Source organism: Sinisalibacter lacisalsi, assembly GCF_014640115.1.
Lineage (GTDB): Bacteria > Pseudomonadota > Alphaproteobacteria > Rhodobacterales > Rhodobacteraceae > Sinisalibacter > Sinisalibacter lacisalsi.
This window is the reverse complement of the sequence record NZ_BMGI01000005.1, coordinates 1-111953: the sequence shown is the minus strand read 5'-3', so window position 1 is coordinate 111953 and position 111953 is coordinate 1. Positions and strand designations below refer to the sequence as shown.

Sequence of the window (111953 nt, the reverse complement as noted above, 5' to 3'; positions counted from 1 at the left end):
CATTTCAGCGTGTAGCGGATCATCTCGTCATCCGGTCGGGTCGCGCGACTATGTAGGCACGCACCGCGTCCGCGCAAGCGTTTCAGTGCGCGTAGGCGCGCGGGTCGAAATGCTTGATCATCTGGCGCAGCTCGGGCTCCTGCAGCAGCGACGCGGCCCGTTTGCGGCTGACCCAGCGCCGCTTGCGGTCGCCCTTTTCGGGCCATTCCTTGTGCACCTTCTTCACCTTGAGCGCGAACATCGCCACCACGATCGGCAGGTTGTCGCCCTCGAACAGCTTCTGATAGGCGTAGAACCCGGCCGACACGTGCGACGGCGTGCCGGTCACGCCGGCCTCTTCCCAGGCCTCGGTGGCGGCGGCCTCGGCCGGGGTGGCGCCGTGCATCGGCCAGCCCTTGGGCAGAATCCAGCGCCCGGTGCCGCGCGAGGTGATCAGCAGGATCTCGACCTTGCCATCGTTCAACCGCCACGGAATCGCGCCGAACTGGCTGCGCACCTCGCGCTTGACGGCGCCCGCGAGCCGCATCGGATGCTGTCTGAGGTTGAGGGCTGTCACGCTGCCTTCCCCGAATATTTCGCCTGTGCGCGGGGCAAGTCTGCGCTGCCCGCCTCTTCTGCCTGAAGATCAGTGTAGCGGGTCTGGCACTGTTCTCAAAGCAAAACCGGACCGATTGACGCAGTCCGGGCGGCGGTTGGTCAGCCGCGCTGGCCTGCGAATTGCGCCTGCCAGGCCTCGCGTTGCTCGTCGGTGATCTTGGCGAAGAGCACCTCGGGCACCTCGAAACCGTGGCCGGGTTCGAGTACCTCGAGCGCGGCGCCGAGATCGTCGGGCCAGTCGGCGTTTTCGGTCTTCAGCGCGGCCAGCATCCCGGCGGCGGCATCGGGGATGAACGGCGCCGAGAGCACGGCGTAGACGCGGATCAGGTTGAGCATCAGCCGGATGATCGCGGCGGCGCGGTCCGGGTCTTCCTTGAACACCGCCCAGGGCGCCGCGCCTTGCAGGTATTCGTTGCCCACCGCCCAGATCGCGCGCAGCTCGGCGGCGGATTTGCGCACCTCCATCGCGTCCATCAGGCGGGCGTATTCGGCGATGCGGCGCGAAAGATCGGCGATCAGCGCCGTTTCGACCGGGCCGTATTCCCCGGCCGAGGGCACCTCTTCGCCGAATTTCGAGCGGCAGAACTTGGTGACCCGGCTAACGAAATTGCCCAGCACGTCGGCCAGGTCCTTGTTTACGCTGGTCTGGAAGTTTTCCCAAGTGAACTCGCTGTCGGCGTTCTCCGGCGCGTGGCTGAGCAGCCACCAGCGCCAGTAGTCGGAGGGCAGGATGTCGAGCGCCTGGTCCATGAACACGCCGCGGCCCTGGCTGGTGGAGAACTGGCCGCCATCGTAGTTGAGGTAGTTGAAGCTCTTGATGTAATCCACGAGCTTCCACGGCTCGCCCGAGCCCATCAGGGTCGCGGGGAACGACAGGGTGTGGAAGGGCACGTTGTCCTTGCCCATGAACTCGATGTAGCGCACGTCATCGGCGCCCTTGTCGGTGCGCCACCAGCGTTCCCAGGCCGCGTCGCCGAGCCCGTTGGCCTCGGCCCATTCGGCGGTCGCCGAGATGTATTCGATCGGCGCGTCGAACCAGACGTAGAAGACCTTGCCTTCCATGCCGGGCCAGTCCTCGGTGCCGCGCTTGACCGGGATGCCCCAGTCGAGATCGCGGGTGATGCCGCGGTCCTGCAGCCCGTCGCCGTCGTTGAGCCACTTCCTGGCGATCGAGGTGGTGAGCACCGGCCAATCGGTCTTTTCGTCGATCCAGGCGTCGAGCCGGTCGCGCATCAGCGACTGGCGCAGGAACAAATGCTTGGTCTCGCGCACCTCGAGGTCGGTCGAGCCGGAGATCGCCGAGCGCGGGTTGATCAGGTCGGTCGGGTCGAGCTGCTTGGTGCATTCCTCGCACTGGTCACCGCGGGCGCGCTCGTAGCCGCAGTTGGGGCAGGTGCCCTCGATGTAGCGGTCGGGCAGGAAGCGGCCATCGGCGTTGGAATAGACCTGCTTTTCGCTCACTTCCTCGATCAGCCCGGCTTCGGCCAGCTTGCCGGCGAGATGCTGCGTCAGGCGGTGGTTCTGCGGGCTGGAGGAGCGGCCGAAATGATCGAAGGAGAGCCGGAACCCCGCCGCCAGCCCGGCCTGGACCTCGTGCATCTCGGCGCAGTATTCCGCCACGTTCTGCCCGGCCTTGGCGGCGGCCAGTTCGGCCGGGGTGCCGTGCTCGTCGGTGGCGCAGATGAACATCACCTCGTGGCCGCGCGCCCGGGCGTAGCGGGCGAAAAGATCGGCGGGCAGCTGGCTGCCTACGAGGTTTCCGAGGTGCTTGATGCCGTTGATGTAAGGCAGCGCGGAGGTGATGAGGATGCGGGCCATGTGACGTCCTTGGCTTGGTTTCGCCCGCGTTTAACCCAACGCCGGGTCAAACGCCAGCACCGCACCATTCCTCTTCATCCCGGCCCGAATACCTCGGCGAGTTCTCGGCGTTTCCGCGCTGCGAAAACGCCTGCCGGGTTCCCGCCCACGCCAAGCGCGGGCGTCGAGATCCGGGGGGCCCTGCCCCCCGGCCTGTGCTTACTGCGCCGTGTAGGCGCCGTCGACGAGGTTGTACGAACCGGTGATGAAGCTGGCCCGGTCCGACAGCAGGAAGGCCACCAGCGCGGCCACCTCTTCCGGCTCGCCGAGACGCCCGATCGGGTGCGAACCTTCGAGCATCTTCAGCGTGTCCTTGTCGAGGTTTTCCTCGATCAGCGGCGTCTTGATGAAGCCGGGGCCGACCGAGTTGATGCGGATGCCCTTGGCCGAGTATTCGATCGCCGCGGCCTTGGTCAGGCCCAGCACGGCGTGTTTCGAGGCGACGTAGGCCGAAGCGTTGGGAAAGCCCACCGAGCCGAGGATCGAGGCCATGTTGACGATCGAGCCGGCGCCGGCCTTTTCCATCACCGGGATGGCGTAGCGCATGCCGTAGAAGACGCCGTGCAGGTTCACGTCCATCAGCTTGTGCCAGCCGTCGATGGAAAGCTCGCCCGCGGGCGCCTGCTCGCCGCCGATCCCGGCGTTGTTGACCAGCGCGTCGAGCCGCCCGGTCTTTTCGACGGCGAAGTCGATCATCGCCTTCACCTCGTCGGCCTTGCCCACGTCGACGGTGAACGGCAGCGCCTTGCCGCCGGCCTTCTCGACCTCGGCGACCTTGGCCGCGACCGCGTCATCCTTGAGGTCGGCCACCACCACGGTGGCGCCGGCGGCGGCGAGTTCATCCACCACCGCAGCCCCGATTCCCGATGCGCCGCCAGTTACGATTGCCGTTTTGTCGTCGAATCTCAGGTCCATCAGGGGCCTCCGTTGGTTATTTGTCCTATAGGTCAGATATGGGCCCGGCGGGCACGGAATCACAGGGGGGGAGCTCTGACGATTCCGTGTGTCCGTCATGCGCCGGGTGCAGAACGCGCCAGTGCAAACCCGTCGCCGTCGGGCATCACCCGCCAGGTTGCGGGCGGCGCGGCGCGGGCGCGTTCGCGGGTGAGCGCCCAGGCCGTGCGGTCCGCGCCGTGCTCGGGCGCCATGCGCCAGCGGCTTTCCGCCCCGGCGCTGCCGCCTTCGGGGGTGAGCACGAGGCCGAGGGGCGGCGCTCCCTTGCCCGCGCCCGCTTCCGCCGCGAGTTGCAGCCGCCGCATCGGCGTGAGCGCGGCGGGGCGGGGCAGCTCGCCCACCACCAGCGGCGCCGCGCCCGCGCGCAGCACCTCTTCGAGCGTCCACAAAAGGTCAACCTCCGCGGCGGCGTGAACGAAGGTGATCCGCCCCGGGTCGAGCCCGAGCGCGGCGACCCCGGGCCCGTGCAGCCGCGCCGCCTGCCATGCGGGCATGACCCAGAACACCGGCCCCGTCATCGCCCGCGCCAGCAGCACCGCGAAGAAGTGGCGCGCGGGGCCGTGCGCCTCGTGCACCCGCGCCCGCGCGAGCCGGATTGGCGCGATCAGCGTCTGGCCGGGATCGGGGCGGTGCGGGCTGCGGGTGAGGCGGGCGTGCTGCATGGGGAGAGGATACATGTTCTCCTTTCGTTCTGAAAGGGGATGTTGAAGAGGGATTGCGCCGCGCCGGCCCGCCGGGGGGGTTGCGGCCCGGCGTGGCTCGGGTATCTCTGTGGCGAGAACCGCGAACGGGGAGAGACCATGCGCAAGAACAAACTGGCCGGCGGCGCGCTCGAGGTGAGCGAGCTTTGCCTCGGCTCGATGACCTGGGGCACGCAGAACACCGAAAGCGAGGGCCACGCCCAGATCGACATGGCGCTCGATCACGGCGTGAACTTCATCGACACCGCCGAGATGTATCCGGTCAACCCGGTTTCGGCCGAAACGGTGGGGCGCACCGAGGAGATCATCGGCACCTGGCTGGCGAAGACCGGGCGGCGCGACGAGATCGTGCTCGCCTCCAAGGTGTCGGGCGACAGCCCACGGGTGCGCGGCGGCGAGGGCTATTCCGGCGCGATCATCCCGCGCACGATCGACGCCTCGCTCAAGCGCCTGCAAACGGACGTGATCGACATCTACCAGCTGCACTGGCCGATGCGCGGCTCCTATCATTTCCGCCAGAACTGGACGTTCGACCCCTCCGGCCAGTCACGCGAGGCCACGCTCGACCACATGCGCGAGGTGCTCACCGCGCTGCAGGCGGCGGTGGACGCGGGCAAGCTGCGCCATGTCGGCCTGTCGAACGAAAGCGCCTGGGGCACGATGATGTGGCTGCAGGTGGCGCGCGAGATAGGCGCGCCCGAGATGGTGACGATCCAGAACGAATACTCGCTGCTCTGCCGCCACTACGATACCGACCTCGCCGAGCTTTCGGCCAACGAGGACGTGAAGCTCCTGGCCTATTCGCCGCTTGGCGCAGGTATCCTCAGCGGCAAGTATCACGGCGGCAAGACGGTGCCGCATGGCTCGCGGCTTGACCTCAACAAGGATCTCGGTGGCCGCGTGACACCCCGGGTCTGGCCCGCCACGCAGGCCTACCTCGACATCGCCGAGCGCCACGGGCTCGACCCGGTGCAGATGGCGCTGAGCTGGGCCGCCGACAAGCCGTTCATGGGCTCGGTGATCTTCGGGGCCACCTCGCTCGACCAGCTCGGGCGCGCGCTGGGCGCGGCGCATGTCAGCCTGTCGGACGAGGTGCGCGGCGAGATCGAGGCGGCGCACAAGGCGCATCCGCTGCCGTTCTGATCCGCGCCGGGGGCGGCGGCCGTATAAGGGGAAATCACGGGAGATATCCGATGCGCCTTGCCGCCCTCGCCGCCTTCGTCGCGGCCCTTTTCACCTCGTCGCCGGGTCAGGCCAACAGCTACCGCGACACATCGAAGCCGATGGGCGTGGTCACCAACCTCGACCTCGACCGCTACGCCGGAAAATGGTTCGAGATCGCCCGCTTTCCCAACCGCTGGGAGCGTGGCTGCGAAGGCGTCACGGCGGAATACGGCCGCAATGCCGATGGCACGATCTCGGTGCGCAACACCTGCCGCAAGGGCAGCCCGACCGGCCCGGCGGAAGTGGCCGAGGCGACGGCGAAGGTGGTGGGGCCGGGCAAGCTCACGGTCAATTTTGTGCCCTGGCTGCCCTTCGCCAAGGGCGATTACTGGGTGCTCTACGTCGATGCCGCCTATTCGGTGGCGGTGGTGGGCGAGCCCTCGGGCAAGACCGGCTGGATCCTCGCCCGCACCCCCGCGCTGTCGCAGGCGAAATACGACAAGGCCATTTCCGTGATGCAGGGCATGGGCTACGATACCTCGCAGTTGAGGCGCGTCGTGCACTAGGCGAGAGCATCGGAGGGCCGCGCATGAAATTCCTTTTCGTCGCGGCGCTCCTCGCGCTCACCGGCTGCATGGCCGAGGCCGAGGCCGATGGCCCGCGGGTGACCGGCGGGATGGCGCCGCAGAGCGATGCCGCCTGCCTCGCGGCGGGCGGGCGCTGGGGCCCGGGCGGGCTGTTCCCCGAGCCCTTGTGCTTCCTGCCCAACCCCGACGCGGGCAAGAGCTGTGCGCGCGCCTCCGATTGCATCGGCACCTGCCTTGCCGAAAGCCGGACCTGCGCGCCGGAACAGCCGATCTTCGGCTGCTACAGCTTTCTCGACGATGACGGCGCGGAGGTGACGCTGTGCGCCGATTGATCCTTGCCGCCGCACTGGCGCTCGCGGGCTGCGGCGACGCGGGCGCGCCGCGTGACACGAGCGCGCGGATGACCTCGATCGTCGGGTTCGATCCCGCTCGGTTTGCCGGGGAGTGGCGCGAGGTGGCGGCGATCGGCCGCCCGCCGGGCGCGCTCTGGCGCGTCGAGGCCGGGCCGGGCGGCGCGCTCGCGGTCAGCACCAGCCGCGACGGTGCGGGCCGGGGCGAGATGGTGGGGCCGGGGCGCTTCCGGCTCAGCCAGTTCGCGGCCCCGCTCTGGGTGCTCTGGGCCGACGCCGACATGCGCACGCTGGTGCTCGGCACCCCCGACGGCCGCTTCGCGATGGTGCTCGACCGCGCCGCGCGCCCGGCCCCCGACCGTCTGCAAGCCGCACGGGACGTGCTGGAATGGAATGGCTACGATCTCGGAGCGCTTCGGGGCTGAGCGGGAAAAGTGCAAAGAAAAGTTCAGATTTCGATCAATCTGATTGGAAAATGTTCGAATTATGCAAGCCGCCTCAACCCTCGAACGGCCCTTTCCCGCCCAGCCGGCGAAAATGCAGCTCCTCGGCATCGTTCTTGAAATAGGGCACGGTTTCGGGCGGATCGAGGCTCGGCAGCCGCCGCGCGATCTCGGCCAGAACCACTTGCGTGATGAACGGCAGATCGTAAGACCGCAGGTCGGCGAGCGACACCCAGTGCAGATGCGCCAGTTCCTCGCAGGCGCGCGAGAAATCATCCGGGTCGGAGGCAAGGCGGCGCGCGTCGCCAAGAAAGAAGCGCGCGTCGAAGCGGCGCGGGCGGCCCGGCGGCGTGACCGCGCGGAAGATGAACGAAAGCCCCTCCGCCGAGGGCAGGTGCCCGCTGGCGGCGAAGCCGCGCCAATCTTCCGGCACCGGGCCGGGCCAGGCACCGGGCACGCCGAGGATCTGGCCGGTTTCCTCCCAGAGCTCGCGGATCGCGGCGGCGAGCAGCGTGGTCGGGCCCGGGCCGGTGGTATCCTGCGCCAGTCGGCTGTGGTCGGGCTCGCCCTCCGCGTCAATCACCGGCACGAGGGCGTCGTCGGGGTCGACCGCGCCGCCGGGAAAGACGAACTTGTTGGGCATGAACGCCGCCTGCGCGCCGCGCTGGCCCATTAGCACGCGCGGGTCGTCGCCGCCCGGATCGCGGACCAGCACGACCGTGGCGGCATCGCGCACGATCCTGGATTTTTCGCTGTCGTTCACGCGGCCGCGCCTTTCCCGTTCACGCCCCCTTGCGCGCGGGATCGGGCGCGTCGGGGGCGAAGCCGTGCATCCGCTTGGCCCACTGGAAGCCGACCATGAGCCCCTTGAACCTTGGCAGAAGCCAGAGCGAGAGCGCAACCGTTCCGATCGCGAAAATCGCCGTGAGCACCATCGGGTCGGGGCGGAACTCCATGAAGGCCCAGCCGAGAACCGGCGCCATCAGGTGACCGACGAGGATGATCGTCAGCCAGGCCGGCCCGTCGTCGGCGCGGTGATGGTGCAACTCCTCGCCGCAGACCGTGCAGGTGTCGCGCACCTGCAGATAGCCCTTCATCATCGGCCCGGTGCCGCAGGCGGGGCAGCGCCGCTGGAAGCCGCGCCAGGCGGCCTGTCCGAGATCGCGATCATGGCCATGGTCGTGATCTGGCGCCGCTGCGCCGGCGGCGAGGTGCATGGAATCGTCAGTGGTTGAGGCGTCCATCGAGGCCAGCCTTTCGTTCGGTGTTCTGTTCGCGTGCCCATGATCATAGGTATTGACGCCGCCAACTGACATGGCGCGCGGCGATAGTGCGTCCAGATGTCGCAGTTCGGCCACGGCGACGGAAACCGCCCGACCCCGCGTATGAACTTACGATCCCGGCACAACGCCGGGGCAAACAGGCAACGGGCCAATCGAGGCCATACGGGAGACATGCAGATGAAACAGGCACTCAGGATTGCGGGCATCGGGCTTCTGGCCGGCGCGGCGATGAGCATGGCGGCAGCGCCGATGCTGGCGCGCGGCGGCGCCGACAGCTTCGGGTCGCGCGGGATTTTCGCCACCGACTTCGCCACGCTCGACGCCAACGGCGACGGTCGGATCACCGAGGAAGATTTCGCCGCCCGCGCCGCGGCCCGGCTGGCCGAGGCCGATACCGATGGCAACGGCAAGCTCGAGGCGGCGGAGATCGCGGCGCAGGTTCTGGCGCGGTTCGAGGACCGGGCCGACCGGATGCGGGGCGATCCGGCCACGCGTGCCGAGGCGATGGCCGCGCGCCTCGTCGAAGCCCGCGATACGGACGATGACGGCGCGCTTTCGCCCGAGGAACTTGCACCGACGAAGGGCTATGGCCGGGTGGTGGACCGGTTCGACACAGACGACGACAACGCGATCAGCGCGGCGGAATACGACGAGGCGAAAGCCGCGATCACCGCGCGCGCCGACAAGCGCGGCATGGGTCCGCGCGGTGGCCACAAGTCGCGCTGGTAAGCCGACAAGACCGGCCCGGGCGCGGACAGGCCCCGCCCGGGAGCTTGGGCTGTTGCCGCTTTCGGGCGGAAGGTCTAGGCCGGAGATGTGATGAAAATGGCATTCGACGCCCAGAGCGAGGTTTCCGACGAGGCCCTGCTGGTTGCCTATGGCAACGGCGACCGCGCGGCTGCGATGGCGCTGACCGCACGGCTCGCCCCGCGGGTGATGGGCTTCGCCGCGCGGATGCTCGGGGGCGACCGGCACGAGGCCGAGGACGTGACCCAGGAGGCGATGCTGAGGCTCTGGCGGATCGCGCCCGACTGGCGGCAGGGCGAGGCCAAGGTGACCACCTGGCTCTACCGGGTGACGGCCAATCTCTGCACCGACCGGCTGCGCCGCCGGCGCGGGGTGGGGCTCGACGCGATCCCGGAGCCGGAAGACGGGCGCCCCGGCGCGGCGGAGGCGATGATGCAGGAGATGCGCGCGCGCGCGCTCGACGAGGCGCTGGCCGCCTTGCCCGAGCGCCAGCGTGTCGCGGTGGTGATGCGCCACCTGGAAGGACGGTCGAACCCCGAGATTGCGGCGGTTCTGGAGATCAGCGTCGAGGCGGTCGAGAGCCTGACCGCCCGGGGCAAACGGGCGCTTTCGGCCAGCCTTGGCCAACGGCGCGAGGAGTTGGGATATGTCGAAGACTGAACAAGACCTGCTGAGCAATATCGCGCTCGACGAGATTTTCGCCGCCGGGCGGGCCGAGACGCCCGCCCCCTCCGAGGCGCTGCTCGCGCGCATACTCGCGGACGCGCAAGGCGTGCAGGAGGCTGGCCTTGCCGCGGCCCGTCCGCGCGCCGCGCCGCGTCCCTCGCCATGGGCGCGGTTCGCCGAGGCGCTGGGCGGCTGGACCTCGCTTGCCGGTCTGGTCACGGCCACGCTGGCCGGGGTCTGGCTCGGCTTCGTCTCGCCCGACCAGCTCAACACCCTGTCGGGCGGGCTGTTGTTGCCCGAAACCGGCGGCACGGCGATCTATGCGCTGGAAGACATACTGCCCGGCGACGACGGGCTCGCGGCGTTCTACGAGGAGGGCGGACAATGAGCGAAGAATTCCCGACCCCGGCGGCAGCAGTCCGGCCCCGGCACTGGCCCAGGGTTCTGCTGGCGGTTTCGCTGTTCTTCAACCTGCTGGTCATCGGCGCGATTGCCGGCGCGCATCTGCGCGACGGGCGCGACGCGGGCCGCACCCCGCCCGCCGACCGGGCGGCTATGCACGGCACCGGGCTGGTTCCTTTCTTCGAGGCGATGCCGCGCGAGGCGCGGGGCCAGATCGGCACGGCGCTGCGCGCGCGCGGCGAGGCGGCTCGCCCCGACCGGGCGGCGCTGGAGGCGGAGTTCGCCACGATTCTCGCCGCGCTGCGGGCCGAACCCTTCGAACGCGCGGCGCTCGAGGCAGTGATGACGGCGCAGCAGGCGCGGGTTTCGGCGCGTGTCGAGGCCGGGCGCGGGGCGCTGCTCGACGTGCTCTCGGGCATGAGCCAGGCCGAGCGCGCGGCGTTCGCCGACCGGATGGAACAGCGCATCGCGCGGGCTGATCGAATGCGCTGAGGCGGGCGCGGTCAGGCCGCCCGGCCGCCGGCGAAACTGACGAGGTTGCGCCCGTCGCTCTTCGAGGCGTAGAGCGCGGCGTCGGCTCGCTCGATCAGGTCGTGCGGCGAGGGCAGGTCGCCGCTCTCTGCCCCGCCGGCGAAGACCGCCACGCCGATCGAGATGGTAACGGGCACCTCCAGGCCATGCGAGGCCACCGCGATCGGCGCCTCGCCGATCACCCGGCGCAGGCGTTCGGCCGCGATCGAGGCCCCTTCGAGCCCGGTTTCGGGCAGGGCGATGACGAATTCCTCACCGCCGTAGCGCGCCAGCAGGTCGATCTCGCGCAGGTGCGCGCCCAGCCGCTTGCCGGCCTCGACCAGCACCGCGTCGCCGACGGCATGGCCGAAGCTGTCGTTGACCGACTTGAAGCGGTCCAGATCGAGCAGCATCACCGCGAAGGGCTGATCGCTCGCTGCCGCCGCCCCGATCATCCGGTCGAGATAGGCGCCGGCGTAGCGGCGGTTGTAGAGCCCGGTGAGCGGATCGCGCAGCGCCAGGCCGAGGCGCTCGCCGAAACTGTCGCGCAGCGCGTCGGTTTCGAGCTTGCGGGCGAGCAGGCGTTCGAGCCGGGCGGCGATCTCCTCGGCGTCGAAAGAGCCCGGCACGACGGCATTGGCGCCGATGTCCAGCGCCATCGGCACGGTGCCGGGGGCATTGGCCTCGTCGAGGATCACGATCACCGCGTGGCGGGTGGCACTGCGCGAGCGCAGTTCGCTCACCAGCCTGAGCCCGTCGCCCGGGGCCGAGAGATCGGCGGCGATGACGAAGGCGTCGGGCGCCTCGCGCGAGGCGAGCGCATCGAGGGCCTGGCTGCGGCTGAAGGTGCTGAGCGGCCCCGAACACAGCGGGCCGAGGGCGCGGCGCCAGCCAAGCGCGGTTTCGACGGTGGGGGCGATCAGGCCGATCCGGGCCGGGCGCCGGAACGCCATCGCCGGTTCGGCGAACCCGAGCGCCGCCGCAGTATCCTGCCGCCGGGCCAGTTCGTCATGGGTGGCGCGGGTGCGCATCAGCGCGCGGACCAGCGCAAGAAGCCCGGTCTCGTCGAGCGGCTTGGCGAGATAGTCATCGGCGCCGGCGCGCAGCGCCGCAAGCCGCGCCGCGCGGCTGGGCGCGCCGTCGATCACCAGCACCGGGATGTCGCGGGTCTCGGGCTCTGCCTTGAGCCGGGCGCAGAGGTCGGCGCCGCCGCCGCCGGGCAGGTTGGCATCGACGATCACGAGATCGGGCCGCATGTCGCGCGCCGTCGCCAGCGCCTCGGCCCCGTCGAGCGCCTGCGCGGTCTCGTAGCGGGCGGTGGCCAGCTTCACCTTCAGGACGATCCTGTTGGTGGCTGTCGAATCTGCGATGAGTATGCGGCCTGCCATGATCTGCGGTCCGGACGTGTCCAATTGCGGCTTGTTTGGTAAGAGTTGCCTGAGAATCGTTAACAAAGAGTTTCCAAGCCCGGGAATCCCTGCCCATGACACCCGATTTCGCCGAGACCGTCGCCCTGCGCGCGCTCGCCTGGCTTGCCGCCAACGACGAGCTTCTGCCCGTCTTTCTCGGGGCGTCCGGCGCCAGCGAGGACGATCTGCGCGAGGGTGCGCGCGACCCCGCCTTCCTCGCCGCCCTGCTCGACTTCCTCACCATGGACGACGCCTGGGTGACCGCCTTCTGCGACAGCGCCGGCCTCGACTACCAGGCGCCGATGGCGGCGCGCGCCGCGCTTCCGGGGGGTGCCAATGTGCACTGGACCTGAGCGGCGCGCCGATGGCGTGCTGTTCGACAAGGATGGCACCCTGTTCGATTTCGACGCCACCTGGGTGGCCTGGGTCGAGGCCCTGATCGCGCATTGGGGCGGGCAGGACGCGGCCCGCCGCGCCGCGCTCGCCGCGGCGGTCGGCTTCGATCTCGCCGGGCGCGCCTTCCATCCCGGCTCGGTGGCGATCGCAGGCACGCCGGAGGAAACCGCGCGCGCGCTTGCGCCCGTGGTCGGGCTGCCCGCCGCTGCGCTGGTCGATCGGCTGAACGAGGAAGCCGCCCTCGCGCCGATGGCCGAGGCGGTGCCGCTCGCGCCATTGCTGGGCGGGCTGAGGTCGCAGGGGCTGCGGCTGGGCGTGGCCACCAACGATGCCGAGGCGCCCGCCCGCGCGCATCTTTCGGCGGCCGGGGTTCTCGAACTGTTCGATTTCATCGCCGGGTCCGACAGCGGCCATGGCGGCAAGCCCGGCCCGGGGATGTGCCAGGCCTTCGCCCGGGCGACGGGGCTCGCCCCCGGCCGCGTGGTGATGGTGGGCGACAGCACCCATGATCTGATCGCCGGGCGGGCGGCGGGCATGCAGGTGGTGGCGGTGCTCAGCGGGCCCGCGGGCGTGGCCGAGCTCGGCCCGCTCGCCGACGCCGTCCTGCCCGATATCGGCCATCTGCCGGGTTGGCTTGCGGCCTGACCCGCCGGCGGGAATGGAAACAAATTGAACGAAACCGCCGGCCGGGCTTCGCGCTTCGTTAATCCTCGCCCCGCTAGGGTGCCCCGGAAAGGACGGAGAGACATGCACGGCCTGGTTATCTGCGCGTTCGAAAGTTTCGTGCGCCACAGTTACGGCGCGGCGCCCTGGGCGGCGCTCGTCGAGGGGCTCGATGCCGGGATCGAGCGCTTCGAGCCGATGTTTCATTACGACGACGCGCTCGCGGCGCGGCTCGTGCGCGAAACGGCGCGGGTTCTGGGCAAGCCCGACGAGGCGCTGCTGGAGGATTTCGGCACCTTTCTCGTCGCCCATCCTGCCTCGGAACGGGTGCGACGCCTGCTGCGCTTCGGCGGGGTGGACTACGAGGATTTCCTCGCCTCGCTCGAGGATCTCAGCGGGCGCGTGTGCCTCGCCGTGCCCGACCTGGTCCTGCCCGAAATCTCGCTCACCGAGCTTGGCGGCGGCGACTACCGGCTGCACTCGGCCGATGCGCCGCCGGAATTCGCGCCGGTTCTGTCGGGGCTGCTGCGCGCGATGGCGGATGATTATGGTGCGCTGGTGCTGGTCGAGGAGACCGGCGCCGAAGACGGCGGCGTTCACCTCGCGATCCGTCTGCTCGAGGCGGCTTTCGCCCGCGGGCGCGGCTTCGCCCTGGCCCAACGCGCAGGCTAGGGGTGAACGTCCGGACAAGGGGGAGGGGATGATGCGCGGCGAACTGCCAATCGGCCTGGGGCCGGCGGCGCTCGATCGGTTGATGCCGATGCACCTGGTCGCGGATGGCGACGGGGTCATCACCCATGCCGGCCCGGTGCTGGGCAAGATCTTTCCCGCGGGGGGCGTGGTCGGCGCGCGGTTTTTCGATTTGTTCGAAGTTCGTCGCCCGCGGCAGGCCGCCAGCCTCGATGACATCGCCCGCCGCGCCGGGCGCAAGGTTCAGTTGCGCCTGCGCGATCCCGACCGAACCCCGCTGATCGGCGCGGCGGTGCCGCTGGAGGCGGGGCAGGGCGTGCTCGTCAACCTCTCCTTCGGCATCGCCGTGGTCGATGCGGTGGCGCGGTTCAACCTCGCCGGTTCCGACTTCGCCGCCACCGATCTCACGCTGGAAATGCTCTATCTCGTCGAGGCCAAATCCGCCGCCATGGCCGAGAGCCGCAAGCTCAACGAGCGGCTGCACGGCGCCAAGGCGACGGCCGAGGCCGAGGCGCGATCGGACACGCTGACCGGGTTGAGCAACCGCCGCGCGCTCGACCAGACGCTGGAAAGGCTGATCGCACGCGCGGTTCCGTTCACCCTGATGCACCTCGATCTCGACTTCTTCAAACAGGTGAACGACACGCTGGGGCACGCCGCCGGAGATCTCGTGCTCACCGAGGTGGCCCGGATCCTGTGCGAGGAAACCCGCAGCGAAGACGTGGTCGCGCGCGTGGGCGGGGATGAATTCGTGCTCGTCTTCACCCGGCTCATCGAGCGGTCGCGGATGGTCGCGATCGCGGAACGGGTGATCCTTCGGCTCGAGGAACCGGTGCGTTTCGGCGACCGGGAGGCGCGGATCTCGGCCTCGATCGGGTTGGTCAGTTCCCTGAACTACGACCGGCCGGAGGCGACGCGGATGATGCGCGACGCGGACATGGCCTTGTATGTTTCCAAGGATCGCGGCCGTGGCCGTGTCACCTTTTTCGACGAGGCGCACCAGGCGAAGGCCGGCCCGGCGATGGATGCCGCGCTGAACCGGGGGTGACGGGAAGGCAGGCGGCGCGGCGGCGTCAGGGCTCCGGCGCCGCGCCCGCGCCCGGCGCGCAGGCGGCCAGCTGCGCCATCGCCGCGGCGCTGCCGAGCAGGGGCAGCCGCAACCGGCCGGGCGCGCCGCCGCCCGCCGCTTCGAGAAACAGGCCCAGGCCAAGCCGCTCCGCGGCCCCGGAAAATGGGCCGAGATCGACCTGCCAGCCGGTCTCGGTTTCGGTCGGCCGGCCGTCATCCCAGGCGGTGCCGTCGAGCCAGAGACGCGGCGGCTCCCCGGCACCCGCTGCCTCGGGCTGCAGCCGGAGCATGAGGTGCCCGGCGGGGCCAACCTCGAATGTGAACCCGCCCGCCGCGACCTCGGCGCGCAACCGGCACTCCGTCGCGTCGAAACGCCAAAGCGGGCCGGCATCGCGCCCGAGCAGCCCGAACGCGCGGCATTGCACCAGCGGCACCGGCGGCGCCTCGCCAAGCCGGGCCTCGAGCCGCGGGGCGGGGCCTTCGCCGTCGACCCTGACGAGCCCGAGCGGCGCAATCACCCCCTTCGCCAGCGCGTTGGTACAGGCGAAACCGGCCTGCCACGGCGCCTCCGCGTCGGTCTCGGGCAAGGCCGCGAGGCCGCATTCCGTATCGGTCGCGTTGAACAGGTGCAGCCGGCGGCTGGTGAGCAGGATGGTGCCGACCGGCGGACCGTCGAGCGGGTTGACCGCGGGCAGGATGTCATCCAGCCGTTGCGCCGCCGCGCGCCGGGCGTCGTAGGCGAGGCACTCCACCAGCCCGGGCGCGTAGATGCCGCGCAGTTCGGCGGGCACGCTCCCTTGCGCCGTCACCGGGGCGGGCGCGGGGGGCATCGGCGGCGGGGCCAAATCGGCGGTTGCGGGGGCATCGACGGCGGTGTCCCCGTCCGGGGCGTCCTGCGCATCGGGCGCGACGGCCTCGGCCGGGGCGGGATCGTCCGGCGGGGTCGCGTCATCCTCGCCCGGGTCCTCCGTCGCCACCGCGACCGGTTCCGCGACTATGCTCGCCTCGGGTGGCGGGGCGAGGGCCTGCAGCCGGGCATTGACCTCGTCGGCCGGGAGCGGCGCGTCGTTCCAGACAAGGACCGGCCAGTAATCGTAGAAATTCACCCCTTTCCAGGCGTGGCTGTCGTGCTTTTCGCTCCAGTCCGCGAGGTAGCGCAGCGCCATGCCGCGATCGAAGGCGCAGCTCTCGACGCGGGCCGCATCGACGCCCGCGCCCGCGTAGGCCTCCGCCACCAGGGCCTTGAGCGGAGCCAGATCGCCGGAGGCGCCGATCGCGGCGAGGGCGGTGCGGCCGGCCTCGCCCCGGAACGTGGTGCGCAGCGTCTCGAAGGCCTCGCTGCCGCCGCAGATCAGCGCGAGATTGGCCCAGATCGCGCTGTCTTCGCCGGTGTAGGTGAACAGGCGGGTCAGCCGCAGCGCCCCGGTTTCGAGGGCGCGGGCAAGGGCGGCCGGGTCTGGCTCCGCGTTGCGCGCGGCGAGATCGGTGCCGACCTCGACGATCACGAGATGGGCGTCGGCGCCGGGCGGGCCCTGCTCGATCCGGAACTCGGGCGCCATCAGCGCCGCGGGATCATAGCGGATCGTCTCGGCCTGCCGCGCCGCGCGGGCGTTCACGATCGCGTCGCGCGCCGCCGCGAGCGCGGCGTCGTCCGGGGCGAGGGCGAGGGCGCGGTCGTAGTCGGCGAGGGCGTTGCCGACAAGGCCCGCCCGCGTGTAGGCGCGGGCCCGCCCGACGAGCGCGGGGAGGTGATCCGGGGCGCGGGCGAGGGCCGCGTCATAAGCCCGGATGGCGCGGCTGAAGGCGTTGTTTTCAAGCCAGATATCGCCGGTGGCCACCTCGGCCTCGGGGGCCTCCGGCGCGCGGCGCCGGGCACGGTCGAGATCGGCGAGCGCCAGCGCCGGGCGGTCGAGCGTGCGATGCAGCGCGGCGCGGGCGAGGTAGGCGTCGGGCGCGTCGGGGCGCTCGGCAATGGCGGCGGCGAGCGCGGAATAGGCGGCCGCGAAATCAAGCCGCGCCTGAGCCGCCCGCGCCTGCGACAGGGCGTCGTCACCCTCTGCCTGCGCGCCGCTTGCAAGCGCCAGCACAAGTGCGACGGCGGCGACCCCTCGTTTCATTGCGTCCTGTCTCATGGCCCGTTGAACGGTTCACCGCCGCGCGCGCAGAGTCAACCGGCTGGGCGGCGGCGCGCGGCGCTTCGTGCGGGGCGTGCGCGAGGTCACCGCGCGGGCCCGGTGATCGCGGCGATGGCCGCGACGCGCTCGGCATTGTCGCGCGCCGTGCGCCCGTCTTCATGCACCAGCGCGTTCTCGAACCCGACCCGGAGCTTGCCGCCCACGGCGTGCGCCGCGCGCAGACAGGCGGTTTCGCCCTGTCCGAAGGCGCAGATCGCCCAATCGGGCGCCAGGTCCGCCACCGTCATCCAGTCGAGAAAAGGGGTCAGGAGATCGGGCGTGGAAGACTGGCCCGGCAGGTAGCGGCCGAGCACGAAGATCAGTTGCAGATCGCGCGCCTTCAAGAGGCCCCGCGGCAGGATCCGGGCCAGCCGCTCGGCGTCTTCGGGCGCATAGAGGATGTGCTGAACCGCGATCCCTTGCTCGGCGCAGGCGGCGTAGAACCGTGCCGCGCGCGCCTCGTCGTCGCGGGCGATCTCGCGCAGCGCGGCCGAGACCATCTGCGCGCCGGAATGCAGCGCGACGTGGCGCTGGTGGCCCGGCTCGTAGCGCCCGGCGGCCTCGGTGGTGATCTGCACCGCCATCCCCGGCACCGCGGTGGCGAGGTGGGCGAGCGCCTCTTGGTAGGCGCCGGTGTCGAGCAGGTGGCCGCCTTCGTCGTCGCGCAGGTGCAGGTGCAGCCCGTCAGCGCCGGCGTCGCGGCAGGCCCGCGCGGTTTCGGTGATCTCGTCGAGGCTGAGCGGCAGGCGGGGGTGGTCGGCCTTGGTCCGGGTCGCGCCGTTGGGGGCGACCATCAGCCGGGGGAGCGCCATCACAGCGCCTCGCTGAGCGCGGTGGAAAGCTTGTCGACGAGTTCCCCGATCTGCGCCGGTTCGAGGATGAAGGGCGGCGCGAGCAGAACGTGATCGCCGGAGCGGCCGTCGATCGTGCCGCCCATCGGGTAGCAGATCAGCCCGGCCTCGAAAGCGGCCCGCTTGATCGCCTGATTGACGGCGCGTTCCGGCGGAAACGGGTCCTTGCTGTCACGGTCGCGCACGATTTCGAGCCCGCGAAACATGCCGCGCCCGCGGATGTCGCCCACGTGCGGGTGATCGCCGAAGGCGTCGTGCAGCGCGGCGTCGAGGGTTTCGCCCAGTTCGGCGGCGCGCGCCGTAAGCCCGCCCTCGGTGAGTTTCTGCACCACCACGTCGGCGGCGGCGCAGGCGACGGGGTGTCCGATGTAGGTGTGCCCGTGCTGGAAAAAGCCCGACCCGTTTTCGAAGGCGGCATGGATCTTGCCGGAACAGAGCGCGGCACCGATCGGCTGGTAGCCGGCGCCCAGCCCCTTCGCGATGGTGACGATATCGGGCACGATGCCGTCCTGCTCGCAGGCGAACAGGCTGCCGGTGCGCCCCATGCCGCACATCACCTCGTCGAGGATCAGCAGGCAGCCGTAACGGTCGCAGATCTCGCGGATGCGCTTGAAATAGCCCGGCACCGCCGGCACCGCGCCCAGCGTGGCACCCACGACCGGCTCGGCGACGAAGCCGATCACCGTTTCCGGCCCGAGCCGGAGCAATTCGGCCTCGAGTTCATTGGCCACGCGCTGGCCGTAGTCCTCCAGGCCTTCGCCGGGCAATTGCCCCCGGTAGGCGTAGCAGGGGGAGATATGCGAGGTTTCGGCCATCAACGGCGCGAAGGGGGCACGGCGCCATGCGTTGCCGCCGGTGGCCAGCGCGCCCAGCGTGTTGCCGTGGTAGCTCTGCCGGCGGGCGATGAACCGGGTGCGCCCCGGTTCGCCGGTTTCGACGAAATACTGCCGCGCCATCTTCAGCGCCGCCTCGACCGCCTCCGATCCGCCCGAGACGAGATACGCCTTCTCGATGCCCTCGGGGGCATGGGCGATCAGCCGGTCGGCGAGCCGTTCGGCGGGCTCGGAGGTGAAAAACCCGGTATGCGCGAAGGCGATCTGCCCCGCCTGCGCCGTCATCGCGGCGATGACCTCGCGGTCGGAGTGGCCAAGGCAGGAGACGGCGGCGCCGCCCGAGCCGTCGAGGTAGCGCTTGCCGCTGCTGTCGACGATGTAGGGCCCCTCGCCGGAGACGGCGACGGGCGGGATTTTGCGGGTGTGGCGGTGAAAGACGTGGCTCATGATCGGCTCCGAAACTTCCGAGCATTTGAAACACATGAACCAAATATTGACAATATGTGAAACAAATGAAACGCTTCCTTTCGGAGGGGAGTCTGATCGCAATGGAACCGAGCTTTGAGCACAGGCTTGCCGATGGCTACGGCAAACTCAGTGCACGGCTGAAAGAGGCCGGGGATTACCTCGTGGGCCATCCGATCGACGCCGCCACGCGCAGCCTGCGGTCGGTGGCCGACGAGAGCGGGCTTGCCCCCGCCACCTTCACCCGTCTCGCCAAGGCGCTGGATTACGAGAACTTCGAGGCGTTGCGCGAATCGATGCGCGCGCAGATCGGGCGGCGGGTGACCTCCTTCGCCTCGCGGGCGGACGCGTTGCAGCGGGCGCCAAGCGAAGAGCCGGGCACGCTGTTGCAGCGCAATCGCGACGCGGCGGTGGCCAATATCGAAAACCTCGCCAGCGAGATCGACGGCGCCCAGCTCGACGCCACCGTGGCCCGCCTGTGCCATGCGCGCCGGGTGGTGGTGATGGGCGGGCTCGGATCGACCGGGATCGCCGAATACAGCACCTACATGGCCAATTTTCTCGCCGAGAACTGGCAGCAGGCCGGCCGCATGGGGGCATCGCTCGGCAGCGCCCTGTGCGGGCTCGACGAGCGCGATGCGCTTTTCGTGATCACCAAGCCGCCCTATGCGCGGGCATCCATCCAGGCAGCCGAGATGGCGCGCGCGCAGGGCGTGTTCGTGGTGGTGGTGACCGACAGCCACACCTGCCCGGCGCTGCGCGCGGCGCATTCGGGCTTCATCGTGCCCTCCGACAGTCCGAATTTCTTTTCGTCTTACGTGGCGACCCTGTTCCTGATCGAAACGATCATGGCCATGGTCGCGCGTCACGCCGGGCCGGAAGCGACCCGGCGGATCGCCGAGGTCGAGCGGCGCAACCGTGACCTTGAAGAGGTCATCGACGGCCGACCGGCCTGAACCTTCAACAAGAACCTGATTCACAAGGGAGAAAGCAATGAATCAACAACTCAGGATCGGCCTCGCTGGCCTTGCCGCCGCCGCCTTCATGGCGCCTGCGGCGGTCGCCGAGGAGTTCATCACCATCGGCACCGGTGGCGTGACCGGCGTGTATTACCCCACCGGCGGCGCGATCTGCCGCCTCGTCAACAAGGACCGGCGCGACCATGGCGTGCGCTGCTCGGTCGAAAGCACCGGTGGTTCGGTCTACAACCTCAACACCATCCGCGAGGGCGAGCTGGAATTCGGCGTGGTGCAGTCGGACTGGCACTACCACGCCTATAACGGCACCTCGAGCTTCGCCGACCAGGGCGCCAACGAAGACCTGCGCGCGGTGTTCTCGATCCATCCCGAGCCCTTCACCATCGTCGCGCGCGCCGATTCCGGGATCAAGACCTTCGCCGACCTCGAAGGCAAGCGCGTGAACATCGGCAACCCGGGTTCCGGCCAGCGGGGCACGATGGAAGTGCTGATGGAACGCTGGGGCTGGACCACCGACGACTTCGCGCTGGCGACCGAGCTGAAGGCGGCCGAGCAGTCGGCGGCGCTGTGCGACAACCAGATCGACGCGATGGTCTACACCGTGGGCCACCCCTCGGGCTCGATCCAGGAAGCCACCACGGCCTGCGACTCGGTGCTGGTCGAGGTTGCCGGGCCGGTTGTGGAACAGCTGGTTGCCGACAATTCCTTCTACCGCGTCGCCACGGTTCCCGGCGGCATGTATCGCGGCAACCCCGATGACGTGCAGACCTTCGGCGTCGGCGCGACGCTGGTGTCTTCGGCCGACGTCTCGGAAGACGCGGTCTATGCGCTGGTCAAGGGCGTGTTCGACAACTTCGACGAGTTCAAGGGCCTCCACCCCGCCTTCGCCAACCTCAAGGAAAGCGAAATGATCGCCGATGGTCTCTCGGCACCGCTGCATGCCGGCGCCGAGCGTTACTACCGCGAGCGCGGCTGGCTCGACTGAGCCTTGTCTCCGGCCGGGGGGCGGACGATGCGCCGCCCCCCGGATTTTTCATGAAATGATTTTTCACAGAACAAGGCCGCAAGCGCCGGGACGGGGATCATGTCGGACAGCGAAAAGCGCAATCTGAGCGAACAGGAATTGCAGGATCTCGTCGCCGCCAGCGACAGCGGCGCGCGCAGCGTTCCCGGCGGGCTCGGCATTTTCATCGCTGCGGTGGCCCTCACATGGTCGGTTTTCCAGGTGCTGCTGGCATCGCCCGTCTCGCCCTACATCCTGCCCGCCGACCTGATCAACAACGCGCGCCAGATACACCTCGCCTTTGCCATCTTCCTGTCGGCGATGGCCTATCCGCTGTTCCGCAGCGCCCCGCGCAACCGGATCCCGTGGTATGACTGGGTGCTCGCCGTCGGCGGCGCGGCGCTCGCGCTCTACGGCTATGCCTTCTACGACAAGATCGTCTCGAACGGCGGCCTCGCGGACGCGACCGACGCATGGTTCGCGGTGGCGGGGCTTGTGTTCCTGTTCATCGCCGCCTACCGCACTCTCGGCCCGGTGATGGTCGTGCTCGCGGTGATCTTCCTGCTCTACGTCTTCTTCGGCTCCTCGGACCTCGTGCCCGACCAGATCCAGTGGGCCGGCGCCAGCCTGCGCAAGGCGATGAGCCACATGTGGATCACCTCCGAGGGCGTCTTCGGTATCGCGCTCGGCGTGTCGACCAAGTTCGTCTTCCTCTTCGTGCTGTTCGGCGCGCTGCTCGACCGGGCAGGGGCGGGCAACTACTTCATCAAGATGGCCTTCGGCGCGCTCGGCCACCTGCGCGGCGGCCCGGCCAAGGCCGCCGTCGTCGGCTCGGCTGCGACCGGCCTGATCTCCGGCTCGTCGATCGCCAACGTCGTGACCACCGGCACCTTCACCATCCCGCTGATGAAGCGGGTCGGGTTCAGCTCGGAGAAGGCCGGCTCGGTCGAGGTGGCCTCGTCGGTCAACGGCCAGATCATGCCCCCGGTGATGGGGGCGGCGGCCTTCCTGATGGTGGAATACGTCGGCATTTCCTACGTCGAGGTGATCACCCACGCCTTTCTGCCGGCCGTGATCTCCTACATCGCGCTGATCTACATCGTGCATCTCGAAGCGGTGAAGAACAACATGCCCACGATAGGCGACCGGGTGGTTTCGCTCGGCCGGACGGCGGGCGGCATGTTCGCCTTCTTCGCCGGCTTCGCGCTGCTGAGCTACAGCATCCAGTACCCGGTGCGTGCGGTGGTGGCGCTGGTGCCCGAGGGCGCGGGATGGGTGCTCACGCTGCTGATCGGGCTGGTCTACCTCGGCCTCGTCTGGCTCGCCGCCCAGGAGGACGATCTCGAACTGGACGATCCGAAATCCGAGGTCGTCGAACTGCCGGAGGTCTCCAAGATCTTCAAGACCGGGCTCTATTACCTGCTCCCGATCATCGTGCTGGTCTATTTCCTGATGATCGAGCGCAAGTCGCCCGGGCTCTCGGCGTTCTGGGCCACGTTCCTGCTGTTCTTCATCCTGCTCACGCAAAAGCCGCTCAAGGCGCTGTTCCGGGGCGAGGGCGATGCGCTCGGACGGGTGCGCGAAGGCCTGGCCGACCTCGTCGGCGGCATGATCGCGGGCGCGCGCAACATGATCGGCATCGGTCTGGCGACCGCGACCGCCGGCATCATCGTCGGCACCGTCTCGCTGACCGGGATCGGGCAGGTGATGGCCGATTTCGTCGAATTCCTCTCCGGCGGAAACCTGATCCTGATGCTGGTCTTCGTGGCGATCCTGTCGCTGATCCTCGGCATGGGCCTGCCGACCACGGCGAACTACATCGTGGTTTCCTCGCTGATGGTGGCCGTGGTCGTCGAACTGGGCGCGCAGTCGGGCCTCGTGGTGCCGCTGATCGCCGTGCACCTCTTCGTGTTCTACTTCGGGATCATGGCGGACGTGACGCCACCGGTGGGGCTCGCCAGCTTCGCCGCCGCCGCGGTGTCGGGGGGCGACGCGATCCGGACCGGCTTCACCGCCTTCTTCTACAGCCTGCGCACCGTGGTCTTGCCCTTCGTCTTCATCTTCAACACCGATCTCCTGCTGATCGACGTGACATGGATGCAGGGCATCCTCGTGTTCATCGTCGCGACCATCGGCATCCTCGTGTTCACCGCGGCGACGATGGGCTGGTTCGTGACGCGCTCGCGGATCTGGGAAACCGTGGCCCTGCTCGGCATCGCCTTCGCCCTGTTCCGGCCGGGGTTCTTCATGGACCAGATCCAGCCGCCGTGGGAGGAGATCGCCCCGGCGCAGATCGAGGCGGCCCTCGCCGAGGCCGATCCGGGTGACGAGTTGCGCATGGTGATCGCCGGCCCCGATTTCGATACCTTCGCGATGAAGGATTACACCCTGGTGATCACCGTGCCGGAGGGCGCGGACGGCGCCGCCAGGCTCGATGCGCTGGGCCTGATCGTGATGCCCGAGGGCGAGCGGGCGATACTCGACGAGCCGATGTTCGGCACGCCGATCGCGGAGCGGCTTTCGAGCTTCGATTTCTACGCCGACGACCGGGTCGAGATCACCGCCGTGCGCGCGCCGGCCGACCAGTTGCCCAAGGAACTCATCTTCATTCCGACCCTGATCCTGCTCGGGCTGATCGCGCTGATCCAGTCACGCCGGGCCAGGGCGATGCCACAAGGAGAACCGGCATGATCCAGACGATCCTTTGCGCCGTCGACGCCAACCGGCCCGAAACCGAGATCAAGGTGCTGCAACAGGCCCACCGGCTGGCGGAGATGGAAGCCGCGCAACTCGACATCATCACCGTCATTCCCGATTTCGGCATGAGCTGGGTGGGCGGCTATTTCGATGCCGACCACACCAGGAAAGCGGTCGAAGCCGCGCGGCAGATGCTCAACGACCTGGTCGAAAAGGCGATCGGCGCTGAAGCCAACAAGAAGGTGCGCCACATCATCGGCGTCGGCTCGGCCTACCACGAGATCCTCGAGACGGCGGAGAAGGACGGCGCCGATCTCATCGTGCTCGGCGCGCACCGGCCTGACCTGAAGGATTACCTGCTGGGGCCGAACGCGGCGCGGGTGGTGCGCCACTCCAGCGCCTCGGTCTACGTCGTCCGCTGAGCCGCCGGGGGCGGCTGGCCCGCCAGCCGACATTTTGTTGAACGCGGGCCATCCGTCTTCGGGTTGCACTCCCGATGGGCGGACGCCATCTTTGGCCGTGAAGTTCAGAATCAACAAGAGCGGTGCGGGGCATGGGTGACGGCGGCGTATTCCTTTTTGTGATCGCGTTGCTGCCATTCATCGGCGCCCTGGTGCCGGGGGTGATGATCCGCGCCGGGCGCAACGCCTGCGCGACCTTCACCGCCGTTCCGACGGCACTGGCACTGATCCTTCTGATGCTGCTGGCCCCGGCGGTCCTGCGCGGCGAGGTGATCGAGGCGGAGCTGGTCTGGCTGCCGCAACTCGGCCTTTCGGCCTCCTTCTTCCTCGACGGGCTTGGGCTTCTGTTCGCGGCGATGATCCTCGGCGTCGGGCTGCTGATCACGCTCTACGCCCGGTTCTACCTCTCGGGCGACGATCCGATGGGGCAGTTCTACACCTACCTGCTGCTGTTCCAGGGTGCGATGCTGGGCATCGTCCTGTCGAACAACATCCTGCTTTTGCTGATCTTCTGGGAATTGACCAGCCTCTCCTCCTTCCTGCTGATCGGCTACTGGAAGCACCTTCCCGAGGGGCGCCGCGGCGCGCGGATGGCGCTGGCCGTCACCGGCGGCGGCGGCCTGGCGATGATCGGGGGGATGCTGATCCTCGGCAACATCGCCGGCAGCTACAACCTGACCGACATTCTCGCATCCGGCGAGGCGATCCGCGCCTCAGAGTGGTATCTGCCGGCGCTGATCCTGATCCTGATCGGCGCCTTCACCAAGTCGGCACAGTTCCCGTTCCACTTCTGGCTGCCGCACGCGATGGCGGCGCCGACGCCGGTTTCGGCCTACCTGCATTCGGCGACGATGGTGAAGGCGGGGGTATTCCTTCTGGCGCGGATGTGGCCGGCGCTGGCGGGCACCGACGCGTGGTTCTACCTCGTCGCCACCACCGGACTGGTCACCATGGTGATCGGCGCGGTGATCGCGCTGTTCAAGGACGATCTCAAGGCGCTGCTGGCCTTCTCCACCGTGTCGCACCTCGGGCTGCTGACCATGTTGCTCGGTTTCGGCACCCCGGCGGCGGCGGTGGCGGCGGTGTTCCACGTCATCAACCACCTCACATTCAAGGCCGCGCTGTTCATGATCGCCGGGATCGTCGATCACGAAACCCACACCCGCGACATCAAGCGTCTCGGCGGGCTGGCCCGCCTGATGCCGGTGACGGCGGTGATCGGCACGGTGGCGGCGCTCTCGATGGCCGGAATCCCGCTGTTCAACGGCTTCGTGTCGAAGGAGATGATGCTGGAGGAAGCCGCGCATACAGCGTGGTTCGAGAACCCGTGGATCGTGCCCGCGCTGGCGACGCTGGGGGCGCTGTTCTCGGTCGCCTATTCGTTCCGCTTCATCGTGCACGTGTTCGGCGGCCCGGTGCGCGACGACTACCCGCGCCAGCCGCATGACCCGCCGGCGGGGATGTATCTCGCCCCGGCGTTGCTCGCGGTGATCGTGGTGCTGATCGGGGTCATGCCGTTCCTCGCCGAGCCGGTGGTAGCGGCGGCGGTGAGCGCGGTGACCGGCACCGAGATGAGCCCCTACCTGAAGCTCTGGCACGGGCTGACGCCGGCGCTCTGGCTGTCGATCATCGCGGTGCTCGGCGGCGCGGTTCTGCTCTGGCTCCACCGCCCGCTCGCCCGCGCCTGGGATGCGGCGCCGCGGCCCGAGGCGAAAGCCATCTTCGATGCCATCATGGGGGCGGCGGTGCGCCTTTCGCGCATGATCAGCGAGACGCTGCACGACGGCGTGCTTTCGCGCTACCTCGCGATCATGGTGGCGGCCTCGGTCGCGCTCGGCGCGATCGCCTGGTCGGGCGGCGGGCTTGCCGCGCCCACCCGCACGCCGCTGCCGGTGCCGCCGGTGGTGGCGGTCGGCTGGGTGCTGCTGATCGTCGCAACCGCTTCGGTGGTGATCACGCACCGGCACAGGTTTCAATCGCTGGTCATCATCAGCATCATCGGGCTGATGATCTCGGTCGGCTTCGTCTACCTCTCCGCCCCCGATCTCGCGCTCACGCAGATCTCTGTCGAGACGGTGACGATCATCCTGCTGCTGCTGGCGTTGCACTTCCTGCCCAAGCAAACGCCGGTCGAGAGCAGCCCGGCGAGGCGTCTGCGCGATGGCCTGCTCGCCCTCGCCGCAGGGGGCGGCGTCGGGGCGGTGGCCTACGCCTTCCTGCTGCGCGACGTGGACGCGATCTCCGATTACCACCTCGCCAATTCCTACGAGGGCGGGGGCGGCACCAACGTGGTCAACGTCATCCTCGTGGACTTCCGGGGCTTCGACACTTACGGCGAGATCATCGTGCTCGGCATCGCCGGCTTCGTCATCTACGCGCTGACCGAGGCGCTGCTCAACGGCACCGCGTCGCGGCGGTTGCGCCAGATCGAATACGAGCCCGATCGCTCGCGCGACCGTCACCCGCTGATGATGGTGATCGCGACCCGGGTGATGATGCCGATCGCCGTGGTTGTCGGCGTCTACATCTTCCTGCGCGGGCACAACCAGCCGGGCGGCGGCTTCGTCGCCGGCCTGGTGATCTCGATCGCGCTCCTGATGCAATACATGGCGTCCGGTTTCGCCTGGGCGCAGGCGCGGCGGAAATTCGAATACCATTCGTTGATCGGCTCGGGCGTGGTGATCGCGGGCCTGACCGGGGCCGGGGCCTGGCTCGCCGGCAAGCCCTTCCTCACCAGCGCCTTCGGCTACGTGCATTTCCCGCCGATCGAGGAGTTCGAACTGGCCACGGCGATGCTCTTCGATCTCGGCGTTTTCCTCGCCGTGCTCGGGGCGGTGATGCTGATGCTGCACAGCCTTTCGCGCCTCGCCCGCCATGCCGGCGAAACGGTGAACCTGGAGCCGATGGATTTCGACCCGCGCACGCGGGCCGAAGCCGAAGCCGACGGGAAGGGTGGTTGAGATGGAATTCCTCGTTGCCAGTTCGATCGGCGCGCTGACCGCCGGCGGGGTCTACCTGATCCTGCGCCTGCGCGCCTTTCCGGTGATCCTCGGCCTCGCGCTGCTGACCTACGGCGTCAACATCTTCCTGTTCGCGTCCGGCCGGCTGGCGATCAACCTGCCGCCGGTGCTGTCGAAATACGCCGATACCGCCTATACCGACCCGCTGCCGCAGGCGCTGGTGCTGACCGCCATCGTCATCTCGTTCGGGATGACGGCGGTGCTGGTGATGGTGGCGCTCGGGGCCTACCTGAATTCGAGGAGCGACCGCATCGACATGGACGACGAACCGCTGGACCGCGATGACGAGCCCGGGTCCGAGGAGGCGCCGAAGTGAATCACTGGATCATCGCCCCGATCATCCTGCCCGCGCTGCTCGCGCCGCTCATCGGTTTCGTCATGCGCCACGACATGCCGCTGGCGCGGAGCTTCTCGCTTGCCGGCAGCGTGGCGCTCGTCGCGCTCGCGGCCGGGCTCGTGTCGCTCGCCGCGGGCGGCGAAACCATGGTCTACCGCCTCGGCGACTGGCCCGCGCCCTACGGGATCGTGCTTGTGCTCGACAGGCTCTCGGCGCTGATGATCCTGCTCACCAGCCTGCTCGGGCTGATCGTGCTGGTGCACGCGGTCGCCACGGGCTGGGATGCGCGCGGGCGGCATTTCCACGCCCTGTTCCAGTTCCAGCTGATGGGGATCGTCGGGGCCTTCCTCACCGGCGACGTGTTCAACCTGTTCGTGTTCTTCGAGATCCTGCTGATCGCCTCCTACGGCCTGATGATCCATGGCGGCGGGCGCGACCGGATGCGCGCGGGCCTGCAATACGTGGTGATCAACCTCGTCGGCTCGACCCTGTTTCTCTTCGCGCTCGGCGTGCTCTACGCCAGCACCGGCAGCCTGAACATTGCCGATCTTGCCCTGCGGGTGGCCGAGATCCCGATCGAGGAAGCCGCGCTGGTGCGGCTCGCGGCGATGCTGCTGATGATCGTCTTCGCGATCAAGGCGGCGATCTTCCCGATCCATTTCTGGCTGCCCGGCGCCTATGGCAACGCCCCGGCGCCGGTGGCGGCGCTTTTCGCGATCATGACCAAGGTGGGCGCCTACGCGATCATCCGCATCCACACCACCATTTTCGGCCCCGAAACGGCGGCGACCGACGGGCTGGCGGGCACATGGCTGTTCGCCGGCGCGATCGTCACCATCGCGATCGGTGCTTTCGGCGTGCTCGGCGCGCGCCGGCTGATGCCGCTCATCGCCTTCACGGTGGTGGGTTCGATGGGCACCCTGATGCTCGGCGTCGCCGCCTTCAGCCCCGAGGCCACCACCGCCACGCTCTATTACCTCGTGCACTCCACCCTCGCCGCCGCCGCGCTCTTCCTTGCCGCCGACCTGGTGCTGACGCGGCGCGAAAACGGCGCCCTCACCGCCCAGCCGGTGACGGTGCAGCACGGGCTGTTCGCGGCGCTGTTCTTCGGCGCGGCGATCGGCGTGGCGGGGATGCCGCCGCTCAGCGGGTTCCTCGGCAAGCTGCTGTTGCTCGACGCGCTGCGCGCGCCGGGCCAGATCGGCTGGGCCTGGAGCGCGATCCTGCTCGGCTCGCTGTTCACCATCGTCGGGCTTGCGCGGGCGGGCAGTATCCTGTTCTGGAAGTCCACCGCCGTCGAGCCGCCCGAGCCGGTCGAGGGTGAGGCCGCCGCGCCGGCCGCGCGCGCGCTGGAGGTTGCGCCCACGATGGCGGCGCTGGCGATGCTCGCAGGGCTCGCCGTGTTCGCCGGCCCGCTGGCGAATTATCTCGATGGCGCGGCGGCGCAGTTGTTCGATCGGGCCGGCTACGCCGGCGCGGTGCTCGGTCTCGAGGCGGGAGAGTGACGATGTTTGCGCGCCTTGTTCCCCACCCGATCCTGAGCCTGACGTTGGCGATCGTCTGGCTCGGGCTTGTCAACAAGATCACGCCCGGCAACGTTCTGCTCGGCGGTCTGCTCGGGCTGGTGGTGCCGATGCTCACCTCGGCCTACTGGCCCAATCGCCCGACCCTGCGCAACCCGGGCATGGCGCTGAGCTATATCCTGATCGTGCTGTGGGATATCGTCGTCGCGAATGTCGAGGTCGCGCTGATTATCCTGTTCAAACCGCGCGCGGCCCTGCACTCGCAATGGGTCACCGTGCCGCTCGAACTGACCTCGCCGGAGGCGATCACGGTTCTCGCGGGCACGATCACGCTGACGCCGGGCACGGTGTCGACAACGCTCTCGGCCGATGCGGGCAGCCTGCTCGTGCATTGCCTGCACACCGACGATCCCGACGGCGTGCGCGACAGGATCAAGCAGCGTTACGAACGACGTCTCATGGAGGTTTTCGAATGATCACCGCTGCACTCGTCTTCGCGTTCGGCTGCTACGGGCTCGGGCTGCTGTTCAACCTCTGGCGCATCGTCAACGGGCCCAACAGCGCCGACCGGATCCTCGCGCTCGACACCATGGTGATCAACATCATCGCGCTGCTGATCCTCTACGGCATCCTGCGCGGCACCGCGGTCTATTACGAGGTGTCGATGCTGGTGGCCATGGTCGGCTTCGTTTCAACCGTCGCCTACAGCCGCTTCCTGCTGCGCGGCGACGTGATCGAGTGAGGTGGAGATGACCCTGTTTGCAGAAATCCTCATCGCCTTCTTCCTCGTCGTGAGCGGCATCTTCGGCCTCGTCGGCTCCTTCGGCCTGATCAAGCTGGGCGAAACCATGCAGCGGCTGCATGCCCCGACCAAGGCAACAACGGTGGGCGTCGGCGGGGTGCTGATCGCCTCGATGCTCTATTTCCTGCTGATCGAGGGCAACCTTTCGTTCCACGAACTGCTGATTACGCTCTTCCTTTTCCTGACCGCGCCGATCACGGCGAACTTCGTGGCCAAGACCTACGTGGCGCGCCACCTCAAGCGGCATGACCTGCCGGAAACCGGGCGCGCGCATGGCTGGTCGATCTACGACGATCCGCCGGGGCGGTCAGAGGACGAATGAGACCACGCCCGCGCGTGGCCTTGCGGCTGCTCGGCGCGCAGGTCGCCGGAAAATTCACCACCGGGCCGATCCGGTGGCAGGGATTCGCAGCGGCCGGCCGGGCAGCAGATGATTTGGTCTCGCACTCGGCGCGGCGATCTGCTTTTTTGAAGGCATGAAGCTTTCGTCCCTCACCTACGGCACGGCGCTGGCGATCATGTTCGGCTGGCTGCTCTGGATCGGCAAGCCGGTGCTGCTGCCGGTGCTGGCCGCGATCATCGCGATCTACGTGCTGGCGGAGGCGACCACCTGGCTCGCCAAGCTGCCGGTGCTGCGCAATGCGCCGGGGTGGCTGCTGCGGCTGATCCTGCTGCTGGCCTTCTCCGTCGCGCTGTTCTTGCTGGGGATGTTCATCACCACCAGCCTTGCGCGGGTGCTGGACGCGATCCCGCGCTACGAGAACAACCTCGACGCCCTCGTCGGTCGTTACGCCACCACCTTCGGGATCGAGGGCGAGCCGACGTGGCTGGCATTTCAGAACGCGACGATCGGGCAGGTCAATACCGCCGCCTGGATCCCCACGATCCTGAACAACCTGCGCGGCTTCGGCAGCACCTTCTTCTTCATCGTGCTCTACGCCTCGTTCCTGTTCGCCGAGCGCATCCAGTTCGCCACCAAGTTCGATCTCGCCACCCGCGATACCGTTCAGCGCGACCAGGCGCTGGCGCTGATCCAGCGGATCAACGAACGGGTCGGCACCTACCTCCTGGTCAAGACGCTGATCAACATCATCCTGGGCGGGCTGTCCTACCTCGTGCTCTGGGCCATCGGGATCGAATTCGCGCTGTTCTGGGCGATCCTGATCGCGGTCTTGAACTACATTCCCTACGTCGGCTCGCTGATCGCGGTGATCTTCCCGGTGCTGCTCAGCCTCGCGCAGTTCGGCACGCTGGGCATGGCGGCGATCACGCTGGTGACGCTCACCTTCCTCCAAACCTACGTCGCGTCCTTCCTCGAACCGCGGCTGATGGGGCGGACGTTCAACCTCTCGCCGCTGGTGGTGCTGCTCGCACTGGCGTTCTGGACGGCGCTCTGGGGCCTGCCCGGGGCGATCCTCGCGGTGCCGCTCACCTCGAGCCTCGTGATCGTTCTGGCCGAGATCAAGGCCACGCGGCCCTTCGCGATCATGCTGTCGGCGAACGGCAGGCTCTGAGGCGGGGCGGAGCCTCAGTCCACCTCCATGTCCTTCACCCGCATCTCCTCGCCACCGGTCACCTGCACCTTGTAGCCGCCGCAGGTGGGGCAGGGGGTGCCGAGCCGGTCGATCTCGATCGGCTTCATGCAGTCATGACACCAGGCCTGGCCCGGCGTGCGCTCGATCACCATCTTCGCCCCCTCGGCCATCGACCCTTGCGAAACCGCCTCGAAGGAGAACGACAGCGCCGATGGTTCGACGTGGCTGAGCGCGCCGATCTCGAGCCGCACCAGCGCGACCCTTGCCGCGCCTGCCTTGCGCGCATGGTCTTCCACGATCCTCACCACGCTCTCGGCCAGCGCCATTTCGTGCATCTCGTCCTCCGCTCCGGGCGTGAAAAAGGGGCGACCCGTGGGCCGCCCCTCCAGATAAGGTATTGATGCCTCAGCTCACCTTGATCTGCATCGTCTCTTCACCGTCTTCGCCCACCATGTGCACAGCGCAGGCGATGCAGGGGTCGAAGCTGTGGATCGTGCGCAGGATCTCGAGCGGCTGCTCGGGGTTGGCCAGTTCGTGGCCCTTGAGCGCGGCCTCGTAGGGCCCGGCGAGCCCGTCGGCATCGCGGGGGCCGGCGTTCCACGTCGTCGGCACCACCGCCTGGTAGTTGGCGATCTTCTGGTCCTCGATCACGATCCAGTGGCCGAGTGCGCCGCGCGGGGCCTCCATGTAGCCCGCACCTTGCGCCTTGTTCGGCCAGGTCGACGGGTCCCACTTCTCGGAATTGTGGGTCTGGAGGTCGCCGGCGCGGATATTGGCGATCAGGTCGTCATACCAGCCGCGCATCCAGTCGAGGTAGATCTTGGTTTCCAGCGTGCGCGCGGCGGTGCGGCCGAGCGTCGAGAACAGCGCGTCCACCGGCACGTCGAGGGTGGAGAGCGTCATGTCGACGAGCTCCTTGGCGTGGGCGTTGCCGGTGGCGTAGAGCATCAGCATCCGGCTGAGCGGCCCCACTTCCATCGCCTTGCCCTTCCAGCGCGGCGACTTCAGCCAGGAATAGCCCTTGTCGACGTCGAGCTGGTCGAAGGGCGGGTTCGGCCCGGTGAAGTTGAACTCGGTCTCGCCCTTGTAGGGGTGAAGCCCGGTGCCGGGGCCGCCCTGGTACTGATACCAGGCGTGATCGACGAATTCCTGGATCTCGTTTTCCTCGTGCAGATCGACCTCGTGCACGGTGGAGAGATCGCGGTCGAGGATCACCCCGCGCGGCACCAGGAAGCTCGAGGCGTCGTTCGACGCGCCGGTGGGGAAATCGCCATAGGTCAGGAAGTTGCCCACGCCCTCGCCGATGGCGCCCCAGTCCTTGTAGAACGAGGCGATGGCGAGCGTGTCGGGCAGGTAGGCCTGGTTGACGAAATCTTCCATCTTGGTGATCACGCGGGAGACCTCGGCGAGGTCTTCCATGTTGATCCCGCCGTCGGAGTTGGGCGAGATCGGCGAGGGCACGCCGCCGACGAGGAAGTTCGGGTGCGGGTTCTTGCCACCGAAGATCGCGTGCAGCTTGACCACGTCGCGCTGCCATTCCAGCGCGTCGAGGTAATGCGCCACCGCCATCAGGTTCGCCTCGGGCGGCAGCTTGTAGGCCGAATGGCCCCAGTAGCCGTTGGCGAAAATCCCGAGCTGGCCCTGCTCGACGAAGGTTTTCAGCTTGGTCTTCACATCGGCGAAGTAGCCCGGGCTCGACTTGGGATAGTTCGACAGCGACGAGGCCAGATCGGCCGTCGCCTTCGGATCGGCGTCGAGCGCGGAGACCACGTCGACCCAGTCGAGCGCGTGCAGGTGGTAGAAGTGCATCACGTGGTCATGCACGTATTGCGCCGCGATCATCAGGTTGCGGATCAGCTGCGCATTCTTCGGGATCTCGATCGACAGCGCATCCTCCACCGCGCGCACACTGGCGACGCCGTGAACAAGGGTGCAGACGCCGCAGATGCGCTGGGCGAAGGCCCAGGCGTCGCGCGGGTCGCGCCCCTGAAGGATGATCTCGATGCCGCGCACCATCGTGCCCGAGGAATAGGCCTCGGCGATGGTGCCCCCGTTCATCTGCGCCTCGATGCGCAAGTGCCCCTCGATCCGGGTGATCGGGTCAACGACCAGTCTCTTGTTCATGCTCTCGTCTCCCCTCTCAATCCTCGTCATCCAGGTATTCGGCCATCATCTCGGTCAGGCCCAGCACCTCGATATCGTCCATGTTGCGCGCTTCCAGCTGGTTTTCCAGCGTCGTGTGGCAGAAGGCGCACATCGTCACGATCTTCTCGGGCGCCACCGCCTCGATCTGGCGCTTCTTGATGTTGAACGCTTTCGCCTGGAGGTCGTTCGCACGCGTATTGGCGCCCACGCCGCCGCCGCCCGAGCAGCACCAGTTCATCGTTCCCGCATCTTCGGTTTCGATGAAGTTGTCGGACACCATGTTCAGCAGGTTGCGCGGCTCCTTGTTGATGCCGCCGCGGCGGTTGATCTGGCAGGGATCGTGGAAGGTGATGCGATCGTGGTCCTTGCCCTTGGTCTTGAGCTTGCCCTCGGCGCGTAGCTTGTCGAGCAGTTCGATGATGTGCACCACCTCGAAGGGATACTCGCGGCCGATCAGGTTGGGCCCTTCCCAGCGGATCGCCTGGAAGGCATGGCCGCACTCGGGGCTGATCACGCCCTTCACGCCCAGTTTCTCAGCCGCATCGACGACGCGGGACACCAGGTTCCGGGCCACGTCGCGGTTGCCGAGCTGGATTCCGACGTTGGTTGCCTCGAAGCCTTCGGTCGAGATCGTCCAGGTCACGCCGGCCTTGTGCATGATTCGGGCAACCGCCGCGATCATCTCTTCACCAGACGCGATCTCGTGCGACGACAGGATCAGCATGTAATCGACGCCGGGCTTGTCGAGTTCGATCTCGAGTCCGGTCTCGGCGCTGGCCTGCTTGACGCGGGCATGGAGCGCCTTGGTCAGGTCGCCCATCGGCGAGGTGCCGTCGGTGTGCCGTTCGGCCGCGCCGACCAGGTCGACCGGGCCGTGGCCCGAGGCCGACATGCCTTCACGCATCTTGCGGATCATCATGGTGATGTCGTTGCCCACCGGGCAGACCATGGTGCAGCGGCCGCACATGGTGCAACTGTCGTAGACCAGCGTTTCCCATTCGGTGAGGTCTTCGTCGGTGATCTTCTTGCCGAGGCCGAGCATGGATTTCGCGCGGCCGAGCAGGGTGTATTCGTTCGACCAGAGCCGTTGCATCAGCTCGAGCTTGTGGATCGGCGTGTATTGCGGATCGCCGGTCTCCTTGTAGAACAGGCAGGCTTCCGCACAGAGGCCGCAGCTCACGCAGGAGGTGAAAAAGCTCGCCACCGGCGCATCGATCTGTTCGCGCAGCGCATTGAGGCCGCGTTCGAGGGTCGCGGTCATGATTCGGCTCCTTTCCGGCCCTGGATCGAGCCGTTGTAGTACCGCGCCATCGCAAAGGTGACGGCGTGCATCAGCTTGGTGAAGGGGAAGGCGATCATCAGCAGCTCCGCCGAGAGGATGTGCACCGCCATCATCAGCGTCGGATCGCCGAAGATCTGGTTCACGGCGACGTAGCCGGTGACCAGCGGCAGGCCCGAGAGCACCAGCACCAGCCAGTCATCGAAGCGGGTGAGCGCCCGGCGCACCGGGTCTTTCACCCGGGTCCAGGCCAGCGCGAGCAGTGCGATCACGCTCGCCGCCGCCGCGGTTTCGATCAGCGCCTTGTTGGCGGCGGGCCAGTTGAGCCCGATCAGGTCGTCGACCAGCGCGATATGCGCGCCGAGGAAGAAGAAGGCGATGAAGAAGCCGATGTGGAAGACGTAGCCGCCGATATAGGTGACGGGGGCGTCCTTCATCATGCCCTTGCGCGGGACCGAGCGGGTAAAGATCGTCTTGATCCCCTGGCTCACCGGGCTGCCCTTGGGCTTGGCCAGATCCTTCTTGCGGCCGAGCACCACGATTTCCACCACCCGCAGCAGGATGCCGCCGATCAGGATCGTGAGCGCGATGTCGAAGCCGGGGCCGCGGGCCCACATCAACAGGTCGAAATATGGGTTGTTCATGTCTTCTTCTCCAGATCATGCGCATCCACGGTCTCGTGCGCCCTGGCCGCGCGCGCCTTGTTGGCCCGGCCGACCGCGCCACCGGCGACGCCAAGCGCCGCCCCCCCCGCGACCGCCGCGAGGCCGAGCTTGCGGTATTCGCCCGCCGGCACCGAGAGCGGTTTGTAGAAGCCGCCGTTGTCCCAGAAATCCGGTTCGGTGCAGCCCAGGCAGCCATGGCCGGCCTGGATCGGGAAGGACGTGCCGTTGTTCCACTTCACCGTGGCGCAGACCGAGCGCGTGGTCGGTCCCTTGCAGCCGAGCTTGTAGAGGCACCAGCCCTCGCGCGCGCCCTCGTCGTCGAACCCTTCCGCGAACAGCCCCTTGTCGTAGAACGGACGGCGGTAGCAGCGGTCATGGATGGTTTCGCCGAAGAAGGCCTTCGGCCGGCCGAGTTTATCGACCTCGATGCTCTCCAGCCCGAAGGTGAGGAACTGCGCCAGAACGCTGGTCATCACGATCGGGATCGGCGGGCAGCCGGGCACGTTGATGATCGGCTTGTCGGTGATGATGTCGCTCACCGAAACCGCGCCGGTCGGGTTGGGATCGGCGTGCGGGATGCCGCCGTAGGCCGCGCAGGTGCCCACCGCCACGATCGCGGCGGCGCCCTCGGCGGTTTCCTTCAGCATGTCGAGGTTCGAGATCCCGGCGATGGTGGAATAGCCGGGGTTCCCGATCGGGATCGAGCCGTCGACCACCACGAGGTAGTTGCCCCAGTTGTCCTTCATCGCCTGTTCGCGGGCATGTTCGGCCGCGTCGCCCGAGGCCGCCTGCAGCGTGTGGTGATAATCGAGCGAGATCACGTTGAAGATCAGGTCTTCGATCGTCGGCGCGTGGCTGCGCGTGATCGCCTCGGTGCAGCCGGTGCATTCCTGGAAGCTGAGCCAGATCACCGAGGGGCGCGCGGTGGTTTCCAGCGCGTGGGCCACCTTCGGCGCCAGCATCGGCGGCAGCGCCATGGCCGACGTAAGCGTGGCGCAATACTTCAAAAAGCCTCGTCGGCTGATCCCGTGTGCCTTCATAAGGTCCGGGAGCAGGGGTTTGTCCGCCATCGCGTGCCTCCTTTCAATGTGTCCGGCTGTCGTGCTCTTCGAGCCGGATTGCCAGCCGCGCGAGACCTGCTTCGGCGTCTGCACGTTGGGTTTTCAAAATTTCGGGCAGAAAAGTGACCTCGACGAAGCGCGACAGCGTCTCGCCGTTCTGGTCGAAATGGTCGATGCGCCAGACACCGGGAATGCCGGTTTCCTCGACGTGGCTGGTGCCAAGCACGTCCAGCGTCGCGCTGAGTTCGCCCTTGCCCAGCACCTCGTCGAGCAGCCGCTCGTCGCCGGGCCCGAAGGGAATGGCGCCCAAGTCGATCGTGCTGGTGGTGCCAGTGGCGAGCAGGGCCTCGAGGGCGGCGTGAATTTCCTGCAGAACGGGCCGGGCGTTGCCGGTGGAAATGTGTGATTTCAAGAGGTCGACCGCCTCGCGGCCATGCAGATTGTCGCTGTTGGTGCTCACGCGAACGTCCTCCCCTCCTGCCGCCGAAAAACCGGACTGGCGGCAGGTTTGTGGCAGATTGCCGCGCCTTCGATCACGGCGACTTGATCTGCATCAAGAAAATGCATGTATCTAGTTTATTGAATTTGTTGGAGCTTCGCGGATCAGCCGCGCCAGCGCCGGGCGAGGGCCAGAACCGCCTCGGCCGCGCGCGGGATGGCGGCGGCGACGGCGGGGGTCATATGCTCGCCAACTGTAAGTATTTCTGGCTGAATTCCGACCAGCGCCCGCTTTTCGGGCACCGCCCCGCGCAGCCGCAACCCGTCCATCACGTCATCGAGGCCGATGTCGTGCGGATTGCGCCCGCGGGTGCGCAAAAAGTGGTCCATCTCGGCCCCTTCGAACAGCTTGAAGGCGCCCGGTTGCTCCCCGAGCCAGGCCGAATCGCAGACGATCATCGCGTTTGCGTCTTCCATGGCAACCATGAGCGTAAGCCCCATGGTGCCGCCGTCCATCGCCTCCAGCCCAAGCTCTGCGGCGTCGGGCAGCGCGCCGACATGCTCGGCCAGGCGCACGCCCGCCGCCTCGTCGGTGAGCAGCACGTTGCCAAGCCCCAGCACCAGGATTGTGTTCTTGCCCGTGGTCATGGCTGCGAGCATACTGGCTTGCGAGCCACCGGCAAGCGGAGACGACAGCCATGTGCCTGACCATTCCGATGCGGATCGAAGAGATCGATGGCAACCGCGCCCGCTGCGCCGCGATGGGGCAGGAGCGCTGGGCCGATCTCATGCTGGTGGCGGGCGATCCGCCCGAGCCGGGCGACTACGTGGTGATCCATCTCGGCTTCGTGCAGCGCACCGTGCCGGAAGCGGAGGCGCTGGAAAGCCACGCGCTGTTCCAGGAAATCGCCGACACGCTGGCCCGCGAGGGCTGACCCCCGATCAAAGAGAATGGCCCGACCGCGTGGGTGCGGCCGGGCCACCTGGTGCCCCCGGCGCGCGGAAAGGGACGCGAAAAGCGCACCCGGGGAATTCGCGCCGCGCGCTCAGTCGTCGCGCGCGGGCTGCTTGTTCATCAGCTTCTCGTCTTCCTGCAGTTCCAGCCACATCGCGTTGATCACGGCGAAACCGGCGGCGAGGGGCAGGCCGAGGAGCCAGGCGAAATACCACATGTCGTTTCCTTTCTCAGTACATCGCGCCGCTGTCGGCGGTCACGTCATCTTCGGTCACCTTGCCCCACAGCACCTTGTAGACCCAGGCGGTGTAGAGAAGGATCAGCGGCATGAAGATCACCGTGACCACGAGCATCACGAACAGGGTGAGGTGCGACGACGAGGCGTCCCACACGGTGAGCGACGATCTGGGATCGGTCGCCGAGGGCAGGATGAAGGGGAACATCGTCAGCCCCACGCTCGAGATCACCCCGAAGATGGCGAGCTTCGACCACAACAGCGTGCCGAGGTCGCGACGGGACTTGAGCCCGAGGGCGGCCATGGCCATGCCCACAAAGCCAAACACCGGGGCGATCGCGATCCACGGCCGCTCGCCGTAGGCCGCGAGCCATGAGCCGCCCTTGTTCACCTCGGAGAACAGCGGGTTCGAGGGGCCGTTGGTGGCGACTTCGCCCGCGAAGGCATAGCCGTCGATGCCGAAGGCAAGCCAGATCCCGGCGAGGGCGTAGCCGAGGAACGCGACCCCGGCGGCCCAGATGCCGATCCGCCGGGCGCGCCCCGCGATCGGGTCTTCCGCCTTCAGGCCGAGCCAGGCCGCGCCGTGCATCACGATCATCGCGGCCGAAACCACGCCGGCGAGCAGCGCGAAGGGGTTGAGCAACCCGAAGAGCTTGCCGAAGGCCGAGCCCTCGTAGACCGGCAGCAGGTCGTCGGTGAGGTGGAACGGCGCGCCTTGCAGCACGTTGCCCACCGCCACGCCGAAGAGCAGGGCGGGCACGAAGCCGCCGACGAAGAGCGCCCAGTCCCAGCCGTTGCGCCACGCCGCGCTTTCGCGCTTGGAGCGATACTTGAAGCCGACGGGGCGCAGGATCAGCGCCGCCAGCACGAGGAACATCGCGAGGTAGAAGCCCGAGAAGCTCATCGCGTAGAGCGGTGGCCAGGCCGCGAAGATCGCGCCCCCGCCAAGGATGAACCACACCTGGTTGCCTTCCCACACCGGGCCGACGGTGTTGATCACCACGCGGCGCTCGGTGTCGGTCTTGCCGACGAAGGGCAGGAGCGCGCCCACCCCCATGTCGAACCCGTCGGTGAGGGCGAAGCCGATCAGCAGCACGCCGAGCAGCCCCCACCAGATGACGCGCAGGACGTCGAGTGAAATCAGTTCATGCAGAATCATTGGTCATTACTCCGCGGGGGTTGCGATCGGGCTGGCGTTGGTCGCGCAGCGCAGCCGTTCGGCGTGGTCGTCCATCCATTGCTCGGTTTCCGTCACGTCCTGGAACGGGCCCTTGCGGATGTATTTCAGCATCAGGCCCATCTCGATGACGAAGAGCACGGTGTAGAAGGCGAGAAAGCCCGCCAGCGTCAGCCCCACCTCGGTGACCGAGAGCGCGCTCACGCTCATCGCCGTGGGCAGAACGCCGTCCACCGTCCAGGGCTGGCGGCCGAATTCGGCCACGAACCAGCCCATCTCGGCGGCGATCCACGGCGCCGGGATCATCCAAACCGCGAGGTGCAGCGACCAGCGCGGGAACTCCATCCGCTTGAACGAGGCGCGGATGAAGAAGTAGCCCATCGTGGCGATGAAACCGAAGCCGAGCGCCACCATGACCCGGAAGGCCCAGAACAGCGGCCAGACCGTGGGAATGGTGTCTTCCGCCGCCATCACGATCTGCTCTTCGGTCGCGGTGGTCGGGTCGTCGGTGTATTTGCGGAGGAGGAAGGCGTAGCCGAGATCGTCGGAATGCGCCTCGAAGGTCGCCATCACCGCCGGGTCGACCGCCTCGCGCTCGGCGCGGATCTGCATCAGCGCCCCGTAGGCGATCATGCCGGAGCGGATGCGCTCTTCGGCCTGCTGTTCGAGGTCGTTGATGCCGGGGATTTCCTCGGTCAGCGAGCGGGTGCCGATGATGCCCATCGCCCAGGGGATGTGGATGGCATACTTGGTTTCACGCGCTTCCTGGTCGGGAATGCCGATCAGGGTGAACTCCGCCGGGGCGTCGTGGGTGTCCCACATCGCCTCGATCGCGGCGAGCTTCATTTTCTGGTTGTCGGTGGCCGAGTAGCCCGACTCGTCGCCCAGAACCACCACCGAGAACGCCGAGGCGAGGCCGAAGGCGGCGGCCACGGTGATCGAGCGGCGGGCCAGCTCGATATGGCGGTCGCGCAGCAGGTACCAGGCCGAAACGCCGATCACGAAGACGCTTGCGGTGACGTAGCCGGCCGAGACGGTGTGGACGAATTTCGCCTGTGCCACCTCGTTGAACAGCACTTCGAAGAACGAGGTCATCTCCATCCGCATCGTCATCGGGTTGAACTCCGCGCCCACCGGGTTCTGCATCCAGCCGTTGGCGATGAGAATCCACAGCGCCGAGAAGTTCGAGCCGATGACGACGAGCCAGGTGACGCCGGCATGCGCGACCTTCGACATCTTGTCCCAGCCGAAGAACATCAGGCCGACGAAGGTGGCTTCGAGGAAGAAGGCCATCAGCCCCTCGATCGCCAGCGGCGCGCCGAAGATGTCGCCGACGTAGTGGCTGTAGTAGCTCCAGTTCATCCCGAACTGGAATTCCATGGTGATGCCGGTGGCGACGCCGAGCACGAAGTTGATGCCGAACAGCGTGGCCCAGAACTTCGTCATCTGCCGCCAGATCGGACGGTTGGTCATGACATAGACCGTCTCCATGATCGCCACGATGATCGACAGACCGAGCGTGAGCGGCACGAAGAGGAAGTGATACATCGCGGTCATGGCGAATTGCAGCCGTGACAGCTCGACGATTCCGAACTCCATCTCTCTCTCCTGTATCGGGGCCATCGGCCCGGGAGGTTCCAGATTAAAGCAACATGTGAGATGCAACTTTGATCCGGATCATATGAAGATAGAGGTGCAGGTCAAAACCTGAATCGGGGATGTGACTTTATGTCATAGACGTCATGGCAAGGCTGCGATCCGCGGCTGCGATTTCCACCGCGCGGTGGGCGGCGATCAGGATCGCGGCCTCGGGCAGGGCGGCGCGGATACCAGCCAGCACCGCCGCGGCGGTGGCCCGGTCGAGCCCCTCAGTGGGCTCGTCGAGCAGCAGCAGCGCAGGCCGGCGCAGCAGTGCGCGCGCCAGCGCCACCCGTCGGGCTTCGCCCCCCGACAGCCCCGCGCCGCCGGGGCCGATCGGGGCCTCCAGCCCGCCGCGCGCGGCGAAGGTGGCGCCAAGGGCGCAGGCGTCGAGCGCGGCGAGGAGGGTGGCGTCGTCGGCATCCGGTGCCGCCAGCGCGAGGTTGTCGCGCAGGGTTCCGGCCACCAGGCTCGCGCGTTGTGGCACGAGGGTGACGGTGTCGCGCAGCGCCTGCTCTGGCCAGTCGGCGAGCGGCTGGCCAAGCAGATGCGCCCGCCCGGCGCTGGCCTGGCTCACCCCGGCGGCGATCTGCAGCACGGTGCTCTTGCCCGAGCCCGAGGGGCCGGTGAGCGCCAGAACCTCGCCCGGCGCCAGCGCGAGCGAAAGCCCCTCGAACACCGGGGCTGCCGCGCCGAGGCGCTGCAGCGCGAGCCTGTCGAGGGCGAGCACCGGAGCGGCGCGGTCCGGCGCGGGGGCAGGGCCTTCCGCCGGCGCGGCGGCGGTATCGAGCACCGCACCCATCCGGTCGGCCGCGAGCCGCATCCGGCCCAGCTCGGTCGCCGCCCTGTGCATCGGGGCCAGCGTCTCGGCCAGCGCCAGCGCGGTGAATACGCCAAGGGCGGCGAGCGCCGGGGTGAGGGTGCCGCTCTCGACCAGCCCGAGGCCGATCCAGAGCGCCGCCGCGGCCGCCGCGCTGGCCACCAGCGCCAGTGCGGCCCCCGCGCGCCGCCCGGTGCGATCCAGCCCTGCCTGCAGCGTGCGCCGCTCGGCGTCGGAAGCGTGCACCGCCCCCGCCTCGGCGGGCAGGCGGCCATGCACCACGAGGTCGGCCCGGGCGCGGACCAGGTCGAGCAGCCGGGCGCGGTAGGTCTGCCCCGCGCGCTCGGCGTCGGCGGAAGGCCCCGCCGCCCGCGCGCCCGCCCAGGCCATGACCGCGGCCGCGCCGAGAAGGTGGATCACGAGGATCGCCGCCGCCACGCGCAGATCGCTCAGCCACCACAGCACCGCGAAAACCAACCCATGCGCCGCCAACCCCGCGCCGATCGGCAGGATCAGCCGCAAGGGGATGCCGTCGAGCGCGTCGACATCGGCGGTGATCCGGTTCAGCCCGGCGCTGCGCCGCGCCCGGATCATCTCGTCGAAGGGCAGGGCGGCGGCGCGCGCGAGCAGCCGCACCCGGAGCGCGGCGAGCACCCGCAGGGTGGCGTCGTGGGTGGTGAGCCGCTCGCCGTAGCGCGCCGCGGTGCGCCCGAGCGCGAGGAAGCGCACCATCGCGGAGGGTCGGAACACGTCGAAGGTGGCGCCCGCGCCGGCCAGCCCCGCCGCCGCCGCAGCGGTGATGAACCAGCCCGAAAGCCCGAGCAGCGCCGCCCCCATCAGGAGCACCACGAGCGACAGCGCGGCGCCCTGCAACAGCGCCTTGCGCTGGCTCTGCACCATCAGGCGGAAGATCCGGATGAGCGGCCTCATGGCGCCCCCCCGATCTTGATTGCTCGGTCCATCAGGTCTGCGAGCCGCTCGTCATGGGTGGAGACGATCAGCGCCATCCCCGCCTTCGCGCGCGCCATCAGGGCTTGCGTGACGATGCGCGCGGTTTCGGCGTCGAGGTCGGCGGTCGGCTCGTCGGCGAGCAGCAGGCGCGGGCGTGCGTGCAATGCGCGCGCCAGCGTCACCCGCCGCGCCTCGCCGCCCGAAAGCCCCGCCCCAGTCTCGCCCAGCCTTGTCTCGACGCCCTCGGGCAGCGCCGCGACGACATGGGCCACCCCGGCCTGCTCCAGCGCCGCCGCAACGTCGCCCTCGGCCGACATCGCCACGTTGTCGCGCAGGGTGGCATCAAGGAAATGCGGCGCCTGCGGCATCCAGCCGAGCTCCGCGCGCCAGGCGTCGGCGGTGCTGTCGTCGAGTTCCTGGCCGTTCACCCGGATCTCGCCCGCCTCGGGGCGCAACAGCCCGGCGAGCGCCATCAGCGCCGTTGTCTTGCCGGCGCCGGACGGGCCGGTGAGCGCGAGGGTTTCGCCCGGGCCAAGGGTGATGTCGGGCAGGGCGATGACGGTTTCGCCGCGCCTCAGCCGCACGCCGCGCGTGGTCAGCGCGAAACCTCCCGGCAGTGGCGCGGCGGCCGCCCCGGTGCCGAGGCCCGGCGCGCGGGCCGCGTCTTCCCATGCGGCGAGTTCCTCGGCCACCGCCGCCGCCGCCGCGCGGTCATGCCAGGCAGCGGCGAGATCGCGCAAGGGTTGGTAGAACTCGGGCGCGAGCATCAACAGGAAGATCACCGCCATGGGCGAGATTGGCCCGCCCCAGGTGCCGAAGGAGATCGCGCCGAGCAGCGAGAAGCCGAGAAATACCGCCACCATCGCCACCCCGATGGCGGCGAACAGCTCCAGCACGGTGGACGATAGAAAAGCGATGCGCAGCACCGCCATGGTGCGCGCGCGCAAGTCCTCGGCCTGCGCGGCGAACCCCTCGATCAGCGCCGGGCGGGCGCCGAGCAGGCGGAAATCGGCCAGCGCCGCCAGCCGGTCGGCCAACAGGTCGTTGAGCGTGCCGACCTCGCGCATCTGGCGTTCGCTCGCATCCTGCGCGGCCATCCCCACCAGCGCCATGAACACCGGGATCAGCGGGCCGGAGATCAGGAAGATCAGCCCCACCGCCCAACTCGCGGAGAAGGCGACGGCGAGGATCACCAGCGGCACCACCGCAACACGGGCGCGCGCCGGCGCGTAGCGGGTGAGGTAGGGGGCGAGCAGGTCGAGCTTTTCGCCCGCGAGCGCCGCCACCGCGCCCGCACCGCCGATACCGACCCCGGTGGCGGGGCCTTCGCCGGCCTCGCGGGCGAGCAGGCGGGCGCGCAGATCGGCGATCACCCGGTCGCTGGCGCGAAAGGCGATGCCGCCGGAAACGTAGCCCAGCCCCGCCCGCAGCGCCCCGGTGGCGAGGAAGACCAGCGCCCCCTCGGCGGGCGAGAGCAGCGCCGGTGGCACCAGCGCGCCGCCGATCGCCGCTGCCACCGCGCCGGCCTGCACCAGCCACAACAGGTTGGCCACGACCGCCAGCGCGGCGGCTCGGTTGAGCGCCGGGCGCACCGGCGCGGTCAGGCGCGCGATCGGGTCTGGCTTGCGGCGGGGCACCCGGGTTTTTCCTCCGGTCGGTTTTAATCTGTATCAAAGATATGTATTATAGGGCTCGACTTGCCGATGTGGCGTGATCTAGATCAGTTACAAGAGACATGCCCCGTGCTTCTTTGTCGCAAACCGACCAGCAGGAAGAGCCCCTTTGCGCCTCACGACCCGAACCAACCTCGCGATCCGTGCGCTGATGTATTGCGCGGTTCACGAGGGTGAAACCGTCCGCTCCGCCGAGATCGCGCGGGCCTGCAATTCCTCCGCCAACCACCTCGCCCAGGTGATCAACGCGCTGCATGCGCAGGGCTTCGTCAACGCCACGCGCGGCCGGCTTGGCGGGGTGCGGCTGGCGCGCCGACCCCGGTCGATCAACATCGGCGCGGTGTTCCGGCTGTTCGAGGCCGACGTGCCCTTCACCGAGTGTTTCGCGCCGGAGACCAATACCTGCCCGCTGATCACCGCCTGCCGCCTGCGCAGCGCGATCCGCCGGGCGCTCGAAGCCTTCTACCACGAGATGGACCTCGTCACCCTCGAGGATCTCGTGAAAGGCAACTGCATGCTCGAGGAGATCTTCCGCGTCGCCGACAGGCTCGGCGAAGGCTCGGCCTGTTCCGGGCCGGGCGCGGCGGCCTCGGCCTGATCGGGCAGGGGCGCCGGATCGCCCTGTGGCAAGGTGCGAAATCGGCGGCGCAGGGCCCGGATTCGCTGGCCCCCGGGGTGCGGAAACGCTACCATCCATGCGAAAAGACGAGGCCGGGCGCGGGCGCTCGGGTGCTGCCGTTGTGCGGGTCTAATCCCGTTTCATCAACGGCTTGACCTGCGGGTGCCCGATCTTGTCCGAGGCCCCGGCAGACGAAGGGAAGCACCGACATGACCGAGACACGGGCGCAAACCGTCTATCACGCGGCGACCCGCGAGGAGGCCCTCGCGGCGCTGGAGACGACGGCGAAGGGGTTGACCGAGGAAGAGGTTGCCGCGCGCCGCGAGCGCTACGGGCCCAACGCCCTGCCGGAGCCGCCCAAGCGCAGCGCCTTCGTCCGTTTCATCCTGCAGTTTCACAACGTGCTGATCTACGTGCTCCTGTTCGCCGCCGCGGTGACCGCGGCGCTGGCGCACTGGATCGACACCGGCGTGATCCTCGCGGTGGTGATCGTCAACGCGGTGATCGGTTTCATCCAGGAGGGCAAGGCCGAGGAGGCGATGGCGGCGATCCGGGGGATGCTCGCGCCGCGCTCGGCGGTTTTGCGCGACGGCCAGCGCAGCAGCGTCGATGCCGCCGAACTGGTGCCTGGAGATGTCGTTCTCGTCGAGGCCGGCGACCGGGTGCCCGCTGATCTGCGGCTGCTGGAGGCGCGCGGGCTGAAGGCCGAGGAGGCGATCCTCACCGGCGAATCCGTGCCCGTCGACAAGACCCTGGGCGCGGTGGCGGAAGATGCCTCGCTCGGTGACCGCGCCCCGATGATGTTTTCCGGCACGCTGGTTGCCGCCGGCACCGGGCGGGGCGTGGTCGTCGCCACCGGCGGAGAGACCGAGATCGGCCGGATCAGCGGCATGCTCTCCGAGGTGCAGACGCTGACCACCCCGCTGGTGCACCAGATGGACATTTTCGCCAAGTGGCTCACCGTGTTCATCCTGATCATCGCGTCCGGCCTGTTGGGCTGGGGCTATTTCATCACCCACATGGAGTTCGGCGAACTGTTCATGGCCGTCGTCGGCCTTTCAGTGGCGGCGATCCCCGAGGGCCTGCCGGCGGTGCTCACGATCACGCTCGCGGTCGGGGTGCAGGCGATGGCCCGGCGCAACGCCATCGTCCGCCGCCTGCCGGCGATCGAGACGCTGGGCTCGGTTTCGGTGATCTGCTCCGACAAGACCGGCACGCTTACCCGCAACGAGATGATGGTGGCCTCGCTCGCCGCCGCCGAACACCTCTATTCGGTCGGCGGCAATGGCTATGCGCCGGAGGGCGCGGTGCGCTGGCGCGAGGCCGATGTGCACCCCGACGAGCACGCGGTACTGATGGAATTCGCCCGTGCGGCGGCGCTGTGCAACGATTCCTCCCTGCGCGGCCACGAAACCGGCTGGCGCGTCGAGGGCGACCCGATGGAGGGCGCGCTGATGGCGCTCGCCGGCAAGATCACCCGCGACGGCCCCGAGCCGTTCCGCGGCTGGGCCCGCACCGACGCGATCCCGTTCGACGCCGCGCATCGCTACATGGCGACGCTGCACCACGATCACGACGGCGCGGCCTGCATCCACGTCAAGGGTGCGCCGGAGGTGGTGCTGGGCATGTGCGCCAACCAGCGCGCGACCGACGGCGGCACCGAGCCGCTCGACGGCGACCACTGGCACGAGATGATCGAAGACCTCGCCGCCGAGGGCCAGCGGGTGATCGCCGTGGCGGCGCGCAAGGTAGCGCAGGAGCACCTCGTGCTGAACGTCGAGGATATCGCCGGCGAACTCACGCTGATCGGCCTCGTCGGGCTGATCGACCCGCCGCGCGAGGAGGCGATCGAGGCGGTGGCCGAGTGCCATGCCGCCGGGATCCGGGTGAAGATGATCACCGGCGACCACGCCGCCACCGCCCGCGCCATCGCCGCCCGCATCGGGCTGCAGAACAGCGAGTCCGTGCTGACCGGCGCCGATATCGAGGCGATGGACGTGGGCGATCTCGCCGAGGCGGTGCTCACCACCGATGTCTTCGCGCGCACCTCGCCGGAGCACAAGCTCCGGCTCGTCGAGGCACTGCAGGCGCGCGGGCTGACCGTGGCGATGACCGGCGACGGGGTGAACGATGCCCCCGCGCTCAAGCGGGCCGATGCCGGTATCGCCATGGGCCTGAAGGGCAGCGAGGCCGCCAAGGAGGCCGCCGAACTGGTGCTGGCCGACGACAACTTCGCCTCCATCGCCGCCGCCGTGCGCGAGGGCCGCACGGTCTACGACAACATCAAGAAGGTGATCAGCTGGACCCTGCCGACCAACGCGGGCGAGGCGATGACGATCATCGTTGCGCTGTTCGCCGGCATGGCGCTGCCGATCACCGCGGTGCAGATCCTCTGGGTCAACCTGATCACCGCCGTCACGCTCGGCATCGCGCTCGCCTTCGAACCCTCGGAGAAGGGCACCATGCGCCGCCCGCCGCGCCCGCGCGACGAGCCGCTGCTGACCAGCGAACTGGTCTGGCATATCGTGCTGGTCTCGACGCTGTTTCTCGGCGCGGTCTTCGGCGTTTACGCCTACGCGGTCGACAAGGGCTACGATCAGGCGCTGGCGCAGACCATGGCGATGAACATGCTGGTGGTGCTGGAGATGTTCCATTTGTTCTTCATCCGCAACATCTACGCCACCTCGCTGACGTGGGCCGCGGTGCGCGCCACGCGCTTCGTCTGGGCCTGCGTGGTGATCGTGGTGGTGGCGCAGTTCGCGATCACCTACCTGCCGCCGCTGCAGGCCATTTTCGGAACCCGACCGGTGCCGCTGATCGACGGGCTGATGATCGTCGGCATCGGCGCGGTGTTCTTTGCCCTGATCGAGACCGAAAAGCAGATGCGCCTCACCTTCCGCCGCCCGGCCGCCTGAGCGGCGGCGGCGGCGGCGAATGCGGGCGCGGGCGCGGGGCGCCTCGTCATTGACGATGTCATATGCCTGTGACCTGAATGTCATGAGACGGAAACAGCCAGCGGAGAAAACCATGCGCAAACACCACGGAGTCGCCCGCCGATGCCTGAGCGCTTTCGCAGCCTGTTTCTCTCCGATCTCCACCTCGGCGCCCGCGCCAGCCATCCGCGCGCGGTGCTCGACTTCCTCGCCGAGCACGAGGCGGCCACGATCTACCTCGTCGGCGATATCCTCGATATCTGGCACGGCGGCCATGTGCATTGGACCCCGACGCACGAGGCGGTCATGAGCGAGTTCGAGCGGCGCGCGCGGAGCGGCACCCGGGTGGTCTACCTCGCGGGCAACCACGATGCGGCCCTGCGGTCGCCGGGAGCGGCGCGCCTGCCGGCGGGCTGGGAACTGCGTGAGGCGCTGGTGCACCGCGCCGGCGATGGCCGGCGCTATCTCGTGCTGCATGGCGATCAGGCCGACAACCGGCTCCTGCGCCTGCACGCGATGACCCGCCTCGGCAGCCGCGCCGACGCCCTCGCGCGCGGTGTCGACGCCTGGCTCGGCCGACGCCTCGAACTCTGGGCGCGCAAGGGCGAAAACAGCCCGATCCGCGCGGCGATCCGCACCTTCAGCAGCCTGTTCGTGATGGGGCGGCGCTTCGAGCGCCGGCTGGTCGCGCTGGCCGGGGCAGCCGGAACCCAGGGCGTGATCTGCGGCCATTCGCACAAGCCGGGGCTGCGCGAGATCGACGGGCTGCGCTACGCCAATTGCGGCGATTGGGTCGACAGCTACACCGCGCTGGTGGAAGACCGCAGCGGCGCGCTGCGGCTGCTCGACTGGTCGGCGCGGGCCGCGGCGCGGGCCGAACCGGCGCAAGCGGGGCTGGCCGAGGCCCCGGCGATGGCCCGGGGCGCGGGCTGATGCTCGTCACCCTCCTCGCCGTCTTCGCCGTCGTCGCCATCGGCGTGCACCTTCTCTCCACCGCGCTGGCCTGGCCGCGCCGCACCCGCCCGCGCGCCGCCGATGCGCCGCCGCGCCCCGCGGTCTCGCTGGTGCGCCCGGTCTGCGGGCTCGACGCGTTCGATCCCGAAACGCTGGCTTCCTCCTTCGGGCAGGACTACCCTGACCACGAGATCCTGTTCTGCGCCGCCGCCGCCGATGACCCGGCGGTGGCGCTGCTCGAAGAACTGATCGCGGCCCACCCGGAGGTGCCTGCGCGCATACTGATCGGCGATGACCGGGTCAGCGCCAACCCCAAGCTCAACAACCTGGTGAAGGGCTTCGCCGCCGCGCGCGGCGAATGGGTGGCGATGACCGATGCCAACCTGCTGCTCACCCCCGATTACCTGCGCCGCCTCGACGACACCCGGCGCGAGGATACCGGCCTCGTCTCGTCGCCGCCGGCGGGGATCCGGCCGGAAAACCTCTGGGGCGCGCTGGAATGCGCCTTTCTCAACTCCAACCAGGCGCGCTGGCAACTCGCGGCCGACGCGCTGGGGATCGGCTTTGCCCATGGCAAGACGCTGTTCTGGAACCGTGCGCTTCTGGAATCGGGGGGCGGCCCGGCGGCGCTGGGGCACGATCTGGCCGAAGACGTGGCCTCGACCAAGCTGGTGCGCGCGCGTGGGCTGAAGGTGCGCCTCGCCCGGCCGCTGTTCGGCCAGCCGATCGGCCGGCGCGATTTCGGCGAGGTCTGGGGCCGCCAGTTGCGCTGGAGCCGGATCCGGCGCGCGGGCTTCCCGGCGATCTTCGCGCTCGAAATCCTGCAAGGGCCGCTGCCGCCCTTCGCGGCACTGGCCGGGCTCGTCGGTCTCGGCGCGGCGCCGGGGCTTGCGCTGGCGGCCTTTCCGCTCGTCTGGTATGGTGCCGAGATCGCGCTGGCGCGCGCCCATGGCTGGCCCTCCGGCCCGCGCGACATCGCCGCGATGCTGCTGCGCGACGCGCTCCTGCCCGCGCTCTGGGTCGTGACCCTGCGCCGCCGCACCTTCACCTGGCGCGGCTCTGTGGTCGGCGCCTGAGCCCGGCGCCGGCGCTCAGCCGTCCGTGCGCGGGCGCAGCACCAGTTCGATCCGCACCTTCGAGCCGGGATCGGCCATGCGCGAGATCGGCACCCCGGTCGAGGCCGGGCCGGGCGCCTCGTAATAGCTGTTGCGCACCGTCATGTTGCGGTGAAGATCCTCGGCGGAGGTGTTGCCGGCGTAGAAGGTGGTCGATTTCACCACGTCGCCGAACCCCATCCCGTGATCGGCCAGCACCGCCGCGAGGGCGTCCATCACCACCCGGGTCTGGTCGGCAATACCCACGCCGGCGCCGCCGAGATAGCGCGCGTCGAGCACCGCGAGGTCGCGGGCATGGGCCATGTGCAGCCGCACGCCGCCCTCGCGCCGCTCGTCCAGCTCGATCGCGTCGGTGGCGAAGGTGAGGTAGAGGTGGGCGTGGTCATCCTGCCGGTAGCAGGGCATCAGCGCGCCGGAAAAGAACCCCGGCAGGCGCGGCGCGATCTGGCCGGGCACCGCCGAGAGCATCGGTTCCGGCGCGATGCCCCAGCCCGACATCAGCCGGTCGGGCGAAAGCCGGTGCAGCGTGAGCAGCCCGCCGAGCGCCGGGCCGATGCTGGCCACCGGGGCCGCGAGGTTGAGCACGATGGTGCCGGGTTCGCGCATCAGCCGGGCGCGCCCGCCACCGGGCAGGGCGTTTTCCAGCACCGTCTCGGCGCGCGCGCAATGCACGTCGACCGAGAGCAGCAACCCGTCGTAGTAGAAATGCGGCACCGGCACGAACTCGATCAGCGGGGTGGCGTCGAGAGCGGCGCGGAACGCGGCCTCCATCTCGGGCTGCATCGTGGCGTCGGGGCTGGCGCTGTAGAGCACGAGGCGGCTGACGCTGTCGGGCCCGAGCCCGGCCTCGGCGAGCAGCGGCGCGACTCGCCCCGCGATCAGCCGGGCCTGCGCGGCCAGGTCACCGGGATGCAGCACCTTGCCCGCGCCATCGACCGGCAGCATGCCCGAACTCCATGCCCGGTCGCCGTCGCGCACCAGGGCGGGGTAGGGGGCGGGAAAGGGCATCGCCCAGCCTGCGCCGTAGGGGATGTGTTGTCGCGGCATTGTCTCTCCTGAAACTCGTCAGACACCCGGCGGCCTCGCATGGCCCCGTTTGCCGGGCTCGTTGGGTTTGCCGCGAGTTTCTCCGTCTGGCGCGTGGTGGCAAGGCCAAAAAAAACGGCGACGCCAGGGAGGAGGAAGGCGCCGCCGTTAATCTCGCAAGAGGTCTCAGGGAGGAGGAAGAAACCTTTGCGCTCGGTCGGGGCCCTGACGAACCCCTATGTAACCCATCCGGTCCAGGGAGGAGGAAAGGACCGTCCGGGAAGGGGCGCCCAAGGGAGGAGGCGGACGCCCAATCTGGTTTTCGACCCCGCACGGCGGCACCCGGGGAGGAGGATCGGGTGCCGCCGGCAGGTCACGGGCGCCTCAGGGAGGAGGAAGACGCGCCCGAATGGCGACCGTCGGCGATGCTAGGGAGGAGGCGCATCGTTTCGGGTCGGGCCGCTCCGGGAGGAGGTGGAGCGGCCAAAACTGTTATTTCGTCCCGTAAGCCGCCTCGCGGGCGATGAAGGGGATCTGTGCCGCCGAAATGCCGAGGTCGGCAAGATCGCGGTTGTTCAGCGCGTTCAGCTCGTTGAGCGTGCGGATGTAGATCTTGCGCTGCTCGCGGGCTTCGGCGAAGGCTTTCAGCATGGCGCTTACCCGGTCGCGAAGGCCGAGTTGGACCGTGCGGATATCGGTTGCATATGCCATTGTCGTCTCTCTTTCTGGTTTGACCGTCGTCTTGGTCTGTCCTGTTGAAGCAAAGATGGCCCGTATGCTGCGCGCGCACAATGGACGGTTCGGTATTGCCGCTATGCAGAAAGCGCATAAGTCATGCTGACCTATTTCAGACCGGGGTTGCATCTTGTGCATGGCTCGGAAAAAGGCGCATGAGAATTGGGCAATTTGCAAACGCCCCTTGCTTGTCCGACGAAAACGCTCATGTAATGGCACCTGAATATGAGGGAGAGGGAGACGCGCATGGCCCCGACACGTGAACAGATTCTTGAAACACTGGCCAAGGTGGCGGTGCCCGATGGCGGCGACCTGGTCTCGCGCGACATGATCCGCGCGCTGATGGTGGCGACCGATGGCAAGGTGAGCTTCCTGATCGAGGCGCCGAGCGCCGAACTCGCCGGCAAGCTCGAGCCGGTGCGGCAGGCCGCCGAGGCCGCCGTGACGGCGCTGCCCGGCGTGGCCAAGGCCACCGTCATTCTTACCGCGCACGAGGGCGCGCCCAAGTCCGGGGCCGCGAGCAAGCCCGCCCCCTCGGGCGAGCCGCCGCAGCTCAAGATCGGCCAGCACCCGCAACCGCAGGACGGGCCGAAGGCAATCCCCGGCGTCAAGCGCATCGTGGCGATCGCCTCCGGCAAGGGGGGCGTCGGCAAATCCACCGTCACCTCCAACCTCGCGGTGGCGCTCGCGGCGCAGGGCATGAAGGTCGGCCTGATCGACGCCGACGTGCTCGGGCCCTCGCAACAGCTGATGATGGGCGCGAAGGACCGGCCGAAGTCGGACGACGGCAAGATCATGGACCCGGTGGTGGCCCATGGCGTCAAGCTCGTCTCCATCGGCCTCTTCGTCGATCCCGACCAGGCGGTGGTCTGGCGCGGGCCGCTGATCACCGGCACGATTCAACAATTCCTGTTCTCGGTGAACTGGGGTGAACTCGACGTGCTGCTGATCGACCTGCCGCCCGGCACCGGCGACGTGCAGATCACGCTGGCGCAGAAGGTCAAGATGACCGGCGCGCTGGTGGTTTCCACGCCGCAGGACGTGGCGCTGATCGACGCCCACAAGGCGATCGACATGTTCCAGAAGGTGCGCGTCCCGGTGCTCGGCCTGATCGAGAACATGGCGATGTATGTCTGCCCGAACTGCGGCCACGAGGATCACGTCTTCGGCGAGGGCGGCGTTCAGGCCGAGGCCAAGCGGATGAACCTGCCGCTGCTGGGCGCGATCCCGCTGGCGCGCGAGGTTCGGGTGGCGGGCGATGTCGGCCTGCCGATCGCGCTGGGCGAGGGGCCGGTGGCCGACGCCTACCGGACGCTGGCGCGCGAGCTGGCCGAGAAAGGCATGGTCTGAGCGGATCGCGCTCCGCGCCGCCGGATCGGGGGGAATCCCGGTTCCGGTGATGAAAAAAGGCAAACGCCCGCACGGTCGCCGTGCGGGCGTTGCCGTTTTCCGGCCACCCGCGCGGCGCACGGGATTTCGTGGGGGGCCGCCCCGGGAATTCATGGGACAAGCCCGGGCCCGGCGCCGCCCGGTGCCGCGACGGCGCCGAACAGGGGCCGATTCACCGCGTGATTCGAGACGAACTTCGGGGTATGACGGCCTGAATTCGGCCACTTGCCGGGAGGACCGCGGAAATATCCGGGAATTCAGGGGAAAAAATATCCTTGGATATACGACACTATATATTGTGCGTGACCGAATATAATTCCGCTACAAATGGCTTTTCGTTCTTCATTTGTCCTGCAATATCTTGGGTTTCAAATCGACGCCAGACAAGATCTTGTGCTGGATTGGGCGAAAAAAGTATTGATTACCATCAATTCCCATGGCATCCCTAAACCCACGATGAGGACGGGAACACAAGGGGCAGCAAGACCCCGAAACATCTCCCAAGTCAGGTTTCATACAGGCACCCCGCTTCATCGGAAAAAAGAGATCCGGCGCACTCGCGAGCAGACATCCCCCCCCAGGTGGCGAGCGTGATCGGACGAACCCAGAGATGGGACGAGGGCGGCGGATCGGACAGTGGCAGCAGTTCGATCCGCCGTTTTCGTATCCGGCGGTAGCGAGGCGAAGGGCAGACAGGAGCCGCGACACGTGGCACGGGTTTTCAGAGGCGAAGGGCTCCACAAGGTGGACGCGAAGGGCAGGGTGTCGATCCCGGCCCTGTTTCGCCGTGTGCTCGAAGCCGGCGACCCGGACTGGACCGATGGCCTCAACCCCAACCTGGTGATCGTCTACGGCGATCACCGCCGCAAATACCTCGAATGCTACACGATGGAGGCGATCGACGAGGTCGATCGCAAGATCGCCCGGATGCAGCGCGGCTCGATGGAGCGGCGGATGCTGGAGAAGCTGTTCAACGGCCAGTCGCACCCCACCAGCGTCGACGAGACCGGCCGCCTCGTGCTGCCGGCCAAGCTGCGCCAGAAGATCGGCATCGGCAGCGAGGCCTATTTCATCGCCACGGGCGACACCTTCCAGGTCTGGGATCCGGAAGTCTACGACGCCGAGGAGAGCGCGCGCACCGAGGCCTGGCTTGAAGGCCAGCCCGAGGATTTCGATCCGCTCACGCTCCTGCCGGACGACGACGGGGGCGCATGATGGCTGCCACCGCGCGCGATACCGCACCCGGCGCCCGGCCCCACATTCCCGTTCTGCTGCGCCCGCTTCTCGCCGCGGTCGCCCCGGTCGAGGGGCTCTGGGTCGATGGCACCTTCGGCGCCGGCGGCTATGCCCGTGGCCTGCTCGAGGCCGGCGCGGCGCAGGTGATCGGGATCGACCGCGATCCGATGGCGCTCGACATGGCAAGCAGCTGGGCGGACGCCTACGGCGACCGGCTGCGGCTGGTCGAGGGCACCTTCTCCGATCTCGATGACATCGCCGGCGCGCCGGTCGACGGCGTGGTGCTGGATCTCGGCGTGTCGTCGATGCAGCTCGACCGGCCCGAGCGGGGGTTTTCCTTCCTGCGTGACGGGCCGCTCGACATGCGCATGAGCCAGTCGGGCCCGAGCGCGGCCGACCTCGTCAACACCGCCTCCGAAGAGGCCCTGGCCGATATTCTCTACCATTACGGCGAGGAGCGGCAGGCGCGTCGCATCGCCCGCGCCATCCTGCGCCGCCGCGCCGAGGCCCCGTTCGAGACGACGGGCCAGCTCGTCGAGGTGATCGAACGGCAATTGCCGCGCCCCAAGCCGGGCCAGAGCCATCCCGCCACCCGCAGTTTCCAGGCCATCCGCATCGCGGTGAACGACGAGTTCGGACAGCTCGCCGCCGGGCTGGAAGCGGCCGAGCGGGCGCTGAAGCCGGGCGGACGGCTGGCGGTGGTGACCTTCCATTCGCTCGAAGACCGGGTGGTGAAACGCTACCTGCAACTGGCCGCCTCCAGCGGCGGCGGCGGATCGCGCCATGCCCCGGCGCTCGAAGCCGAGGTGCCGCGCTTCACCCTCACGCCGAAAAAGGCCATCGGCCCCGACGCGGCCGAACTGGACGAAAACCCGCGCGCCCGCAGCGCCCGGTTGCGCGTCGCCACTCGCACCGAGGCCCCCTTCGCGCCGGTGGATCGCATGAAGCTGGGGCTGCCCGCCCCCGTGTTCGGAGGTGCGGCGAGATGATGCGCAGCCTGCTCTACGTGATGTCCACCCTCGCGGTGATCGGGCTTGGCTACTGGGCCTATGTCGAGAACTACAAGACCCAGGACGCGCTCAACGAGGTGAGCGCCCTGCAGCACGAGATCGGCCGGATGCGCGAGGAACTGGCGGTTCTGCGCGCCGAATGGGCCTATCTCAACCGGCCCGACCGGTTGCGCGACCTCGCCGATCTGAATTTCGACCGCCTCGGTCTTCTGCCGCTCGCGCCCGAGCAGTTCGGGCGGGTCGACCAGATCGCCTACCCGGAGGAGGAGATGCCGCTCCTGCCGGTGACCGGGGCGGTGGACGTCGTTGGAGAGATCACGCCATGACCCGCGTTCCTCTGCGCCCGCTCGCCCGCGTGCTCGATGCCCGCGCCAAGGGCGAAAACCCCGACCGGATCGAGCGCGAGAACCTGCGCAAGCGGCATGAAGACATCCGCGATCGCGCCCGGCTGCGCGCCGAGGGGCGGCTGGTGGTGCTGGCGGGGCTGTTTTTCTGTGCCTTCCTCGTGGTCGGCGTGCGGATGGGGGCGATCGCGGCGTCCGAACCGGCCGAGCCGCGCGCCCAGGCCGCCGGCGCCCAGATCGCCGCCGCGCGCGCCGATATCGTCGACCGGCGCGGGCGGCTCCTGGCCACCAACCTCGTCACCCACGCGCTCTACGCCCAGCCGCCGATGATGGTGGAGCCGGAACGCGCCGCGCGCGAGCTTGTGCGCATCTTCCCCGATCTCGACGAGGAGCGCCTGCTCGGCTGGTTCGCCGGGGATCGCAAGTTCCTGTGGATAAAGAAGAAAATCAGTCCCGAACAAAAGCAGGCGGTGTTCGACATCGGCGAGCCGGGGCTGCTGTTCGGCCCGCGCGAGATGCGGCTCTACCCCAACGGCGCGATCGCCGCCCATATCCTCGGCGGCGCGCGTTTCGGGCGCGAGGGCGTGGACGCGGCCGAGGTGATCGGTGTCGCCGGGATCGAGAAGGCCTTCGACGAACGGCTGCGCGATCCGGCCCGGGCCGGCGATCCGCTCCGGCTCACCATCGACCTGACCGTGCAGGCCGCCGTCGAGCGGGTGCTCGAAGGCGGCATGGTGATGATGAACGCCAAGGGCGCGACGGCGGTGCTGATGGAGGCGCGCACCGGCGAGGTCGTCGCGCTCGCCTCGCTGCCGGACTTCGACCCCAACGACCGCCCGCGCCCGCTCACCGAGGGCGACGCCTCCAACAGCCCGCTGTTCAACCGCGCGGTCCAGGGCCTTTACGAACTCGGCTCCACCTTCAAGATCTTCGCCGTGGCGCAGGCGCTGGAGATGGGCCAGGTCAACCCCTCGACGATGATCGACACCCGCGGGCCGTTGACCTGGGGCAAGTTCAGGATCCGCGATTTCCGCGATTACGGCGCCCAGCTTTCGGTCACCGACGTGATCGTGAAAAGCTCCAACATCGGCACCGCGCGGATCGCCATGGATATCGGCGCCGAGCGCCAGCGCGCCTTCCTCGCGGGCCTCGGCTTCACCGAGCCCACCGCCGTCGAACTGGTCGAGGCGCCGGGGTCGAAGCCGCTGCTGCCGCCGAATTGGTCGGAGATCTCGACGATGACGATCTCCTACGGCCACGGGCTTTCGGCCTCGCCGCTGCATCTCGCCACCGCCTACGCCTCGCTGCTGAACGGCGGCCACAAGGTGTCGCCGACGCTGGTGCGCGGCGCGCCGGCGGCGCGCGGGCCGCGGGTGGTGTCGGAGGAAACCTCCGCCATCGCGCGCCAGATGCTGCGCCAGGTGGTCACCCGGGGGACCGCCTCCTTCGGCGACGTGCCGGGCTACGCGGTGGGCGGCAAGACCGGCACCGCCGACAAGCCGAGGCTCAAGGGCGGCGGCTATTACGAGGACAAGGTGATCGCCACCTTCGCCAGCGTCTTCCCGGCGCATGATCCGCGTTACGTGCTGGTCGTCACCCTCGACGAGCCGGTGGAAACCTCCGGCCGCGAACCGCGCCGCACGGCGGGCTGGACCGCGGTTCCCGTCGCGGCCGAGATGATCCGGCGGGTGGCACCGCTGCTTGGCCTCAAACCCGAGATTGAACCGCTCGCCCCAACGGGTGTAACACTCACCTCGAACTGAGGAGAGCGCATGACCCAGCCCGAACCCGTAACAACCCTTTCGGCCCTCGGTCTGACGGCGAAGGGCGGCGGCGATGCCGGGATCACCGGCCTCTCGGTCGACAGTCGCAAGACCCGCCCGGGCCATCTCTTCGCCGGCCTGCCGGGCAGCCGGATGCACGGCGCCGAGTTCATCCAGTATGCCCTCAGGATGGGCGCGGCGGCGGTGCTGACCGACCCCGAAGGCGCACGGCTGGCGGCAGACGTGCTGGCCGAAAACCCAGGCGTGGCGCTGGTGGTGACCGAAGATCCGCGCGCCGCGCTGGCCTGCGCCGCGGCGCTGTTCTACCGCCGCCAGCCCCGGGTGATGTTGGCGGTGACCGGCACCAACGGCAAAACCTCGGTGGCCAGCTTCACCCGCCAGATCTGGCAGTTGCTCGGCTTCGAGGCCGCCAATATCGGCACCACCGGGGTCGAGGGCGCCTATGCCGCGCCGGCGAGCCACACCACGCCCGAGCCGATCACGCTGCACGAGCTGCTCGCCGACATGGCCGCGCATGGCGTTACCCACGCGGCGATGGAGGCTTCCTCGCACGGGCTGGCGCAGGCGCGGCTCGACGGCGTGCACCTCACCGCCGCCGGCTTCACCAACCTCAGCCAGGACCACCTCGATTACCACGCCAGCCTCGACGATTATTTCGAGGCCAAGGCGGGGCTGTTCACCCGGGTTCTTCCCGAGGACGGCGTGGCGGTGATCAACACCGACGACGACCGTGGCCGCGACCTGGTCAAGCGTGCCGAGGCGCGCGGTCAGCGCGTGCTCAGCGTCGGCCACGGCAAGGAGGCCGACCTGCACATCACCAACCACCGTTTCGGCGCCACCGGGCAGGAACTGCGCTTCCACTGGCGCCACAAGCCGCACATGGTCCGGCTGAACCTGCTCGGCGGGTTCCAGGCCGACAACGTGATGCTCGCGGCGGGGCTCTGCATCGCGTCCGGCTGCGAACCGCAGGCGGTGTTCGACAGCCTCGAAAGCCTCGCCGCCGTGCGCGGCCGGATGCAACTGGCCGCCAAGCGCGAAAACGGCGCGGCGGTGTTCGTCGATTATGCCCATACCCCCGACGCCCTCGCCACCGCGCTCCAGGCGATGCGCCCGCATGTCTTCGGCAAGCTGGTGGTAGTGTTCGGCGCCGGCGGCGACCGCGACACCACCAAGCGCAAGCTGATGGGCGCGGCCGCGGCGCAACACGCCGACGTGGCGATCGTGACCGACGACAACCCCCGCTCGGAAGACCCCGCCGCGATCCGCGCGATGGTTCTGGAAGGCTGCCCAGCCGCTTACGAGGTGGCCGACCGGGCCGAGGCGATCCTGCGCGGTGTCGACATGCTGGAGGCGGGCGACGCGCTGCTGATCGCGGGCAAGGGCCACGAAACCGGCCAGGTGATCGGCGACGACGTTCTGCCTTTCGATGATGCCGAACAGGCGAGCGTGGCTGTCGCCGCGCTCGAGGGACGGCTGGCATGACGCTCTGGACCGCCGCCGACGCGGCCGCCGCGACCGGTGGAAAAGCGCAAGGAAACTGGGAGGTTACCGGCGTTTCGATCGACAGCCGAAGCCTGGCGCCCGGCGATCTCTTCGTGGCGCTGAAGGATCAGCGCGACGGCCACGATTTCGTGGCGCAGGCGCTCGCGGCCGGCGCCGGGGCGGCGATGGTGAGCCATCTGCCCGAGGGCGTGGCGGCCGATGCGCCGCTGCTCGTCGTCGATGACGTGCTTGGGGCGCTGGAGCGGCTCGGGGCGGCGGGCCGGGCCCGCGGCCGGGCAAAAGTGGCGGCGATCACCGGCTCGGTCGGCAAGACCTCGGCCAAGGAGATGCTGCGCGCCGTGCTCGAAGGGCAGGGCCGGGTGCACGCCGCCGAAGCCAGCTACAACAACCACTGGGGCGTGCCGCTCACCCTGGCGCGGCTGCCCGCCGACGCCGATTTCGCGGTGATCGAGATCGGCATGAACCGCCCCGGCGAGATCGCCCCGCTCGCGCGCCTTGCCCGGCCGCACGTGGCAATGGTCACCACCGTTGCCGCCGCCCATCTCGAAGCCTTCGAGAACCTTGACGGCATCGCCGTCGAGAAGGCGTCGATCTTCGAGGGGCTGGAGCCCGGTGGCATCGCGGTGATCAACGGCGATATCGAGACCACGCCGATCCTTCGTGCCGCCGCCGAACGGGCGGGCGCGCGGATCGAGTGCTTCGGCACCGAGCCGGGCAACAGCCTGCGGCTGCTGTCGGTTGACCTGCACGGCGATGCGACCATCGCGCGCGCCGCGATCGGCGACACGGTGCAGCTGTTCCGCCTCGCCACGCCGGGCCGCCATTTCGCCGCCAACGCGCTTGCCGTACTGGGCGTGGCCGGTGCGCTCGGCGCCGACGTCACCCTCGCCGCCCGCGCGCTCGGGCTGTGGCAGCCGCCCGCCGGGCGGGGCACCCGCGAGGAGATCCTGCTCGACCCGGTGGAGGGCCTCGCGCTCACCCTGATCGACGATGCCTTCAACGCCAATCCCACCTCGATGGCCGCCGCGCTGGAGGTGCTGGAGACGAGCCACCCGACCGACCGGCTCGGCCGCGTTGCCCGGGGCCGCCGGATCGCGATTCTGGGCGACATGCTGGAACTCGGCCCCACGGAAACCGCGCTGCACGAGGCGCTGGCCGATCTGCCCGCGCTCGCCGCCGCCGACGTGGTGCATTGCGTCGGCCCGAGGATGCGCGTGCTGTGGGAACGACTGCCCGCCGGGCGACAGGGCACCTGGTGCGAAACCGCCGAGGATCTGGCCGCGCGCGTGCACAAGCTGATCGACGCGGGCGACGTCGTGCTGGTCAAGGGCTCGAAGGGCTCGCGGGTATCGCTCGTGGTTGACGTGGTGCGAAAACTGGGCCATCCGGCTGTGGACTGACGCGAGGGCGCACAAGATGTTGTATTGGCTGACCGAGCTTTCCGATGGCGGCGGGGTATTCAACCTGTTCCGCTACATCACCTTCCGCGCCGGCGCCGCCTTCTTCACCGCGCTGATCTTCGGCTTCCTGTTCGGCCGGCCGCTCATCAACCTGTTGAAAAGCCGCCAGAAAAAGGGACAGCCGATCCGAGCCGACGGCCCGGCGGGGCACCTCGAGGCGAAAGCCGGCACGCCGACGATGGGCGGTGTGCTGATCCTCGGCGCGCTCACCGTCTCCACCCTGCTCTGGGCCCGGCTCGACAATCCCTTCGTCTGGATCGTGCTCGGGGTGACGCTGAGCTTCGGCCTCATCGGCTTCGCCGACGACTACCGCAAGATCGCGGCGGGCGACAATTACGGCGGGCTCTCGGGCCGGATGCGGCTGTTGCTCGAGGGCCTGATCGCGCTCGCCGCGGTCTGGTTGGCCGCCTCGCTTCACCCCGACGATCTCAGCTTCCGCCTCGCGCTGCCGGTGTTCAAGGACACGCTGATCAACCTCGGCTGGTTCTTCCTGCCCTTCGGCATGATCGTGATCGTCGGCGCCGCAAACGCCGTCAACCTCACCGACGGGCTCGACGGGCTGGCGATCATGCCGGTGATGATCGCCGCCGCCACCCTCGGGATCATCGCCTACGCCGTCGGCCGGGTGGACTTCACCGAGTATCTCGAGGTGCACTACGTGCCCGGCACCGGCGAGCTGCTGGTCTTCGCCGCCGGGCTGATCGGCGGCGGGCTCGGGTTCCTGTGGTACAACGCGCCGCCGGCGGCGGTGTTCATGGGCGATACCGGCTCGCTCGCCCTCGGCGGCGCGCTCGGCGCGATCGCGGTGGTGATGAAGCACGAGATCGTGCTGGCCATCGTCGGCGGGCTGTTCGTGGTCGAGGCGCTGTCGGTGATCATCCAGGTGCTCTACTTCAAGCGCACCGGCAAGCGGGTGTTCCTGATGGCGCCGATCCACCACCACTTCGAGAAACGCGGCTGGGCCGAGCCGCAGATCGTGATCCGGTTCTGGATCATCGCGCTGGTGCTGGCGCTGATCGGGCTGGCGACGCTGAAGGTGCGCTAGCGGCGGACGAAATCCGTGCGGATTTCGCGCCGGAAAACCTGCGTTTTCCGTGCCGTTTCCCGCAGCGGAAAACGCGCCCCGCCCGGCCCGCGGAACGGATGCGCCGCCGGGGCCTTTCCAAGCCGCGCCGGGCGGGATACCACAGCGGCCAGACAGGAGGTGCGCGATGATCCCCGTGCGTGGCTTTGAAGGCAGGAATATCGCCGTGCTCGGCCTTGGCCGCTCCGGCCTCGCCACCGCGCGCGCGCTTCAGGCCGGCGGCGCGCGGGCGCTGTGCTGGGATGACAGCGCCGAGGCGCGGGCGCGGGCCGAAGCCGAGGGGCTTACGCTGCACGATCTCGCCCGGGCCGACGCCTTCGACGATCTTGCCGCGCTGATCACCTCGCCCGGCATTCCGCATCTCTACCCGGCGCCGAACCGCCACATCGCGCGCGCCTACGAGGCGGGCGTGCCGGTCGACAACGATATCGGGCTGTTCTTCCGCTCCTTTGCCACCCCCGAGTGGGATGAGTTCGAAACCGTGCCCAAGGTCGTCGCCGTGACCGGCTCGAATGGCAAATCCACCACTTCGGCGCTGATCCATCACATCCTGCGCGCCGCCGGCCGCCCGGCCCAGCTTGCCGGCAACATCGGCCGTGGCGTGCTTGATATCGAGCCGGCGGGCGAGGGCGAGGTGGTGGTGCTGGAACTGTCGAGCTATCAGACCGACCTTGCCCGCGCGCTCACCCCCGATATCGCGGTTTTCACCAACCTCTCGCCCGATCATCTCGACCGGCACGGCGGATTGGGCGGCTATTTCGCCGCCAAGCGCCGGCTCTTCGCCGAGGGCGGGCCCGACCGCGCGGTGGTGGGGGTGGATGAACCCGAGGGGCGTTATCTCGCGGGCCAGTTGAGCGAGGCCCCGGACGACGACCGGGTGATCCGTATCTCGGTCGATCGCAAGCTCGCCGGGCCGGGCTGGCAGGTCTTCGCCCGCAAGGGCTTTCTCGCTGAATACCGCAAGGGGCGTCAGGTGGCGTCGATCGACCTGCGCCCGATGAAGGGGCTGCCCGGCAGCCACAACCACCAGAACGCCTGCGCCGCCTACGCCGTCGTGCGGGCGCTCGGCCTCAGCCCGCGCCAGGTCGAAGCGGCGCTGGCCTCGTTCGAGGGGCTGCCGCACCGCTCGCAACTCGTCGGCGAGGCGGGGGGCGTGCGCTTCGTCAACGATTCCAAGGCCACCAACACCGACAGCGCCGCCGCCGCCCTGCAGGCCTTCGAGCGCATCCGCTGGATCGCGGGGGGCCTCGGCAAGGACGGCGGCATCGCCGCGCTCGCGCCGCACCTCGCCCGCGTGTCCAAGGCCTACCTGATCGGCCACTCGGCGCGCGATTTCGCGCTGCAACTGGGCGACACGCCGCACGAGATCTGCGAAACCATGGACCGCGCCGTCGCCCGCGCCGCCGAGGAGGCCCAGCCGGGCGACACCGTGCTGCTCGCCCCCGCCGCCGCCAGCTTCGACCAATACGCCGATTTCGAGGCGCGCGGCGACGACTTCACCCGTCTGGTGCGCGCCCGGACCGGCTGACCGCGCCCCGGGGCCTCTTCATCCTGGCGCAAGTACCTTGGGGGGTGAGCCCGAAGGGCGAGGGGGGCAGAGCCCCCCTCCCGCCGCGCCGGTCCTGGCCGGTGCAACCCACTTGCCAACGCGTCGCCCGCATGGTCTGAAACCGCCATGAACCCCATGCTCGGCATTCTCCTCAAGCTCGGCGCCGTCAGCGCCTTCGTGGTGATGCAGGCGCTGATCAAGGCCACCGGCGGCCGCGTGCCGGCGGGCGAGGTGGTGTTCTTTCGCTCCTTCTTCGCCTTCCCGGTGATCCTCGCCTGGCTGGCCTGGCAGGGCCAGCTCCGGATCGGTCTGAAGACCGCCAACCCGATGAGCCATTTCTGGCGCGGGGTGATCGGCACCAGCGCCATGGGGCTGGGCTTTGCCGGGCTCGCGCTGCTGCCGCTTCCGGAGGTGACCGCGCTGTCCTACGCCGCGCCGATCCTGACGGTGATCTTCGCCGCGATGTTCCTCGGCGAGCAGGTGCGCGCCTTCCGGCTGTTCGCCGTCGCGCTTGGCATGGCCGGGGTGATGGTGGTGCTCGCGCCGCAGCTCACCGCCGGGTCGGAGGGCGACCTCGGCGCGCGCCAGGCGCTGGGGGCGGTGCTGGTGCTTATGGGGGCCACCTTCGCGGCGCTGGCACAGATCTTCATCCGCAAGATGGTGGCCACCGAGCGCGCGGCGACGATCGTGTTCTACTTCACCCTGACCTCGACGCTGCTCTCCTCGCTCACCATCCCCTTCGGCTGGGTCCTGCCGAGCGGGCGCGACGCGATGTTTCTCGTGGCGGCGGGGCTGATGGGCGGGGTGGGTCAGGGGTTGCTCACCTCCGCCTACCGCTTCGCCCATGCCTCGGTGGTGGCGCCCTTCGACTACGGCTCGATGCTCCTCGCCATCGTCATCGGTTACGTGATCTTCGCCGAGGTGCCGGCGCGGGAGACGCTGGCGGGGGCGGCGCTGATCGTTGCCGCCGGCATCCTGATCATCTGGCGCGAACGCCAGCTCGGGCTGAATCGCGACCGCCCCCGCAAGGTGATGACGCCGCAGGGCTGATCCGGGCCCGCGCCGCGCCGATCGGCGCGGCGCGGGCGGGGCAGGGGGCGCTGCCCCCTGCAACCCCCGAGGTATTTTGGCCAGGATGAAGGGAGGAAGCTCTGGCGCGAGCGGGCATTTGACGTTATCCTTGGCTGACGACCCGGGGCCAACCCGGGCGTAACGAGGCAGAACGACAACAGGCGAAACGCCGGGCGGGTTACATGACCGAGATGGTATACGGCGCCGCACCCCGGCAGGAGGGCGATCCCATCCTGCCGCGCTGGTGGCGCACGATCGACAAATGGTCGATTTCCTCGATCCTTCTTCTTTTCGCGATCGGCATCCTGCTGGGGCTGGCCGCCTCGCCGCCGCTGGCCGAGCGCAACGGGCTTGCGCCGTTCCATTACGTCGAGCGGCAGCTGGTGTTCGGTCTCGCGGCTTTCGCGGTGATGTTCGTCACCACGATGCTGGGGCCGCAGATGCTGCGCCGCCTGGCCGTGATCGGCTTCTTCCTCGCCTTCGCGGCGCTGGTGATGCTGCCCGCCTTCGGCACCGATTTCGGCAAGGGCGCGGTGCGCTGGTTCAGCTTCGGCTTCGCCTCGGTGCAGCCGTCTGAATTTCTCAAGCCGGTCTTCGTGATCACCGTGGCCTGGCTGATGGCTGCGAGCCAGGAGATCGGCGGCCCGCCGGGCAAGACGATGTCGCTGGTGCTCACCCTGGTGGTGACGGCCTTCCTCGCGATGCAGCCCGATTTCGGCCAGGCGGCGCTGGTGATGTTCGCCTGGGGGGTGATGTATTTCGTCGGCGGCGCGCCCTACCTGCTGATCCTCGCGGTGGCCGCGGTGGTGGTTCTGGGCGGCATGCTGGCCTACGAGAACTCCGAGCATTTCGCCCGCCGGATCGATGGCTTTTTGAACCCCGAGGTCGATCCCACGACCCAGCTCGGCTACGCCACCAACGCGATCCGCGAGGGCGGGTTCTTCGGCGTCGGCGTTGGCGAGGGGCAGGTGAAGTGGTCGCTGCCCGATGCCCATACCGATTTCATCATCGCGGTGGCGGCGGAGGAATACGGCCTGGTGCTGGTGCTGCTGATCATCGGGCTCTACGCCACCGTTGTGGTGCGCAGCCTGATCCGGCTGGTGCAGGAGCGCGATCCCTTCATCCGGCTCGCCGGCACCGGGCTTGCGGCGATGCTCGGGGTGCAGGCGCTGATCAACATGGGCGTCGCGGTGCGCCTGCTGCCGGCCAAGGGCATGACGCTGCCCTTCGTGAGCTACGGCGGCTCCTCGCTGATCGCCACCGGGCTGGCCGTGGGCATGTTGCTGGCCTTCACCCGCACCCGGCCGCAGGGCCGCATCGGCGACATCCTGACCGGCGGGCGGGCGCGATGACGGCACGGGCGCCGCTTCTGGTGATCGCCGCCGGGGGCACCGGTGGCCACATGTTCCCGGCCCAGGCGCTGGCCGAGGCGATGCTGGCGCGCGGCTGGCGCGTCCGGCTATCGACCGACGCGCGCGGCGCGCGCTATGCCGGCGGCTTTCCGGACGGGGTCGAGATCGAGCGGGTTTCGTCGGCCACCTTCGCGCGCGGCGGGGCGCTGGCGAAGCTTTTCGTCCCGCTGCGGATCGCCGGCGGCATTCTCGGGGCGGTGCTCAGGATGCTGCGCGACCGGCCCGCCGTGGTGATCGGCTTCGGCGGTTACCCCTCGATCCCCGCGCTCGCCGCCGCCTGGGCGCTGCGCCTGCCCCGGCTGATCCACGAGCAGAACGGCGTGCTCGGCCGGGTCAACCGGATCTTCGCGCCGCGCGTCGCCCATGTCGCCTGCGGCACATGGCCGACCGAGCCTATGCCCGCCGGGGCCCGGCCGCTCCACGCCGGCAACCCGGTGCGCGCCGCCGTGGCCGAGCGCGCGGGCGCGGGCTACATCCCGCCAGGCGATTACCCGATGACGCTTCTCGTGATCGGCGGCAGCCAGGGCGCGCATGCGCTCGCCGAGGCGGTGCCCGAGGCGGTGGCCCGGCTGCCGGAGGCGATCCGCACCCACCTGCGCGTCGCCCAGCAGGCGCGCGCCGAGGATGCCGAGGCGGTCGCCGCCTTCTACGAGGCCCATGGCATCCGCGCCGAGGTTTCGCCCTTCTTCGAGGATCTGCCGCGCCGGATGAGCGAGGCACAACTGGTGATCAGCCGCGCCGGCGCCTCCTCGGTCGCCGATATCAGCGTGATCGGCCGGCCCTCGATCCTGATCCCCTACCCCTACGCCACCGAAGACCACCAGACCGCCAACGCCCGTGGCCTCGTCGAGGCGGGTGCGGCGATCCTGCTGCCCGAAACGAAGCTTGACGCCGCCGCGCTTTCAGACCAGATCGCCCTCGTGCTGGGCGATCCGCAGGGGGCCGAGCAAATGGCGGCGTCGGCGCTCGGGCAGGGGCGGCCGGACGCGACGGAGGCGCTTGTGGCGCTTGTCGAGGGCCTTGCGGCCGAGCACGCGAAGGGGTGAGCCATGTGCGCAGCGGCAACGAAACTTCCCACCGAGATGGGCCCGATCCACTTCGTCGGGATCGGCGGTATCGGCATGTCTGGGATCGCCGAGGTGCTGCTCAACCACGGCTACCGGGTGCAGGGCTCCGACCTCAAGGCGAGCGCGATCACCCGGCGGCTGGAAGAGCTTGGCGCGCAGGTGTTCACCGGCCAGGCGCCCGAGAACCTCAAAGGGGCCGAGGTCGTGGTGATCTCGTCGGCGATCAAGCCCGGCAACCCCGAGCTTGACGCGGCCCGCGCACGCGGCCTGCCGGTGGTGCGCCGCGCCGAGATGCTGGCCGAGCTGATGCGGTTGAAGTCGAACATCGCGGTGGCCGGAACCCATGGCAAGACCACCACTACCACGCTGATCGCCGAGCTCCTGGTCAAGGGCGGGATCGATCCCACCGTGGTCAACGGCGGCGTCATCCATGCCTATGGCTCCAACGCCCGGATGGGGCAGGGCGAATGGATGGTGGTGGAGGCCGACGAGTCCGACGGCACCTTCAACCGCCTGCCCGCCACCATCGCCGTGGTCACCAACATCGACCCCGAGCACATGGACCACTGGCACAGCTTCGACGCGCTGCGCCAGGGCTTTCACGATTTCGTCTCCGGCATTCCGTTCTACGGCCTCGCCGTGTGCTGCACCGATCACCCGGAGGTGCAGGCGCTGGTGGGGCGGATCACCGACCGGCGCGTGGTGACCTTCGGCTTCAACGCGCAAGCCGATGTGCGCGCGGTGAACCTCTCCTACGAGGGCGGGGCGGCGCGCTTCGATATCGAGCTGGCCGCCGAGGGCACCCGGATCGAGGGCTGCACCCTGCCGATGCCGGGCGATCACAACGTCTCCAACGCGCTGGCGGCGGTGGCGGTGGCGCGGCACCTGGGCATGAAGCGCGACGAGATCCGCGCCGCGCTCGCCAGTTTCGAGGGCGTCAACCGCCGCTTCACCCGCGTGGGCGCGTGGCAGGGCGTGCCGATCATCGACGATTACGCCCACCACCCGGTGGAGATCGCCGCCGTGCTGCGCGCCGCGCGCCAGGCCTCGACGGGCCGGGTGATCGCGGTGCACCAGCCGCACCGCTACAGCCGGCTGCACTCGCTGTTCGAGGATTTCTGCACCTGTTTCAACGACGCCGACGTGGTCGGGATCTCGGACGTTTTCGCCGCCGGGGAAGACCCGATCGAGGGCGCAGGCCGCGACGACCTCGTCGCCGGCCTCACCGCCCACGGCCACCGCAACGCCCGCGCGGTGGCGAGCGAAGAGGCGCTGGCCGACCTCGTCCGCGCCGAGGCGCAGGAGGGCGATATCGTCGTCTGCCTCGGGGCAGGCACGATCTCGGCCTGGGCGCGCGGGCTGGGGGCGCGGCTGAAGGGGTAGGGGCCGGGGAAGCGGTTTCGAACCTCCGCCGCAAAGCCCTGCGCCGGCGGGCGCCGCCAGCCCACCCCGGCGCGACGCCGTAGGCCGGGCTTCAGCCCGGCAAAACCATCCCCAACCCCGCGCATCCCCCGCTGGACAGCCCCCGCCAACCGCCTATGGTTCCCCCATGACGCGTGCGGCGGATATCAGGGACCGGGAGAGCCTGGAGGCTTGGCTGGGAGGCCAGCCCCGCGAGGTGGCGATCGCCATCGCCGCCCGCGCGGCGGCGCGGGTCATGCCGGTGTGGGCGGTTTACTGCCAGACAGAGAAGGCTAAGGAACGTGAGCTGACTTCGCTGCCAATTTTGCGGGCAAATCTGATTTCGTCGGTCGCGGCAGTATCATCAACCAATGAAATCGTGCGTGCCACCGATTCCGCCTACGAGCATGCGTCCAGAGCCGACGCCGATCCCTTCGCTGATAAAACGCGAGCTACCTTAACCGCCAGAGCTTCGATAAATGCCGTCGGCTCTGCGACCGCCCGCGCCGTCGCTAGATCCGCCTTTGCCTCCCTTGCAGCCTCCACAGCTGACGACTCCGCTTTCGGTGCCTTCGCTACCTCCGCCAAAAACTTAGACGCCGCCACCTCCGTCTGGCAGGCCGTCCGCCACGATGCCGAAGCGGTCGACAACGGCGCGTCCCTCCCGTGGGGGCCCCTCTGGCCCGACACCAACCCCCTGCAGGAGCAATGGACCACCACCCGCGTGGACTGGTCCCGCCCCGGCTCGCCTTACGCCTTCTGGCTGCGCTGGTATGAAAGCCTGCTCGACCCCGCCAGCCATCCCCCCATCCCCGCCCCCGTCCTCTACCAGATCGCCCTGATCGACGAGGATATCTGGACACAGGGCGCCGAAGCGGTGGCCGAGGAAATCGCGCGGATCGAGGCGGAGTTCGAGACTGGCGAAGACGACCTCGACAGGACCATCTCCGCCTTGCCGCCTGCTGCGCCCGACCGCGTGCAGGCGACGAAGCAGGCGATGGAGCGCCACCGCGCCGATCTGCCCCCGACGTTCGGCACCATCCTCGGGTTCATCGTGTTGGAAGTGAAACGTCTTCAAGACCGCAACTATCGCGACGCCGACGACGAGGAAGAGGCCAAGCGCCAGATCCGGACATTGACGACGATCCACCACGCGGTGGAAGCCTTGCAGGCTCTCGTTCCCGACGGGCCGAATATGCCCCTTGATGACGCCGAGAAGGCCGAGAAACTGGGCCGGCTCTACCTGAACAAGTTCAAGGAGTGGCCTCGCGACAATGCCGACGACGTTGTCGGTGGAGTTTACGCGATGGGCGGCGAAATTGCCGGAAACACGATACGCATGGGCTTGGTTGCAGCGACTGCTTTCGCCCTCCCGATGATTGGCGTGCCGACGCAATGGGCATTGGGGGCAGGGGTGGCGGTATTCGGCAACAAGTCTATCGCGGAAGCCGCCAAGATGGTCAGGGATTCGGTGTTTTCCTCGAAATCCTAGACTTGCCACCACCCCCACCCCGCGCCATCCTGCCCGCAAACCAATAGAGCAGGCCCGCCATGACCCCCTCCCTCGTCTTCGCCGCCCTCTGGGTCATCGCCGCCACCGCCGTGGCCTTTCTCCCCATCCGCCGCCAGATCATCCCCGGCGCGGCGCTGGGCCTTGCCGGTCTCGCCCTCATCGTCTGGATCGGGGTCGACCACGGCTGGCTCTGGGCGCTGCCCGCCTTCCTCGCCTTCGCCTCGCTGTTTCGCAACGGCTTCAAGGCGATCCCCGCGCTGATCCGGGGCGAAAAGCTCGAGATCCCCGACGAATGACCCCTTCTCTCATCGCGGCCGCCCTCTGGGCGATCGCCGCCAACCTGATCGCCCTCACGCCCTCGCGCCGGGGTCACTGGCCCGCCGCCTGGGTGCTGATCGCCACCGGCATTCCGCTGCTCGGCTGGGTGACGTGGCAAAACGGCCCGCTCATCGGTTTCCTCGTGCTCGCCGCCGGCGCCTCGGTGCTGCGCTGGCCGGTGATCTACCTCTGGCGCTGGCTCAAACGGATCGCGCGCCATTTGCGCTGATCGGGAACATGCGCATTCGGCGCCTCTTCTTGGGTCCAAAATACCTCGGGGGGTCCGGGGGGCAGCGCCCCCCCCGCGGGTCGCCCGCGCCAGCGGGGGAAACCCCTCTTGCCAGCACCAGGGGGCGACGCCCTCTCGGCGTTCGCGCGCCCGCAAACGCCTGCCGGGTTCCTGATCTCTGCTCGCGCGAAATCATCCAGACAGCCCTCCCGCGCACCGCCCGCGGCAGCGGGAGAAACCACTCTTGCCCGCACCGCTGCCACCGGCTACCCATCGGCCATGACCCTCGATCTCCCCCCCGTGCGCGGCACCATTATCGAGAACCGCTCCCTCGCCGGGCTCACCTGGATGCGAGTGGGCGGCCCGGCAGACGCGCTGTTCCTGCCCGCCGACGAGGCGGATCTGGCCGATTTCCTCGCCGCGCTCGACCCTGCGATCCCGGTGTTCCCGATGGGCGTGGGCTCCAACCTGATCGTGCGCGACGGCGGCATTCGCGGTGTGGTGATCCGGCTCGGCCGGGGCTTCAACGCGATCGAGGTCGATGGTGCCCGCGTCACCGCCGGGGCCGCCGCGCTCGATGCCCACGTCGCCCGTCGCGCGGCCGAGGCGGGGCGTGATCTCACCTTCCTGCGCACCATTCCCGGCGCCATCGGCGGCGCGGTGCGGATGAACGCAGGGTGCTACGGCACCTACGTGGCGGATGTCTTCGCCGAGGCCCGCGCCGTCACCCGCTCGGGCGAGGTGGTCACGCTCACGGCGGAGGATCTGCGCTTCGCCTACCGCCAGTCGACCCTGCCCGAGGGATGGGTGCTCACCCGCGCCAGCTTCGACACGCCCGCGGGCGACCCGGCCGAACTGGAGGCGCGCATGGCCGCGCAACTGGCCCGGCGCGACGAGACCCAGCCGACGAAGGACCGCACCGCCGGCTCGACCTTCCGCAACCCCGCCGGGTTCTCCTCCACCGGGCGGGCCGACGATGTGCACGATCTCAAGGCCTGGAAGCTGATCGAGGAGGCCGGGATGCGCGGGGCGCGGCTGGGCGGGGCGCAGATGAACCCCAAGCACGCGAATTTTCTCACCAACACCGGCGGCGCCACGGCGGCCGATCTCGAGGCGCTGGGAGAAGATGTTCGAAAAAGGGTATTCCAAAACGCCGGTATAACGCTAGAATGGGAAATCATGCGGGTCGGAGAACCCGCCGATAAATAACGAGCTTGTTCACCGGCCAGCGATAAGGCCGGGATCACGAGGCAGACAGTGGGCGAACCGAGCAGGAAAGCCCTCAGGGTCGCAGTATTGATGGGAGGCCCCTCCGCCGAGCGCGAGGTGTCGCTGTCATCGGGGCGGGAATGCGCCGCGGCGCTGCGAGGCGAGGGATACGACGTGATCGAGGTCGATGCCGGCCCCGATCTCTGCGCGCGCCTCGATGAGATCAAGCCCGATGTCGCCTTCAACGCGCTGCATGGCCGCTGGGGCGAGGATGGCTGCGTGCAGGGCATCCTCGAGTGGATGGGCATTCCCTATACCCATGCCGGCGTGCTCGCCTCCGCCCTCGCGATGGACAAGGAGAAGGCCAAGATCGCCTTCCGCGCCGAGGGGCTGCCGGTGGCCGAGAGCGGGCTCTGGCCGGCCGAGACGATCCGCCGCCGCCACGTGATGGCGCCGCCCTACGTGGTGAAGCCCTACAATGAAGGCTCCTCGGTGGGGGTCTACATCGTGCCCGAGGGCGCCAACACGCCGCCCGATCTGGCCGCGGACAGCCCCGAGGTGATGATGGTCGAGGCCTACCTGCCCGGGCGCGAACTGACCACCACCGTGGTCGGCGACAGGGCGCTGGCGGTGACCGAGATCGTCACCGACGGCTGGTATGACTACGAGGCGAAATACGCCGAGGGCGGATCGCGCCACGTGATCCCGGCCGAGATTCCGCCCGAGATCGAGCTGCACTGCCTCGATTACGCCCTGCGCGCGCACGAGGTGCTGGGCTGCCGGGGCGTGAGCCGCACCGATTTTCGCTGGGACGACACGCGCGGCGTCGACGGGCTGGTGCTGTTGGAAACCAACACCCAGCCGGGGATGACCCCCACCTCGCTGGTGCCCGAGCAGGCGGCGGCGGCGGGCATCGGCTTCGGCCCGCTGTGCGCCTGGATGGTGGAGGACGCCTCTTGCAACCGCTGAGGGCCCCCCGCGCCGACGCGCGCGCCCGCCACGGCGCCGCCCCGGTGCGCCGCGATCCCGCCCCTTCGCGGCTGCGCTATCGCTTCCACCGCCTCTGGCTCACGCCGCTCTACCGTTCGCTGATGCGGGTCGGCGTGCCCACCTTCCTGATCCTCACCGCGATGGGCTGGTATTTCTCCAACCCCACCAACCGCTACGCCATCGCCGAGAAAACCGCCGAATTCCGCCGCTCGATCGAGACGCGGCCGGAATTCATGGTCAAGCTGATGGTGATCGAGGGGGCCTCGCCGGTGGTCGACAAGGCGATCCGCGAATTGCTGCCGGTGGATTTCCCGGTGTCGTCCTTCGATCTCGATCTTGCCGGGATGCAGGCGGTGGTGGCGGCGCTCGACGTGGTCGAGGCGGTCGATATCCACATTCGCCCGGGCGGCGTGATGCAGATCAACATCAGCGAACGCGAACCGGCGCTGGTCTGGCGCGCGCCGGGCAAGCTCGAACTGATCGACGCCAGTGGCCACCGCGTCGCCTCCGTCACCGAACGGCGCGCCCGCCCCGATCTGCCGCTGGTGGCCGGGCAGGGGGCGGACGCCGAAGCCGCCGAGGCGCTGGCGCTGATCCGCGCCGCGGGCCCGCTCGGCGCGCGCCTGCGCGGCCTCGTGCGGGTCGGCGAGCGGCGCTGGGACATGGTTCTGGCCGATGGCCAGATGATCCTGCTGCCCGAGGTATCGCCGGTCGCCGCCCTCGACCAGGTGCTGGCCCTTGATCAGGCGCAGGACCTACTCGCCCGCAATGTCACCCACATCGACATGCGCACCCCGCAACGCCCGACGCTCCGCCTCGCCGAGCCGGCGGTCGAGGAGCTTCGGCGGATCCGAAGCCTTTCACTGGAGTAAGACCCGATGACCGAGCTTTACCAGCAACAAAGAGCCATGCGCGCGATGCGCCGCGCCGCGATGCAACGCGGGGTGATCGCCATTCTCGATATCGGCACCTCGAAGATCGGCTGCCTCGTGCTCCGCTTCGACGGGCCCGAGACCTTCCGCGCCGCCGATGGCGTGGGGTCGCTCGCCGGGCAATCGGCGTTCCGCGTGATCGGCGCCGCCACCACGCGCTCGCGCGGGGTGCGGTTCGGCGAGATCGACGCGATGCAGGAAACCGAGCGCGCGATCCGCACCGCCGTTCAGGGCGCCCAGAAGATGGCCAACACCCGCGTCGATCACGTCATCGCCACCTTCGCGGGGGCGAACCCGAGGAGCTACGGCCTTGCCGGCTCGATCGAGCTTGCCGGCGGCGCGGTGCGCGAGGACGATATCGCCCGCGTTCTGGCCGCCTGCGACCTGCCGCCGATCGGCGAGGGGCGCGAGGTGCTCCATGCCCAGCCGGTCAACTTCGCGCTCGATCACCGCACCGGGCTGTCCGATCCGCGCGGGCAGATCGGCAACCGGCTCTCCGTCGACATGCACGTGCTCACCGTCGATGCCAACGTGGCGCGCAACGTGCTGCACTGTATCAACCGTTGCGACCTCGAACTGGCGGGCATCGCCTCGTCGGCCTATGCGGCGGGGATTTCCGCGCTGGTGGAGGACGAGCAGGAACTGGGCGCGGCCTGCATCGACATGGGCGGCGGCTCCACCGGGCTTTCGATCTTCATCAAGAAACACATGATCTACGCCGACAGCGTGCGCCTTGGTGGCGACCACGTCACCTCCGATATCTCCAAGGGCCTGCAGGTGCCCTGGAACACCGCCGAGAGGATCAAGACCTTCTACGGCGGCGTCTATGCCACCGGGATGGACGACCGTGAGCGGATCGAGATCGGCGGCGACAGCGGCGACTGGGAGAAGGACCGGCGCACCGTCAGCCGGTCGGAGCTGATCGGGATCATGCGGCCAAGGGTCGAGGAGATCCTCGAAGAGGTGCGCGACCGGCTGGATGCCGCCGGTTTCGAGCACCTGCCGAGCCAGCAGATTGTATTGACCGGCGGGGCATCGCAGATTCCGGGCCTAGATGGATTGGCACCGAAGATTCTCGGCCAGCAAGTGCGCATCGGTCGGCCGTTGCGCGTTCAGGGCCTGCCACAGGCCGCGACCGGCGCGGCCTTCGCCTCGGCCGTGGGGCTGTGCCTCTTCGCTGCCCATCCCCAGGACGAATGGTGGGATTTCGACATCCCCGCCGAGAGCTACCCGGCCCGAAGCCTGCGCTGGGCGGTCAAATGGTTCAAGGACAACTGGTAACCGCTATATCTTGGCCAAATGGCAAGATGCCGCCGAAAAGCTGCGCGAAAACCCAAGATTTCGGGGCGTTTTCGCGTTTTTTTTCGTGACGAGGGGCGGAAACGTGTCTAAGTTTGGACAATAGCAGGCAACCCGCCCGGCAGCGGTGGGACAGGACAGATAAACGTGCACGCGCGTGCGGCGAAACAAGGACAGGCGGACAGATCATGACTTTGAACCTCACCATGCCCGGACAGGACGAGCTGAAACCCCGCATCACGGTGTTCGGCGTTGGCGGGGCAGGCGGTAACGCGGTCAACAACATGATCGACAAAGCCCTCGATGGCGTCGATTTCGTGGTGGCCAACACCGATGCCCAGGCGCTGCAGCAATCGAAGGCCCAGTCCTGCATCCAGATGGGCGTCAAGGTGACCGAGGGTCTCGGGGCCGGCGCGCGCGCCAGCGTCGGGGCAGCGGCGGCCGAGGAGAGCATCGAGCAGATCGTCGATCATCTCGCGGGCGCGCACATGTGCTTCATCACCGCCGGTATGGGCGGCGGCACCGGCACCGGAGCCGCGCCGATCATCGCCCAGGCGGCGCGCGAGCTTGGCGTGCTCACCGTGGGCGTGGTGACCAAGCCCTTCCAGTTCGAGGGCAGCAAGCGGATGCGCCAGGCCGAGGAAGGTGTCGAGGCGCTGCAGAAGATGGTCGATACCCTGATCATCATTCCCAACCAGAACCTGTTCCGCATCGCCAACGAGAAAACCACCTTCACCGATGCCTTCGCGATGGCTGACGACGTTCTCTACCAGGGCGTCAAGGGCGTGACCGACCTGATGGTGCGCCCGGGCCTGATCAACCTCGACTTCGCCGACGTGCGCGCGGTGATGGACGAGATGGGCAAGGCGATGATGGGCACCGGCGAGGCCGAGGGCGAGGATCGCGCGGTTCAGGCCGCCGAGAAGGCCATCGCCAATCCGCTGCTCGACGAGATCAGCCTGCGCGGCGCGCGCGGCGTGCTCATCAACATCACCGGCGGCTACGATCTCACCCTGTTCGAGCTCGACGAGGCGGCCAACCGCATCCGCGAGGAAGTCGATCCCGACGCCAACATCATCGTCGGCTCCACCCTCGACACCGGCATGGAAGGCACGATGCGGGTTTCGGTCGTCGCCACCGGCATCGACGCCGCCGACGTGGCGCAGGAAGTTCCGGTGCCGCGCCGTCGCATGGCCGAGCCGCTGCACGCGCCGATCGAGGTCGAGCACAAGATGGAAACGGAAGCGCCCGCCGCGATCGCCGCCGCCGCCTCGATCGAGACCGGCTATGATGACGAGGCGCCGCAGCCGTCGTTCTTCGATGACGAGATCGACGCCACCGCCGCCGCTGCCGAGGAACAGGCGGAAGACATTTTCCGGTCCGACGAGGTGGAAGACGACCTGCCGCCGCCGGCCTACCAGCCGCGTCAGCAGCCCGCGGCGGAAGCGCCGCGCCCGGCCGCGCAGCGCAGCGCCCCGGCCGAGAGCCACGTCGCGTCCTTCGTCGCGCCGAAAGCGCCGGCACCGGGCACGCCTTCGCCCGAAGCGGTGCAGCGGCTTCAGGCGGCGGTGCAGCGCGCCCCCGGCGCGCGCCAGGCCGAGGCCCAGCCCGCCGCGCATCCGCAGGAAAACAAGCCGCGTTTCGGGATCAACTCGCTCATCAACCGGATGACCGGCCACCATGCCGAGCCGGCTCAGGAGCCGCGCCAGCAGCCCCCGGTTCAGGCGCAGTCCTACGAGGAACCCGCCGCCGACCCGGAGCACGACCGGGTGGAGATTCCCGCCTTCCTGCGCCGCCAGGCCAACTGAACACCACGCCTCGGATCTTGAAAGGGCCGGTATCGACCGGCCCTTTTTTGTGTTCCGACAAGCCTTTGCGGCTGGAACTTCAGGCGATTCACCGGCGTTGAAAAGGGGCAGCGGCCGGGCGTTTTTCCCGTCCGAAACCATTTTGCCTGCCGATTTTATGTGCTAGGGATGGGGAAAGCTCGGCCGGGGGCCACAAGGTCTCGGGTGAATCACTTGGAACGGGGTAGGCGCGGACCATGCCAGACATGCGGCGCGACAGGGTAGATCGCAGCGGATTGAAACGGGCGACGAGCACGCTTGCCATGGTGGCGCTGGCCACCAGCCTCTCGGCGTGTTCCGGCGGCGCCGGCGGTGGCGGCGGCTGGTTCTCGAACCTGTTCAGTTCCAACGAAGTTGAGAAAAAGCCGATCGAGGAATACTCGGCCCAGGAAATCTACAAGCGCGGCGAATACGAGCTCGAGGAAGGCAATTACGAGGAAGCGGCGGACTGGTTCGGCGAAGTCGAGCGGCTGTATCCCTATTCGGAGTGGGGCAAGCGGGCGCTGATCATGCAGGCCTATGCCTACCACAAGGATTACGAATACGAGGATTCGCGCGCCGCGGCGCAGCGCTACCTCGATTTCTTCCCCGGAGAGGAAGACGCGGCCTACGCGCAATACCTCCTGGCCCTCAGCTATTACGACCAGATCGACGACATCGGCCGCGACCAGGGCAAGACCTTCCAGGCCCTGCAGGCGCTGCGCACGGTGATCGAGCGCTATCCCGACACCGAATACGCCCGCTCGGCGGTGCTCAAGTTCGATCTCGCCTTCAACCACCTCGGGGCGAAGGAGATGGAGGTCGGGCGCTACTACCTCAAGCGCAAGCACTACACCTCCGCCATCAACCGGTTCCGCGTTGTCGTCGAACAGTTCCAGACCACGACGCACACCCCCGAGGCGCTGCACCGGCTGGTGGAGAGCTACCTTTCGCTCGGCCTGACCGACGAGGCGCAGACGGCGGGTGCGATTCTCGGCCACAACTTCCGGGCGACCGAGTGGTATGAGGACAGCTACGCCCTGCTCACCGCGAAGGGTCTGAAGCCCGAGGCGAAGGGCGACAACTGGCTCTCCGCGCTCTACCGACAGCTCATCAAGGGTGAGTGGCTCTAGGCCATCACCCAAATGCTGCGCACCCTCGACATTCGAGACATGCTGATCATCGACCGGCTGGAACTGGAGTTCCAGCCGGGCCTGAACGTGCTCACCGGCGAGACCGGGGCGGGTAAGTCGATCCTGCTCGACAGCCTCGGCTTTGTGCTCGGCTGGCGCGGGCGGGCCGATCTCGTGCGCACCGGCGCCGAGGAGGGCGAGGTGGTGGCGGTGTTCGATCTCGCGCCGGGGCACGCCGCGCATGACGTGCTCGCCGAGGCGGGCCTGCCGGGCGGCGAGGAGCTGATCCTGCGCCGGGTGAACCGGGCCGACGGGCGCAAGACCGCGTGGATCAACGATCGGCGCGCCTCGGGCGAGGTGCTGCGCGCGCTCTCCGATACGCTGGTGGAACTGCACGGCCAGCAGGATGACCGCGGGCTTCTGAACCCCCGCGTGCACCGCACCCTGCTCGATGCTTTTGGCGGTCTGGAACCCCGGGTGGCCGAGACGCGCGCGGCCTGGGCGCGGCTGCGGGCGGCGGGGCGCGCGCTGGAAGATGCCGAGACGCGGCTTGCCGCGGCGCGGGCGGAAGAGGATTTCCTGCGCCACGCCGGCGACGAACTGGCCAAGCTCGCCCCCGAGCCGGGCGAGGATGCGGAACTGGACGCGCGGCGGCGGATGATGCAGGCGGGCCAACGCATCGGCGAAGACGTTTCCAAGGCGGCGCAGGCGCTGGGGCCGGGCGAGGGCGCCGAGGGCCGCATGGGCGATGCCCTGCGCTGGCTCGAAGGCGTGGCCGACAAGGCGGGCGAGGCGCTCAACGCGCCGATCGACGCGCTTGACCGGGCGCTCGCCGAACTGGGCGAGGCGGTGCAGGGGGTCGAGACGGCGCTGGAGGCGCTGGCCTTCGATCCGGGCGAGTTGGAACGTGTCGAGGAGCGGCTGTTCGCGATCCGGGCGGCGTCGCGCAAGCACGGCGTGGCCCCCGACGAGCTCTCGGCGTTCGCCGTCGAGATCGCCGACAAGCTCGCCGCGATTGATGCCGGCGCGGAGGATCTGGCCGCGCTCGAGCGGGCGCGGGCCGAGGCGGCAGCGGACTACGACGCGGCGGCCGCGGCGATGAGTGCGGCGCGGGCCGAGGCGGCGACGCGGCTCGACGCCGGCATGGCGACCGAGCTTGCGCCGCTGAAGATGGAGCGAGCGGTGTTCACCACCTCGATCGCCGCTGCCGAGCCGGGGCCGGAGGGGCGCGACGCGGTGAGTTTCACCGTCGCCACCAACCCCGGCGCACCGGCCGGACCCTTGAACAAGATCGCCTCGGGCGGCGAACTCAGCCGCTTCCTGCTCGCGCTCAAGGTTTGCCTTACCCGCGATGCCAGCGGGCTGACGATGATCTTCGACGAGATCGACCGCGGCGTTGGCGGGGCCACGGCGGATGCCGTCGGTCGCCGGCTGAAGACGCTCGCCGACGAGGGCGGGCAGGTGCTGGTGGTGACCCATAGTCCGCAGGTGGCGGCATTGGGCGCGCATCACTGGCAGGTTGCGAAATCGGTCGAGGGCGAGATCACCCGCACCCGGGTGCATCCGCTCGGGGCTGACGCGCGCATCGACGAGGTGGCGCGGATGATCTCGGGCGACCGGATCACCGAAGAGGCCCGCGCGGCGGCGAAAACGCTGCTTGCGGGTTGAGCGGAGGTCCGTCTCCGGATTCCGGAAATGGTATGAAAATTGAAAGGTTCGGCGAAGTTTTCGAACTTTTCCTTCCGAACATGTTCGAAAAGTGCAAGCCTAGCGCCTGAACCGTCGCCAGATCGGGCGGACGTCGAGTGCCGCGACCAGCATCCCGAGCGGGATCATCCAGAAGCCGAGCACCGGCAGGAAGCCGAAGACGCCCGCCACCATCAGGATCAGCCCGACGACCAGCCGCAGGCCGGGCGGCACGTTGCGCCGAACCCGCAGCCGGGCCCGGGCCAGCGATTTCTTGAACGCCGTGGGTCTGGTCATGGCCCCGGCACCAGCTTGCCGGGGTTGAGGATGTTCGCAGGATCGAGGGCGTGCTTGATCTCTCCCATCACCTCCCAGGCCGCGCCGTGCTCGGCCGCCATGTGGGCGAGCTTGCCGATGCCGATGCCGTGTTCGCCGGTGATCGTGCCGCCGAGGCGCAGGGCGCGTTCGGCCATCCGCCCGGCGAGGCGGCCGGCCTCGGCCAGTTCGCTTTCGTTGCCGCGCTCGACCAGCAGGATGGCGTGAAAATTGCCGTCGCCGACATGGCCGAGGATCGGCCCGGGGATCGGCGAGGCGGCGATGTCGGCCCGGGTTTCCTCCACCGCCTCGGCCAGCCGCGAGATCGGCACGCAGATGTCGGTGACGATCGCCGTCGCACCGGGCCTGAGCCCGAGGCAGGCCCAGTAGGCGTGGTGGCGCGCGGTCCAGAGCGCGGTGCGGTCTTCCGGCCGCGTTGCCGTGCCGATATCGGCGGCGCCGAAATCCGCCACCACCTCGCCGAACCGCGCGGCATCTTCGGCAACGGAGCTATCGGAGCCGTGAAACTCGACGAAGAGGTGCGGGCGCAGCGGCAGATCGGTGCCGGAATAGGCGTTGACGGCGCGCACCGTTTCGGCGTCGACGAACTCGATCCGCGCCACCGGGATGCCGATCTGGATCACCGCGACCACGGCGTCCACCGCGTCCGCCATGCGCTCGAAGCCGCAGACCGCCGCCGAGATCGCCTCGGGCTGACCGTGCAACTGCACCGTCAACTCGGTGATGATGCCCAGCGTGCCCTCGGAGCCGAGAAACAACCCGGTCAGATCGTAGCCGGCGGCGGATTTGCGCGCGCCGCTGCCGGTGCGGATCACCCGGCCACCGGCCAACACCACTTCGAGCGCGCGGATATTGTCGCGCATCGTGCCGTAGCGCACCGCGGTGGTGCCCGAGGCGCGGGTAGCCGCCATCCCGCCCAGCGAGGCATTGGCGCCGGGATCGACGGAGAAGAACAGCCCCGTGGCGCGCAACTCGCGGTTCAGCACCTCGCGGGTGAGCCCGGGCTGAACCACCGCCTGCATATCGCTCTGGCGCAGCGCGAGCAGCTTGTTCATGCGCGACAGATCGAGGCTGAGACCGCCGGCAACCGCGCCGGTGTGGCCTTCGAGCGAGGTGCCCGCGCCGTAGGCGATCACCGGACAGCCCTGCGCGTGGCAGATCCGCAGCACCTGCGCCACCTCGTCGGTGCTCTCGGGATAGGCCACCGCATCGGGCGGTGCGGGGGCAAAATGGGCTTCGCTCGCGCCGTGCGCTTCCAGATCGGACTTGGACCGGCTCAACCGATCGCCTAGAAGAGCCGAAAGCTCGGTGAGCGCGGCGTCGATGGTCATGCCATCCCCCCTCGTGAACCCGGGTCAATCTAGGCCAGACCACAGGCCGTTGCAAAGCCCGAGACCGAGGCGGTCATGCCGAGAAGGCTAAAATTGTATTTACACGCCGCCCTCGTCGCGTTGCGCCGGGAACTGGCGCTGGCGTGGCGGTTGTTGCGCGAGAAGGGGCCGGGGCAGGTTCAGTTCTGGTTCATCGCGCTGATCATCGGCATCGCCGCCGGCTTCGCCGCGCTCCTGTTCCGGCTCGGGATCGAACGGCTGCAGGCCGCGCTCTATCGCAGCGGCGATATCCGCCTGCTGCACAGCCATGCCGAAACCCTGCCGTGGTACTGGGTGCTGCTGATCCCGGTCGCCGGCGGGCTGGTGGTGGGGATCATCCTCAACTGGTTCACCCCCGACGGTCGGGTGCGCGCGGTGGCCGACGTGATCGAGGGGGCCGCGCTGTTCGAGGGGCGGGTCGAGCGACGGGCGGGCCTTGGCTCGGCGCTTGCCTCCTTCATCACCCTGTCCACCGGCGGCTCCTCGGGGCGCGAGGGGCCGGTGGTCCACCTCGCCGCGGTGATCTCGACCTGGATCTCGCGCTGGATCAAGGCCGACGGCATCACCGGGCGCGACCTCCTGGGCTGCGCCGTGGCGGCGGCGGTTTCGGCCTCGTTCAACGCCCCGATCGCCGGCGCGCTGTTCGCGCTCGAAGTGGTGCTGCGCCACTTCGCGGTGCATGCCTTCGCCCCGATCGCCATCGCCTCGGTCGCGGGCACGGTGATCAACCGGATCGAGTTCGGCGACGTGACCGAGTTCGCCCTGCCGGTCGCGGGCGGCGTGGCCTTCTACGTCGAGCTGCCCGCCTTCCTCATTCTCGGGCTGGTCTCGGGCCTCGTGGCGGGGGTGCTGATGCGGGCGATCTTCATCACCGAGGATCTCGCCGACACCCTGCAGAAACACAGCCGCCTGCCGCGGGTGCTGCGCCCGGCGCTGGCCGGGCTCCTGCTCGGGGTCATGGCGATCTTCTTTCCGCATATCATCGGCGTGGGCTACGAGACGACCTCCGCAGCGCTCACCGGCGAGCTCTTGCTGCACGAGGCGGTGGTTTTCGCGGTGCTCAAGGTGGTGGCGGTGGCGATCACCATCGGCGGCCGGATGGGTGGCGGCGTGTTCTCGCCCTCGCTGATGCTGGGCGCGCTCACCGGGCTGGCCTTCGGCATCGTCGCCACTTCGATCCTGCCGGAGGTTTCGGGCTCGCAGACGCTCTACGCCCTCGCCGGCATGGGCGCCGTGGCCGCCGCCGTGCTCGGCGCGCCGATCTCCACCACGCTCATCGTCTTCGAGCTGACCGGCGACTGGCAGACCGGGATCGCGGTGATGGCCAGCGTCTCGCTCTCATCGGCGCTGGCCTCGCGGCTGGTGGAACGCTCCTTCTTTCTCACCCAGCTGGAGCGGCGCGGCATCCACCTGGCGGCCGGGCCGCAGGCCTACCTGCTTTCGACCGTGCGCGTGGCCTCCGCGATGCGCAAGCTCGCCGAGCGCCGCGCCGCGCCGGAAGACCAGCTCTGGGCGCTCGTCGAGGACGGCGTCTATATCGACGCCAACGCCACGCTCGAGGCGGCGATGCCGGTGTTCGAGCAATCCGGGGTGAGCTTCATCCCCGTTGTCACCATCGCGGGCGAGGGTGCGCCGCCGGAACTCCTGGGCGCGCTACACCAGGTCGATGCGCTCAAGGCATTCAACCGGGTGCTCGCGGCGACGGCGGCGGAGGAGCATTCCTAGCGGGGTGCCTCCGCACCGCGAAGATTCCGTTTTGTGACGGCGCAAACCCGCGCTAGCCTTGCCGCACAGATGCAGGGAAGGAGGCGCGATGCAGGACGTCTTCGTGGCTGCGGCCGATGACATCGTCGATGCGGGAATGAAGGACAGCGGCATACCGCTTACCGATACGCTCAAGCATTACCTCGCCATCACCATCGCTAGGTTCATGCGCGATCACCCCGGGCTCGACGGGCTGACGGTGCGGGTGACGCGGGCGATGGAGGCGCACGCCCCGCCCGACATCCTGCGCCGTCTCGGGGATGAATGCCTGATCGCCACCGCCCTGTTCGAGGGCCGCCTGCGCCGCGCCGGCGGCTCGCTCAGGCACTACTCCGGGCTTGGCCAGGTGGCCTATGACGCGGCCGCGATGACCGAGCAGGCGCATGGCTTCCCGCATATGCGCGACGTGATTGCCTCGGGCACGGCACAGGGGCGCGCGCGCGAGGGCCTGCGCGGACTCGTCGATGCCGCCCGCGCCGGCAGCACGGTGGCGCGCGAGCGGCTCGCGGCGGGCAACGTCGTGGCCTTCCCGTCGCGCCGCTGGATCGGCTGAGGCGCTTGCCTCAGATCTCCTCCACCGTCACCTTGCCGGGATCGAAAGCGATGTGCCCGGCGATCCGGGCGGCGGCCTCTTTCGGCGCCTCGTAGCTCCAGCCCGCGTCCTCGATCACGGTCGACTTGGTGTGGATCGCGTAGTAATGCGCCTCGCCCTTCCACGGACAGGTCGTGCGCGTGGCCGAGGGTTCCAGCATCGCCATCGCCAGATCGGCGCGGGGAAAATAGAGCACGTCCGGGCGCCCCGGCTCGGAAAGTTCCAGCACCTCGGCGCTCTCGCCCAGCACCGCGCCCCCGGCGCGCACGACCCATTTGCCGGGCACCCGGCGGATGCGATTGGTCTCGCTCATCTCTTGTCTCTCCTCCGCTGTGGGCGCCCGCCTCGGGGCGATCCCGGTTCATCGCCTCAGATCGGCGCACAGGCCGCCTTGAGCCAGGCCCGCGCCGGCTCCGACACCCGCGGCGCCAGTTTCCTGCGCACCTCGGCGTGGTAGCCGTCGAGCCAGTCGCGTTCGGCCGCGCTCAGCATCCCCGCCATCACCAGCCGCCGGTCGATCGGCACGAAGGTGAGGGTTTCGAATCCCAGCATGTCGCGCGCGTCGCCGCCCTCGGGGCGATCGGCCTCGCGCACCACGACCAGGTTCTCGATCCGGATGCCGAAGGCCCCTTCGCGATAATAGCCCGGCTCGTTCGACAGGATCATTCCCGGCTCCAGCGCCACCTCCGACAGCCTCGACAGCCGCTGCGGCCCCTCGTGCACCGAAAGGTAGCTGCCCACGCCATGGCCGGTGCCATGGTCGTAATCGCAATGTGCCAGCCACAGCGGATAACGCGCCAGCGCGTCGAGGTCGCGCCCCGCCAGCCCGCGCGGAAACTGCACCCGGCTGATCGCGATCATGCCCTGAAGCACGCGGGTGAAGGCCTCGCGCTCGGCCCGGCCGACCTCGCCCACCGGCAGCGTGCGGGTGATATCGGTGGTGCCGTCGTCGTATTGCCCGCCGGAATCCAGCACCACCAGGTCGCCAGGGGCGAGGCCGCGGTTGGTCTCGCGCGTCACCCGGTAATGGATCACCGCGCCATGCGGCCCCGAGCCCGAGATCGTCTCGAAGCTGATGTCGCGCAGGGCGCCGGTGGCGCGGCGCTGGGCCTCCAGTTCCACCACAAGGTCGATCTCGGTGAGCCCGCCGCGATGCGCGGTGGCGTCATACCAGGCGAGAAACTCCACCATCGCCGCGCCGTCGCGCAGATGCGCCGCGCGCGCGCCCTCGATCTCGGCCGCGGTCTTCTTCGCCTTCGGCAGGATGCAGGGATCGTCGCCCCAGGCGATCTCCACGCCGCCGGCCTCGAGGATGCGCGCCACCGCGTCGGGGGCGCTGGCCTTGTCGACCCGTACCGGCCCGTCCAGTTCCAGCAGCGCCGCCTCGAAGGCGCTCTCGGGATAAAGCCAGACCTCGGGCCCGAGATGGTCGCCGATACCGGCGGGTCGCGCGGGGTGGGTGAACAATGCCACCCGCCCGTCGTCATGCAGGATGGCGAAGCCCTGCACCACCGGGATATGCGGAATGTCGTCGCCGCGAATATTGAGCAGCCAGGCGATACTGTCCGACAGCGTGAGCACCGCCGCGCGCTGGCCCTCGGCGCGCAGGCCGGCGGCAAGCTCGGCGCGCTTGTCGCCATGGCCCCGCCCGGCGAGCCCCTCGGGCTGCGGCCGCACCGCGCCGCGCGGCGGCAGGGGGCGGTTGTCCCAGATCTCGTCGACGAGGTTCTCCGAGGCCACCAGTGCGATCCCGTTGCCCGAGAGCGCCTTTTCCATCTTCTCGATCGCGCCGCGGGTGTGCAGCCAGGGATCGAAGCCCACCTTGCCGCCGCCGGGCAATTTCTCGCGCAGCCAGGCGGCGGGATCGGTCTCGGGCCAGGGCACCGGGATGAAGGCGCCGAGATCCACCTGCGCCTTGACCTGCGTGCGATAGCGCCCGTCGACGAACACGCCCGCCACGTCCGCCAGCGCCAGGCAGAAGCCGGCCGAGCCGGTAAAGCCGGTCAGCCAGGCCAGCCGGGCGTCGCAATCGGCCACGTATTCGCCCTGGTGGGCATCGGCGCGCGGTACGAAGAAGCCCGCCAGCCCGTCGCGCGCCATCACCGCGCGCAGCCGCGCCAGCCGCCCGGGGCCCTGCGCCGGATCGGCGGTGGTTTCGAAACTCTGGAACATCGCGGCCTCCGCACCGGGTCTTCTTGGGTCCCAAAATACCTTGGGGGTTTGGGGGTGAAACCCCCAATCGAACAAACCGGCGCGGCGCAGCCGCACCGCGTGGCACCTTCAGCCGGCGCGCCTCATCCCCAGAACCCGCGCCCGCGCCCTCGGATCGGGGTCGAACAGCACCGCGAGCTGCTCGGTCACCGCGCCGGCGAGCTGGTCGGCATCGGTGATCGTCACCGCGCGGTCGTAATAGCGCGTGACGTCATGGCCGATGCCGATCGCCAGCAGTTCGACCTGGCGGCGGCGCTCGACCATGGCGATCACGTCGCGCAGGTGCTTCTCGAGGTAATTGGCCGGGTTCACGCTGAGCGTGCTGTCATCCACCGGGGCACCGTCGGAGATCACCATCAGGATCTTGCGCGCCTCGGGGCGGGCGAGCAGCCGGCGGTGCGCCCATTCCAGTGCCTCGCCGTCGATGTTTTCCTTCAGCAGCCCTTCCTTCATCATCAGCCCGAGGTTCAGCCGGGTGCGCCGCATTGGCGCGTCGGCGGACTTGTAGATGATGTGGCGCAGGTCGTTGAGGCGGCCCGGGCTTTGCGGCCGGTTGTCGGCCAGCCATTTCTCGCGCGCCAGCCCGCCCTTCCAGGCCCGGGTGGTGAAGCCGAGGATTTCCACCTTCACGTCGACCCGCTCCAGCGTGCGCGCCAGCACGTCGGCGGTGATCGCCGCGATCGAGATCGGCCGGCCGCGCATCGAGCCGGAATTGTCGAGCAGCAGCGTCACCACGGTGTCGCGGAACTCGGTGTCCTTCTCGACCTTGAAGCTGAGCGGCGTGGTCGGGTTGGCGACCACGCGGGCGAGGCGGCCGGCATCGAGAATGCCCTCTTCGAGATCGAACTCCCACGAGCGGTTCTGCTGCGCCTGCAAGCGGCGCTGGAGCTTGTTGGCCAGCCGAGAGACCGCGCCCTTGAGCGGTTCGAGCTGCTGGTCGAGATAGGCGCGCAGGCGTTCGAGCTCGGCCGGTTCGGCAAGGTCTTCGGCCTTGATCTCCTCGTCGTGGACATCGTCGTAGACGTTGTAATGCGGGTCGGCCTCGGAATGCGGCGGCGGGGCCGGGGGCTCGGGCGGCGCCTCGGCCTCGGGCAGCTCGGCCTCCTCGCCGGCCTCGAGATCCGACAGGTCATCGAGCGAAACCTCGGCCGATTGCGGATCGGGCTCGACGTCGTCTTCCGAGCGTTCGGCCTCGGCCTCGTCGGTCTTTTCGCTCTCCGGGCTTTCCTCTTGGGTGGCGTCCTCTTCCTGCTCGGTCTCGTCCGTCTCGGCGTCGCGGTCCTGGTTCTCGTCCTCGGCGTCGGGGTCGTCGCCGAGCTGGTCGCCGTAGCCAAGGTCCTCGATCACCCGCCGGGCCAGCCGGGCGAAGGCGCGCTGGTCGGCGAGGGTCTCGTCAAGCTCGCCCAGCGTGTCGCTCGCCTGCGCGTCGAGAAAGCCGCGCCAGAGGTCGAGCACGTTCTGCGCGCCCGGCGGCAGAGCGCGCCCGGTGGCGAGGTGGCGCACCAGGTAGCCCGCCGCCTCCGCCAGCGGCGCCTCGTCGGTGGAGGTCATGTTGGCATAGCCGCGCTTGGCGGCTTCATCGGCGATCTTGTTGTCGATGTTGGAGGCGGTGCCGGGCATCACCCGCGCGCCCACGGCCTCGCAGCGGGCGGTTTCCATCGCCTCGTAGAGCGTGCGCGCCATCTCGCCCTGCGGCAGGTAACGGGCATGGGTGGCGGCGTCGTGAAACTTGTGGCGCAGCGCCAGCGCATCGGCCACCCCGCGGGCCAGCAGAACCTCGTCGCGCGCCATCCGCCGGGTGACCTGCGGCAGCCGCACGGTTTCGCCGGAAATGCCCGACGGGTCCACCGTGTAGGTGACGTTCAACTCGCGGTCGTCGGCCATCACCTTGGTGGCCTCGGCCAGCGCCTTCTTGAACGGATCGGCGGGGTTATCGGTGGGTTTGTTCATGTCCGGCCAAGCGATACGCGGGCTTCGAGATCAATCTGGATCAGCATCGCGTATCTCCTTCTTGGGTCCAAAAATACCTCGGGGGGTCCGGGGGGCAGCGCCCCCCGGCCGCCGCCGATCACCCCATCGCCACGCTCGCCGCACTCTCCGGCAGTTCCTCGTCGAAGCAGCGCTGGTAGAACTCGGCCACGGTCTGACGCTCCAGCTCGTCGCACTTGTTGAGGAACGACAGGCGGAAGGCGTAGCCGACGTTGCGGAAGATCTCGGTGTTCCACGCCCAGTTGATCACCGTGCGCGGGCTCATCACCGTGGAGAGATCGCCGTTCATGAAGGCGGTGCGGGTGAGGTCGGCCACGGTCACCATCTGGCTCACCTGCTTGCGGCCCTTCTCGGTGTTGAAATGCGGCGCCTTCGCCAGCACGATCGCGGTTTCGGCGTCGTGGCTGAGGTAGTTCAGCGTGGCGACGAGGCTCCAGCGGTCCATCTGCGCCTGGTTGATCTGCTGCACCCCGTGGTAGAGCCCGGTGGTGTCGCCCAGGCCGACGGTGTTGGCGGTGGCGAAGAGGCGGAAATACTTGTGCGGCGTGATGATCTCGTTCTGGTCGAGCAGCGTCAGCTTGCCGTCATGCTCGAGCACCCGCTGGATCACGAACATCACGTCGGCGCGGCCGGCGTCGTATTCGTCGAAGACGATGGCGACGGGATTGCGCAGCGCCCAGGGCAGGATCCCCTCGTGAAACTCGGTCACCTGCTTGCCGTCGCGCAGCTTGATCGCGTCCTTGCCGATCAGGTCGATCCGGCTGATATGGCTGTCGAGGTTGACGCGCACGGCGGGCCAGTTCAGCCGGGCGGCGACCTGTTCGATATGGGTCGACTTGCCGGTGCCGTGGTAGCCCTGGATCATCACCCGGCGGTTGTGGGAGAAGCCCGCGAGGATCGCCAGCGTGGTATCGGGATCGAACTTGTAGGTCGGGTCGAATTCCGGCACGCGGTCTGTCGGCTCCTCGAAGCCCTTCACCATCATGTCCGTGTCGATCCCGAAAACATCCCGAACCGAGATGTCCTCGGTTGGCCGCGCGTTGATATCCATCGTGCCGTCCATTGCCTAGCGTTTCTCCAAGGGTTCTGCCCGTCGCCCGTTGGTGCCCGATATTGGGGGGGTGTGCAAGAGGCCGGGGGCGGGGGGCGCGGGTTGCGGCGGGCGCTTGCGGGTGGCCAAGGCCGCGTCGGATCGCTTAGGCTGGGTCGAACGCGCGAGGGACGATGGCGACCCGGGACGATCTGGAAGTCTGGCTGGCACGCACGGCGCAGGGAGACCGAGCCGCCTTCGGCGCGTTGTACCGCAACACCTCGGCGAAACTGTTCGGCCTCACCTGGCGTATCTTGAAGGACCGGGGCGAGGCGGAAGAGGCGCTGCAGGAGATCTACGTCAAGGTCTGGCACGGGGCGGGGCGCTACCGGGTCAACGGCTACAGCCCGATGACCTGGCTGATCACCGTGGCGCGAAACCACGCGATCGACCGGTTGCGGCGCCGCCGCGCCGGCGAGGTCGTGCTCGACGAGGCGATCCAGGTGGCCGATGCCCGACCCGGTCCGGAGGCGGCAGCGGTGGCGCGGTCGGAACGCGGTCGAATCGAGGCCTGTTTCGAGGAGCTTGACGGGCAGCGTGCGGACGCGGTGCGCCGCGCCTATCTGGATGGCGAGACCTATGCCGAACTGGCCGAGCGGTTCGCGGTGCCGCTCAACACGATGCGAACATGGCTGCGCCGCAGCCTGTTGAAACTGAGGGAGTGTCTCGAACGATGACCGGGACCGACAAGTCGGACGACGACCGCGCGCTCGCTGGCGAATACGTGCTCGGCGTTCTCCCGCCCGAGGAGGCGCGGGCGGTTTCCGCGCGCCTGGCCACCGATCCCGATTTCGCCGCGCTGGTCGCTTCATGGCAGGATGATCTCGCCGGGCTGGCGGACGAGATCGCGCCGGTGGACCCGCCCGCGCGGGTCTTGCGCGCGACCGAGCGGCGGCTGTTCGGGGCGCGGCGGCGGCGCTGGTGGGGCTGGGCCGCCCCGGTCGCGCTGGCCGCGGCGCTCGCCGCCGCGGTGCTGGTCTGGCCCGGCTTCGATCCGCGCGGGCCAGTGCCCCCCGAGGCGCCCGCCTACCGCGCCGAGCTGGTCTCGCAGGATGGCGACCTGCGCCTCGCGGCGGCCTACGACGCCGGGGCGGGAACCCTTTTCGTCGCCCGCGAGGGGGGCGTGGTGCCCGCCGGGCGCGCGCTGGAGCTCTGGATCATCGCCGGCGACGATGCGCCGGTCTCGCTCGGGGTGCTGCCCGAAAGCCCGGCGATGGTGGTGGCGGTCGCGCCGGACTTGCGCACCGCCCTCGACGGCGCTGTGCTGGCCGTCTCGGATGAGCCCGCGGGCGGCTCTCCCACCGGCCAGCCGACCGGGGCGGTGCTGGCGGCCGGTGCGCTCACGGAGGCGTGATGCGCTTGTGAACGCGGGCGTGAAACTCGCCCCCCTCTCCCTGCGTGGCTTCAGGTGATCCCGGGTAACCGGCCCGGGACGACCAAAGACACGTATCAAAGGGAGAACCACATGTTCCGCAAGACATTTGCCACCACCGCCACCGCGATCGTCCTCGGCCTTGCCGGGCCGGGCATCGCGACGAGCCAGACCGACACCGGCAACCCGATGGTGGGCGGCGCCGCGATGTTTCCCGACAAGACCATCGTCGAGAACGCGGTGAACTCGGCCGATCACGAAACCCTCGTGGCCGCGGTCACGGCGGCGGGCCTTGTCGAGACGCTGTCGGGCGAGGGCCCGTTCACCGTTTTCGCCCCGACCGACGCGGCGTTCGACATGCTGCAGGGCGGCACGGTCGAAAGCCTGCTGATGCCGGAAAACAAGGACCAGTTGGTCGAGGTGCTGACCTGCCACGTGGTCGCGGCGAACGCGATGTCGGACGCGATCATGTCGATGGTCGAAGACGATGGCGGTGTGCATGACGTGGCCACGCTGGGCGGCTGCACGCTGCAGGCCAGCTACGACATGGGCAAGCTCATGCTGACCGATGAACGCGGACGCACCGCGAGCGTCACCATCGCCGATGTGCGCCAGTCGAACGGCGTGATCCACGTGATCGACAAGGTGCTGCTCCCGGCCATGTGATCGGCCCGAGCGCAAATGGACCGCGCCGGCTCCTCCTGCGGCGCGGCTTCCTCCCGGCTCGGCCTGTCCCACAGGACCGGGACCGGGTGATGGCGGCGGCGGATTTGGATGTCCCTCCTGGCCCGCCGCCGCCTGACGATCTCCCCTCATCAGCGCGCAGCGTAATCGGGGCGGGCCCAAAGGCCAGCCGACGCCCTCGCTGGCCCGCCTGAGCCCGGCGCTGTCGGTGCGCCCCCTGTTTCACGGCGGCGTGCATTGCCGGGGGCGGGCGGGCGTGCTAGCGCAAACGCATGAAATGGCTTCTTCTCCTGGCCGCCCTGGGCGCCGCGCCGGCCATGGCGCAAGACCTTGAACGCCCGATGCGCGATCCCGCCACGGTGGCCCTGCCGATGGAGACGGTCGCCTTGCTGCGGCTCGGCTCGCGGGCGCCGTTCGAGCGCTTCGGCGCCGTGTTCGACCGGCTCGCGGTCGCCGGAGACATCCCGGTGCTCGGCCCCGGCGTCACGCTGGAAATCCGCGCCGCCGCCGACCGCGCACGGGTTTTCCTCGCCTGGACGCAATACGATCTCGACGGTGACGGCGCGATCAGCCGGGCTGAGTTCGACCGTCACGCCGAGATGAGCTGGGGCGAGAGCCTCGGTGCCCGCGAGCTTGCGCTGCTCGATGCCGAATGGGCCGCCGCCGACGCCGACGAAGACGGCGCGGTCGGCCTTGCCGAGATCCACGCGCTGGCGCTGGCGATGCACCCGGTGCCCGAAATCGGCCCGCTCGGCCCGGAAGGCGAGGCGATGCTGCTGATGGATCTCGACAACGATGGCTTCATCACCTGGGAGGAAGTCGAGGCGGTGCTCGCGGCGCGGCGCTGAACGTCACGCAACCGTGATCCTGCGCCCCGGCCGGGCGGCACTACAACAACTCCAGAGAACAGGGAGAATTAGAAATGACGGTCAACCACTGGATCGGCGCGGGCGCGATCGTGCTGGCGCTCGCGGCTCCGGCGGGCGCGCAGCACGCGCATATGCACGGGGCCGATGGCACCGGCCATGACATGGCTGTCATGCCCGGCCTGCGCGGGCTCGACGCGACTCCCGAGGAAAGCTTCGAGATGGCGGTGATGTTCCGCAACTTTCCCGCGATCTCGCGCGAGGTGACGAACCTGCCCGACGGCATCCGCACCCACACCTTCTCCGCCAACCCCGATCTCGCGGCGGTGATCGTGAGCCACGTGGTGGGCATGATCGGTCGGGTCGACGAGGGGCGCGACCCGCAGGTCTTCATCCAGTCGCCCACGCTCGACATCCTGTTCGAACGCCGCGACCGCATCGCCACCGAGATCGAGGCGACCGAGACCGGGATCATGGTGACGCAGACCTCCGATGACCCCGAGGTGGTGGCCGCGCTCCAGACCCACGCCGCCGAGGTCAGCGACATGGCCGCGCGCGGGATGCAGGCGGTGCACGAGCGGATGATGGTCCGGGCGACGAACTAGGCGCGGGCGTCCGCCCCGGCGAGCGCGCGCAGCGCACCGGCGTTGCGGCCGGCCCAATCCTCGATCGTTTCCAGCGGTCGGCCGAGAACGGCTTCGGCCTCGCCGGACGCCGTCTCGGGCCGGCTGAACCGGGGCAGGAAATGCAGGAGCAGCATCACCCCGATCATCCCCCAGCCCATGCCCCGGGCGCGGGCGTGGCGGAGGTAGCCGGGCAGGCTGGCGGGCTGGTAGCGAAAGCCGGTGCCGGCGGCGCGGTTCACCGCCGCGAGCGCCTCGGTGAATCCAAGGCGCCGGCCGCTCGCCACCGTCACCGAGGCGCGATCGGTCGCGCCGGTGAGCGCGGCGGCAATGACCTGCGCGATGTCGCGCGCCGAGACCCAGTCAAGCGCGAGCCGGCCGGCGGGCAGGTAGACGCGGCCCGCGCGTTTCAGTTCCGGGGCGAGCGTGGTGAGAAGGTTTTCCATGAAATAGGCCGGCCGCACGAAGCAATGGGCAAAGCCCATGTCGCGGATCACCGCCTCGATCTTGGCGTGCGGCAGGTAGCCCCGGCGCTCGGCGCCCTGCACCGAGAGAAACACGATCCGGGTTGCGCGTCGCTGCGCTTCCAGAAAACGGCGAAACGGGGCGGGATCGGCGATCTGCGGCGGGCGCATGAGGAAGATCGCGTCAAACGCCTGCTGCGGCCCGGTGCCCTCGGCGAGGTCGACGTGAACCGGCGTCACCCCTTCGGCGAGGTCGGCATGCGCCGGATCCCGCACCCCGGCAAAAAGCCGGTGCCCCTGGCCGGCGAGCGCGGTGAGCACCGCGCGGCCGACGTTGCCGGTTGCGCCGGTGACCAGGATATCCATCGCGCGGGCCTCACTTGAAGTTGCGGCTGTCCTTGATCTGGTCCCAGGCCCAGACGACCTGCTGCAACTGCTCCTCCTGGCTGCGGTCGCCGCCGTTCATGTCGGGGTGGAGCACCTTGATCAGCGCCTTGTAGGCCTTGCGCACCTCGGCCTTCGTCCAATGGTCCTTGGCGTCGAGAATGTCGATCGCGCGGCGCTCGGTGGGCGGCAGCTTGCGCGTGCCGGTGACCGATTTTCCGGGGTTTCGGGTGGCGTTCTCCCCAAGCACCTCGTGCGGATCATTGACCCCGAGGCGCGACCAGGCGCGTTCCTCGGCGCTGCGCTTGAACGCCTTCGTCTCGCGTTCCCAGACCCGGTCTTTCTGTGCCTGCTCTTCGAGTTCCTCCTCGGTGGCGCCGTGGAAGAAGTTCCATTTCAGGTTGTACTCGCGCACGTGGTCCTTGCAGAACCATTTGTATTCCTCGAGCTCGTCGGGGCTCTTGGGCGCACGGTACTGGCCGAGCTCCTCGCAGCCCGGGTGCTCGCAGACGCGCTGCGAGGTCTCGAAGGCGCCCGACATCCCTCGTTTGCCGCGCGTCTTTTTCTTCTTCGACGCGGAAACCGAGATGTCGAAGGCAAAGGGATCGAACTTGTCCATGAAACCACTCTTTTCGACTCGGACCCGGGAGTTTAGACGATTTGGGGAAGGTTTGAAGAGGCAGGAGACGAAAAATGTCAAAGCAGGAGGAAATCCGCGCGGCGCTGGAGGCGGCTTTCACGCCCCGGGCGCTCGACGTGATCAACGAAAGCCATCAGCACGCGGGCCACGCGGGCCATGATGGCACGGGTGAAAGCCATTACAGGGTGCGCATCGCGGCGGATGTTTTCAAGGGCATGTCGCGCGTGGCGCGCCACCGCGCCGTGCACGAGGCGCTGGGCAAGGATCTCGTCGGCCGGATCCACGCGCTGGCGCTGGAGATCACCGACTAGGCCGGGGCCTCAGGCCGATGCCGGCGCGGGGGCGTCGGCGTCTTTGGCCCAGATCGTGCATTCTTCCTCGGTCAGAAGCTGCTCGGGATCGCTCAGCAGGGCCTTGAGCTCCTTCAGCAGGCGCCCGCCCAGGTAGCCGTCGACGATTCGGTGATCGGTGGTGCAGCACAACCTTAGCACCGGGCGCGGCTCGACCCTGTCACCCACGACCCACGGCATGTCGCGCAGTTCCATCAGCGCGACGATGAAGCCGGCCTCGGCGAAGGGCACGAGCGCGGGGAAGCCGGTTTCGAACCCGAACCGGGCCAGCGAAGTGACGATGGCGCCGCCGAAGGCATCGGGCGGCGGGCCCATCGGCCTCATGTCGAGCCCGAGGCGGTTGGCGAGAAAGCTCATCAGTTTCGCGACCGGCCTGGCCAGCCACAACGGGGTGCGGCGCAGCCGGGCGTGGCCGGCGCCGAAGGTGGCGTCGTTTCCGGCGCGGATGTCGTTCACGCTGGCGCGCAGGCTGCGCTCGATATCGCCGAGCGACAACGCGTCGACGGCGTCGAGCTTGCGGCCGGTCAGGTTGTGCCCCTCGCCGCTGTCGACCATGAAGAACACGTCCGCGCCCGGGCGCAGCTTGATGCCGGAGAAGCGGATCACCGCGTTCGCCTCGGGGTGGCGCCGCATCAGCAGCCCCGCCGCTCGGCCGACGAGGTGGGTGGGCGTCAGGTGCGTGCCGAACACCGCGTCGTAGCGCGCGATGAAGGCGGCGGCGGCGCTGTAATCGACGTCGATCATGCCCAGCACGGTGGGGTCGTTGGGCGCACGCCACGAGGCGGCGGCGAGAACGCGGAAGGCCGAGGGCGATTTCAGGGATGTGAAACGGGGCATGTCGTTCCTCGCCGGGGTGGCCGCCGCGCCGGGGCCTGGACCCCGCGCGGAGGATGGAGCGCCGCGCCGGGGCGGGGCCTACTCGGCGGCAACGTCGCCGCGCCGGTCGGCGGCGAAGAGCGAGATGCGGCCATTCTTCGCCACCGGCGTGCCGCTGCTGGCCGAAAGTTTCGGCGGCTGCCTGGCCGCGAGGCCGTCAGCGGCCTCGGCGGGCGCGTCGGCATCGCTTTCCGGCGTCGCCACCTCCTCGGCCTCGGTCTCGGCCGCGTGCGCCGCCTCGGCGACCCGGCGGAAGATCAGCATGTTCTGGAACACGGTGCTGCGCCCGGTCAGCCCGTGGCGCTCCTCGGCGGGCAGGGTGTCGGTGCGCTGGTATTCCCAGCCCTCCGCCGCCATCTCGTTGATCACCGCGCCGAGCGCGTTCGCAAACCGGTCGGCCGGGGACTTCAGACCCTTGGCTTTCTTGCCCCGGGTCGGCGCCGGCACCACCTTGTATTCGAATGTCATCCCAAGTTCCTCGCTCCGCTGCGGGCCAGTCTATACGATTCGTGCCGGCACTGTCCAAGCCGGGCCGCATCCGCGGGCAGGGCCTGTGGTGTTTTCGCCCGTGACGACAAGCACTTGCGGCGCGGAGCCGCCGAGCCCCAAGATCTATGCTACCGCCGCGCGATCCCGATCGACCGCCCCGCGCCCTCGGGCTTCTCGGGCAGGCCGTGGGTGCGGGCGAAGGCGTCCATCCCGGCGGCGATATCGGCCGGGAAGGGCGCCACGCGCGGCCCCGACATGTCGATATGCAGCGCCAGCGTCTCGCCGGTGGCGGCGATCCAGCCGTCCTCGTGGTGGATCTCCTGCCAGGCGTGGAAGCGCTTGGCGTCATGGTCGAGCATCCACGAATGCACCCGGACCCGGTCGCCCAGGTGCAGCTCACGCAGGTAACGGATGTGGAACTCGGCGGTGTAACAGGTGTGCCCCCGGCTTTTCGCATAGTCCGGGCCGAGCCCGATGATGCCGTAGAACTCGTCGCCGGCGCGGTCGAACAACATCGTGTAGTAGGCCATGTTCATGTGGCCGTTGTAGTCGATCCACTCGGGCACGACCTCCATCACCGAAGAGATATGCGGGGTGCTCATCGACTGGCTCCTGTTGCGCGGGCTTTGGGGGGCGCGAAATCCGTGGCGGATTTCGGCTCGGTTTTCGTGCGAAAACCGTGTCGGTTTCCGCTTCGGAAACCGCGCTCGCCCGTTGTTCAAAGCCCCAGTTTCTTCGCCACGATCTCGTTCACCGCCTTGGGGTTGGCCTTACCGCCGGTGGCCTTCATCACCTGGCCGACGAACCAGCCGGCGAGCTTGGGGTTGGCCTTGGCCTTTTCCACCTGCGCCGGGTTGGCGGCGATTACCTCGTCCACCGCCGCCTCGATCGCGCCGGTGTCGGTGACCTGTTTCATGCCGCGTTCCACCACGATCACGGCCGGATCGCCGCCCTCGGTAAAGACGATCTCGAACAGGTCCTTGGCGATCTTGCCCGAGATCTCGCCGTTCTGGATCAGCGCGATGATGCCGCCGAGCTGGTCGGGGTCGACCGGGCTTTCGGTGATGTCGTGGCCTTCCTTCTTCAGCCGGCCGAACAGCTCGTTGATCACCCAGTTGGCGGCGAGCTTGCCGTCGCGCCCCTCGGCCACGCGCTCGAAGTAATGCGCGGCCTCCACGTCGGCCGTGAGCACGCCCGCGTCGTATTCCGACAGGCCGAAATCCTTCACGAAGCGGGCTTTCTTCTCGTCGGGCAGTTCCGGCAGGCCCGCCTTGATGGCGTCGACCCAGTCCTGTTCGATCTCCAGCGGCAGGAGGTCGGGGCAGGGGAAGTAGCGGTAATCATGCGCCTCTTCCTTCGAGCGCATCGAGCGGGTTTCGCCCTTGTCGGGATCGTAGAGCCGGGTTTCCTGCACCACCGCGCCACCGTCTTCGAGAAGGGCGATCTGGCGCCGGGCCTCGTGGTCGATCGCGGCCTGGATGAAGCGCAGCGAGTTCATGTTCTTGATCTCGCAGCGGGTGCCGAGGTGCGAGAAATCCTGCGTTTCCATGTAGCGCTCGTAAGCGCCGGGGCGGCAGACCGACACGTTCACGTCGGCGCGCAGGCTGCCTTCCTGCATGTTGCCGTCGCAGGTGCCGAGGTAGCGCAGGATCTGGCGCAGTTTCTGAACGTAGGCGGCGGCCTCCTCCGGCCCCCGGATGTCGGGGCGGCTGACGATTTCCATCAGCGCCACGCCGGTGCGGTTGAGATCGACGAAGGACATTGCCGGGTCCATGTCGTGGATGCTCTTGCCGGCGTCCTGTTCGAGGTGGATGCGCTCGATCCGCACCCGGCGGGCCACGCCCGGCCCCATGTCGACGATCACTTCGCCCTCGCCGACGATCGGGTGGTAGAGCTGGCTGATCTGGTAGCCCTGTGGCAGGTCGGGGTAGAAGTAGTTCTTGCGGTCGAAGGCAGACCACAGGTTGATCTCGGCGCGCAGCCCCAGCCCGGTGCGCACCGCCTGCTCGACGCAGTAGTCGTTGATCACCGGCAGCATCCCCGGCATCGCGGCGTCGACGAAGGCGACGTTGGAATTGGGCTCGGCGCCGAACCTGGTCGAGGCGCCCGAGAACAGCTTGGCGTTCGACGAGACCTGCGCATGCACCTCCATGCCGATCACCAGTTCCCAATCCTCCTTCGCCCCGGCGATTCGGGCGGGTTTGGGGCTTTCGAAGGCGAGATGGTCGAGCATGGGCGCGGGTCCTGCGGTTTGGTCTCGGGGCGTTCTAGGGCAGGGTTGTGCGGCGGGCAAGGGGTCTCGCCCATTTCACATGCAGGGGTCGACCATGGCCTTGAACTGTTCCTCGACCATCATCGAGGGGCTGCTGCGCAGGGCGTCGGCGAAGTCTTTTGCTGCGTCTTCGGCGATGTCGGCGAGGTCCTGATAATAGCTCGCGCCGGACCGCTGGAACAGGCGTTCGCGGAATCGCAGCGGGGTGCGGCCAGCGGTGATGGCGCCATCCGGGTTTGCCTCATAGGCGAGGTCAAATCCCGCGAGGCAATTGCCCATTTGGCGCACCAGCTCGTAATTGCCGCTGACCAGCATCCGGCGGGTCAGTGGGGCGAAGCCGAAGGCGCGGTCGCAGCGGGTGAGTCCGTCGGCGAGCGCGGCGAGGTCCCATTTATTTGTGCCAACTAGAAAAACGTTCGCGTAGAGAAGGCCGAACACCTCGTCGGCCGCTTCATACTCCGCGGTGTCGACGCGCGCGCGCAGCGTGTCAGCTCGCTTCCAGGGCTGCGTGGTCGTGAGCAGGTTCTCGGAAAACGCGCCCACATACCCGGGATCGTCGACCCCGAGCTCGCCCGCCTTGCGCAGCAGATCTGCGAGGTGGTCGTATGCGGCGGTGCATCCGGCCTCGGTCTCGTAGAGGGTCAGGTTGAACGGGCTCTGTTCTGCGAGCGGCACGTCGCGGCGCGGGGTGAAGTGCACGTAGGCGTCGGACTTCGGTTCGAAGTCGAAGGCAGTGTCGCACTCGGTGATGAACCGCGCGAAGCCATCGAGTTCGAGCGCGGCATGGGTGCCGAGCATGATTCCGAGGAAATGGCCCATGGTCTGATAGGTCTTGGCCACGGCCTGTTCGGCGGCCTCCAGCGAGCCTTCGGTCTCGGCGATCGCCTGCCCAAGCACATTCTTGCGCTCTGCATAGTCGTCCGCCGTCGGGGCGGCGGCATCGAAGTGCTGCCGGGAAAAGACGTCGGACTGCCCGAGTACCTGCGCCATGAGCGCGTAGCCCGAGGCGCATTCGTCCGGGGTGACGATCGGGCTCATTAGCGAACTGTCTTCGAAGAAGGTCTGGGCGCGGGCGGGCGCGGTGGTGAGGCTGGCGATCAGGGCGAGGCCGGTGGCAAGAATGCGAAGACTCATTTGAATGGCTCCGGGGGCAATCAATGGCCGGAGGATTTCGCGCGTCCGGCAACCTGTCAACCTTGGTGATGGGCAGGTTCTGGCTCAAACCCGGAGATTTTGCCGACGGATGTTGCACCCGGCGGCCAAATCCGGTCCTACGGCGGCAACGTTAACAATCGCGACCCTGTTCGATGACCCTGAAAACCGCCTTTGCCGCCCTCGCCCTCGTCTCGCTCGCCGGCTGCGCGGGCGACGATTTCGGCCTCGACACCACCTTCTCGTCGAAGAGCCCCGCTACCGAAGACCTCGCGATGCGCTGGGATCACCGGCCCGAGGCCGATAGCTGGACCGCGACGACGCTCGCCGCGCTCGACACCCATGGCACCGGCCTCGTCAGCACCATGCCCGCCGACATCGACACCTGGTGCCCGGCCTACAAGAGCGCCGATGCCGAGGGGCGCAAGGGTTTCTGGACCGGCCTCTTGTCGACGCTCGCCAAGCACGAGAGCACCTGGAACCCGGCCGCGGTTGGCGGCGGCGGCAAGTGGTTCGGCCTGGTGCAGATCGCGCCCGCCACGGCGCGCGGCTACGGCTGCGAGGCGCGCTCGGGCGAGGCGCTGAAAGACGGCGAGGCGAACCTGTCCTGCGCCGTGCGGATCATGAACGTGACGGTGCCGCGCGACGGCGTGGTGAGCCAGGGCATGCGCGGCGTCGCCGCCGACTGGGGGCCGTTCCATTCGGCCAGCAAGCGCGGCGACATGATCAACTGGATGCGCGCCCAGCCCTACTGCGCGGGCTGAGGCCGGGCATTCGCGGGCGCGCGCCCGCGGGGCCTGCCGCCGCGCGGCGCCAGCCCGCCCCGCTCGGGCGGCGAGGATGCGGCCAATGCGTTCGCCGATTTCGCGCCGCGCCGCCGGCGTGACGACCCCGAGGTATTTTTCGACCCAGGAAGACGGTGGCGGGATCAGGCCGCGAGGATGCGGCCGACCATTTCGCCGGTGTCGCGGCTGAGGTTCTCGCTGGCCTTGATCCGCTCCAGCGCGGCGCGGATCTGGGCCTGGCGGTCGGCGTCGTAGCGTTTCCACGTCTCGAAGGCCGATGACATCCGCGCGGCGATCTGCGGGTTCAGCGGGTCGAGCCGGATGATCCAGTCGGCGAGCAGGTCGTAGCCCTTGCCCGAGGCATGATGAAAGCCCGCCGCGTTCATCGCCAGGGCGCCGAAGACGGCGCGGAAGCGGTTGGGGTTCTTCATGTTGAACGCCGGGTGGGCGGTGAGCGCCTCTGCCGTGGCCGCGGCCTTTTCGGGCGCAGCGTGGACCACCTGCATCATGAACCACTTGTCCATCACCAGCGCGTCGCCCTGCCATTTCGCCGCGAAGGCGGCAAGCGCATCCTCGCCCTTCTCCGCATCGAGCAGGCAGCCGAGCGCGCCGAGCGAAAGCGTCATGTTGCCCGCGCTCTCGAACATCGCCGCCGCCGCCTTGCCGCCGTCGAGCCGGGTGGTGAGCTTGAGCACCTCCAGCGCCAGCGCGCGTTGGCCGGCCTGTTCGCCGGTGGGGGCGAAAGGCTCGGCCACCACGCATTCGGCGGCGAGGCGGGGGAGCATGTCCTGCAGGTGTTCGGCGACTTCCTGGCGGAGGGTCTCGGCGGCGTCGTGGATGCGGGCGGGGTCGGGGGTGACGTTGGCGTCGAACAGGGTCTGGGCGATGTCGTCCTCGCCGGGCAGGCGCAGGGCAAGGGCCCGGAAGGCGGGGCTCTGGCCCTCGTCGCGCAGCATCGCGGCGAGCGCGCCGAGATAGGCGGCGAGCGGCGGCTCTTCGCCGGTGATCATGGCGATCAGCACGTCCTTGGCGAGCGCGCGGCCGGCCTCCCACTTGTTGAACGGGTCGGTATCATGGGCGAGCAGGAAGGCGCGTTCTTCCGGGCTGGTTTCGCGGTTCAGGATGACCGGGGCAGAGAAGCCGCGCAGGATCGAGGGCACCGGGCGCGCGGCGAGCCCCTCGAAGGTGAAGCTCTGCTCGGCCTCGGTCATTTCCAGCACCGTCGTCGGCACCACCTCGTCGCCGTTCGGGCCGAGAAGGCCGGTGGCGATGGGGATGACCATGGGTTTTTTCTCGTTCTGCCCCGGCGTGGCCGGCATGTGCTGGCGGAAGGTGAGGGTGTAATTCGCGCCGTCCCAGTCCTCGGTCACGTCGAGCCGGGGCGTGCCGGCCTGCTTGTACCACAGCCGGAACTGCGCCAGGTCGCGCCCCGTCGCATCCTCGAACACCTTCAGCCAGTCGTCGATCGTGCAGGCCTCGCCGTCGTGGCGGGCGAAGTAGAGATCGAGTGCGTCGCGGTAGGCTGCGTCGCCGACCAGCGTCTTGAGCATCCGGATCACCTCGGCGCCCTTCTCGTAGATCGTCGCGGTGTAGAAGTTGTTGATCTCCACGAAGCTGTCGGGCTGGACCTGGTGCGCCAATGGTCCGTTGTCTTCGCGGAACTGGCGGCCGCGCAGCGCCATCACGTCTTCGATCCGGCTCACGCCGCCTGGGCGCATGTCGGCGGTGAAGGACTGGTCGCGGAACACCGTGAGGCCCTCCTTGAGCGAGAGCTGGAACCAGTCGCGGCAGGTGATCCGGTTGCCGGTCCAGTTGTGGAAATACTCATGCGCGACGATCGCTTCGATCCGTTCGAAATTGGCGTCCGTCGAGGTGTCGGGGCTGGCGAGCACGGCGGAGGTGTTGAAGATGTTGAGGCCCTTGTTCTCCATCGCGCCCATGTTGAAGTCCGATACCGCGACGATCTGGAAGATGTCGAGATCGTATTCGCGGCCGTAAACCTCCTCGTCCCAGCGCATGGATTTTTTCAACGCCTCCATGGCGAATTCGGTCTTGTGCTCGTCGCCGGGGCGGACCCAGAGCTTCAGCGTCACCTCGCGGCCCGACATCGTGGTGAAGCTGTCTTCCAGCGCCACGAGGTCGCCCGCGACGAGGGCGAAGAGGTAGGCGGGCTTGGGCCAGGGATCGGTCCATTCCGCCCAGCCCGCGCCCGAGGCGGTGGGGTTGCCGTTGGAGAGCAGCACCGGCTCCGGCCCCTCGATGCGCACGGTGAACGGGGCCATCACGTCGGGCCGGTCGGGGTAGAAGGTGATGCGGCGGAAGCCCTCGGCCTCGCACTGGGTGCAATACATGCCGTTCGAGAGATACAGCCCTTCGAGCGCGGTATTGGCCTCGGGGTCGATCTCAACCTCCGCCTCCCAGGTAAAGGGCGCATCGGGCACGTCCGCCTCCAGCCCGCCGTCGACGAGCCGGGGGCTGATCTCCGCCCCGTCGACCGATGCGCGGATCAGCTTCAGGTGCTCGCCGTGGAGGAAGAACGCCCGCCCCCCGGCCTCGGGGTTGGGCCGGAAGCGGATGCGCGAGAGCACGCGGGTGGCCCGGGGCGCGAGCCGGAAGGTGAGCTGCACCTCGTTGACCAGCCAGTTCGGCGGGGCGTAATCGGCAAGGCGGATGGCCTGGGGCTCTGCGTCTTTCATCGGGCGTCCTTTCCGGGGGCGGTTGCGGGCAAGGTAGGCGGGTGAGCGGGCGGCTGCAACGGGCGGCGGCACGGCTTTTCGAAAAGCCATGTGGCGCGGTTTTGAAAACGCGTGGCGCGCCGCTTGCCAACACGGCCTGCGCCCCCATCTGACAGGCCATGCCGAAGATGCGACGCAAATCCGACCTGCCGGAAAAGACCTGCGCCCGATGCGGGCGGCCTTTCACCTGGCGGCGCAAGTGGGCGCGCGATTGGCCGGCGGTCAAATTCTGCTCCGACGCCTGCCGCAGGGCTGCGAAGGCGGGGCCGGGCGGCGGAAAGTGACCGCGCCGGCTTTCGCGTGTTGCCTATAGGAAACTTTTTTCCTATCCGTGGCGGAAGCGAACGGCACACAATTGCATACGAGGGAGACGCGCATGGAACGAAGGGTCGAGCACTTCGGGCTGAGCATCGCGCCGGAACTGGCGCTTTTCGTCGAGGCGCGGGCACTGCCCCGCACCGGCGTGAAGGCGGAAGACTTCTGGAAAGGCTTCTCCGCCATCGTCCACGATCTCGCACCGAAGAACCGCGCGCTGCTGGAAGTTCGCGAGGCGATGCAGCAGCAGATCGACGCCTGGCACATCGCCCGGCGCGGCCAGCCGCATGACGCCGCCGCCTACCACGCCTTCCTCGAAGAGATCGGCTATCTCCTGCCCGAGGGCGAGGATTTCAGCATCGAGACCGACCATATCGACCCCGAGATTGCAACCATCGCCGGACCGCAGCTGGTGGTGCCGATCACCAACGCGCGCTACGCGCTCAATGCCGCCAATGCCCGCTGGGGTTCGCTCTACGATGCGCTCTATGGCACCGACGCGCTGGGCAGCCCGCCACCGGCCGGCGGCTACGACCGGGCACGCGGCCGCGAGGTGATCGCCTGGGGCCGGCGGTTTCTCGACGAGGCGGTGCCGCTCGCGGGCGGCAGCCACATGGACGTGGCCGGCTACCGGGTGGAAAACGGCGCGCTGGTGCCGGAGTTGGCCGATCCGGGCCAGTTCATCGGCTGGCGCGGCACCGAGGATGCACCGGAGGCCGTGGTGCTGCGCAACAACGGGCTGCACATCGTCATCGAGATCGACGCCTCCACCCCGGTGGGGCAGGACGACCGCGCCGGCGTGTCCGACATCAAGCTCGAATCGGCGATTTCGGCGATCATGGATTGCGAAGACAGCGTCGCCTGCGTCGATGCCGCCGACAAGGTGGCGGCCTACGACAACTGGCTCGGGCTGATGCAGGGCACGCTGACCGAAGAGGTGAGCAAGGGCGGCAAGACCTTCACCCGCCGGCTGGCGGACGACATGACTTTCCACGCGCCCGGCGGCGGCGCGGTCACGCTGAAGGGCCGGGCGCTGATGCTGGTGCGCAACGTCGGCCACCTGATGACCACCCCGGCGATCCACGACCGCGAGGGCCGCGAGGTGCCCGAGGGGATCATGGACGCGATGATGACCACGCTGGCCGCGATGCACGACCTTGCCGCGCGGCGCAACTCCGCCACCGGCAGCATCTACGTGGTCAAGCCGAAGATGCACGGGCCGGAGGAAGTGGCCTTCGCCGACGAGTTGTTTTCGCGTGTCGAGGCGGTGCTGGGGCTGGAGCGATACACCGTCAAGCTCGGGATCATGGACGAGGAGCGGCGCACCAGCGCCAACCTCAAGGCCTGCATCCGCGCGGCGAAACACCGCGTCGCCTTCATCAACACCGGTTTTCTCGACCGCACCGGCGACGAGATCCACACCTCGATGGAAGCCGGCCCGATGCTGCGCAAGGGCGACATGAAGGGCGCGGCGTGGATCAAGGCCTACGAGGATCGCAACGTCGATATCGGGATCGCCTGCGGCCTGCGCGGCCGCGCCCAGATCGGCAAGGGGATGTGGGCAGCGCCCGACCGGATGGCCGAGATGCTGCGCGAGAAGATCGCCCACCCGCAAGCGGGCGCGAACTGCGCCTGGGTGCCGTCGCCCACGGCGGCCACGCTGCACGCCACGCACTACCACAAGGTCAGCGTCCAGGCCCGGCAGGACGAGATCGCCGCACAAGGCCCGCGCGCCACGCTCGACGAACTGCTCACCATCCCGCTCGCGGGCGGCACCAACTGGTCGGACGACGAGATCCAGGCCGAGATCGAGAACAACGCGCAAGGCATTCTCGGCTACGTCGTGCGCTGGATCGACGCCGGGATCGGCTGTTCCAAGGTGCCCGACATCCACGACGTCGGGCTGATGGAAGACCGCGCCACCTGCCGGATCAGTGCCCAGGCGCTGGCCAACTGGCTGCACCACGGCGTCGTCGACGAGCAGAAGGTGATGGCCGCCCTGCGCAAGATGGCCGAGGTGGTGGATCGGCAGAACGCCGATGACCTGTTCTACCAGCCGATGGCGCCGGGATTCCAGGGCGTGGCCTTCCAGGCCGCCTGCGATCTGGTGTTCCGGGGCCGGGTGCAGCCCTCGGGCTACACCGAGCCGGTGCTGCACGCCCGCAGGCTGGAACGCAAGGCAGAGGGCTAGAAGGGCAAGCCCCGCCTGCGCGGCGGGGGCAGGGGCCTCAGCCGGTGGCTTCGGCCAGCCGCGCCACGTAGCGCGCCAGCGTGTCGATCTCCAGGTTGACGCGGTCACCGGGGCGCACCGCGCCCCAGTTCGTCACCGCCTTGGTGTGGGAGATCAGGTTCACGCCGAAATCCGGCCCGTCCACCGCATTGACCGTCAGCGATGTGCCGTTCAGCGCCACCGAGCCCTTCGGGGCGATGAAGCGGGCGAGCGCGGCGGGCGCGCGCAGGGTTACCCGCGTGCTGTCGCCCTCCTCCTCGACCGAGAGCACCTCCGCCACCCCGTCTACATGGCCCGAGACGATGTGCCCGCCCAGTTCGTCGCCCACCTTGAGCGCGCGTTCGAGGTTGATCCGGTGGCCCACCGTCCAGTCGCCGAGGTTGGTCTTGGAGAGCGTTTCGGCCGAAATGTCGACGTCATACCAGCCGGGGCCGAGATCGACGACGGTGAGGCAGACGCCATCGGAGGCGATCGACGCGCCGATGTCGATCGTCGAGGTGTCGTAGCCGGTTTCGATCCGGGCGCGCATGTCACCGGACTGGGCGATGGCGCCCACCCGGCCGAGGTCGGTGATGATGCCTGTGAACATGGGCTGGCCTCCTTTTGCCACTTTCCTAGGCGTTCGCGGCGGTCTTGCCAAGCCGGGGCGGCATTGCCACGCGCACTATCGAAAGTTGCCACAATCATGCCCTGTCGATATGGCAAGGAACACATGGCAAGTCTCGCAGAAAACCCGGGAGAGGGAGGCGCATGGCGGGTATCGACGGCACAGATCGGGTCTTCCTGTTCCTGCAGGGGCCGCACGGGCCGTTCTTCTGGCGGCTCGGCCGGATGCTGCGTGCCGCCGGCGCCGAGGTATGGCGCGTGGGCTTCAACCAGGGTGACGCCGTGTTCTGGCCCGGCCAAGCCAACTTCATCGCCTTCACCGACGATCCGGCGCTCTGGCCCGCACGCTTCCAGGCGCTGATCGCCGAGAAGGGCGTCACCGATCTGGTGCTTTACGGCGATACCCGCCTGATCCACGCCGAGGCGGTGAAGATTGCACGTGCGGCGGGGCTTGGCATCCACGTGTTCGAAGAGGGCTACCTGCGGCCCTACTGGGTCACCTACGAGCGCGGCGGCTCGAACGGCCATTCGCGGCTGATGCAGATGGAGGTTGGCGCGATGCAGAAAGTGCTCGCCGATGCCGAGCGCGATATTCCCGAGGCCCCGGCGCATTGGGGCGACATGCGCCACCACGTGTTCTACGGCGCGCTCTACCACTTCTTCGTGATGTTCTGGAACCGGCGTTACCGCGGCTTCCGCCCGCACCGTTCGGTGCCCGTGACCAAGGAATTCAGGCTCTACCTGCGCCGGCTCCTCCTGATGCCGTTCCTCGCGCTGGAGCGCAGCATCGCCACGCTGCGCATCAAGCACGGCGGCTTTCCCTATCACCTCGCGCTCCTGCAACTCGAACACGACTCGAGCTTCCGGATGCATTCGCCGTTTTCCACCATGACCGAGTTTCTCGACGTGGTGATCCGCGGTTTCGCGGAAGGCGCGGCGCGCCATCATCACCTCGTGTTCAAGGCCCACCCGCTGGAAGACGGGCGGGTGCCGCTGCGCACCGAGATCCGCCGCCTCGCACGGGCGCAGGGTGTGGCCGACCGGGTGCATTACGTGCGCGGCGGCAAGCTCGCGGCCCTGCTCGACCATGCCCGCAGCGCCGTGACGGTCAATTCCACCGCCGCCCAGCAGGTGCTCTGGCGCGGCCTGCCGCTTCGCGCCTTCGGCGACGCGGTCTTCGCCAAGCCCGAATTCGTCTCGGTGCAGCCGGTGGCGGAGTTCTTCGCCCATCCCACCCGGCCCGACAACCGCGCCTACCGCGATTATCGCCACTACCTGCTCGAAACCAGCCAGGTGCCCGGCGGCTTCTATTCCGCCCGTGGCCGCCGCCAGCTCCTGCGCCAGGTGGTCGACATGATGCTGATCGCCGACGACCCCTACGACGCCTTTGCCCGTGGCACAGCGGCACCACGGCAACAGTTGTTCGCGGTGAAATAGCGCACGGCTATCGAAAGGGTGGATTTTTTGTCGATGTGTCGGTAGGTTGCGAAGAAAAATTAACGGCAGAACTCCACAAAGGAGCCCGAGCAGTGATAATTATGGGCAACGCATGGGCGCGCAGAGCCGCCCTATTGGTATGCGTGGTGGGCCTTGCCGCCTGCGACGCGCTTCCCCGGTCCGGCCCCAACAAGTCCGAGATCTACGCAGGCTCCGTCCAGAAAGAGGGCGACGCTTTCGTGGTGGCGGTGAGCGATAACGTCACCCGCGCCACGGCGGTGGTGCCCGCCCTTGGCTTCACCTCCGACTTCACCAGCGCCGGTGTTGTCGGGTCCGACACGATCCGCCCGGGCGACGTGCTCGGCGTGTCGATCTGGGAGAACGTCGAGGAAGGCATCCTGACGACGGCCGGCGCGCCGGCCTCGCTCGAGGAAGTGCAGGTCGACGGCTCGGGCTTCATTTTCATCCCCTATGCCGGGCGCATCAAGGCCGCGGGCAACACGCCCGAGGCGATCCGCCGGATCATCACCGAAAAGCTCGCCGATCAGACCCCCGATCCGCAGGTGGCCGTGCGCCGCCTCGCGGGCGACGGGGCGACGGTTTCGCTCACCGGCGCGGTGGGCGGGCAGGGGGTCTACCCGATCGAACGGCCAACCCGCACGCTGGGCGCGATGCTGGCGCGCGCGGGCGGCGTGGCGGTGCCCGCCGAGGTGGCCGTGGTCAAGATCATTCGCGGCGAGAAGAGGGGCCAGGTCTGGTACCAGGACCTGTTCGAGTATCCCGAACTTGATATCGCCCTGCGCAACGGCGACCGCATTCTCGTCGAGGAAGACACCCGCGCCTTCACCGCGCTCGGCGCTACCGGCACCCAGACCCGGGTGAAATTCCAGACCCAGACGCTCTCGGCGATCGAAGCCATCGCCCAGGTCGGCGGGCTCAACCCGGCGCTGGCCGATCCCACCGGCGTGTTCGTGTTCCGCAACGAGCCGGCCGATATCGCCAATGCCGTGCTCGGCCGCACCGACCTGATCGGCGCGCAGCGGTTGATCTACGTGCTCGACCTCACCGAGCCCAACGGCATGTTCATGGCGCGCGATTTCGTGATCCGCGACGGCGATACCGTCTATGTCACCGAGGCGCCCTACGTGCAGTGGACGAAGGTGCTCTCGGCGCTCACCTCCACCGTGGGTGCGGCGGATTCGCTGGCCACCACCGCCGCCACCGCGGGGCTGTTCTAGCCCCGGCATGGCGCGTATGACCGACACCGAAGCCGCCGGGGCGCGTCGCTCCCGGCGGCTTTTCGTCTACAACGGCGGCTTTCTCACCCAGCCCCGGCTGCGCCGTATCCTCGCGCTGGCGGGGTGGGAGGTGCGGCTCGGCTGGCCCGGACCGAACGACAACGTCGGCGTCTGGGGCCATGCGCCCACCGCGTGGCGTGGCGAGCGGGTCGCGGCGAAAACCGGCGCCCGGCTGATCCGCGTCGAGGATGCCTTCCTGCGCTCGCTCCGGCCCGGGCGCGCGGGCGAGCCGCCCATGGGCCTCGTGATCGACACGCGCGGCGCGCATTTCGACAGTTCCGCGCCCTCCGACCTCGAACACCTGCTCGCCACCCACCCGTTCGACGACGGTGCGCTGCTGGCGCGCGCGCGCCACGCGGCCGAGCTGATGGTGCGGGCGCGGGTGTCGAAATACAGCGCCTTCGATCCGGACGCGGCTCTGCCGCCGCCGCCTTACGTGCTGGTGATCGACCAGACCCGGGGCGACGCCTCGATCGCCAGGGCCGGGGCGGGGCCGGGCACATTCCGCGAGATGCTCGCCGCCGCCCGGATCGACGAGCCGGGCATGAGAATCGTGATCAAGACCCACCCCGAAACCGCCGCCGGCCACCGTGCCGGCCATTTCGGCCCCGGGGACGCGGGCGAGGGGGTGACGCTCGTCACCAGCCCGGTCGATCCCTGGGCGCTGATGGAAGGGGCGGTTGCGGTCTATACCGTGAGTTCCGGCATGGGCTTCGAGGCGATCCTCGCCGGTCATCGCCCCAGGGTGTTCGGCCAGCCGTGGTATGCCGGCTGGGGGCTGACCCGCGACGAGGCCCCGGTGGACCGGCGCACCCGCAAGCTTACCCGCACCCAGATTTTCGCCGGGGCCATGCTGCTCTACCCGACCTGGTATGATCCCCACCACGATGCACTCTGCGGCGTCGAACAGGTGATCACCGCGCTGGAGGCCAGCGCGCGCGCCCAGCGTGAAGTCCGAGCGGGGTACGTCGCCGCCGGCATGCGGCTGTGGAAGCGCGGCGCGCTGGCGGGGTTTTTCGGCCGCGAGACGCGGCTGATCTTCCGCGACGGGCCCGCCGCCGTGGCAAAGGCGCGGGCGACCGGGCGCAGCCTCATGGTCTGGGCCGGCAAGGAAGATACCCTGGGCGATACCGAGGGCCTGCGCGTGCTGCGCGTGGAAGACGGGTTCCTGCGTTCGCGCGGTCTGGGGGCGGAGCTGGTGCCGCCGCTCTCGCTCGTCACCGACGATCTCGGCATCTACTACGATCCGACCCGCGAAAGCCGCCTTGAACGCCTGATCGCGGCCTCGGTCACGCTGCCCGAGGCCGCGCGGCTGCGTGCCGAACGCCTGGTGGCGGGGCTCGCCCGGGCGCGGCTGACGAAATACAACCTCGACCGCCCCGCGCCCGCGCTCCCCGACGGCCACCGCATCCTCGTGCCCGGTCAGGTGGAAGACGACGCCTCGATCCGCCTCGGCGCGGGCGAGGTGGCGACCAACCTCGCGCTGCTGAAGGCGGCCCGGGCGGCGCACCCAGAAGCGGTGATCGTCTACAAGCCCCACCCCGATGTGGAGGCCGGGCTGCGCAAGGGACCGGTGCCGCCCGAGGAGGCCCGGGCGCTGGCCGACGTGGTGGCCGAGGAGGCCGACCCGGTGGCGCTGATCGAGGCCTGCGACGAGGTCTGGACGATGACTTCGCTGATGGGCTTCGAGGCGCTCCTGCGCGGCAAGCCCGTCACCTGCCTCGGCGCGCCGTTCTATGCCGGGTGGGGCCTCACCCGCGATCTCGGTCCGGTGCCCGCCCGCCGCGCCGCCCGGCCCGACATCATCGCGCTGGCCCATGCCGTGCTGATCGACTACCCGCGCTACCGCGATCCGGTCACCGGCGCGCCGTGCCCGGCGGAAGTGGTGGCCGACAGGCTTGCGGCCGGCGTCGCCGCCCCCACCGGCCCCGCGCACAGGCTGCTTTCCAAGGCGCAAGGCGCGTTCGCGGGCCAGGCCTGGCTCTGGCGCTGAGCGCGATCCAGAAAACGGGAGTTGGTTTTCCGGTTGGTTTCGCGGGGAAAGCCGAAAGCCGCGTTTCGCGGACCGCGATCAAGTGGTCGCCACCTGACAGAAGATGCCCGATGAAAGCAGGGTTTCGGACACAGGTCCCGCATCCTTGAAGGAAACGGGCAGATGACGGCTGTGAGGCCCAGACCTACCACGTTTGCGAACATCGTATTTTACTTGTAGCAAGTCGACGAGACCGTGGGCGACCTACAGGATATCTTCACCGGGTCACGCCATGCTGCGGTGCAGCTTTCGCATTTTTGCCACTCGTGCATCTTGCAGAATTTTGTTGGTGATGTCGTCGGTTAGCGGGACAAAGAAACTATGCGGCAATTCACCATTTCTTTTTTGCGGACGGACGATAATGTTCTCAAATATTCTCAACGTCGGAAAATCACCAGCGCTTCAAAAAATCTAGCTCACCCTTTGTCAAATAGCCGGAATCTGGACTTTCCGGCTCTGGACTTGGTTCCGAACTGGACGCCGCATTCTTCAAAAAAGCTGCGCACCTGCGGAGTGAGAAGTCCGCGGCCAGCGGCATTTTGTGGCAAACCAAAGCCGCCACCATAGTTAATCTCGACGATCACTGGGCCGCCCTTTGTGATTGCGATGTCAGTCGATTGATAGCGGATCGGCGCAAAGAGTCGTGCCGCGCGTTCATTCATATCGCGTAGTGCATCCCAATGGGGCAGTCTCTTCCCCATCCAGCCCGCAAGCGTAGGGTGGTCTTCAAGAAAAACTATTTCAGGACCGTTGCGGGTCACTACGGTTTTGATCTCGCCAGTTTCGGCGTCTACCTCGCAAGCAATGTTTCCCTTGCGCCAGAGCGTATCCGCGATTTGGTCTCCCTGCGGCATGGAGATGACTGCGAGCGGGCAATCGACACGGTCGGTTTGCACCAGATTGACCATGCGAATGGTGGCTAACGCCGAACAAAACGGCGCGATGTCTTCGTGGTTTTCAAGTCTCCCTTGAAGCAGGTAGGCGTTGCCACCCAAGAAAGAGGTCATGAAATCGGCATAGGTCATCGGTGCCTGCCCAACGCATGAGATATGTGTTTGATCGGCATCTTTGACGCTGAAGGCGCCAAGGCTGACCATGCCGTCAACAATTTTGCCAAAGAGCTTCATGTTGCCAAGGCTGAGGATCAAATCGCGCAAATCTTCGGGCGCCGAGATTTTTTGCACTCCAGGATAGAGACGCGCAGAGGTGTCGATCACAGCTACGGTTTCGGGTGCGGATGCGCCACCAGCATTCAGGATTGTTCCTGCAAGAATTTTGTCCTCTGCGGCGCTTCTCCAGCCGTGGTTGTTGCAGGCATTGGCGATAGGCCAGTGAAGCGAGTTCGAGATGAATTGCGCGCGCTGCTCTTCGGTGTAGCGCTCTTCGTAAAAAAGACCCCACCTAATGTATTCAGATATATTAATTTTGGCTTCGCTACGCGACATCCGGGAAAATTCCATCCCCAGCTTGAACGCCGAGCGGCCTGTTTTTTTGCAGCATAGGCCAACATGTCGCTTAGCTTACCATCGTCTACCTGCGCGAAAGCTGCCTGGTCTCTTTCTTTCGCTGTCATGGGGGCTTGGATAGTCATGCGAGCCTCTTATTGCTGTTAAAATCACAAAATATGTTGCCGATATGAAGCAGTTAACTGCAAAGAATGACCAATTTTGGGCGAGACAAATTTTGTCCCGCCAGAGCATACACTGCATTGCAACTATGGATTCGTAAACGATTCAACCGATTTGGCCATCCGACATCAATGCTTACTCCAGCTAACTCCGACTTCCGCCCAGAGTGCCAAAGGTCACGTCCGTCAAGATGGTGTAAATTCCTGGATGGCCTGAGGTCATGATCAGGCGGCTTTTGTTGTTATGCTGAGAATGGGGTCGATCTCCTCCTTATCGATCTGGGCGAAGGCTTCGACCATCATGTAGCGGCTTGAGGTCTGCCATTCGTCGTTCT

106 protein-coding genes (1 of these 106 running past the window's edge) are annotated in these 111953 nt (G+C 68.6%); 65 read left to right on the top strand and 41 right to left on the bottom strand.

Annotated features, from left to right (window positions below; translation table 11 throughout):
* From IEW01_RS14535 to IEW01_RS14515, 5 genes are all read right to left on the bottom strand, one after another.
* On the bottom strand, positions 1 to 23 hold the beginning of the coding sequence (locus IEW01_RS14535; RefSeq protein ID WP_188529013.1) for a DUF1178 family protein. It extends 406 nt beyond the left edge of the window; 23 of the gene's 429 nt are visible here — the first part of the coding sequence; it begins with the start codon at positions 21 to 23; the stop codon falls past the left edge of the window.
* Between the two features lie 59 nt (positions 24 to 82).
* On the bottom strand, positions 83 to 556 hold the full coding sequence (locus IEW01_RS14530; RefSeq protein ID WP_229738290.1) for an NUDIX hydrolase: 474 nt from the start codon (positions 554 to 556) through the stop codon (positions 83 to 85).
* A 140-nt stretch (positions 557 to 696) separates the two neighbouring features.
* A complete protein-coding gene (gene metG, locus IEW01_RS14525) occupies positions 697 to 2415 on the bottom strand; it encodes a methionine--tRNA ligase (protein WP_188529011.1) in 1719 nt (572 codons plus the stop codon).
* A 198-nt stretch (positions 2416 to 2613) separates the two neighbouring features.
* The gene (locus IEW01_RS14520) at positions 2614 to 3369 is read right to left on the bottom strand and encodes an SDR family NAD(P)-dependent oxidoreductase (protein WP_188529009.1); all 756 of its coding nucleotides are present in this window, start codon (positions 3367 to 3369) and stop codon (positions 2614 to 2616) included.
* A 95-nt stretch (positions 3370 to 3464) separates the two neighbouring features.
* A complete protein-coding gene (locus IEW01_RS14515; RefSeq protein WP_188529007.1) occupies positions 3465 to 4070 on the bottom strand; it encodes an ImuA family protein in 606 nt (201 codons plus the stop codon).
* A 138-nt stretch (positions 4071 to 4208) separates the two neighbouring features.
* Here IEW01_RS14515 and IEW01_RS14510 point away from each other — a divergent pair, with 138 nt between their 5' ends.
* From IEW01_RS14510 to IEW01_RS14495, 4 genes are read left to right on the top strand one after another with little or no spacing between them, the layout of a single operon-like run.
* Complete coding sequence (locus tag IEW01_RS14510) at positions 4209 to 5252, top strand: aldo/keto reductase (protein WP_188529005.1); 1044 nt, start codon at positions 4209 to 4211, stop codon at positions 5250 to 5252.
* A gap of 50 nt (positions 5253 to 5302) precedes the next feature.
* Entirely contained in the window at positions 5303 to 5839 is a 537-nt protein-coding gene (locus tag IEW01_RS14505) for a lipocalin family protein (protein WP_188529003.1), read from the top strand.
* A gap of 23 nt (positions 5840 to 5862) precedes the next feature.
* Positions 5863 to 6192: a hypothetical protein gene (locus IEW01_RS14500; RefSeq protein WP_188529001.1), complete on the top strand. Its 330-nt coding sequence runs from the start codon at positions 5863 to 5865 to the stop codon at positions 6190 to 6192.
* Entirely contained in the window at positions 6180 to 6635 is a 456-nt protein-coding gene (locus tag IEW01_RS14495) for a lipocalin/fatty acid-binding family protein (protein WP_188528999.1), read from the top strand. The genes IEW01_RS14500 and IEW01_RS14495 overlap by 13 nt, the downstream gene beginning before the upstream one ends.
* A 73-nt stretch (positions 6636 to 6708) precedes the next feature.
* Here IEW01_RS14495 and IEW01_RS14490 read toward each other — a convergent pair whose 3' ends face one another.
* On the bottom strand, positions 6709 to 7416 hold the full coding sequence (locus IEW01_RS14490; protein ID WP_188528997.1) for an NUDIX hydrolase: 708 nt from the start codon (positions 7414 to 7416) through the stop codon (positions 6709 to 6711).
* A 19-nt stretch (positions 7417 to 7435) separates the two neighbouring features.
* Positions 7436 to 7870, bottom strand: coding sequence for a DUF983 domain-containing protein (locus IEW01_RS14485; protein WP_188529537.1), 435 nt, complete (start codon positions 7868 to 7870; stop codon positions 7436 to 7438).
* A gap of 243 nt (positions 7871 to 8113) precedes the next feature.
* On the opposite strand from IEW01_RS14485, the gene IEW01_RS14480 reads away from it, so the two are divergent.
* From IEW01_RS14480 to IEW01_RS14465, 4 genes are all read left to right on the top strand, one after another.
* A complete protein-coding gene (locus IEW01_RS14480; RefSeq protein ID WP_188528995.1) occupies positions 8114 to 8665 on the top strand; it encodes an EF-hand domain-containing protein in 552 nt (183 codons plus the stop codon).
* Positions 8666 to 8755: 90 nt separating this feature from the next.
* A complete protein-coding gene (locus IEW01_RS14475; RefSeq protein ID WP_188528993.1) occupies positions 8756 to 9343 on the top strand; it encodes an RNA polymerase sigma factor in 588 nt (195 codons plus the stop codon).
* Positions 9330 to 9737, top strand: a complete 408-nt coding sequence (locus IEW01_RS14470) for a dihydroorotate dehydrogenase (protein ID WP_188528991.1) — start codon at positions 9330 to 9332, stop codon at positions 9735 to 9737. The genes IEW01_RS14475 and IEW01_RS14470 overlap by 14 nt, the downstream gene beginning before the upstream one ends.
* Entirely contained in the window at positions 9734 to 10243 is a 510-nt protein-coding gene (locus IEW01_RS14465) for a periplasmic heavy metal sensor (RefSeq protein WP_188528989.1), read from the top strand. Before IEW01_RS14470 ends, IEW01_RS14465 begins: the two co-directional genes overlap by 4 nt.
* Positions 10244 to 10254: 11 nt before the next feature.
* On the opposite strand, the gene IEW01_RS14460 is transcribed toward IEW01_RS14465, so the two are convergent.
* The gene (locus tag IEW01_RS14460; RefSeq protein ID WP_188528987.1) at positions 10255 to 11649 is read right to left on the bottom strand and encodes a diguanylate cyclase; all 1395 of its coding nucleotides are present in this window, start codon (positions 11647 to 11649) and stop codon (positions 10255 to 10257) included.
* 95 nt (positions 11650 to 11744) lie between these two features.
* Between IEW01_RS14460 and IEW01_RS14455 the strand changes: the two genes are divergently transcribed.
* The 4 genes from IEW01_RS14455 (at position 11745) to IEW01_RS14440 (ending at position 14467) form a co-directional block, all read left to right on the top strand.
* Positions 11745 to 12023: a DUF3572 domain-containing protein gene (locus IEW01_RS14455; RefSeq protein WP_438810827.1), complete on the top strand. Its 279-nt coding sequence runs from the start codon at positions 11745 to 11747 to the stop codon at positions 12021 to 12023.
* Positions 12007 to 12711, top strand: coding sequence for an HAD family hydrolase (locus tag IEW01_RS14450; protein WP_188528979.1), 705 nt, complete (start codon positions 12007 to 12009; stop codon positions 12709 to 12711). Before IEW01_RS14455 ends, IEW01_RS14450 begins: the two co-directional genes overlap by 17 nt.
* Before the next feature lie 102 nt (positions 12712 to 12813).
* On the top strand, positions 12814 to 13401 hold the full coding sequence (locus tag IEW01_RS14445; protein ID WP_188528977.1) for a heme NO-binding domain-containing protein: 588 nt from the start codon (positions 12814 to 12816) through the stop codon (positions 13399 to 13401).
* Positions 13402 to 13432: 31 nt separating this feature from the next.
* Complete coding sequence (locus IEW01_RS14440; RefSeq protein ID WP_188528975.1) at positions 13433 to 14467, top strand: diguanylate cyclase domain-containing protein; 1035 nt, start codon at positions 13433 to 13435, stop codon at positions 14465 to 14467.
* A 25-nt stretch (positions 14468 to 14492) separates the two neighbouring features.
* On the opposite strand, the gene IEW01_RS14435 is transcribed toward IEW01_RS14440, so the two are convergent.
* From IEW01_RS14435 to IEW01_RS14425, 3 genes are all read right to left on the bottom strand, one after another.
* Positions 14493 to 16619, bottom strand: coding sequence for a tetratricopeptide repeat protein (locus IEW01_RS14435; protein ID WP_229738289.1), 2127 nt, complete (start codon positions 16617 to 16619; stop codon positions 14493 to 14495).
* A gap of 86 nt (positions 16620 to 16705) precedes the next feature.
* Positions 16706 to 17473: a beta-keto acid cleavage family enzyme gene (locus tag IEW01_RS14430; protein WP_188528963.1), complete on the bottom strand. Its 768-nt coding sequence runs from the start codon at positions 17471 to 17473 to the stop codon at positions 16706 to 16708.
* Complete coding sequence (locus IEW01_RS14425; RefSeq protein WP_188528961.1) at positions 17473 to 18792, bottom strand: aspartate aminotransferase family protein; 1320 nt, start codon at positions 18790 to 18792, stop codon at positions 17473 to 17475. Before IEW01_RS14425 ends, IEW01_RS14430 begins: the two co-directional genes overlap by 1 nt.
* 101 nt (positions 18793 to 18893) lie before the next feature.
* Here IEW01_RS14425 and IEW01_RS14420 point away from each other — a divergent pair, with 101 nt between their 5' ends.
* From IEW01_RS14420 to IEW01_RS14370, 11 genes are all read left to right on the top strand, one after another.
* Entirely contained in the window at positions 18894 to 19766 is an 873-nt protein-coding gene (locus IEW01_RS14420; RefSeq protein ID WP_188528959.1) for a MurR/RpiR family transcriptional regulator, read from the top strand.
* Positions 19767 to 19803: 37 nt separating this feature from the next.
* The gene (locus IEW01_RS14415; RefSeq protein ID WP_188528957.1) at positions 19804 to 20772 is read left to right on the top strand and encodes a TAXI family TRAP transporter solute-binding subunit; all 969 of its coding nucleotides are present in this window, start codon (positions 19804 to 19806) and stop codon (positions 20770 to 20772) included.
* A 99-nt stretch (positions 20773 to 20871) separates the two neighbouring features.
* On the top strand, positions 20872 to 23481 hold the full coding sequence (locus tag IEW01_RS14410; RefSeq protein WP_438810826.1) for a TRAP transporter permease: 2610 nt from the start codon (positions 20872 to 20874) through the stop codon (positions 23479 to 23481).
* A complete protein-coding gene (locus IEW01_RS14405; protein WP_188528955.1) occupies positions 23478 to 23909 on the top strand; it encodes a universal stress protein in 432 nt (143 codons plus the stop codon). Before IEW01_RS14410 ends, IEW01_RS14405 begins: the two co-directional genes overlap by 4 nt.
* A 131-nt stretch (positions 23910 to 24040) precedes the next feature.
* Entirely contained in the window at positions 24041 to 26908 is a 2868-nt protein-coding gene (locus tag IEW01_RS14400; RefSeq protein WP_188528953.1) for a monovalent cation/H+ antiporter subunit A, read from the top strand.
* Position 26909: 1 nt separating this feature from the next.
* Positions 26910 to 27284 (top strand): Na+/H+ antiporter subunit C, encoded by a 375-nt coding sequence (locus IEW01_RS14395; RefSeq protein ID WP_188528951.1) that lies wholly within the window; start codon positions 26910 to 26912, stop codon positions 27282 to 27284.
* The gene (locus IEW01_RS14390; protein ID WP_188528949.1) at positions 27281 to 28810 is read left to right on the top strand and encodes a monovalent cation/H+ antiporter subunit D; all 1530 of its coding nucleotides are present in this window, start codon (positions 27281 to 27283) and stop codon (positions 28808 to 28810) included. The genes IEW01_RS14395 and IEW01_RS14390 overlap by 4 nt, the downstream gene beginning before the upstream one ends.
* Positions 28811 to 28812: 2 nt before the next feature.
* Complete coding sequence (locus IEW01_RS14385) at positions 28813 to 29304, top strand: Na+/H+ antiporter subunit E (RefSeq protein ID WP_188528947.1); 492 nt, start codon at positions 28813 to 28815, stop codon at positions 29302 to 29304.
* Positions 29301 to 29570 carry a K+/H+ antiporter subunit F gene (locus IEW01_RS14380; RefSeq protein ID WP_188528945.1) on the top strand — a complete coding sequence of 90 codons (270 nt, stop codon included), beginning with the start codon at positions 29301 to 29303 and terminating at the stop codon, positions 29568 to 29570. Before IEW01_RS14385 ends, IEW01_RS14380 begins: the two co-directional genes overlap by 4 nt.
* 7 nt (positions 29571 to 29577) lie before the next feature.
* Positions 29578 to 29952 carry a Na+/H+ antiporter subunit G gene (locus IEW01_RS14375; RefSeq protein WP_188528943.1) on the top strand — a complete coding sequence of 125 codons (375 nt, stop codon included), beginning with the start codon at positions 29578 to 29580 and terminating at the stop codon, positions 29950 to 29952.
* A 154-nt stretch (positions 29953 to 30106) separates the two neighbouring features.
* Positions 30107 to 31144 (top strand): AI-2E family transporter, encoded by a 1038-nt coding sequence (locus IEW01_RS14370; RefSeq protein WP_188528940.1) that lies wholly within the window; start codon positions 30107 to 30109, stop codon positions 31142 to 31144.
* 14 nt (positions 31145 to 31158) lie between these two features.
* Here IEW01_RS14370 and hypA read toward each other — a convergent pair whose 3' ends face one another.
* From hypA to IEW01_RS14335, 7 genes are all read right to left on the bottom strand, one after another.
* Complete coding sequence (hypA, locus tag IEW01_RS14365) at positions 31159 to 31500, bottom strand: hydrogenase maturation nickel metallochaperone HypA (protein ID WP_188528939.1); 342 nt, start codon at positions 31498 to 31500, stop codon at positions 31159 to 31161.
* A gap of 70 nt (positions 31501 to 31570) precedes the next feature.
* A complete protein-coding gene (locus IEW01_RS14360; protein WP_188528937.1) occupies positions 31571 to 33289 on the bottom strand; it encodes a nickel-dependent hydrogenase large subunit in 1719 nt (572 codons plus the stop codon).
* A 16-nt stretch (positions 33290 to 33305) separates the two neighbouring features.
* Positions 33306 to 34571, bottom strand: a complete 1266-nt coding sequence (locus tag IEW01_RS14355) for a (Fe-S)-binding protein (protein WP_229738287.1) — start codon at positions 34569 to 34571, stop codon at positions 33306 to 33308.
* Positions 34568 to 35233: a hypothetical protein gene (locus IEW01_RS14350; RefSeq protein WP_188528935.1), complete on the bottom strand. Its 666-nt coding sequence runs from the start codon at positions 35231 to 35233 to the stop codon at positions 34568 to 34570. Before IEW01_RS14350 ends, IEW01_RS14355 begins: the two co-directional genes overlap by 4 nt.
* Complete coding sequence (locus tag IEW01_RS14345) at positions 35230 to 36324, bottom strand: hydrogenase small subunit (RefSeq protein ID WP_188528933.1); 1095 nt, start codon at positions 36322 to 36324, stop codon at positions 35230 to 35232. The genes IEW01_RS14350 and IEW01_RS14345 overlap by 4 nt, the downstream gene beginning before the upstream one ends.
* Positions 36325 to 36337: 13 nt before the next feature.
* Positions 36338 to 36775 carry a hydrogenase expression/formation C-terminal domain-containing protein gene (locus tag IEW01_RS14340; RefSeq protein WP_188528931.1) on the bottom strand — a complete coding sequence of 146 codons (438 nt, stop codon included), beginning with the start codon at positions 36773 to 36775 and terminating at the stop codon, positions 36338 to 36340.
* Between the two features lie 143 nt (positions 36776 to 36918).
* Positions 36919 to 37401 (bottom strand): hydrogenase maturation protease, encoded by a 483-nt coding sequence (locus IEW01_RS14335; RefSeq protein WP_188528929.1) that lies wholly within the window; start codon positions 37399 to 37401, stop codon positions 36919 to 36921.
* Positions 37402 to 37451: 50 nt separating this feature from the next.
* Between IEW01_RS14335 and IEW01_RS14330 the strand changes: the two genes are divergently transcribed.
* Positions 37452 to 37688 (top strand): HypC/HybG/HupF family hydrogenase formation chaperone, encoded by a 237-nt coding sequence (locus IEW01_RS14330; protein ID WP_188528927.1) that lies wholly within the window; start codon positions 37452 to 37454, stop codon positions 37686 to 37688.
* A gap of 111 nt (positions 37689 to 37799) precedes the next feature.
* Here IEW01_RS14330 and cydX read toward each other — a convergent pair whose 3' ends face one another.
* The 5 genes from cydX to cydD all read right to left on the bottom strand — a co-directional run bounded on the left by cydX (position 37800) and on the right by cydD (position 44166).
* Positions 37800 to 37925 (bottom strand): cytochrome bd-I oxidase subunit CydX, encoded by a 126-nt coding sequence (cydX, locus tag IEW01_RS14325; protein ID WP_188528925.1) that lies wholly within the window; start codon positions 37923 to 37925, stop codon positions 37800 to 37802.
* Positions 37926 to 37938: 13 nt separating this feature from the next.
* Positions 37939 to 39102 (bottom strand): cytochrome d ubiquinol oxidase subunit II, encoded by a 1164-nt coding sequence (gene cydB / locus IEW01_RS14320; RefSeq protein WP_188528923.1) that lies wholly within the window; start codon positions 39100 to 39102, stop codon positions 37939 to 37941.
* A 6-nt stretch (positions 39103 to 39108) separates the two neighbouring features.
* A complete protein-coding gene (locus tag IEW01_RS14315; protein WP_188528921.1) occupies positions 39109 to 40719 on the bottom strand; it encodes a cytochrome ubiquinol oxidase subunit I in 1611 nt (536 codons plus the stop codon).
* A gap of 127 nt (positions 40720 to 40846) precedes the next feature.
* On the bottom strand, positions 40847 to 42508 hold the full coding sequence (locus IEW01_RS14310) for an amino acid ABC transporter ATP-binding/permease protein (protein WP_188528918.1): 1662 nt from the start codon (positions 42506 to 42508) through the stop codon (positions 40847 to 40849).
* Positions 42505 to 44166, bottom strand: a complete 1662-nt coding sequence (gene cydD / locus IEW01_RS14305) for a thiol reductant ABC exporter subunit CydD (protein ID WP_229738286.1) — start codon at positions 44164 to 44166, stop codon at positions 42505 to 42507. The genes IEW01_RS14310 and cydD overlap by 4 nt, the downstream gene beginning before the upstream one ends.
* A gap of 145 nt (positions 44167 to 44311) precedes the next feature.
* Here cydD and IEW01_RS14300 point away from each other — a divergent pair, with 145 nt between their 5' ends.
* The 4 genes from IEW01_RS14300 (at position 44312) to IEW01_RS14285 (ending at position 49784) form a co-directional block, all read left to right on the top strand.
* Entirely contained in the window at positions 44312 to 44800 is a 489-nt protein-coding gene (locus tag IEW01_RS14300; RefSeq protein WP_188528909.1) for an RrF2 family transcriptional regulator, read from the top strand.
* A 230-nt stretch (positions 44801 to 45030) separates the two neighbouring features.
* Positions 45031 to 47736, top strand: a complete 2706-nt coding sequence (locus IEW01_RS14295; RefSeq protein ID WP_188528907.1) for a cation-transporting P-type ATPase — start codon at positions 45031 to 45033, stop codon at positions 47734 to 47736.
* Positions 47737 to 47877: 141 nt separating this feature from the next.
* The gene (locus IEW01_RS14290) at positions 47878 to 48687 is read left to right on the top strand and encodes a UDP-2,3-diacylglucosamine diphosphatase (RefSeq protein WP_188528905.1); all 810 of its coding nucleotides are present in this window, start codon (positions 47878 to 47880) and stop codon (positions 48685 to 48687) included.
* Positions 48687 to 49784 (top strand): glycosyltransferase, encoded by a 1098-nt coding sequence (locus IEW01_RS14285; protein WP_188528903.1) that lies wholly within the window; start codon positions 48687 to 48689, stop codon positions 49782 to 49784. Before IEW01_RS14290 ends, IEW01_RS14285 begins: the two co-directional genes overlap by 1 nt.
* Before the next feature lie 15 nt (positions 49785 to 49799).
* Here IEW01_RS14285 and IEW01_RS14280 read toward each other — a convergent pair whose 3' ends face one another.
* Both IEW01_RS14280 and IEW01_RS14275 read right to left on the bottom strand, forming a co-directional pair.
* A complete protein-coding gene (locus tag IEW01_RS14280) occupies positions 49800 to 50870 on the bottom strand; it encodes a RidA family protein (RefSeq protein ID WP_188528901.1) in 1071 nt (356 codons plus the stop codon).
* A 471-nt stretch (positions 50871 to 51341) separates the two neighbouring features.
* Positions 51342 to 51560 (bottom strand): DUF1127 domain-containing protein, encoded by a 219-nt coding sequence (locus IEW01_RS14275; protein WP_188528900.1) that lies wholly within the window; start codon positions 51558 to 51560, stop codon positions 51342 to 51344.
* Positions 51561 to 51830: 270 nt separating this feature from the next.
* On the opposite strand from IEW01_RS14275, the gene IEW01_RS14270 reads away from it, so the two are divergent.
* From IEW01_RS14270 to recN, 23 genes are all read left to right on the top strand, one after another.
* Positions 51831 to 52934 (top strand): Mrp/NBP35 family ATP-binding protein, encoded by a 1104-nt coding sequence (locus IEW01_RS14270; protein ID WP_188528897.1) that lies wholly within the window; start codon positions 51831 to 51833, stop codon positions 52932 to 52934.
* Positions 52935 to 53681: 747 nt separating this feature from the next.
* A complete protein-coding gene (gene mraZ / locus IEW01_RS14265) occupies positions 53682 to 54188 on the top strand; it encodes a division/cell wall cluster transcriptional repressor MraZ (RefSeq protein ID WP_188528895.1) in 507 nt (168 codons plus the stop codon).
* Positions 54188 to 55198 carry a 16S rRNA (cytosine(1402)-N(4))-methyltransferase RsmH gene (gene rsmH / locus IEW01_RS14260; RefSeq protein WP_188528893.1) on the top strand — a complete coding sequence of 337 codons (1011 nt, stop codon included), beginning with the start codon at positions 54188 to 54190 and terminating at the stop codon, positions 55196 to 55198. Before mraZ ends, rsmH begins: the two co-directional genes overlap by 1 nt.
* Positions 55198 to 55545: a cell division protein FtsL gene (gene ftsL, locus IEW01_RS14255; protein ID WP_188529527.1), complete on the top strand. Its 348-nt coding sequence runs from the start codon at positions 55198 to 55200 to the stop codon at positions 55543 to 55545. Before rsmH ends, ftsL begins: the two co-directional genes overlap by 1 nt.
* A complete protein-coding gene (locus IEW01_RS14250; protein WP_188528891.1) occupies positions 55542 to 57326 on the top strand; it encodes a peptidoglycan D,D-transpeptidase FtsI family protein in 1785 nt (594 codons plus the stop codon). The genes ftsL and IEW01_RS14250 overlap by 4 nt, the downstream gene beginning before the upstream one ends.
* 9 nt (positions 57327 to 57335) lie before the next feature.
* Positions 57336 to 58829, top strand: a complete 1494-nt coding sequence (locus IEW01_RS14245) for a UDP-N-acetylmuramoyl-L-alanyl-D-glutamate--2,6-diaminopimelate ligase (RefSeq protein ID WP_188528889.1) — start codon at positions 57336 to 57338, stop codon at positions 58827 to 58829.
* Entirely contained in the window at positions 58826 to 60250 is a 1425-nt protein-coding gene (locus IEW01_RS14240; protein ID WP_188528887.1) for a UDP-N-acetylmuramoyl-tripeptide--D-alanyl-D-alanine ligase, read from the top strand. The genes IEW01_RS14245 and IEW01_RS14240 overlap by 4 nt, the downstream gene beginning before the upstream one ends.
* A gap of 16 nt (positions 60251 to 60266) precedes the next feature.
* Positions 60267 to 61355 (top strand): phospho-N-acetylmuramoyl-pentapeptide-transferase, encoded by a 1089-nt coding sequence (gene mraY / locus IEW01_RS14235; protein WP_188528886.1) that lies wholly within the window; start codon positions 60267 to 60269, stop codon positions 61353 to 61355.
* Positions 61356 to 61521: 166 nt separating this feature from the next.
* The gene (gene murD, locus IEW01_RS14230; RefSeq protein WP_188528884.1) at positions 61522 to 62922 is read left to right on the top strand and encodes a UDP-N-acetylmuramoyl-L-alanine--D-glutamate ligase; all 1401 of its coding nucleotides are present in this window, start codon (positions 61522 to 61524) and stop codon (positions 62920 to 62922) included.
* 147 nt (positions 62923 to 63069) lie between these two features.
* On the top strand, positions 63070 to 63993 hold the full coding sequence (locus tag IEW01_RS14225; protein WP_188528882.1) for a DMT family transporter: 924 nt from the start codon (positions 63070 to 63072) through the stop codon (positions 63991 to 63993).
* Between the two features lie 203 nt (positions 63994 to 64196).
* Positions 64197 to 65366: a putative lipid II flippase FtsW gene (gene ftsW, locus IEW01_RS14220; protein ID WP_188528880.1), complete on the top strand. Its 1170-nt coding sequence runs from the start codon at positions 64197 to 64199 to the stop codon at positions 65364 to 65366.
* Positions 65363 to 66472: a UDP-N-acetylglucosamine--N-acetylmuramyl-(pentapeptide) pyrophosphoryl-undecaprenol N-acetylglucosamine transferase gene (locus tag IEW01_RS14215; protein ID WP_188528878.1), complete on the top strand. Its 1110-nt coding sequence runs from the start codon at positions 65363 to 65365 to the stop codon at positions 66470 to 66472. Before ftsW ends, IEW01_RS14215 begins: the two co-directional genes overlap by 4 nt.
* A 3-nt stretch (positions 66473 to 66475) precedes the next feature.
* Entirely contained in the window at positions 66476 to 67876 is a 1401-nt protein-coding gene (gene murC / locus IEW01_RS14210; protein WP_188528876.1) for a UDP-N-acetylmuramate--L-alanine ligase, read from the top strand.
* A 166-nt stretch (positions 67877 to 68042) separates the two neighbouring features.
* Complete coding sequence (locus IEW01_RS14205; RefSeq protein WP_188528874.1) at positions 68043 to 69386, top strand: hypothetical protein; 1344 nt, start codon at positions 68043 to 68045, stop codon at positions 69384 to 69386.
* A gap of 59 nt (positions 69387 to 69445) precedes the next feature.
* Entirely contained in the window at positions 69446 to 69703 is a 258-nt protein-coding gene (locus IEW01_RS14200) for a DUF2484 family protein (RefSeq protein WP_188528872.1), read from the top strand.
* Complete coding sequence (locus IEW01_RS14195) at positions 69700 to 69954, top strand: DUF2484 family protein (RefSeq protein ID WP_188528870.1); 255 nt, start codon at positions 69700 to 69702, stop codon at positions 69952 to 69954. Before IEW01_RS14200 ends, IEW01_RS14195 begins: the two co-directional genes overlap by 4 nt.
* A gap of 279 nt (positions 69955 to 70233) precedes the next feature.
* Complete coding sequence (gene murB / locus IEW01_RS14190) at positions 70234 to 71163, top strand: UDP-N-acetylmuramate dehydrogenase (protein WP_188528868.1); 930 nt, start codon at positions 70234 to 70236, stop codon at positions 71161 to 71163.
* A 90-nt stretch (positions 71164 to 71253) separates the two neighbouring features.
* Positions 71254 to 72132, top strand: coding sequence for a D-alanine--D-alanine ligase (locus tag IEW01_RS14185; RefSeq protein ID WP_188528866.1), 879 nt, complete (start codon positions 71254 to 71256; stop codon positions 72130 to 72132).
* Positions 72120 to 73025 carry a cell division protein FtsQ/DivIB gene (locus IEW01_RS14180; RefSeq protein WP_308418953.1) on the top strand — a complete coding sequence of 302 codons (906 nt, stop codon included), beginning with the start codon at positions 72120 to 72122 and terminating at the stop codon, positions 73023 to 73025. The genes IEW01_RS14185 and IEW01_RS14180 overlap by 13 nt, the downstream gene beginning before the upstream one ends.
* 6 nt (positions 73026 to 73031) lie before the next feature.
* The gene (gene ftsA, locus IEW01_RS14175; protein ID WP_188528864.1) at positions 73032 to 74366 is read left to right on the top strand and encodes a cell division protein FtsA; all 1335 of its coding nucleotides are present in this window, start codon (positions 73032 to 73034) and stop codon (positions 74364 to 74366) included.
* 206 nt (positions 74367 to 74572) lie between these two features.
* The gene (gene ftsZ, locus IEW01_RS14170) at positions 74573 to 76192 is read left to right on the top strand and encodes a cell division protein FtsZ (protein WP_188528861.1); all 1620 of its coding nucleotides are present in this window, start codon (positions 74573 to 74575) and stop codon (positions 76190 to 76192) included.
* 245 nt (positions 76193 to 76437) lie between these two features.
* Entirely contained in the window at positions 76438 to 77343 is a 906-nt protein-coding gene (locus IEW01_RS14165; protein ID WP_229738305.1) for an outer membrane protein assembly factor BamD, read from the top strand.
* 12 nt (positions 77344 to 77355) lie between these two features.
* Positions 77356 to 79011 carry a DNA repair protein RecN gene (gene recN / locus IEW01_RS14160; RefSeq protein ID WP_188528859.1) on the top strand — a complete coding sequence of 552 codons (1656 nt, stop codon included), beginning with the start codon at positions 77356 to 77358 and terminating at the stop codon, positions 79009 to 79011.
* Positions 79012 to 79110: 99 nt separating this feature from the next.
* Here the strand turns inward: recN and IEW01_RS14155 are convergent, their stop codons facing one another.
* Positions 79111 to 79326 (bottom strand): hypothetical protein, encoded by a 216-nt coding sequence (locus IEW01_RS14155; protein WP_188528857.1) that lies wholly within the window; start codon positions 79324 to 79326, stop codon positions 79111 to 79113.
* Positions 79323 to 80696 (bottom strand): FAD-binding oxidoreductase, encoded by a 1374-nt coding sequence (locus tag IEW01_RS14150; RefSeq protein ID WP_188528855.1) that lies wholly within the window; start codon positions 80694 to 80696, stop codon positions 79323 to 79325. Before IEW01_RS14150 ends, IEW01_RS14155 begins: the two co-directional genes overlap by 4 nt.
* Before the next feature lie 75 nt (positions 80697 to 80771).
* Here IEW01_RS14150 and IEW01_RS14145 point away from each other — a divergent pair, with 75 nt between their 5' ends.
* The gene (locus IEW01_RS14145; protein ID WP_188528842.1) at positions 80772 to 82460 is read left to right on the top strand and encodes a chloride channel protein; all 1689 of its coding nucleotides are present in this window, start codon (positions 80772 to 80774) and stop codon (positions 82458 to 82460) included.
* Between the two features lie 88 nt (positions 82461 to 82548).
* Entirely contained in the window at positions 82549 to 83052 is a 504-nt protein-coding gene (locus IEW01_RS14140) for a hypothetical protein (RefSeq protein WP_188528840.1), read from the top strand.
* Between the two features lie 10 nt (positions 83053 to 83062).
* Here IEW01_RS14140 and IEW01_RS14135 read toward each other — a convergent pair whose 3' ends face one another.
* From IEW01_RS14135 to cobS, 4 genes are all read right to left on the bottom strand, one after another.
* Positions 83063 to 83404, bottom strand: a complete 342-nt coding sequence (locus tag IEW01_RS14135) for a DUF427 domain-containing protein (protein ID WP_188528838.1) — start codon at positions 83402 to 83404, stop codon at positions 83063 to 83065.
* 56 nt (positions 83405 to 83460) lie between these two features.
* Complete coding sequence (locus IEW01_RS14130; RefSeq protein WP_188528836.1) at positions 83461 to 85263, bottom strand: aminopeptidase P family protein; 1803 nt, start codon at positions 85261 to 85263, stop codon at positions 83461 to 83463.
* A 108-nt stretch (positions 85264 to 85371) separates the two neighbouring features.
* The gene (gene cobT / locus IEW01_RS14125; protein ID WP_188528834.1) at positions 85372 to 87252 is read right to left on the bottom strand and encodes a cobaltochelatase subunit CobT; all 1881 of its coding nucleotides are present in this window, start codon (positions 87250 to 87252) and stop codon (positions 85372 to 85374) included.
* Positions 87253 to 87370: 118 nt separating this feature from the next.
* The gene (gene cobS / locus IEW01_RS14120; RefSeq protein WP_188528832.1) at positions 87371 to 88354 is read right to left on the bottom strand and encodes a cobaltochelatase subunit CobS; all 984 of its coding nucleotides are present in this window, start codon (positions 88352 to 88354) and stop codon (positions 87371 to 87373) included.
* A gap of 161 nt (positions 88355 to 88515) precedes the next feature.
* Between cobS and IEW01_RS14115 the strand changes: the two genes are divergently transcribed.
* The 5 genes from IEW01_RS14115 (at position 88516) to IEW01_RS14095 (ending at position 91908) form a co-directional block, all read left to right on the top strand.
* Positions 88516 to 89058, top strand: a complete 543-nt coding sequence (locus tag IEW01_RS14115) for a sigma-70 family RNA polymerase sigma factor (protein ID WP_188528830.1) — start codon at positions 88516 to 88518, stop codon at positions 89056 to 89058.
* A complete protein-coding gene (locus IEW01_RS14110; protein WP_188528828.1) occupies positions 89055 to 89735 on the top strand; it encodes an anti-sigma factor in 681 nt (226 codons plus the stop codon). The genes IEW01_RS14115 and IEW01_RS14110 overlap by 4 nt, the downstream gene beginning before the upstream one ends.
* 111 nt (positions 89736 to 89846) lie before the next feature.
* Positions 89847 to 90419 (top strand): fasciclin domain-containing protein, encoded by a 573-nt coding sequence (locus tag IEW01_RS14105; RefSeq protein ID WP_188528826.1) that lies wholly within the window; start codon positions 89847 to 89849, stop codon positions 90417 to 90419.
* Positions 90420 to 90709: 290 nt separating this feature from the next.
* Positions 90710 to 91285 carry an EF-hand domain-containing protein gene (locus IEW01_RS14100; protein ID WP_188528824.1) on the top strand — a complete coding sequence of 192 codons (576 nt, stop codon included), beginning with the start codon at positions 90710 to 90712 and terminating at the stop codon, positions 91283 to 91285.
* A gap of 74 nt (positions 91286 to 91359) precedes the next feature.
* Complete coding sequence (locus IEW01_RS14095) at positions 91360 to 91908, top strand: hypothetical protein (protein ID WP_229738284.1); 549 nt, start codon at positions 91360 to 91362, stop codon at positions 91906 to 91908.
* Here IEW01_RS14095 and IEW01_RS14090 read toward each other — a convergent pair.
* Entirely contained in the window at positions 91905 to 92756 is an 852-nt protein-coding gene (locus IEW01_RS14090; protein WP_188528822.1) for an NmrA family NAD(P)-binding protein, read from the bottom strand. The genes IEW01_RS14095 and IEW01_RS14090 overlap by 4 nt on opposite strands.
* A gap of 10 nt (positions 92757 to 92766) precedes the next feature.
* On the bottom strand, positions 92767 to 93393 hold the full coding sequence (locus tag IEW01_RS14085) for a J domain-containing protein (RefSeq protein ID WP_188528820.1): 627 nt from the start codon (positions 93391 to 93393) through the stop codon (positions 92767 to 92769).
* Positions 93394 to 93467: 74 nt separating this feature from the next.
* Here IEW01_RS14085 and IEW01_RS14080 point away from each other — a divergent pair, with 74 nt between their 5' ends.
* Positions 93468 to 93725 (top strand): BolA family protein, encoded by a 258-nt coding sequence (locus tag IEW01_RS14080; protein WP_188528818.1) that lies wholly within the window; start codon positions 93468 to 93470, stop codon positions 93723 to 93725.
* Positions 93726 to 93734: 9 nt separating this feature from the next.
* Here the strand turns inward: IEW01_RS14080 and IEW01_RS14075 are convergent, their stop codons facing one another.
* The 5 genes from IEW01_RS14075 to IEW01_RS14055 all read right to left on the bottom strand — a co-directional run bounded on the left by IEW01_RS14075 (position 93735) and on the right by IEW01_RS14055 (position 98535).
* The gene (locus IEW01_RS14075; protein ID WP_188528816.1) at positions 93735 to 94601 is read right to left on the bottom strand and encodes a 2-oxo acid dehydrogenase subunit E2; all 867 of its coding nucleotides are present in this window, start codon (positions 94599 to 94601) and stop codon (positions 93735 to 93737) included.
* Between the two features lie 78 nt (positions 94602 to 94679).
* On the bottom strand, positions 94680 to 95108 hold the full coding sequence (locus IEW01_RS14070) for a DUF4177 domain-containing protein (protein ID WP_188528813.1): 429 nt from the start codon (positions 95106 to 95108) through the stop codon (positions 94680 to 94682).
* 149 nt (positions 95109 to 95257) lie between these two features.
* On the bottom strand, positions 95258 to 95731 hold the full coding sequence (locus IEW01_RS14065) for a thioesterase family protein (RefSeq protein WP_188528812.1): 474 nt from the start codon (positions 95729 to 95731) through the stop codon (positions 95258 to 95260).
* 116 nt (positions 95732 to 95847) lie between these two features.
* Positions 95848 to 97362, bottom strand: a complete 1515-nt coding sequence (gatB, locus tag IEW01_RS14060; RefSeq protein ID WP_188528810.1) for an Asp-tRNA(Asn)/Glu-tRNA(Gln) amidotransferase subunit GatB — start codon at positions 97360 to 97362, stop codon at positions 95848 to 95850.
* A gap of 75 nt (positions 97363 to 97437) precedes the next feature.
* A complete protein-coding gene (locus IEW01_RS14055; RefSeq protein WP_188528808.1) occupies positions 97438 to 98535 on the bottom strand; it encodes a hypothetical protein in 1098 nt (365 codons plus the stop codon).
* 173 nt (positions 98536 to 98708) lie between these two features.
* Here IEW01_RS14055 and IEW01_RS14050 point away from each other — a divergent pair, with 173 nt between their 5' ends.
* Entirely contained in the window at positions 98709 to 99317 is a 609-nt protein-coding gene (locus IEW01_RS14050) for a transglycosylase SLT domain-containing protein (protein ID WP_188528806.1), read from the top strand.
* A gap of 164 nt (positions 99318 to 99481) precedes the next feature.
* On the opposite strand, the gene pepN is transcribed toward IEW01_RS14050, so the two are convergent.
* A complete protein-coding gene (gene pepN / locus IEW01_RS14045; protein ID WP_188528803.1) occupies positions 99482 to 102034 on the bottom strand; it encodes an aminopeptidase N in 2553 nt (850 codons plus the stop codon).
* Positions 102035 to 102192: 158 nt separating this feature from the next.
* On the opposite strand from pepN, the gene IEW01_RS14040 reads away from it, so the two are divergent.
* Positions 102193 to 102357, top strand: coding sequence for a DUF2256 domain-containing protein (locus IEW01_RS14040; protein ID WP_188528801.1), 165 nt, complete (start codon positions 102193 to 102195; stop codon positions 102355 to 102357).
* Positions 102358 to 102449: 92 nt separating this feature from the next.
* Positions 102450 to 104579, top strand: a complete 2130-nt coding sequence (locus IEW01_RS14035) for a malate synthase G (RefSeq protein WP_188528799.1) — start codon at positions 102450 to 102452, stop codon at positions 104577 to 104579.
* A gap of 37 nt (positions 104580 to 104616) precedes the next feature.
* On the opposite strand, the gene IEW01_RS14030 is transcribed toward IEW01_RS14035, so the two are convergent.
* Entirely contained in the window at positions 104617 to 105207 is a 591-nt protein-coding gene (locus IEW01_RS14030) for a riboflavin synthase (RefSeq protein ID WP_188528797.1), read from the bottom strand.
* A 161-nt stretch (positions 105208 to 105368) separates the two neighbouring features.
* On the opposite strand from IEW01_RS14030, the gene IEW01_RS14025 reads away from it, so the two are divergent.
* From IEW01_RS14025 to IEW01_RS14015, 3 genes are all read left to right on the top strand, one after another.
* Positions 105369 to 106661, top strand: a complete 1293-nt coding sequence (locus IEW01_RS14025; protein ID WP_188528795.1) for a capsule polysaccharide biogenesis protein — start codon at positions 105369 to 105371, stop codon at positions 106659 to 106661.
* A gap of 101 nt (positions 106662 to 106762) precedes the next feature.
* A complete protein-coding gene (locus tag IEW01_RS14020) occupies positions 106763 to 107899 on the top strand; it encodes a polysaccharide biosynthesis/export family protein (protein WP_188529520.1) in 1137 nt (378 codons plus the stop codon).
* Positions 107900 to 107906: 7 nt separating this feature from the next.
* Positions 107907 to 109952 (top strand): capsule polysaccharide biogenesis protein, encoded by a 2046-nt coding sequence (locus IEW01_RS14015; RefSeq protein WP_188528793.1) that lies wholly within the window; start codon positions 107907 to 107909, stop codon positions 109950 to 109952.
* Between the two features lie 455 nt (positions 109953 to 110407).
* Here IEW01_RS14015 and IEW01_RS14010 read toward each other — a convergent pair whose 3' ends face one another.
* Positions 110408 to 111436 (bottom strand): sugar-transfer associated ATP-grasp domain-containing protein, encoded by a 1029-nt coding sequence (locus IEW01_RS14010; RefSeq protein ID WP_188528791.1) that lies wholly within the window; start codon positions 111434 to 111436, stop codon positions 110408 to 110410.
* Positions 111437 to 111953: the final 517 nt, after the last annotated feature.

Excerpts from the sequence above, each read along its gene's own strand:
- metG (WP_188529011.1), bottom strand. The coding sequence starts at position 2,415 with ATGGCCCGCATCCTCATCACCTCCGCGCTGCCTTACATCAACGGCATC.
- IEW01_RS14520 (WP_188529009.1), bottom strand. The coding sequence starts at position 3,369 with ATGGACCTGAGATTCGACGACAAAACGGCAATCGTAACTGGCGGCGCA.
- IEW01_RS14515 (WP_188529007.1), bottom strand. The coding sequence starts at position 4,070 with ATGCAGCACGCCCGCCTCACCCGCAGCCCGCACCGCCCCGATCCCGGC.
- IEW01_RS14510 (WP_188529005.1), top strand. The coding sequence starts at position 4,209 with ATGCGCAAGAACAAACTGGCCGGCGGCGCGCTCGAGGTGAGCGAGCTT.
- IEW01_RS14505 (WP_188529003.1), top strand. The coding sequence starts at position 5,303 with ATGCGCCTTGCCGCCCTCGCCGCCTTCGTCGCGGCCCTTTTCACCTCG.
- IEW01_RS14500 (WP_188529001.1), top strand. The coding sequence starts at position 5,863 with ATGAAATTCCTTTTCGTCGCGGCGCTCCTCGCGCTCACCGGCTGCATG.
- IEW01_RS14485 (WP_188529537.1), bottom strand. The coding sequence starts at position 7,870 with ATGCACCTCGCCGCCGGCGCAGCGGCGCCAGATCACGACCATGGCCAT.
- IEW01_RS14480 (WP_188528995.1), top strand. The coding sequence starts at position 8,114 with ATGAAACAGGCACTCAGGATTGCGGGCATCGGGCTTCTGGCCGGCGCG.
- IEW01_RS14475 (WP_188528993.1), top strand. The coding sequence starts at position 8,756 with ATGAAAATGGCATTCGACGCCCAGAGCGAGGTTTCCGACGAGGCCCTG.
- IEW01_RS14470 (WP_188528991.1), top strand. The coding sequence starts at position 9,330 with ATGTCGAAGACTGAACAAGACCTGCTGAGCAATATCGCGCTCGACGAG.
- IEW01_RS14465 (WP_188528989.1), top strand. The coding sequence starts at position 9,734 with ATGAGCGAAGAATTCCCGACCCCGGCGGCAGCAGTCCGGCCCCGGCAC.
- IEW01_RS14460 (WP_188528987.1), bottom strand. The coding sequence starts at position 11,649 with ATGGCAGGCCGCATACTCATCGCAGATTCGACAGCCACCAACAGGATC.
- IEW01_RS14455 (WP_438810827.1), top strand. The coding sequence starts at position 11,745 with ATGACACCCGATTTCGCCGAGACCGTCGCCCTGCGCGCGCTCGCCTGG.
- IEW01_RS14450 (WP_188528979.1), top strand. The coding sequence starts at position 12,007 with ATGTGCACTGGACCTGAGCGGCGCGCCGATGGCGTGCTGTTCGACAAG.
- IEW01_RS14445 (WP_188528977.1), top strand. The coding sequence starts at position 12,814 with ATGCACGGCCTGGTTATCTGCGCGTTCGAAAGTTTCGTGCGCCACAGT.
- IEW01_RS14440 (WP_188528975.1), top strand. The coding sequence starts at position 13,433 with ATGCGCGGCGAACTGCCAATCGGCCTGGGGCCGGCGGCGCTCGATCGG.
- IEW01_RS14435 (WP_229738289.1), bottom strand. The coding sequence starts at position 16,619 with ATGAGACAGGACGCAATGAAACGAGGGGTCGCCGCCGTCGCACTTGTG.
- IEW01_RS14430 (WP_188528963.1), bottom strand. The coding sequence starts at position 17,473 with ATGGCGCTCCCCCGGCTGATGGTCGCCCCCAACGGCGCGACCCGGACC.
- IEW01_RS14425 (WP_188528961.1), bottom strand. The coding sequence starts at position 18,792 with ATGAGCCACGTCTTTCACCGCCACACCCGCAAAATCCCGCCCGTCGCC.
- IEW01_RS14420 (WP_188528959.1), top strand. The coding sequence starts at position 18,894 with ATGGAACCGAGCTTTGAGCACAGGCTTGCCGATGGCTACGGCAAACTC.
- IEW01_RS14415 (WP_188528957.1), top strand. The coding sequence starts at position 19,804 with ATGAATCAACAACTCAGGATCGGCCTCGCTGGCCTTGCCGCCGCCGCC.
- IEW01_RS14410 (WP_438810826.1), top strand. The coding sequence starts at position 20,872 with ATGTCGGACAGCGAAAAGCGCAATCTGAGCGAACAGGAATTGCAGGAT.
- IEW01_RS14405 (WP_188528955.1), top strand. The coding sequence starts at position 23,478 with ATGATCCAGACGATCCTTTGCGCCGTCGACGCCAACCGGCCCGAAACC.
- IEW01_RS14400 (WP_188528953.1), top strand. The coding sequence starts at position 24,041 with ATGGGTGACGGCGGCGTATTCCTTTTTGTGATCGCGTTGCTGCCATTC.
- IEW01_RS14395 (WP_188528951.1), top strand. The coding sequence starts at position 26,910 with ATGGAATTCCTCGTTGCCAGTTCGATCGGCGCGCTGACCGCCGGCGGG.
- IEW01_RS14385 (WP_188528947.1), top strand. The coding sequence starts at position 28,813 with ATGTTTGCGCGCCTTGTTCCCCACCCGATCCTGAGCCTGACGTTGGCG.
- IEW01_RS14380 (WP_188528945.1), top strand. The coding sequence starts at position 29,301 with ATGATCACCGCTGCACTCGTCTTCGCGTTCGGCTGCTACGGGCTCGGG.
- IEW01_RS14375 (WP_188528943.1), top strand. The coding sequence starts at position 29,578 with ATGACCCTGTTTGCAGAAATCCTCATCGCCTTCTTCCTCGTCGTGAGC.
- IEW01_RS14370 (WP_188528940.1), top strand. The coding sequence starts at position 30,107 with ATGAAGCTTTCGTCCCTCACCTACGGCACGGCGCTGGCGATCATGTTC.
- hypA (WP_188528939.1), bottom strand. The coding sequence starts at position 31,500 with ATGCACGAAATGGCGCTGGCCGAGAGCGTGGTGAGGATCGTGGAAGAC.
- IEW01_RS14360 (WP_188528937.1), bottom strand. The coding sequence starts at position 33,289 with ATGAACAAGAGACTGGTCGTTGACCCGATCACCCGGATCGAGGGGCAC.
- IEW01_RS14355 (WP_229738287.1), bottom strand. The coding sequence starts at position 34,571 with ATGACCGCGACCCTCGAACGCGGCCTCAATGCGCTGCGCGAACAGATC.
- IEW01_RS14350 (WP_188528935.1), bottom strand. The coding sequence starts at position 35,233 with ATGAACAACCCATATTTCGACCTGTTGATGTGGGCCCGCGGCCCCGGC.
- IEW01_RS14345 (WP_188528933.1), bottom strand. The coding sequence starts at position 36,324 with ATGGCGGACAAACCCCTGCTCCCGGACCTTATGAAGGCACACGGGATC.
- IEW01_RS14335 (WP_188528929.1), bottom strand. The coding sequence starts at position 37,401 with ATGACCACGGGCAAGAACACAATCCTGGTGCTGGGGCTTGGCAACGTG.
- IEW01_RS14330 (WP_188528927.1), top strand. The coding sequence starts at position 37,452 with ATGTGCCTGACCATTCCGATGCGGATCGAAGAGATCGATGGCAACCGC.
- cydX (WP_188528925.1), bottom strand. The coding sequence starts at position 37,925 with ATGTGGTATTTCGCCTGGCTCCTCGGCCTGCCCCTCGCCGCCGGTTTC.
- cydB (WP_188528923.1), bottom strand. The coding sequence starts at position 39,102 with ATGATTCTGCATGAACTGATTTCACTCGACGTCCTGCGCGTCATCTGG.
- IEW01_RS14315 (WP_188528921.1), bottom strand. The coding sequence starts at position 40,719 with ATGGAGTTCGGAATCGTCGAGCTGTCACGGCTGCAATTCGCCATGACC.
- IEW01_RS14310 (WP_188528918.1), bottom strand. The coding sequence starts at position 42,508 with ATGAGGCCGCTCATCCGGATCTTCCGCCTGATGGTGCAGAGCCAGCGC.
- IEW01_RS14295 (WP_188528907.1), top strand. The coding sequence starts at position 45,031 with ATGACCGAGACACGGGCGCAAACCGTCTATCACGCGGCGACCCGCGAG.
- IEW01_RS14290 (WP_188528905.1), top strand. The coding sequence starts at position 47,878 with ATGCCTGAGCGCTTTCGCAGCCTGTTTCTCTCCGATCTCCACCTCGGC.
- IEW01_RS14285 (WP_188528903.1), top strand. The coding sequence starts at position 48,687 with ATGCTCGTCACCCTCCTCGCCGTCTTCGCCGTCGTCGCCATCGGCGTG.
- IEW01_RS14280 (WP_188528901.1), bottom strand. The coding sequence starts at position 50,870 with ATGCCGCGACAACACATCCCCTACGGCGCAGGCTGGGCGATGCCCTTT.
- IEW01_RS14275 (WP_188528900.1), bottom strand. The coding sequence starts at position 51,560 with ATGGCATATGCAACCGATATCCGCACGGTCCAACTCGGCCTTCGCGAC.
- IEW01_RS14270 (WP_188528897.1), top strand. The coding sequence starts at position 51,831 with ATGGCCCCGACACGTGAACAGATTCTTGAAACACTGGCCAAGGTGGCG.
- rsmH (WP_188528893.1), top strand. The coding sequence starts at position 54,188 with ATGGCTGCCACCGCGCGCGATACCGCACCCGGCGCCCGGCCCCACATT.
- ftsL (WP_188529527.1), top strand. The coding sequence starts at position 55,198 with ATGCGCAGCCTGCTCTACGTGATGTCCACCCTCGCGGTGATCGGGCTT.
- IEW01_RS14250 (WP_188528891.1), top strand. The coding sequence starts at position 55,542 with ATGACCCGCGTTCCTCTGCGCCCGCTCGCCCGCGTGCTCGATGCCCGC.
- IEW01_RS14245 (WP_188528889.1), top strand. The coding sequence starts at position 57,336 with ATGACCCAGCCCGAACCCGTAACAACCCTTTCGGCCCTCGGTCTGACG.
- IEW01_RS14240 (WP_188528887.1), top strand. The coding sequence starts at position 58,826 with ATGACGCTCTGGACCGCCGCCGACGCGGCCGCCGCGACCGGTGGAAAA.
- mraY (WP_188528886.1), top strand. The coding sequence starts at position 60,267 with ATGTTGTATTGGCTGACCGAGCTTTCCGATGGCGGCGGGGTATTCAAC.
- murD (WP_188528884.1), top strand. The coding sequence starts at position 61,522 with ATGATCCCCGTGCGTGGCTTTGAAGGCAGGAATATCGCCGTGCTCGGC.
- IEW01_RS14225 (WP_188528882.1), top strand. The coding sequence starts at position 63,070 with ATGAACCCCATGCTCGGCATTCTCCTCAAGCTCGGCGCCGTCAGCGCC.
- ftsW (WP_188528880.1), top strand. The coding sequence starts at position 64,197 with ATGACCGAGATGGTATACGGCGCCGCACCCCGGCAGGAGGGCGATCCC.
- IEW01_RS14215 (WP_188528878.1), top strand. The coding sequence starts at position 65,363 with ATGACGGCACGGGCGCCGCTTCTGGTGATCGCCGCCGGGGGCACCGGT.
- murC (WP_188528876.1), top strand. The coding sequence starts at position 66,476 with ATGTGCGCAGCGGCAACGAAACTTCCCACCGAGATGGGCCCGATCCAC.
- IEW01_RS14205 (WP_188528874.1), top strand. The coding sequence starts at position 68,043 with ATGACGCGTGCGGCGGATATCAGGGACCGGGAGAGCCTGGAGGCTTGG.
- IEW01_RS14200 (WP_188528872.1), top strand. The coding sequence starts at position 69,446 with ATGACCCCCTCCCTCGTCTTCGCCGCCCTCTGGGTCATCGCCGCCACC.
- IEW01_RS14195 (WP_188528870.1), top strand. The coding sequence starts at position 69,700 with ATGACCCCTTCTCTCATCGCGGCCGCCCTCTGGGCGATCGCCGCCAAC.
- murB (WP_188528868.1), top strand. The coding sequence starts at position 70,234 with ATGACCCTCGATCTCCCCCCCGTGCGCGGCACCATTATCGAGAACCGC.
- IEW01_RS14185 (WP_188528866.1), top strand. The coding sequence starts at position 71,254 with ATGGGAGGCCCCTCCGCCGAGCGCGAGGTGTCGCTGTCATCGGGGCGG.
- ftsA (WP_188528864.1), top strand. The coding sequence starts at position 73,032 with ATGACCGAGCTTTACCAGCAACAAAGAGCCATGCGCGCGATGCGCCGC.
- ftsZ (WP_188528861.1), top strand. The coding sequence starts at position 74,573 with ATGACTTTGAACCTCACCATGCCCGGACAGGACGAGCTGAAACCCCGC.
- IEW01_RS14165 (WP_229738305.1), top strand. The coding sequence starts at position 76,438 with ATGCGGCGCGACAGGGTAGATCGCAGCGGATTGAAACGGGCGACGAGC.
- recN (WP_188528859.1), top strand. The coding sequence starts at position 77,356 with ATGCTGCGCACCCTCGACATTCGAGACATGCTGATCATCGACCGGCTG.
- IEW01_RS14155 (WP_188528857.1), bottom strand. The coding sequence starts at position 79,326 with ATGACCAGACCCACGGCGTTCAAGAAATCGCTGGCCCGGGCCCGGCTG.
- IEW01_RS14150 (WP_188528855.1), bottom strand. The coding sequence starts at position 80,696 with ATGACCATCGACGCCGCGCTCACCGAGCTTTCGGCTCTTCTAGGCGAT.
- IEW01_RS14145 (WP_188528842.1), top strand. The coding sequence starts at position 80,772 with ATGCCGAGAAGGCTAAAATTGTATTTACACGCCGCCCTCGTCGCGTTG.
- IEW01_RS14140 (WP_188528840.1), top strand. The coding sequence starts at position 82,549 with ATGCAGGACGTCTTCGTGGCTGCGGCCGATGACATCGTCGATGCGGGA.
- IEW01_RS14135 (WP_188528838.1), bottom strand. The coding sequence starts at position 83,404 with ATGAGCGAGACCAATCGCATCCGCCGGGTGCCCGGCAAATGGGTCGTG.
- IEW01_RS14130 (WP_188528836.1), bottom strand. The coding sequence starts at position 85,263 with ATGTTCCAGAGTTTCGAAACCACCGCCGATCCGGCGCAGGGCCCCGGG.
- cobT (WP_188528834.1), bottom strand. The coding sequence starts at position 87,252 with ATGAACAAACCCACCGATAACCCCGCCGATCCGTTCAAGAAGGCGCTG.
- cobS (WP_188528832.1), bottom strand. The coding sequence starts at position 88,354 with ATGGACGGCACGATGGATATCAACGCGCGGCCAACCGAGGACATCTCG.
- IEW01_RS14115 (WP_188528830.1), top strand. The coding sequence starts at position 88,516 with ATGGCGACCCGGGACGATCTGGAAGTCTGGCTGGCACGCACGGCGCAG.
- IEW01_RS14110 (WP_188528828.1), top strand. The coding sequence starts at position 89,055 with ATGACCGGGACCGACAAGTCGGACGACGACCGCGCGCTCGCTGGCGAA.
- IEW01_RS14105 (WP_188528826.1), top strand. The coding sequence starts at position 89,847 with ATGTTCCGCAAGACATTTGCCACCACCGCCACCGCGATCGTCCTCGGC.
- IEW01_RS14100 (WP_188528824.1), top strand. The coding sequence starts at position 90,710 with ATGAAATGGCTTCTTCTCCTGGCCGCCCTGGGCGCCGCGCCGGCCATG.
- IEW01_RS14095 (WP_229738284.1), top strand. The coding sequence starts at position 91,360 with ATGACGGTCAACCACTGGATCGGCGCGGGCGCGATCGTGCTGGCGCTC.
- IEW01_RS14090 (WP_188528822.1), bottom strand. The coding sequence starts at position 92,756 with ATGGATATCCTGGTCACCGGCGCAACCGGCAACGTCGGCCGCGCGGTG.
- IEW01_RS14085 (WP_188528820.1), bottom strand. The coding sequence starts at position 93,393 with ATGGACAAGTTCGATCCCTTTGCCTTCGACATCTCGGTTTCCGCGTCG.
- IEW01_RS14080 (WP_188528818.1), top strand. The coding sequence starts at position 93,468 with ATGTCAAAGCAGGAGGAAATCCGCGCGGCGCTGGAGGCGGCTTTCACG.
- IEW01_RS14075 (WP_188528816.1), bottom strand. The coding sequence starts at position 94,601 with ATGCCCCGTTTCACATCCCTGAAATCGCCCTCGGCCTTCCGCGTTCTC.
- IEW01_RS14070 (WP_188528813.1), bottom strand. The coding sequence starts at position 95,108 with ATGACATTCGAATACAAGGTGGTGCCGGCGCCGACCCGGGGCAAGAAA.
- IEW01_RS14065 (WP_188528812.1), bottom strand. The coding sequence starts at position 95,731 with ATGAGCACCCCGCATATCTCTTCGGTGATGGAGGTCGTGCCCGAGTGG.
- gatB (WP_188528810.1), bottom strand. The coding sequence starts at position 97,362 with ATGCTCGACCATCTCGCCTTCGAAAGCCCCAAACCCGCCCGAATCGCC.
- IEW01_RS14055 (WP_188528808.1), bottom strand. The coding sequence starts at position 98,535 with ATGAGTCTTCGCATTCTTGCCACCGGCCTCGCCCTGATCGCCAGCCTC.
- IEW01_RS14050 (WP_188528806.1), top strand. The coding sequence starts at position 98,709 with ATGACCCTGAAAACCGCCTTTGCCGCCCTCGCCCTCGTCTCGCTCGCC.
- pepN (WP_188528803.1), bottom strand. The coding sequence starts at position 102,034 with ATGAAAGACGCAGAGCCCCAGGCCATCCGCCTTGCCGATTACGCCCCG.
- IEW01_RS14040 (WP_188528801.1), top strand. The coding sequence starts at position 102,193 with ATGCCGAAGATGCGACGCAAATCCGACCTGCCGGAAAAGACCTGCGCC.
- IEW01_RS14035 (WP_188528799.1), top strand. The coding sequence starts at position 102,450 with ATGGAACGAAGGGTCGAGCACTTCGGGCTGAGCATCGCGCCGGAACTG.
- IEW01_RS14030 (WP_188528797.1), bottom strand. The coding sequence starts at position 105,207 with ATGTTCACAGGCATCATCACCGACCTCGGCCGGGTGGGCGCCATCGCC.
- IEW01_RS14025 (WP_188528795.1), top strand. The coding sequence starts at position 105,369 with ATGGCGGGTATCGACGGCACAGATCGGGTCTTCCTGTTCCTGCAGGGG.
- IEW01_RS14020 (WP_188529520.1), top strand. The coding sequence starts at position 106,763 with ATGGGCAACGCATGGGCGCGCAGAGCCGCCCTATTGGTATGCGTGGTG.
- IEW01_RS14015 (WP_188528793.1), top strand. The coding sequence starts at position 107,907 with ATGGCGCGTATGACCGACACCGAAGCCGCCGGGGCGCGTCGCTCCCGG.
- IEW01_RS14010 (WP_188528791.1), bottom strand. The coding sequence starts at position 111,436 with ATGTCGCGTAGCGAAGCCAAAATTAATATATCTGAATACATTAGGTGG.